Origin of the sequence: Methylocapsa aurea, from assembly GCF_000746085.1 — a bacterium.
GTDB lineage: Bacteria > Pseudomonadota > Alphaproteobacteria > Rhizobiales > Beijerinckiaceae > Methylocapsa > Methylocapsa aurea.
Map to the genome: position 1 here is coordinate 398,320 of NZ_JQKO01000001.1, position 111,826 is coordinate 510,145.

123 protein-coding genes and 3 tRNA genes (2 of these 126 running past the window's edge) are annotated in these 111,826 nt (G+C 60.5%); 27 read left to right on the forward strand and 99 right to left on the reverse strand.

Features of this window, described 5'->3' with window-relative positions; genetic code table 11:
- The 5 genes from rplJ to secE all read right to left on the reverse strand — a co-directional run.
- Positions 1-294, reverse strand: partial view of a 50S ribosomal protein L10 gene (gene rplJ / locus DL86_RS01800; RefSeq protein ID WP_036257487.1) — the 5' portion only. It extends 222 nt beyond the left edge of the window; 294 of the gene's 516 nt are visible here — the first part of the coding sequence; its start codon is at positions 292-294; its stop codon lies beyond the left edge, outside the window.
- Between the two features lie 582 nt (positions 295-876).
- The gene (gene rplA / locus DL86_RS01805; protein ID WP_036257489.1) at positions 877-1,572 is read right to left on the reverse strand and encodes a 50S ribosomal protein L1; all 696 of its coding nucleotides are present in this window, start codon (positions 1,570-1,572) and stop codon (positions 877-879) included.
- A gap of 4 nt (positions 1,573-1,576) precedes the next feature.
- Positions 1,577-2,005 (reverse strand): 50S ribosomal protein L11, encoded by a 429-nt coding sequence (gene rplK, locus DL86_RS01810; RefSeq protein ID WP_036257491.1) that lies wholly within the window; start codon positions 2,003-2,005, stop codon positions 1,577-1,579.
- A 172-nt stretch (positions 2,006-2,177) separates the two neighbouring features.
- A complete protein-coding gene (gene nusG / locus DL86_RS01815) occupies positions 2,178-2,708 on the reverse strand; it encodes a transcription termination/antitermination protein NusG (RefSeq protein WP_036257493.1) in 531 nt (176 codons plus the stop codon).
- Between the two features lie 32 nt (positions 2,709-2,740).
- Positions 2,741-2,932 carry a preprotein translocase subunit SecE gene (secE, locus tag DL86_RS01820; RefSeq protein WP_036257494.1) on the reverse strand — a complete coding sequence of 64 codons (192 nt, stop codon included), beginning with the start codon at positions 2,930-2,932 and terminating at the stop codon, positions 2,741-2,743.
- A gap of 515 nt (positions 2,933-3,447) precedes the next feature.
- On the opposite strand from secE, the gene aroQ reads away from it, so the two are divergent.
- From aroQ to DL86_RS18510, 6 genes are all read left to right on the forward strand, one after another.
- The gene (gene aroQ / locus DL86_RS01825) at positions 3,448-3,894 is read left to right on the forward strand and encodes a type II 3-dehydroquinate dehydratase (RefSeq protein ID WP_036258039.1); all 447 of its coding nucleotides are present in this window, start codon (positions 3,448-3,450) and stop codon (positions 3,892-3,894) included.
- Positions 3,895-3,899: 5 nt separating this feature from the next.
- A complete protein-coding gene (locus tag DL86_RS01830; protein WP_051952538.1) occupies positions 3,900-4,373 on the forward strand; it encodes an acetyl-CoA carboxylase biotin carboxyl carrier protein in 474 nt (157 codons plus the stop codon).
- 24 nt (positions 4,374-4,397) lie between these two features.
- Positions 4,398-5,759, forward strand: a complete 1,362-nt coding sequence (accC, locus tag DL86_RS01835) for an acetyl-CoA carboxylase biotin carboxylase subunit (protein WP_036257496.1) — start codon at positions 4,398-4,400, stop codon at positions 5,757-5,759.
- 393 nt (positions 5,760-6,152) lie between these two features.
- Entirely contained in the window at positions 6,153-6,821 is a 669-nt protein-coding gene (locus tag DL86_RS01840) for a glutathione S-transferase family protein (RefSeq protein ID WP_245276170.1), read from the forward strand.
- Between the two features lie 657 nt (positions 6,822-7,478).
- Positions 7,479-10,439: a DUF4011 domain-containing protein gene (locus DL86_RS18505; protein ID WP_051952481.1), complete on the forward strand. Its 2,961-nt coding sequence runs from the start codon at positions 7,479-7,481 to the stop codon at positions 10,437-10,439.
- 27 nt (positions 10,440-10,466) lie between these two features.
- Complete coding sequence (locus DL86_RS18510; RefSeq protein ID WP_051952482.1) at positions 10,467-12,170, forward strand: DUF3320 domain-containing protein; 1,704 nt, start codon at positions 10,467-10,469, stop codon at positions 12,168-12,170.
- Between the two features lie 114 nt (positions 12,171-12,284).
- On the opposite strand, the gene DL86_RS01855 is transcribed toward DL86_RS18510, so the two are convergent.
- From DL86_RS01855 to DL86_RS01865, 3 genes are read right to left on the reverse strand one after another with little or no spacing between them, the layout of a single operon-like run.
- Entirely contained in the window at positions 12,285-13,277 is a 993-nt protein-coding gene (locus DL86_RS01855; protein ID WP_036257498.1) for an Hsp33 family molecular chaperone, read from the reverse strand.
- The gene (gene argF, locus DL86_RS01860) at positions 13,274-14,230 is read right to left on the reverse strand and encodes an ornithine carbamoyltransferase (RefSeq protein WP_036257499.1); all 957 of its coding nucleotides are present in this window, start codon (positions 14,228-14,230) and stop codon (positions 13,274-13,276) included. The genes DL86_RS01855 and argF overlap by 4 nt, the downstream gene beginning before the upstream one ends.
- On the reverse strand, positions 14,227-15,444 hold the full coding sequence (locus DL86_RS01865) for an aspartate aminotransferase family protein (RefSeq protein WP_036257500.1): 1,218 nt from the start codon (positions 15,442-15,444) through the stop codon (positions 14,227-14,229). The genes argF and DL86_RS01865 overlap by 4 nt, the downstream gene beginning before the upstream one ends.
- Before the next feature lie 892 nt (positions 15,445-16,336).
- Here DL86_RS01865 and DL86_RS01880 point away from each other — a divergent pair.
- The gene (locus DL86_RS01880; RefSeq protein ID WP_036257503.1) at positions 16,337-16,861 is read left to right on the forward strand and encodes a GcrA family cell cycle regulator; all 525 of its coding nucleotides are present in this window, start codon (positions 16,337-16,339) and stop codon (positions 16,859-16,861) included.
- Between the two features lie 50 nt (positions 16,862-16,911).
- Here the strand turns inward: DL86_RS01880 and phoB are convergent, their stop codons facing one another.
- The 7 genes from phoB to DL86_RS01915 form a co-directional block, all read right to left on the reverse strand.
- Entirely contained in the window at positions 16,912-17,685 is a 774-nt protein-coding gene (gene phoB / locus DL86_RS01885) for a phosphate regulon transcriptional regulator PhoB (RefSeq protein ID WP_425348884.1), read from the reverse strand.
- The gene (gene phoU / locus DL86_RS01890; protein ID WP_036257505.1) at positions 17,685-18,398 is read right to left on the reverse strand and encodes a phosphate signaling complex protein PhoU; all 714 of its coding nucleotides are present in this window, start codon (positions 18,396-18,398) and stop codon (positions 17,685-17,687) included. Before phoU ends, phoB begins: the two co-directional genes overlap by 1 nt.
- A 25-nt stretch (positions 18,399-18,423) precedes the next feature.
- Complete coding sequence (pstB, locus tag DL86_RS01895) at positions 18,424-19,206, reverse strand: phosphate ABC transporter ATP-binding protein PstB (RefSeq protein WP_036258046.1); 783 nt, start codon at positions 19,204-19,206, stop codon at positions 18,424-18,426.
- A gap of 188 nt (positions 19,207-19,394) precedes the next feature.
- Positions 19,395-20,234: a phosphate ABC transporter permease PstA gene (gene pstA / locus DL86_RS01900; RefSeq protein ID WP_036257507.1), complete on the reverse strand. Its 840-nt coding sequence runs from the start codon at positions 20,232-20,234 to the stop codon at positions 19,395-19,397.
- Positions 20,235-20,236: 2 nt separating this feature from the next.
- Positions 20,237-21,139: a phosphate ABC transporter permease subunit PstC gene (pstC, locus tag DL86_RS01905; RefSeq protein WP_156964438.1), complete on the reverse strand. Its 903-nt coding sequence runs from the start codon at positions 21,137-21,139 to the stop codon at positions 20,237-20,239.
- 232 nt (positions 21,140-21,371) lie between these two features.
- The gene (gene pstS, locus DL86_RS01910) at positions 21,372-22,415 is read right to left on the reverse strand and encodes a phosphate ABC transporter substrate-binding protein PstS (protein WP_036257508.1); all 1,044 of its coding nucleotides are present in this window, start codon (positions 22,413-22,415) and stop codon (positions 21,372-21,374) included.
- A gap of 219 nt (positions 22,416-22,634) precedes the next feature.
- Positions 22,635-23,693 (reverse strand): ATP-binding protein, encoded by a 1,059-nt coding sequence (locus DL86_RS01915; RefSeq protein WP_036257509.1) that lies wholly within the window; start codon positions 23,691-23,693, stop codon positions 22,635-22,637.
- A 430-nt stretch (positions 23,694-24,123) separates the two neighbouring features.
- Here DL86_RS01915 and ppk2 point away from each other — a divergent pair, with 430 nt between their 5' ends.
- On the forward strand, positions 24,124-25,077 hold the full coding sequence (gene ppk2, locus DL86_RS01925; protein WP_084572620.1) for a polyphosphate kinase 2: 954 nt from the start codon (positions 24,124-24,126) through the stop codon (positions 25,075-25,077).
- Here the strand turns inward: ppk2 and DL86_RS01930 are convergent.
- Both DL86_RS01930 and DL86_RS01940 read right to left on the reverse strand, forming a co-directional pair.
- Complete coding sequence (locus DL86_RS01930) at positions 25,028-26,194, reverse strand: lysylphosphatidylglycerol synthase domain-containing protein (RefSeq protein WP_084572621.1); 1,167 nt, start codon at positions 26,192-26,194, stop codon at positions 25,028-25,030. The two genes, ppk2 and DL86_RS01930, sit on opposite strands and share 50 nt — an antisense overlap.
- 1,009 nt (positions 26,195-27,203) lie before the next feature.
- Positions 27,204-27,821, reverse strand: coding sequence for a L,D-transpeptidase (locus DL86_RS01940; RefSeq protein WP_036257512.1), 618 nt, complete (start codon positions 27,819-27,821; stop codon positions 27,204-27,206).
- Positions 27,822-28,095: 274 nt separating this feature from the next.
- Here DL86_RS01940 and DL86_RS01945 point away from each other — a divergent pair, with 274 nt between their 5' ends.
- Positions 28,096-29,034 carry a histone deacetylase family protein gene (locus tag DL86_RS01945; protein ID WP_036257514.1) on the forward strand — a complete coding sequence of 313 codons (939 nt, stop codon included), beginning with the start codon at positions 28,096-28,098 and terminating at the stop codon, positions 29,032-29,034.
- Positions 29,035-29,090: 56 nt separating this feature from the next.
- Here the strand turns inward: DL86_RS01945 and ribB are convergent, their stop codons facing one another.
- From ribB to dapA, 4 genes are all read right to left on the reverse strand, one after another.
- The gene (gene ribB / locus DL86_RS01950) at positions 29,091-30,386 is read right to left on the reverse strand and encodes a 3,4-dihydroxy-2-butanone-4-phosphate synthase (RefSeq protein ID WP_051952483.1); all 1,296 of its coding nucleotides are present in this window, start codon (positions 30,384-30,386) and stop codon (positions 29,091-29,093) included.
- Positions 30,387-30,680: 294 nt separating this feature from the next.
- A complete protein-coding gene (gene aroC / locus DL86_RS01955; RefSeq protein WP_036257516.1) occupies positions 30,681-31,796 on the reverse strand; it encodes a chorismate synthase in 1,116 nt (371 codons plus the stop codon).
- 65 nt (positions 31,797-31,861) lie between these two features.
- The gene (gene smpB / locus DL86_RS01960) at positions 31,862-32,338 is read right to left on the reverse strand and encodes an SsrA-binding protein SmpB (protein ID WP_036257517.1); all 477 of its coding nucleotides are present in this window, start codon (positions 32,336-32,338) and stop codon (positions 31,862-31,864) included.
- A gap of 28 nt (positions 32,339-32,366) precedes the next feature.
- Positions 32,367-33,260 (reverse strand): 4-hydroxy-tetrahydrodipicolinate synthase, encoded by an 894-nt coding sequence (gene dapA, locus DL86_RS01965; RefSeq protein WP_036257518.1) that lies wholly within the window; start codon positions 33,258-33,260, stop codon positions 32,367-32,369.
- A 224-nt stretch (positions 33,261-33,484) separates the two neighbouring features.
- On the opposite strand from dapA, the gene DL86_RS01970 reads away from it, so the two are divergent.
- A complete protein-coding gene (locus DL86_RS01970) occupies positions 33,485-35,683 on the forward strand; it encodes a lytic transglycosylase domain-containing protein (RefSeq protein ID WP_051952484.1) in 2,199 nt (732 codons plus the stop codon).
- Positions 35,684-35,865: 182 nt separating this feature from the next.
- Here DL86_RS01970 and DL86_RS01975 read toward each other — a convergent pair whose 3' ends face one another.
- Positions 35,866-36,231: a response regulator gene (locus DL86_RS01975; protein ID WP_342585839.1), complete on the reverse strand. Its 366-nt coding sequence runs from the start codon at positions 36,229-36,231 to the stop codon at positions 35,866-35,868.
- 206 nt (positions 36,232-36,437) lie between these two features.
- On the opposite strand from DL86_RS01975, the gene DL86_RS01980 reads away from it, so the two are divergent.
- A complete protein-coding gene (locus tag DL86_RS01980) occupies positions 36,438-37,361 on the forward strand; it encodes an alpha/beta fold hydrolase (RefSeq protein ID WP_036257521.1) in 924 nt (307 codons plus the stop codon).
- Positions 37,362-37,571: 210 nt separating this feature from the next.
- Positions 37,572-37,647, forward strand: a tRNA-Phe gene (locus tag DL86_RS01985).
- Between the two features lie 348 nt (positions 37,648-37,995).
- On the opposite strand, the gene DL86_RS01990 is transcribed toward DL86_RS01985, so the two are convergent.
- Positions 37,996-38,517 (reverse strand): hypothetical protein, encoded by a 522-nt coding sequence (locus tag DL86_RS01990; protein WP_036257523.1) that lies wholly within the window; start codon positions 38,515-38,517, stop codon positions 37,996-37,998.
- A 148-nt stretch (positions 38,518-38,665) separates the two neighbouring features.
- Here DL86_RS01990 and DL86_RS01995 point away from each other — a divergent pair, with 148 nt between their 5' ends.
- Positions 38,666-39,046: a hypothetical protein gene (locus DL86_RS01995; RefSeq protein ID WP_036257526.1), complete on the forward strand. Its 381-nt coding sequence runs from the start codon at positions 38,666-38,668 to the stop codon at positions 39,044-39,046.
- Between the two features lie 22 nt (positions 39,047-39,068).
- On the opposite strand, the gene DL86_RS02000 is transcribed toward DL86_RS01995, so the two are convergent.
- The 9 genes from DL86_RS02000 to DL86_RS02040 form a co-directional block, all read right to left on the reverse strand.
- Positions 39,069-39,482, reverse strand: coding sequence for a very short patch repair endonuclease (locus tag DL86_RS02000; RefSeq protein ID WP_036257528.1), 414 nt, complete (start codon positions 39,480-39,482; stop codon positions 39,069-39,071).
- Positions 39,483-39,520: 38 nt separating this feature from the next.
- Complete coding sequence (locus DL86_RS02005) at positions 39,521-40,663, reverse strand: DNA cytosine methyltransferase (protein WP_036257530.1); 1,143 nt, start codon at positions 40,661-40,663, stop codon at positions 39,521-39,523.
- Between the two features lie 70 nt (positions 40,664-40,733).
- Positions 40,734-41,555, reverse strand: coding sequence for a TIGR04325 family methyltransferase (locus DL86_RS18515; protein WP_051952485.1), 822 nt, complete (start codon positions 41,553-41,555; stop codon positions 40,734-40,736).
- Positions 41,556-42,006: 451 nt separating this feature from the next.
- Positions 42,007-42,083 (reverse strand) — tRNA-Arg (locus DL86_RS02015).
- Positions 42,084-42,104: 21 nt separating this feature from the next.
- On the reverse strand, positions 42,105-42,410 hold the full coding sequence (locus DL86_RS02020) for an ETC complex I subunit (protein WP_036257531.1): 306 nt from the start codon (positions 42,408-42,410) through the stop codon (positions 42,105-42,107).
- 68 nt (positions 42,411-42,478) lie between these two features.
- A tRNA-Pro gene (locus DL86_RS02025) sits at positions 42,479-42,555 on the reverse strand.
- Positions 42,556-42,743: 188 nt separating this feature from the next.
- Positions 42,744-43,265, reverse strand: coding sequence for a DUF192 domain-containing protein (locus tag DL86_RS19575; protein WP_084572622.1), 522 nt, complete (start codon positions 43,263-43,265; stop codon positions 42,744-42,746).
- Positions 43,266-43,462: 197 nt separating this feature from the next.
- Positions 43,463-44,029, reverse strand: coding sequence for a cold-shock protein (locus tag DL86_RS02035; RefSeq protein ID WP_036258059.1), 567 nt, complete (start codon positions 44,027-44,029; stop codon positions 43,463-43,465).
- 345 nt (positions 44,030-44,374) lie between these two features.
- Positions 44,375-45,172, reverse strand: coding sequence for an SIR2 family NAD-dependent protein deacylase (locus DL86_RS02040; protein ID WP_051952486.1), 798 nt, complete (start codon positions 45,170-45,172; stop codon positions 44,375-44,377).
- Positions 45,173-45,384: 212 nt separating this feature from the next.
- On the opposite strand from DL86_RS02040, the gene DL86_RS02045 reads away from it, so the two are divergent.
- Both DL86_RS02045 and DL86_RS02050 read left to right on the forward strand, forming a co-directional pair.
- Positions 45,385-46,623, forward strand: a complete 1,239-nt coding sequence (locus tag DL86_RS02045; protein WP_202899143.1) for an SGNH/GDSL hydrolase family protein — start codon at positions 45,385-45,387, stop codon at positions 46,621-46,623.
- A gap of 66 nt (positions 46,624-46,689) precedes the next feature.
- Complete coding sequence (locus DL86_RS02050) at positions 46,690-47,892, forward strand: SGNH/GDSL hydrolase family protein (protein ID WP_084572624.1); 1,203 nt, start codon at positions 46,690-46,692, stop codon at positions 47,890-47,892.
- Between the two features lie 123 nt (positions 47,893-48,015).
- Here DL86_RS02050 and DL86_RS02055 read toward each other — a convergent pair whose 3' ends face one another.
- From DL86_RS02055 to DL86_RS02065, 4 genes are all read right to left on the reverse strand, one after another.
- Entirely contained in the window at positions 48,016-49,857 is a 1,842-nt protein-coding gene (locus DL86_RS02055; RefSeq protein WP_036257532.1) for a carbamoyltransferase family protein, read from the reverse strand.
- Between the two features lie 10 nt (positions 49,858-49,867).
- Positions 49,868-50,017, reverse strand: coding sequence for a DUF5989 family protein (locus DL86_RS20215; protein ID WP_202899144.1), 150 nt, complete (start codon positions 50,015-50,017; stop codon positions 49,868-49,870).
- A 9-nt stretch (positions 50,018-50,026) separates the two neighbouring features.
- Entirely contained in the window at positions 50,027-50,452 is a 426-nt protein-coding gene (locus DL86_RS02060; RefSeq protein ID WP_051952487.1) for a hypothetical protein, read from the reverse strand.
- A gap of 65 nt (positions 50,453-50,517) precedes the next feature.
- Positions 50,518-51,357, reverse strand: coding sequence for an indole-3-glycerol phosphate synthase TrpC (locus DL86_RS02065; protein WP_036257533.1), 840 nt, complete (start codon positions 51,355-51,357; stop codon positions 50,518-50,520).
- Between the two features lie 675 nt (positions 51,358-52,032).
- On the opposite strand from DL86_RS02065, the gene DL86_RS02075 reads away from it, so the two are divergent.
- Positions 52,033-52,482: an RrF2 family transcriptional regulator gene (locus DL86_RS02075; RefSeq protein ID WP_036257535.1), complete on the forward strand. Its 450-nt coding sequence runs from the start codon at positions 52,033-52,035 to the stop codon at positions 52,480-52,482.
- 141 nt (positions 52,483-52,623) lie between these two features.
- Here the strand turns inward: DL86_RS02075 and DL86_RS02080 are convergent, their stop codons facing one another.
- From DL86_RS02080 to DL86_RS02230, 31 genes are all read right to left on the reverse strand, one after another.
- Positions 52,624-53,205, reverse strand: coding sequence for an adenylate kinase (locus DL86_RS02080; RefSeq protein WP_036257536.1), 582 nt, complete (start codon positions 53,203-53,205; stop codon positions 52,624-52,626).
- On the reverse strand, positions 53,202-54,536 hold the full coding sequence (gene secY, locus DL86_RS02085; protein ID WP_036257537.1) for a preprotein translocase subunit SecY: 1,335 nt from the start codon (positions 54,534-54,536) through the stop codon (positions 53,202-53,204). The genes DL86_RS02080 and secY overlap by 4 nt, the downstream gene beginning before the upstream one ends.
- A gap of 209 nt (positions 54,537-54,745) precedes the next feature.
- Positions 54,746-55,240 carry a 50S ribosomal protein L15 gene (rplO, locus tag DL86_RS02090; protein WP_036257539.1) on the reverse strand — a complete coding sequence of 165 codons (495 nt, stop codon included), beginning with the start codon at positions 55,238-55,240 and terminating at the stop codon, positions 54,746-54,748.
- Between the two features lie 26 nt (positions 55,241-55,266).
- Complete coding sequence (gene rpmD / locus DL86_RS02095) at positions 55,267-55,464, reverse strand: 50S ribosomal protein L30 (protein WP_036257540.1); 198 nt, start codon at positions 55,462-55,464, stop codon at positions 55,267-55,269.
- A gap of 11 nt (positions 55,465-55,475) precedes the next feature.
- The gene (gene rpsE / locus DL86_RS02100; RefSeq protein ID WP_036257541.1) at positions 55,476-56,051 is read right to left on the reverse strand and encodes a 30S ribosomal protein S5; all 576 of its coding nucleotides are present in this window, start codon (positions 56,049-56,051) and stop codon (positions 55,476-55,478) included.
- A gap of 83 nt (positions 56,052-56,134) precedes the next feature.
- Entirely contained in the window at positions 56,135-56,497 is a 363-nt protein-coding gene (gene rplR / locus DL86_RS02105; RefSeq protein WP_036257542.1) for a 50S ribosomal protein L18, read from the reverse strand.
- 28 nt (positions 56,498-56,525) lie between these two features.
- Positions 56,526-57,059, reverse strand: coding sequence for a 50S ribosomal protein L6 (gene rplF / locus DL86_RS02110; RefSeq protein ID WP_036257544.1), 534 nt, complete (start codon positions 57,057-57,059; stop codon positions 56,526-56,528).
- Between the two features lie 21 nt (positions 57,060-57,080).
- The gene (gene rpsH, locus DL86_RS02115) at positions 57,081-57,479 is read right to left on the reverse strand and encodes a 30S ribosomal protein S8 (protein ID WP_036257546.1); all 399 of its coding nucleotides are present in this window, start codon (positions 57,477-57,479) and stop codon (positions 57,081-57,083) included.
- 12 nt (positions 57,480-57,491) lie between these two features.
- Positions 57,492-57,797 carry a 30S ribosomal protein S14 gene (gene rpsN / locus DL86_RS02120; RefSeq protein ID WP_036257547.1) on the reverse strand — a complete coding sequence of 102 codons (306 nt, stop codon included), beginning with the start codon at positions 57,795-57,797 and terminating at the stop codon, positions 57,492-57,494.
- A gap of 41 nt (positions 57,798-57,838) precedes the next feature.
- Positions 57,839-58,567, reverse strand: a complete 729-nt coding sequence (gene rplE, locus DL86_RS02125) for a 50S ribosomal protein L5 (protein ID WP_084572625.1) — start codon at positions 58,565-58,567, stop codon at positions 57,839-57,841.
- Positions 58,560-58,877 carry a 50S ribosomal protein L24 gene (gene rplX / locus DL86_RS02130; RefSeq protein ID WP_036257548.1) on the reverse strand — a complete coding sequence of 106 codons (318 nt, stop codon included), beginning with the start codon at positions 58,875-58,877 and terminating at the stop codon, positions 58,560-58,562. The genes rplE and rplX overlap by 8 nt, the downstream gene beginning before the upstream one ends.
- Positions 58,877-59,245 (reverse strand): 50S ribosomal protein L14, encoded by a 369-nt coding sequence (gene rplN, locus DL86_RS02135; protein ID WP_026606357.1) that lies wholly within the window; start codon positions 59,243-59,245, stop codon positions 58,877-58,879. The genes rplX and rplN overlap by 1 nt, the downstream gene beginning before the upstream one ends.
- A gap of 133 nt (positions 59,246-59,378) precedes the next feature.
- Entirely contained in the window at positions 59,379-59,621 is a 243-nt protein-coding gene (gene rpsQ / locus DL86_RS02140) for a 30S ribosomal protein S17 (RefSeq protein WP_036257549.1), read from the reverse strand.
- 47 nt (positions 59,622-59,668) lie between these two features.
- The gene (rpmC, locus tag DL86_RS02145) at positions 59,669-59,881 is read right to left on the reverse strand and encodes a 50S ribosomal protein L29 (protein WP_036257550.1); all 213 of its coding nucleotides are present in this window, start codon (positions 59,879-59,881) and stop codon (positions 59,669-59,671) included.
- Between the two features lie 13 nt (positions 59,882-59,894).
- Positions 59,895-60,308 (reverse strand): 50S ribosomal protein L16, encoded by a 414-nt coding sequence (gene rplP, locus DL86_RS02150; protein WP_036257552.1) that lies wholly within the window; start codon positions 60,306-60,308, stop codon positions 59,895-59,897.
- 34 nt (positions 60,309-60,342) lie between these two features.
- Complete coding sequence (gene rpsC, locus DL86_RS02155; RefSeq protein WP_036257554.1) at positions 60,343-61,062, reverse strand: 30S ribosomal protein S3; 720 nt, start codon at positions 61,060-61,062, stop codon at positions 60,343-60,345.
- A 9-nt stretch (positions 61,063-61,071) separates the two neighbouring features.
- Positions 61,072-61,461 carry a 50S ribosomal protein L22 gene (gene rplV / locus DL86_RS02160; protein ID WP_036257556.1) on the reverse strand — a complete coding sequence of 130 codons (390 nt, stop codon included), beginning with the start codon at positions 61,459-61,461 and terminating at the stop codon, positions 61,072-61,074.
- Positions 61,462-61,463: 2 nt separating this feature from the next.
- Positions 61,464-61,742: a 30S ribosomal protein S19 gene (gene rpsS, locus DL86_RS02165; RefSeq protein WP_036257559.1), complete on the reverse strand. Its 279-nt coding sequence runs from the start codon at positions 61,740-61,742 to the stop codon at positions 61,464-61,466.
- Positions 61,743-61,744: 2 nt separating this feature from the next.
- Complete coding sequence (gene rplB / locus DL86_RS02170) at positions 61,745-62,584, reverse strand: 50S ribosomal protein L2 (RefSeq protein ID WP_036257560.1); 840 nt, start codon at positions 62,582-62,584, stop codon at positions 61,745-61,747.
- Positions 62,585-62,606: 22 nt separating this feature from the next.
- The gene (locus tag DL86_RS02175) at positions 62,607-62,918 is read right to left on the reverse strand and encodes a 50S ribosomal protein L23 (protein ID WP_036257562.1); all 312 of its coding nucleotides are present in this window, start codon (positions 62,916-62,918) and stop codon (positions 62,607-62,609) included.
- Positions 62,915-63,535 carry a 50S ribosomal protein L4 gene (rplD, locus tag DL86_RS02180; RefSeq protein WP_036257565.1) on the reverse strand — a complete coding sequence of 207 codons (621 nt, stop codon included), beginning with the start codon at positions 63,533-63,535 and terminating at the stop codon, positions 62,915-62,917. Before rplD ends, DL86_RS02175 begins: the two co-directional genes overlap by 4 nt.
- Positions 63,532-64,242 carry a 50S ribosomal protein L3 gene (rplC, locus tag DL86_RS02185; RefSeq protein WP_036257567.1) on the reverse strand — a complete coding sequence of 237 codons (711 nt, stop codon included), beginning with the start codon at positions 64,240-64,242 and terminating at the stop codon, positions 63,532-63,534. Before rplC ends, rplD begins: the two co-directional genes overlap by 4 nt.
- Before the next feature lie 85 nt (positions 64,243-64,327).
- Positions 64,328-64,636, reverse strand: a complete 309-nt coding sequence (gene rpsJ / locus DL86_RS02190) for a 30S ribosomal protein S10 (RefSeq protein WP_026606368.1) — start codon at positions 64,634-64,636, stop codon at positions 64,328-64,330.
- A 134-nt stretch (positions 64,637-64,770) separates the two neighbouring features.
- The gene (gene tuf / locus DL86_RS02195) at positions 64,771-65,961 is read right to left on the reverse strand and encodes an elongation factor Tu (protein WP_036257572.1); all 1,191 of its coding nucleotides are present in this window, start codon (positions 65,959-65,961) and stop codon (positions 64,771-64,773) included.
- Between the two features lie 43 nt (positions 65,962-66,004).
- Positions 66,005-68,080: an elongation factor G gene (gene fusA / locus DL86_RS02200; RefSeq protein WP_036257573.1), complete on the reverse strand. Its 2,076-nt coding sequence runs from the start codon at positions 68,078-68,080 to the stop codon at positions 66,005-66,007.
- Between the two features lie 40 nt (positions 68,081-68,120).
- Positions 68,121-68,591, reverse strand: a complete 471-nt coding sequence (gene rpsG / locus DL86_RS02205; protein ID WP_036257575.1) for a 30S ribosomal protein S7 — start codon at positions 68,589-68,591, stop codon at positions 68,121-68,123.
- A 72-nt stretch (positions 68,592-68,663) separates the two neighbouring features.
- Positions 68,664-69,035: a 30S ribosomal protein S12 gene (gene rpsL, locus DL86_RS02210; RefSeq protein WP_036257576.1), complete on the reverse strand. Its 372-nt coding sequence runs from the start codon at positions 69,033-69,035 to the stop codon at positions 68,664-68,666.
- Between the two features lie 367 nt (positions 69,036-69,402).
- Positions 69,403-70,872, reverse strand: coding sequence for a serine--tRNA ligase (gene serS, locus DL86_RS02215; RefSeq protein WP_036257578.1), 1,470 nt, complete (start codon positions 70,870-70,872; stop codon positions 69,403-69,405).
- Positions 70,873-71,031: 159 nt separating this feature from the next.
- Positions 71,032-71,820, reverse strand: a complete 789-nt coding sequence (tatC, locus tag DL86_RS02220) for a twin-arginine translocase subunit TatC (RefSeq protein WP_036257579.1) — start codon at positions 71,818-71,820, stop codon at positions 71,032-71,034.
- Positions 71,821-72,065: 245 nt separating this feature from the next.
- The gene (locus tag DL86_RS20220) at positions 72,066-72,680 is read right to left on the reverse strand and encodes a twin-arginine translocase TatA/TatE family subunit (RefSeq protein ID WP_202899145.1); all 615 of its coding nucleotides are present in this window, start codon (positions 72,678-72,680) and stop codon (positions 72,066-72,068) included.
- Positions 72,681-72,740: 60 nt separating this feature from the next.
- Complete coding sequence (locus DL86_RS02230; protein ID WP_036257582.1) at positions 72,741-72,989, reverse strand: twin-arginine translocase TatA/TatE family subunit; 249 nt, start codon at positions 72,987-72,989, stop codon at positions 72,741-72,743.
- Positions 72,990-73,308: 319 nt separating this feature from the next.
- Here DL86_RS02230 and DL86_RS02240 point away from each other — a divergent pair, with 319 nt between their 5' ends.
- From DL86_RS02240 to DL86_RS02250, 3 genes are all read left to right on the forward strand, one after another.
- Complete coding sequence (locus DL86_RS02240; RefSeq protein ID WP_036257587.1) at positions 73,309-73,545, forward strand: FmdB family zinc ribbon protein; 237 nt, start codon at positions 73,309-73,311, stop codon at positions 73,543-73,545.
- A gap of 165 nt (positions 73,546-73,710) precedes the next feature.
- On the forward strand, positions 73,711-74,622 hold the full coding sequence (locus tag DL86_RS02245; RefSeq protein WP_036257588.1) for a PhzF family phenazine biosynthesis protein: 912 nt from the start codon (positions 73,711-73,713) through the stop codon (positions 74,620-74,622).
- Entirely contained in the window at positions 74,619-75,350 is a 732-nt protein-coding gene (locus DL86_RS02250; RefSeq protein ID WP_051952488.1) for an NUDIX hydrolase, read from the forward strand. Before DL86_RS02245 ends, DL86_RS02250 begins: the two co-directional genes overlap by 4 nt.
- An 88-nt stretch (positions 75,351-75,438) precedes the next feature.
- On the opposite strand, the gene DL86_RS02255 is transcribed toward DL86_RS02250, so the two are convergent.
- Positions 75,439-75,786: a hypothetical protein gene (locus tag DL86_RS02255; protein WP_156964418.1), complete on the reverse strand. Its 348-nt coding sequence runs from the start codon at positions 75,784-75,786 to the stop codon at positions 75,439-75,441.
- Between the two features lie 304 nt (positions 75,787-76,090).
- Between DL86_RS02255 and DL86_RS02260 the strand changes: the two genes are divergently transcribed.
- Positions 76,091-76,801: a superoxide dismutase gene (locus DL86_RS02260; RefSeq protein ID WP_084572626.1), complete on the forward strand. Its 711-nt coding sequence runs from the start codon at positions 76,091-76,093 to the stop codon at positions 76,799-76,801.
- A 102-nt stretch (positions 76,802-76,903) separates the two neighbouring features.
- Here DL86_RS02260 and DL86_RS02265 read toward each other — a convergent pair whose 3' ends face one another.
- The 16 genes from DL86_RS02265 to dusB form a co-directional block, all read right to left on the reverse strand.
- Positions 76,904-78,097 (reverse strand): FAD-dependent monooxygenase, encoded by a 1,194-nt coding sequence (locus tag DL86_RS02265; protein WP_036257592.1) that lies wholly within the window; start codon positions 78,095-78,097, stop codon positions 76,904-76,906.
- Positions 78,098-78,113: 16 nt separating this feature from the next.
- Positions 78,114-78,368: a zinc-finger domain-containing protein gene (locus tag DL86_RS02270; protein ID WP_036257594.1), complete on the reverse strand. Its 255-nt coding sequence runs from the start codon at positions 78,366-78,368 to the stop codon at positions 78,114-78,116.
- A 115-nt stretch (positions 78,369-78,483) separates the two neighbouring features.
- Positions 78,484-79,608 carry a glycosyltransferase family 4 protein gene (locus tag DL86_RS02275; protein WP_245276189.1) on the reverse strand — a complete coding sequence of 375 codons (1,125 nt, stop codon included), beginning with the start codon at positions 79,606-79,608 and terminating at the stop codon, positions 78,484-78,486.
- Between the two features lie 150 nt (positions 79,609-79,758).
- Complete coding sequence (locus DL86_RS02280) at positions 79,759-79,971, reverse strand: hypothetical protein (RefSeq protein ID WP_156964419.1); 213 nt, start codon at positions 79,969-79,971, stop codon at positions 79,759-79,761.
- A gap of 238 nt (positions 79,972-80,209) precedes the next feature.
- Complete coding sequence (locus DL86_RS02285) at positions 80,210-81,226, reverse strand: CgeB family protein (RefSeq protein ID WP_162180380.1); 1,017 nt, start codon at positions 81,224-81,226, stop codon at positions 80,210-80,212.
- Positions 81,227-81,397: 171 nt separating this feature from the next.
- Entirely contained in the window at positions 81,398-81,973 is a 576-nt protein-coding gene (locus DL86_RS02290; protein WP_036257601.1) for a D-glycero-alpha-D-manno-heptose-1,7-bisphosphate 7-phosphatase, read from the reverse strand.
- 87 nt (positions 81,974-82,060) lie between these two features.
- Positions 82,061-83,173: a glycosyltransferase family 9 protein gene (locus tag DL86_RS02295; RefSeq protein ID WP_210165406.1), complete on the reverse strand. Its 1,113-nt coding sequence runs from the start codon at positions 83,171-83,173 to the stop codon at positions 82,061-82,063.
- Between the two features lie 567 nt (positions 83,174-83,740).
- Entirely contained in the window at positions 83,741-84,397 is a 657-nt protein-coding gene (gene gmk, locus DL86_RS02300) for a guanylate kinase (protein WP_036257603.1), read from the reverse strand.
- Between the two features lie 49 nt (positions 84,398-84,446).
- Positions 84,447-85,331, reverse strand: coding sequence for a YicC/YloC family endoribonuclease (locus DL86_RS02305; protein ID WP_036257604.1), 885 nt, complete (start codon positions 85,329-85,331; stop codon positions 84,447-84,449).
- Positions 85,332-85,451: 120 nt separating this feature from the next.
- Positions 85,452-86,348, reverse strand: a complete 897-nt coding sequence (gene era, locus DL86_RS02310) for a GTPase Era (RefSeq protein WP_051952550.1) — start codon at positions 86,346-86,348, stop codon at positions 85,452-85,454.
- A gap of 14 nt (positions 86,349-86,362) precedes the next feature.
- The gene (gene rnc, locus DL86_RS02315) at positions 86,363-87,073 is read right to left on the reverse strand and encodes a ribonuclease III (RefSeq protein ID WP_036257608.1); all 711 of its coding nucleotides are present in this window, start codon (positions 87,071-87,073) and stop codon (positions 86,363-86,365) included.
- 1 nt (position 87,074) lies between these two features.
- The gene (gene lepB / locus DL86_RS02320) at positions 87,075-87,905 is read right to left on the reverse strand and encodes a signal peptidase I (RefSeq protein WP_051952492.1); all 831 of its coding nucleotides are present in this window, start codon (positions 87,903-87,905) and stop codon (positions 87,075-87,077) included.
- Between the two features lie 471 nt (positions 87,906-88,376).
- Positions 88,377-88,811: a holo-ACP synthase gene (gene acpS, locus DL86_RS02325; protein ID WP_051952493.1), complete on the reverse strand. Its 435-nt coding sequence runs from the start codon at positions 88,809-88,811 to the stop codon at positions 88,377-88,379.
- A 33-nt stretch (positions 88,812-88,844) separates the two neighbouring features.
- Complete coding sequence (ntrC, locus tag DL86_RS02330) at positions 88,845-90,329, reverse strand: nitrogen regulation protein NR(I) (RefSeq protein ID WP_036257612.1); 1,485 nt, start codon at positions 90,327-90,329, stop codon at positions 88,845-88,847.
- A gap of 363 nt (positions 90,330-90,692) precedes the next feature.
- Complete coding sequence (locus DL86_RS02335) at positions 90,693-91,811, reverse strand: two-component system sensor histidine kinase NtrB (RefSeq protein ID WP_051952552.1); 1,119 nt, start codon at positions 91,809-91,811, stop codon at positions 90,693-90,695.
- Between the two features lie 38 nt (positions 91,812-91,849).
- On the reverse strand, positions 91,850-92,878 hold the full coding sequence (gene dusB / locus DL86_RS02340; protein ID WP_051952553.1) for a tRNA dihydrouridine synthase DusB: 1,029 nt from the start codon (positions 92,876-92,878) through the stop codon (positions 91,850-91,852).
- A gap of 141 nt (positions 92,879-93,019) precedes the next feature.
- Between dusB and DL86_RS02345 the strand changes: the two genes are divergently transcribed.
- Positions 93,020-94,222 carry a bifunctional 2-C-methyl-D-erythritol 4-phosphate cytidylyltransferase/2-C-methyl-D-erythritol 2,4-cyclodiphosphate synthase gene (locus DL86_RS02345; RefSeq protein WP_036257615.1) on the forward strand — a complete coding sequence of 401 codons (1,203 nt, stop codon included), beginning with the start codon at positions 93,020-93,022 and terminating at the stop codon, positions 94,220-94,222.
- Positions 94,223-94,258: 36 nt separating this feature from the next.
- On the forward strand, positions 94,259-94,750 hold the full coding sequence (locus DL86_RS02350; protein WP_036257618.1) for a CinA family protein: 492 nt from the start codon (positions 94,259-94,261) through the stop codon (positions 94,748-94,750).
- A gap of 100 nt (positions 94,751-94,850) precedes the next feature.
- On the opposite strand, the gene DL86_RS02355 is transcribed toward DL86_RS02350, so the two are convergent.
- On the reverse strand, positions 94,851-95,321 hold the full coding sequence (locus tag DL86_RS02355) for a type II toxin-antitoxin system RatA family toxin (RefSeq protein ID WP_036257621.1): 471 nt from the start codon (positions 95,319-95,321) through the stop codon (positions 94,851-94,853).
- A gap of 68 nt (positions 95,322-95,389) precedes the next feature.
- Complete coding sequence (gene lipA, locus DL86_RS02360) at positions 95,390-96,364, reverse strand: lipoyl synthase (RefSeq protein WP_036257622.1); 975 nt, start codon at positions 96,362-96,364, stop codon at positions 95,390-95,392.
- A gap of 146 nt (positions 96,365-96,510) precedes the next feature.
- Between lipA and DL86_RS02365 the strand changes: the two genes are divergently transcribed.
- Positions 96,511-96,720, forward strand: coding sequence for a ChaB family protein (locus DL86_RS02365; protein WP_036257625.1), 210 nt, complete (start codon positions 96,511-96,513; stop codon positions 96,718-96,720).
- Between the two features lie 12 nt (positions 96,721-96,732).
- Here the strand turns inward: DL86_RS02365 and lpdA are convergent, their stop codons facing one another.
- The 8 genes from lpdA to eno all read right to left on the reverse strand — a co-directional run bounded on the left by lpdA (position 96,733) and on the right by eno (position 105,686).
- Positions 96,733-98,175: a dihydrolipoyl dehydrogenase gene (gene lpdA / locus DL86_RS02370; RefSeq protein WP_036257628.1), complete on the reverse strand. Its 1,443-nt coding sequence runs from the start codon at positions 98,173-98,175 to the stop codon at positions 96,733-96,735.
- A 140-nt stretch (positions 98,176-98,315) separates the two neighbouring features.
- Positions 98,316-99,641, reverse strand: a complete 1,326-nt coding sequence (locus DL86_RS02375; RefSeq protein ID WP_036257629.1) for a pyruvate dehydrogenase complex dihydrolipoamide acetyltransferase — start codon at positions 99,639-99,641, stop codon at positions 98,316-98,318.
- A 37-nt stretch (positions 99,642-99,678) separates the two neighbouring features.
- Positions 99,679-101,085, reverse strand: a complete 1,407-nt coding sequence (locus tag DL86_RS02380; protein WP_036257632.1) for a pyruvate dehydrogenase complex E1 component subunit beta — start codon at positions 101,083-101,085, stop codon at positions 99,679-99,681.
- 45 nt (positions 101,086-101,130) lie between these two features.
- Complete coding sequence (gene pdhA, locus DL86_RS02385; protein WP_036258082.1) at positions 101,131-102,165, reverse strand: pyruvate dehydrogenase (acetyl-transferring) E1 component subunit alpha; 1,035 nt, start codon at positions 102,163-102,165, stop codon at positions 101,131-101,133.
- Positions 102,166-102,385: 220 nt separating this feature from the next.
- On the reverse strand, positions 102,386-102,709 hold the full coding sequence (locus tag DL86_RS02390; RefSeq protein WP_036258084.1) for an FtsB family cell division protein: 324 nt from the start codon (positions 102,707-102,709) through the stop codon (positions 102,386-102,388).
- Positions 102,710-102,743: 34 nt separating this feature from the next.
- Complete coding sequence (locus DL86_RS02395) at positions 102,744-103,985, reverse strand: ArsB/NhaD family transporter (RefSeq protein ID WP_245276172.1); 1,242 nt, start codon at positions 103,983-103,985, stop codon at positions 102,744-102,746.
- On the reverse strand, positions 103,982-104,134 hold the full coding sequence (locus tag DL86_RS19585) for a hypothetical protein (protein WP_156964420.1): 153 nt from the start codon (positions 104,132-104,134) through the stop codon (positions 103,982-103,984). The genes DL86_RS02395 and DL86_RS19585 overlap by 4 nt, the downstream gene beginning before the upstream one ends.
- 268 nt (positions 104,135-104,402) lie before the next feature.
- Positions 104,403-105,686 (reverse strand): phosphopyruvate hydratase, encoded by a 1,284-nt coding sequence (gene eno / locus DL86_RS02405; RefSeq protein ID WP_036257639.1) that lies wholly within the window; start codon positions 105,684-105,686, stop codon positions 104,403-104,405.
- A 220-nt stretch (positions 105,687-105,906) separates the two neighbouring features.
- Between eno and DL86_RS02410 the strand changes: the two genes are divergently transcribed.
- Positions 105,907-106,602: a lytic transglycosylase domain-containing protein gene (locus DL86_RS02410; RefSeq protein ID WP_084572656.1), complete on the forward strand. Its 696-nt coding sequence runs from the start codon at positions 105,907-105,909 to the stop codon at positions 106,600-106,602.
- 146 nt (positions 106,603-106,748) lie between these two features.
- A complete protein-coding gene (locus DL86_RS02415; RefSeq protein WP_245276192.1) occupies positions 106,749-107,144 on the forward strand; it encodes an HdeA/HdeB family chaperone in 396 nt (131 codons plus the stop codon).
- 130 nt (positions 107,145-107,274) lie between these two features.
- On the opposite strand, the gene DL86_RS02420 is transcribed toward DL86_RS02415, so the two are convergent.
- The 4 genes from DL86_RS02420 to DL86_RS02435 all read right to left on the reverse strand — a co-directional run bounded on the left by DL86_RS02420 (position 107,275) and on the right by DL86_RS02435 (position 109,311).
- Positions 107,275-107,622, reverse strand: coding sequence for a hypothetical protein (locus tag DL86_RS02420; RefSeq protein ID WP_036257643.1), 348 nt, complete (start codon positions 107,620-107,622; stop codon positions 107,275-107,277).
- 23 nt (positions 107,623-107,645) lie between these two features.
- Positions 107,646-108,089 carry a 50S ribosomal protein L19 gene (gene rplS, locus DL86_RS02425; RefSeq protein ID WP_036257646.1) on the reverse strand — a complete coding sequence of 148 codons (444 nt, stop codon included), beginning with the start codon at positions 108,087-108,089 and terminating at the stop codon, positions 107,646-107,648.
- A gap of 120 nt (positions 108,090-108,209) precedes the next feature.
- On the reverse strand, positions 108,210-108,668 hold the full coding sequence (locus DL86_RS02430; protein WP_036257648.1) for a hypothetical protein: 459 nt from the start codon (positions 108,666-108,668) through the stop codon (positions 108,210-108,212).
- Positions 108,669-108,864: 196 nt separating this feature from the next.
- Positions 108,865-109,311 (reverse strand): hypothetical protein, encoded by a 447-nt coding sequence (locus DL86_RS02435; protein WP_036257649.1) that lies wholly within the window; start codon positions 109,309-109,311, stop codon positions 108,865-108,867.
- Positions 109,312-109,526: 215 nt separating this feature from the next.
- On the opposite strand from DL86_RS02435, the gene DL86_RS02440 reads away from it, so the two are divergent.
- On the forward strand, positions 109,527-109,928 hold the full coding sequence (locus DL86_RS02440) for a DUF6481 family protein (RefSeq protein WP_036258087.1): 402 nt from the start codon (positions 109,527-109,529) through the stop codon (positions 109,926-109,928).
- 256 nt (positions 109,929-110,184) lie between these two features.
- Here the strand turns inward: DL86_RS02440 and DL86_RS02445 are convergent, their stop codons facing one another.
- The gene (locus DL86_RS02445; protein WP_036258089.1) at positions 110,185-110,985 is read right to left on the reverse strand and encodes an alpha/beta hydrolase; all 801 of its coding nucleotides are present in this window, start codon (positions 110,983-110,985) and stop codon (positions 110,185-110,187) included.
- A 116-nt stretch (positions 110,986-111,101) separates the two neighbouring features.
- Here DL86_RS02445 and DL86_RS02450 point away from each other — a divergent pair, with 116 nt between their 5' ends.
- Positions 111,102-111,826, forward strand: partial view of a glycosyltransferase gene (locus DL86_RS02450; RefSeq protein WP_036257651.1) — the 5' portion only. 505 nt of this gene lie beyond the right edge of the window; only the first 725 of its 1,230 coding nucleotides appear in the window; the start codon lies at positions 111,102-111,104; the stop codon falls past the right edge of the window.

Consider the following 111,826-nt stretch of genomic DNA (forward strand, 5'->3'; position numbering starts at 1 on the left):
CTTGGCGAAAGCCACCGCAACCTTCGGCGCCGCGACCGGATCGTCCGAATAGGCGATCAGGGTCGGCCCCCGCAGCAGCCCCGAGATCGAGGCGACCTCGGTGCCCTCAAGCGCGATCTTGACGAGACGGTTCTTGGCGACCTGGACGGTGGCTCCCGCAGCACGCATCTGCTTGCGCAAATTCTGCATCTGAGCCACTGTCAGACCAGAATAATGCGCAACCACGACGACCGAGGTTGTCTTAAAGACATCGGCCAGGGAAGCGACGCATTCTTTCTTTTCCGCTCTGTCCACAGTGCTATCTCCTTGCGCGGGCGCGAACTTTATAACTTGGGCGCGCCCGCAGGCTGCATCTGCCGCTCTCTCGACGATGCGGGCGAACCCGAGTCGCGACAGCGGCGCTGTGCCTGTCCCCGGAACGACAGCGCCGCTCCGGACAGAGGGATTAGACCAAAATCGAAGGATGCAGGACGGCCAAACCTTCCCGCGATCCAAAATCCGGTTGTTACCCCGTCTATGCCGGCCCCTTTCGCCGCTCCGGAAAGATCGGATCGGCGGTCGAGAGATTAAGCCTGAATTCGACCGAAATGGACGAGCCCCAGCGCCGGCAGTCTTGGACAGGACATGGCCGGAACGGACAGGTGGCAACCACCTATCCTCCGGCCTATCCACCGCACCACACACATTCCCAAAGGCGAACCTGAAGGGGATTCATGCAATAGCGGAAGCTTTTTGGGTGCGGGGCTGCAATATCCGATCAACCCCGAACCTTCTATTTAGACCAATCGCAGCGTCATGCCAAGGGCCGCCCGAGAAATTTGCTCATGTCAAGCGTGGATTTCCGCCGGCAGGCCTTTCGCCGCCGTGATCGGCCCCTTAAGCCGCGACAGTCGCCGGATCGACCTTGACCCCAGGACCCATGGTCGAGGAAATCGCAATGCGTTGAATATAAGTGCCCTTGGCCCCCTGCGGCTTGGCCTTGGCGACCGCATCGACGAAGGCCGCGATATTGGCGACGAGCTTATCGTCGTCAAACGAGGCTTTGCCGACGCTGCCCTGGATGATCCCGGCTTTTTCAACGCGAAACTCGACCGCGCCCCCTTTCGAGGCCTTGACGGCGCTTGTGACATCCATGGTCACCGTGCCAACCTTCGGATTAGGCATCAGGCCGCGCGGACCCAAGACTTTGCCAAGCCTGCCGACGAGAGGCATCATGTCGGGCGTCGCAATGCAGCGATCGAAGGCGATCGTTCCGCCCTGGACCGACGCGACCAGTTCTTCCGCCCCGACTATATCCGCGCCGGCGGCGGTCGCCTCATCCGCCTTAGCGCCGCGCGCGAACACTGCAACGCGCAAGGTCCGGCCGGTTCCGTTGGGCAGATTGACGACCCCGCGCACCATCTGATCGGCATGTTTCGGGTCGACGCCAAGGTTCATGGCGATCTCGACGGTCTCGTCGAATTTCGCATTGGCGCGCTCTTTGACCAGCTTGATCGCCTCGGCGATCGGATAGAGCTTGATCCGGTCGATATTTTCGCGCGCCTTAATCACGCGCTTTCCAACATGCGCCATCTGCCTACCCTACTATCTCGAGGCCCATGGAACGGGCGGAGCCTTCGATCATCGTCGCCGCGGCTTCGACCGTGGCGCAATTGAGATCGGGCAGTTTCTTTTCGGCAATCTCGTTGATCTGCGCCTTGGTCACCTTGCCGACAAAACCGCGGCCGGTTGTTTTCGACCCCGACTGGACCCCCGAAGCCTTTTTCAGGAAATAAGAAACCGGCGGCAACTTCATCTCGAAGGTGAAGGACCGATCCTGAAAGGCGGTTATGACGACGGGGATCGGCGTCCCCTTCTCCATCTGCGCGGTGCGCGCATTGAAGGCCTTGCAGAACTCCATGATATTCAAGCCGCGCTGACCGAGCGCGGGGCCGATCGGAGGCGACGGATTGGCCGCCCCAGCCGGCACCTGAAGCTTCACGTAACCCGTGATCTTCTTCGCCATTGCTCAACTCCCATACAAAGCCGGCCCTCGCTCAAGGGCGGCGGTTGCGGTCGTGGTCACAGCAGAGGCCGGTTTGGCGCGCCGGGCCTGCCTCCCACGTCGGCGGCGAAATCGGGACCAGCCCAGTTTCACCGGATCAGGCAGAGACGACCCCGCCCGAAACTCTCAATCCTTAAACTTTCTCGACCTGAGCATATTCCAACTCGACCGGCGTCGCCCGGCCGAAAATCGAAACCGCGACCTTGACCCGCGAACGGCTCTCGTCAACCTCTTCGACAATGCCGTTGAAAGAGGCAAAGGGCCCATCGGAGACCCGGACCGTCTCGCCGATCTCGAATGAAATCGACGCCTTGGGCCGCTCGACGCCCTCGGCGACCTGTCCCTTGATCCGCTCGGCCTCCCGGTCGGAGATCGGCATGGGCTTCTTATCGGCGCCCAGAAAGCCGGTCACCTTCGGCGTATTCTTGATCAGATGGTAAATGTCGTCGGAGAGATCGCATTTGACCAGAACATAGCCAGGAAAAAACTTGCGTTCTGAATTGAACTTGCGGCCGCGGCGAATTTCGACCACCTGCTCGGTCGGCACGAGAATTTCCTCGAATTTAGACGAGAGCCCGCGTTGAGCGGCCTGCTCCTTGATCGATTCCGCGACCTTCTTTTCGAAATTAGAATAGGCGTGGACGATATACCAGCGCATGCTCATCGGGTAATCTTCCAGACCTTGTGTATTGAACGTCAATGACCAAAACTCAGAATGAAGGTGACGATCAAGCGCAGCCCTTGATCGACCAGGACGAAGAATAAACTGGCGAAAATCACCATGAGAATCACAAGGCCGGTGGTGATTCCAGTTTCACGGCGAGACGGCCAAGTGACCTTGCCAGCTTCCGCGCGCACCTCTTGGATGAATTGGAACGGATTCGCCATTTTTTTGAAAACGCCTTGTCTTCCCGATGATGCTTTGGCTCGATGATGCTTTGGCGGGAGCCAACGCCTCGAAGCGGACCTCAGGGATCGCGCCGAAAGCGGGCCGCGCCAAAAAAATCAGGGCGCGGAACCAGAAGGCCACGCGCCACATATAAATACCTTATAATCAAGCGGCCAAGGAACGCAAATTCAATTTTCGTCCAGGTCACGATCCATTCGAAGCGGCGGCCCTCGGCCACTCGGACAGGATGCGACGGATGAGGCTGACGCCGGCCCAGAGAAGCGAGGCCGCTGCGTCCCTCGCGCCAATTATGTTATCCATAACTGTATACTTATAGCCAAAACTTCAAGCGCCTTGAAAGCAAGCGAGCCACGTGCATAGCCCCTAGGGTTTGGCGGCGCCTCTGCACTGGAGTTTCCTCTAAACTTCAGCGCGGGGCTGCCCGGAAGGCTTTCAATGCCGTCTGATCCCGGGTATGGAAACGCACCGGGCATTTTCTTCCGCCGAGACCAGCATGAAAGCCGTCCACGTCCTGAATGGGCCGAACCTCAATCTCCTCGGCGCGCGGGAGCCTGAAATCTATGGCGCCGCGACTCTCCCGGCGATCGAGGCGCGGCTTTCCGCCGTCTGCGCGCGGCATGGGCTCAGTTTGCGCTTTCGTCAAACCAACCACGAAGGCGACCTCGTGACCTGGGTGCAGGAGGCGGGTCTGGCCGGCGAACCGGTGATCTTGAACGCGGGCGCTTATACGCATACATCGATCGCCCTTCAGGATGCGATCAAGGGCGCCAAGACGAAGGTCATCGAGGTTCATCTTTCCAACGTTCACGCCCGGGAACGCTTCCGCCACCATTCCTATATCTCCCCAGTCGCGCAGGGCGTGATTCAAGGTTTCGGCGCTTTATCCTATGATCTCGCGCTCGAAGCCCTTCTCGTCGGCGCGAAGGCCATCGAAAGTTGAAAAAGATGAAATATCCGGGGCCTAAACCGGCAGGAAACGCCGCCGCCGGCGCAATCGACGTCGAATTCGTCGAGGCTTTGGCGAAACTCGTCACCCGCATGGGCCTGTCTGAGATAGAGGTCGCGCAGGGCGACTTCATGATCCGAGTGGCGCGGCAAATTTCGGCCGCCCCCCTTCAGCCGGTGGTCGCGGCGTCTTCGCCTGCCCCTGTCGTCCCGGCAAGCGCGGCAAGCGGCGTCGACGCGCCCGGCGCCGTGAAATCGCCGATGGTCGGAACCGCCTATCTGCGCGCCTCGCCCGAAGCCGCCCCCTTCGTCGAGATCGGCTCGCTGGTGAAAGCCGGCGACAAGATCCTTCTCGTCGAGGCAATGAAGACCTTCAACGAGATCGTCGCGCCTCGCGCCGGCACGGTGACCGGCATTCTGGTCGAGGACGGCCAGCCTGTCGAATATGGCCAGCCGCTTTTCGTGATCGAATGATCGCCGCGCACCTGGTGACCTGACATGTTCGACAAGATCCTCATCGCCAATCGCGGCGAAATCGCGTTGCGGATTCTACGCGCGGCTAAAGAACTCGGCATCGCGACCGTCGCGGTGCATTCCACCGCCGACGCCGACGCCATGCATGTGAAGCTCGCCGACGAATCGGTCTGCCTTGGACCGCCGCCGGCGCGCGACTCCTATCTGAACATTCCCTCGCTCCTCGCCGCCTGCGAAATCACCGGCGCCGAGGCGCTGCATCCAGGCTACGGATTTCTCGCGGAGAACGCGCGTTTCGCCGAGATTCTGGCCGACCATCGCATCGTTTTCGTCGGTCCTAAGCCCGAGCATATCCGGATCATGGGCGACAAGATCGAGGCCAAGCGCACCGCGACGCGGCTCGGCATCCCCTGCGTCCCTGGCTCGGCCGGCGCAATCACGGATGATTTGGAAGCCGCCGCGGTTGCAAAGGAGCTTGGCTATCCGGTGCTCGTCAAAGCGGCGGCGGGCGGCGGCGGGCGCGGCATGAAAGTCGCCCGCAGCGCCGAGGATCTGTCGGCGGCGCTGGAGACGGCGCGGCTCGAGGCCAAGGCGGCCTTCGGCGACGACTCGGTTTACCTTGAAAAATTTCTTGAAAAGCCGCGTCACATCGAGATCCAGGTGCTCGGCGACGGGCGCGGCAAAGCCATTCACCTCGGCGAGCGCGATTGCTCCTTGCAGCGCCGGCATCAGAAGGTTTGGGAGGAAGGCCCCTCGCCCGCTCTCAACGCCTCGCAGCGGCTTGAAATCGGCGAAATCTGCGCCAGCGCCATGCGCGAACTTTGCTATGCCGGCGTGGGCACGGTCGAGTTTCTCTATGAAGAGGGGCGATTCTACTTCATCGAGATGAATACAAGGATCCAGGTCGAGCATCCGGTGACGGAAATGATCACCGGCGTCGATCTCGTCAATGAGCAGATCAAGATCGCCGCCGGCTCGCCCTTGACCCTGACCCAGGAGGAAGTGACCTTTCAAGGAGCGGCCATCGAGTGCCGCATCAACGCCGAGCACGCCGCGACCTTCCGGCCCTCCCCTGGCGCGATCGCTTATTATCATCCGCCAGGCGGACTCGGGGTTCGCGTCGATAGCGCGGTCTACGCCGGCTACACGATCCCTCCGACCTATGATTCGCTGGTCGGCAAGCTCATCGTGCATGGACGAACCCGCAATGAGGCCTTGATGCGGCTGCGCCGCGCCCTCGACGAATTCATCATCGACGGGATCGACACGACGATTCCGCTGTTCCAGACGCTCGTCCGCAACGCCGACATCCAGAACGGCCTCTATGACATCCATTGGCTGGAGAAATTCCTGGCCACTGGAGGCATGGATGTCGCAGAGATATGACCCCTGAACCTCAAGTTAAAGCATTTATTTTCAAATAGATGCGTGTTTAAGTTCAGTGTAGGGGAGAACGCTGGCGTACGCGCAGCTGCGGTTTGCCTTCGAGGCGGGGCGCGTTGATCTCAATCGCTCCAGGCCCCGCTTATTTCAGGCTGCATATTCTTTTCTTTCTCCCAATATGGCTGAAACCAAGCCAGACAGTGAAGCCCGCTCCGCCGAACCGTCAGCAAATCGCTGGGCGGGGCCGCTCGCTCAAGAGCGACCCAAGTCTTCGTCGATGTCATCCGATCGAGACTATTGACGCGCTAAAACGTGGACCTGCCGGCAAGGCTTTAATCAAGTCCAAGCCGGACTGTTCTAGCGCGCGGCGCTCCGACCGTTGAGGGAGAAAAAGGCTTGCCAAATCTAAATGAAATCTGGTCGCGCTTGGGAGCGGCATTAGCCGGCAAGAACCAGAATCGTGAGGCGAAACCGAGGCTTTATGACTTCGACCTGTCGGGAAACGCCTATAAGGTCCGGCTGTTGTTGAATATTCTTGGCGTGGACTACGCGAAGCAGCCGGTGGACCTCCTCAAGAAGGAACACAAGAGCGCGAAATATTTGAAGCTCAACGCCCTCGGCGAAATCCCGATTTTCGAGGACGACGGCCTGCGCCTTCGCGACTCCATGGCCATCCTGATTTACATCGCCGGCAAATATGATTCGGCCCGGACTTGGTGGCCCGCAGACCCAGCGTCGCAGGGTCTCATCGCTCAATGGCTCGCGACCGCCGGGCACGAGGTGACCAGCGCGGCGGCTGCCCGTTTGGTGAAGATCCTCAATTACGACCTCGACCTGCCGAAGCTTCAGGATCGCGCCAACGCCACTTTCAAGATCATCGACGCCCATCTGTCCGGCCGCGACTGGCTGGAACTCGGTCGCCCCACCATAGCCGACATCGCCGTCTTCCCTTATGTCGCCCTCGCCGGCCAGGGAGGCATCTCGCTTGAAACTTATCCAAATCTCCGCGCCTGGATTGAGCGGGTCAAGCAATTGCCGCGCTTTATCCCAATGCCGGGCATCTGAACTTCGGTGTCCCGGAGCGCGTGGAGGGACAAGCTTCCAAGCGATGAACGGATAGAGCATCTGCGAGCGCAGCAGATGCCCGCCGCGTCGCAAAGCGACGCAATATAAAAAGTCAGAGCTGCTTTCCAAATCACAGCCTTACCGGGCCATGGGATCGGGAGAGCGGCGCTGACTTCGGATCTTGATCTCCGTCACCCGACAGCTCTCGGGCCAACGCCGCGGATGACCCGCGTTTGACGCGAGGCTGACGCCACACATAGGCGCGGCTCGCCCGGCGCTTCGCCGAAAAGCGATGCGTCGACATCGCCCTTTCATCCAATCCAGTCGCGGCGTCGATCGCAGCATGATCATCGACGCGCCGCCCCACGCCCAGCCGCCGAATGTCGTGAGGCCAAAATAATGGCGCTCTCGATAGACTGACGCGCGGCAAACGAAGCGACAGTCCTGAGGCGGACGGGATTGTTACGACCTTCGTTAACGCCCGTTTCGTTAACACAAGTAAAGACTCTCCCGACCATCTAGGTAAGAGTAAGTTCAGCATGATAGATGTGATGAATAACATTTATCTTTACGTAAGATATTCGCCTGCCTAGAGGTTACAAATATGGCGGGAATAAGGCAGCTTTAGCGCTACCATTCGCCATTGAGGATACCGAAATGGGCGAAGTCACCTCGTTAAAGATGGCGCGCAAGCAAAATGCGAACGATACAATCGAGAGCCATGTCGAAAGGCTCCTCGCCGAAGCCCGCCTCAAACTCATAGAAACTGGAACGCGCAATCGCCTTGTTCACACGCCGCGCGGCGCAAAACGCACCCGTTGTTTGCCAATCGTCGGGGCGAGCGCGGATTGCGTCTTTTCGAATCTTGTTCGCGACAGCAAACTTGTCCGCTTCTTACCGGCTGATGACGCTGGCGAGCCTCGGCGCGAAGCGATGGCGCCGAGGATCCCACGTCTTGTCCCGACGAAGCAAAACTTCGAGAAGCGCAACAGTTTGCGGACCGCCCTTGCGCCAGACCTTCTCCACAAGCGCCTCCTAACCATTCACCGGGACGCCAAAACCGCCGAGGAGGAGCGCGGCGTCAATATTCTCTTCCTCGCGCTCGGTTTTCTGCGCTGGTACGAACATGAAAAATCCGATGTGCTGCGGGAGGCCCCACTCGTCCTAGTTCCCGTGACCCTCGCCAGGGACGCCAAATGCTCGACATTCGAGTTGACGTTTCGCGACGACGACATCGCGCCCAATCAGGCCTTGCAGGAGAGGATGCGCGGCGATTTCGGCATTGCGCTTCCAGACCTTCCCGAGACCGACGATTGGCTCCCCAGCGCCTATTTCGCCACGATCGCCAACGCCGTCGCCGCTAAGCGCCGATGGTCGATCGACGCCGATGGAATCGAACTTGGGTTCTATTCGTTCTCGAAACTCTTGATGGTGCGCGATCTCGATCCGGTCAATTGGCCGCCTCATGCGCTCGTCTCGCATCCGCTCCTGCGCGGCCTGCTCTGCGAAGGCTTCGGCAACGAACCGGCGCTCATCCCCGAGAGCGCCAAACTCGATGAAATCTTGAATCCCGCCGATCTCGTCCACGTCGTCGACGCCGATTCCTCCCAAACCCGCGTCATCGAATCAGTGCGGGCTGGCCGCAATCTTGTTGTCCAAGGCCCGCCTGGAACCGGCAAGTCGCAGACAATCACCAATATTATCGCCGCCGCCGCACATTCCGGATTGAGCGTGCTCTTTGTCGCCGAGAAAATGGCGGCCCTCAACGTTGTCCATGACCGCTTGCGAAAAGCCGGCCTGGAAGACATCTGCCTCGAACTCCACAGCCACACGGCGAGTAAGCGCCTCGTCGCCGACGGGCTCGACCAGACTCTTCAATCTGCGGCCGATTCGAACAAACCCGATGAAGCCGCCGCGCAATTGGTTGCAGCGCGCGACCGCCTGAACCATGTCGCCGAGCGCCTTCATGCCCCAATTGGCAAGACCGCAATGACGCCCTATCAGGCGCTTTCTGTCCAAATCGCCGCGGCCGGACGCCATTTCGCGCCTGATATGCGCCTCGTCGAAGAAGCGATGGAGTGGACCGGCGAGGCATACGCCGAGAGAAACCGCCGGATCCAGCGCCTCGCCGGTCTGACCGCGCACGCTGGCCCAAGAAACAAGCATGTCTATTTCGGCGTGCGCCGGATCGGCCTGCAGCCGACGGATCTTCAGCGTCTGGCTCCGCAGTTGCAAAAGCTCGCCGACGAGGCGGCGGAACTTTCCGCCTGCGCCACGGAAATCGAAACCTATTTCGGTCTTCGGCAAGCTCCCACCTTTACCGCGATACGCGGCCTGATCGAGATCTTCAGGTTGGCGTCGCGCCTGCCAAGCGGAAGCGAAGCGCTAGCCACCGCGCTCGCCGCGAGCCCTTCGCTTCAGCGCTTCGCGGATGCGGCCGCTCTTGGAGTCCGCTGGCGCGAACAGCAGGCTCTCCATCGCCATACGTTCCAACCCGCCGCTTGGAGGGCGCCTGTCGCCCGGATCCGGCCCCCCCTCGTCAAGGGCGCCGCTTTTTGGCCGTCCCGGTTCAGCAAGGGCTACCGCGATGCGGGACGCCTGATGGCGAGCCTCCTGTCTGCGCCTTTGCCAAGCCGACCCTCCGAGCGGCTCGCACTTTTGGACGCCCTCCTAGCCAGCCAGTCTCTTAGCGGAAAACTTGCCGCCGAAGCCGCCTTCATGGCGCATTTTCTCGGTGATGCATGGCGCGGCGCAAAGACCGATTTTCGCCTGATTCATTCGATCGCCAAAATCGTCGAACAACTCGCCGCCCTCGGCATCCGTTCAAACCTCGATCGGGTCCTCGATTTGGCGCGCGACGGCGCCGCCGCTTCTTACGCCAATGATTTTGAATTCCACCATGACGCGCTGATTGTGGCATTTGACGACGTCGTCCAGGCTCTCGACCTCGATGTCGCCGCCATCTTTGGAACCAATATCATCAGCGCGATCAGGCTCGATTTGGTCGCAGAGAGAGCCGCCGAGTGGGCGTCGAACCCAGCCCAATTCGAAGAATGGGCGCGGCTGGCCAAAGCTGATCGGCAGTTGCGTGAAATTGGACCCATGTCCATCGCCAATGGTCTCGCCTCAGGACAGATCGATCCTGGCCGCGCCCGCATCGAACTCGAAACCGCATTCGCAGAAGCCTGCTGGAAACAGGCGATCGCCGCCGATCCCGACCTCGCCGCCTTCGACGGAGCTCAGCACGAGGCTTTGTCCGCGCGCTTCGTCGCGCTCGAAGCCAGGCAGCGCGCCGCCGTCGTGGACAGCATCCGCGCCCGCCACCAAGCCGCGATCCCGCGCGGCGCGCTCGGCGCCATGGGCGTGATCCGCGGCGAGATCGGCCGCAAACGCAATCACATGCCGCTGCGCAAGCTAGTGAAAGCGGCGGGCGATCAAATTCAAAAGATCAAGCCGGTCTTTCTCATGAGCCCGATTTCGGTCGCTCAATTCCTGCCGCCAGGATCCGTCAGCTTCGATCTCCTGGTCATTGACGAAGCGAGCCAGATGCGCCCCGGCGACGCGCTCGGACTCATCGCGCGGTGTCGACAAATCGTCGTCGTCGCCGACAAAAAGTAACTGCCGCCAACCAGCTTTTTCGATCGCATGATCGCCGACGAAGCCGATCCCTTGGGCGATGAAGAGGCTACGCCCGGCCGATCCGCCAGCGTCGCTCCCATCGCCGATCTTGAAAGCATTCTGTCCTTATGCGAGGCGCGCGGAGTCGAAAGCCAGATGCTGCGCTGGCACTACAGATCGCGCCACCCCTCCCTCATTCAGGTCTCGAACGCGGAATTCTACAAGCATCTGGTCATGCCGCCGGCGCCGACGATGGAGCGCAAGGCCAAGGGCCTTATCTTGAGACGCGTCGCCGGCGCTTACGACCGCGGCGGCCAACGCACAAACGCCATCGAAGCGGAAGCAATCGCATCGGCGGTCGCACAGCACGCCAAGACGTCTTCCTCCGCGTCGCTCGGCGTCATCACATTTTCGACGGCGCAGCGCGACCTCATCGGCGATTGCCTGGAAGCGAAGCGGCGCGCCGATCCAAGCCTCGACGCCTTTCTGCGCGAAAGCGGGCGCGAAGATGTCTTCGTGAAAAACCTTGAAAACGTGCAGGGCGACGAACGCGATGTGATCCTCGTTTCCATCGGCTATGGGCCGCGCGAGGCGGGCAAGCCGCTCGACAGCATGGCATTTGGGCCGATCTCGACCGAGGGCGGAGAGCGCCGGCTCAACGTCCTTTTCACCCGCGCCCGGCTGCGCTGCGAAATCTTCGCGTCCTTCGGGTCAGGAGACATTAATCTCGAGCGGGCGACCGGCGAGGGGCCCCGCGTTCTCAAGCGATTTCTGCAATTCGCCGAAACCGGCATCCTTGAGGAAAGTCGGCCGACCGACGCAAATTTCGACTCTCCTTTCGAGGCGACGGTCGCCGCAGCAATCGAGAGTTTCGGCTATAGGGTCGACTCCCAAGTCGGCTCCGCCGGGTTTAAAATTGATCTGGCGGTGCGCGATCCCGCGGAGCCGGGGCGCCACATGCTCGCTATCGAATGCGATGGAGCCTCCTATCATTCGGCGCTCTGGGCGCGCGAGCGCGACCGGTTGCGCCAGGAGGTCCTCGAAGGCCTCGGCTGGCGCATCTATCGCATCTGGAGCACGGATTGGTTCTATCGCCGCGCCGAACAGATCGAAAAGCTGCGGCTGGTTCTCGAGGCGGCGCGCGCGGAGGCGGCCCGGGATAGAGCGCCGCCAGTGCGCTTGCGCGCCGCCGCCGAGCCGTTGGCAAGACCGCAACCGATCGCGGTCCCCGCCTTTCGCGCCTCGGCCTATGAGCTCGCCAAATGCCAAATTCCCCAAGGCGCCGACATCCATGCCGTGCCGGAGGAGGAGCTTGCCGCCATCCTGCGATGCGTCATCGAGCAGGAGGGTCCAATTCATCATGACGAGCTTGTCCGGCGCGCCTCGCTTCTGTTCGGCAAGGGACGAACCGGCCCCCGCATCTCCGAGGCCGTCGCTCGCGCGCTCGACCTCTTGCCGACGCTGGCGCCGGACCTCTGTCGCGAGGTCGAGTTTTGGTGCACGAAAGCGCAAAAAGACGCTCCGCCGCTGCGCGACAGAGCCGGCGCTCCCGCCAGCCTCCAGAAGCTCGACATGATCGCCTCGATCGAGATCAAGGCGGCCATCGCGCTCGTGCGCCAGCAAAACGCCCGTATGAAAGACGCTGACCTGCCGGTCGCAGTGGCGCGGCTCTTCGGCTTTCAGAGAATGAAGCCGGCGATGCGCAGCCTTGTGCTTTCGCTCGCCGATTGAACGTTCGCAAAAATCCGACGCGCTTGAGTTGACGAACTCGCGCCGATCTCGCCAAATGTAAAATGCTTTTCGCGGAATCGCACTTGCCCTGATTCCGCGCAATCTGACAGCGCTCTAATCCTGGAAATCCGTCGGATCGAACTCCCGGTATGTCGAGCAAAATTCGCAGGTGACCCCGATCATCCCATTGTCGCCAATCATGTCGCGGCGCTCCGACGGAGTAAACCGGCGCAACATCGCCCGGATCCGATCCTGCGAACAGCGGCAGGAATCGCGCACCATCGTCGGCTCGAACACCTTCACGCCGGGCTGGTGAAACAAGCGATAGAGCAGCCGTTCGCTCGACAGCGTCGGATCGACGAGTTCATGATCCTCGATCGTCGCAGCGAGCGCCTTCGCCTCGGCCCAGGCGTCGTCTTCCTCCGGCGCCTCGAACACAAGCCCGAGGGGCGCATCCCCCGGGTCGAGATCCGCCTGCCGCCGCCGATCCTGCGAACCCGGCAGGAATTGCACCATCAGACCACCAGCCCGCCAATTGACGCCAGCGCCCGTCACGTTTTGCGCGACCGCGAGACGTACCCGGGTTGGAATTTGCTCCGATTGGCGGAAATATTGATGCGCGGCTTCCTCGAGGCCCTGCCCCTCCAGGGCGACAATCCCTTGATAGCGCGAGGCGTCATTGCCTTGGTCGATGGTGAAAGCGAGATGGCCTTTGCCTAGGAGTTCGCCGCCGCGCCCCGCCTCGGCGAGTTTTTGCGGATCGAAACGGGCGAAGGCGCGCAGCCGGTCCGGCGCATCGAAATCGACGACCAGCATGTCGATGGCGCCGTCGCTGCGCGTCTGCAATTGAAACCGGCCTTCGATCTTCAACGACGAGCCGAGCAGCACGGTCAGGGCCACCGCCTCGCCGACCAGCTGCGCGACCGGCGCCGGATAATCGTGCTGGACGAGGATATGGTCGACGCAAGCGCCAAGCCGGACGACGCGGCCGCGCACGTCGAGCGGCTCCACGGCGAAGGGAAGCACCGTGTCGTCGAGGCCGTGATCCGAAACAAGACGTGAGGCCGGCGCATGCGACGGATCCGGCGGCGAGCCCGGAGCGGTCATGCCTTCATGGCTCCAAGGCACCAGGCAAGAATGCCTTTTTGAGCGTGAAGCCGGTTTTCGGCTTCATCGAAAACCACGGATCGCGGACCGTCGATGACCTCGTCTGTGACCTCCTCCCCGCGATGGGCGGGAAGGCAATGCATGAAAATGGCGTCCTTGCCAGCGGCGGCCATAAGCTTCGCATTCACCTGGTAGGGCGCAAGCAGATTGTGGCGAAAAGCCTCATCCTCGTCGCCCATCGACACCCAGCAATCGGACACGATCGCATCCGCCCCTTTGACCGCTTCAAAAGGATCGGCAGTGACCTTGAGGCGTGCGCCCGAGCGGCGCGCCCAATCGACAAGTTCGCTCGGAAGCGCGAGTTCGGGAGGGGCCGCGACATTGATCGAAAAATCGAACCGCTGCGCGGCCTGCACCCAGCTCGCGAGCACATTATTGGCGTCGCCGCTCCAGGCGATCGTGCGCCCCTTGATCGGCCCCCTATGCTCCTCGAACGTTAGGACGTCGGCCATGACTTGGCAGGGATGCGAGCGCTTGGTCAAACCATTGATGACCGGCACATCGGCGTGGCGCGCAAGTTCGATCATGTCATTATGGTCGAGAATGCGAATCACGATTGCGTCGACGAAACGCGACAGGACGCGCGCCGTGTCGGCGATGGTTTCGCCTCGGCCAAGTTGCATTTCCTGCCCCGTGAGCATGATCGTTTCGCCGCCAAGCTCGCGCATGGCGAGGTCGAACGACACCCGCGTGCGGGTCGAGGGCTTGTCGAAGATCATCGCCAGGACCTTGCCGGCCAAGGGCTTCTCGGCTGCCGCGTGACCTTTGCGCCGCCTCGCCTTGATCGCGGCGGCGGCATCGAGAATATAGCGAAGATCGCCCGCCGGAATCTCCGACAGGTCGAGGAAATGCCGCGCCTCGGCGGGAGCGGCGCGCTTTTTGGCTTGGTTCATTCGGCCGCCCCGCTCAGGTCTGGCGCGACAGCCGCGGACCTATCGCGCTCCAAGCGCAGACAGGCGGCGTCCAGGCGCTTGATCGCCTCGCCGATCTCCTCCTCACCGACGATCAAGGGAGGCAGGAGTCGAGCAACGTTGTCCCCGGCCGGGATCACGAGTATTTTTTCAGCCCGGGCGGCCGCGGCGAATTCATTGACCGGCGGGCGCAGGGCGATGCCCTGCATCAATCCTTCGCCGCGAATTTCGGCGATGACGCCCGGATGGCGATCCTTCAGTTCGGCGAGACCTTGTTTGAGCCTCAGCCCCATCGAAGCCACATGTTCGATAAATCCTGGCGCCAGCACCACGTCGAGCACGGCGTTGCCGACGCTGGTCGCCAGCGGATTGCCGCCAAATGTCGTCCCATGCGCGCCTAAGGTCATGCCCTTGGCGGCCTCCCGCGTCGCCAGGAAGGCCCCGAGCGGAAATCCGCCGCCGATGCCTTTGGCCACAGCCATGATGTCCGGCGCGACGCCAGAAAGCTCATAAGCAAAGAACTTGCCGACGCGGCCAACGCCGGTCTGAACTTCATCGAAAACCAATAAGAGACCGTGCCGGTCGCAAAGCTCCCGCAATGCGCGCAGGAACCCTGGCCGCGGGACGCGGATGCCGCCCTCGCCTTGGATCGGCTCGATCAGGATCGCCCCGGTTTGCGGGCCAATCGCCGCCTTCGCCGCCTCGATGTCGCCAAATGGAACCTGGTCGAATCCTTCCGCCTTCGGGCCGAACCCCTCAATGTATTTTGGATTGCCTCCGGCGGCGATCGTCGCAAGCGTCCGGCCGTGGAAGGCGCCCTCGAAAGTGACGATATGGAATTTTTCCGGATGCCCGCTCACCGATTGATATTTGCGCGCGGTCTTGATCGCGCCCTCCACCGCTTCCGCCCCGGAATTGGTGAAGAACACATAATCGGCGAAAGTCGCCTCGACGAGGCGCGCAGCCAGATGTTCGGCCTGTGGAATCTTGAAAAGATTGGACGTGTGCCAGAGCTTGCCGCCTTGCTCGGTCAGCGCTGCGATCAGATGCGGATGGCTATAGCCAAGCGAGGCCACGGCTATGCCCCCGCCAAAGTCAAGAAATCGCTCGCCGGTCGTCGCGGTCAGCCAAGCGCCGTCGCCTCGTTCGAATGCGAGATCGGCGCGGGCATAGGTGGGAAGCAGCGACGAAGACACTTTTTCGCTCCTGGTTGGTCGCGGAGGCCGGCTTGCGATCCTGACTAAGCGCGATCTTTTCACCCTCAATCGATCGCACATTATCTCTTTGTCTTAATGTACTATTTTACCGAAGAGGCCGGCGCCTCCTTGGGGCCCTGCACAAAAATCAAATTGCCGCCCAAGGGGGCGGCAACGCTGCGGACAACCAATTTAGGCACTCCCAGGGTTTCGGTCAAATGGCGCCGCCATGACCGCAGCGTCGCTGCGGTCCGCGCAAGCCATCCATGACGCGCCAGTCCGGCGCAAGCTCGAGGCGCAAGCATGACTTGGCTCATAGCCGCCTGATCTTATCGCAAGCAAAGTGAGTCCTGAACACACGGCCCATCACGGTCGAATCGAAACGACGGAAATCGCATGGAATGGACAGCCGAAAGCTTTCGACGGCAGACGCGGACCGGATTACTCGAGCCATCCGCTCAACCTCTGCAATCGCGGCGTTTGAACCGAGCCGAATCGCTGACTTCCAATTGGCCTCCCGTTCGCGAATTGGATCAAGGAGGCCGGCGCCGCATCGATCTCCAGCGCAAGCTCCTGTTGAAAACATTTTGCGACGCCTGACGAAGCTTGCATGGGATTCAACGGCTAGTGTAGCTTTGAACATATCAACTACGAGATCTCGTGGGCGAAAAATCCATGGTGTTAAAGCGCCTTGGAATCCAGTTCGGGACTGGCGATGCGGATGAATGCTGCGGCAATCGAATCGGATCAGCCTGGACAAGTGCCTAATAATGACTTGCCTAAAGATAACTTGCCCGCAGATGACTTGCCGAGAAAACCGGCAATGGCTTTCGAATGAATGATTGCCCGCACGACCCAAGATTTCGAATTGACGAAATCCTAGGAGGCCTCGATGTCCTGGACCGATGAACGAATCGATCTGTTGCAAAAGCTCTGGCTCCAAGGAATGAGCGCCAGCAGGATCGCCAACGAACTCGCCAACGGGCTCACCCGCAATGCGGTGATTGGCAAGGTTTATCGGCTCGGCCTATCCGGCCGGACGAAAGCCGTGGCGCCCGTCCCATCATCCAATCCGCGGCCGCAGCAAAAAGCGCCGTCGCGCGCGCCGGATCCTCGTCCGCTCAGTCCGATGGTTCAAGGCAATACGGCGCTGGCGTTGAAACCTTCCCTATACGAAGCGCCTGCTCCCGCGCCGAACAAAGAGATTGTGGTTGCTATGTCGGAGCCCGTCACCATCCTCGAATTGCGCGAATCGATGTGCCGATGGCCGATCGGCGATCCGACGGCGCCGGAATTCCGCTTCTGCGGCGCGAAGAAACTACCGGGCTTAGGACCCTATTGCTCGTGCCATGCGGGAGTCGCCTATCTGCCGCAGCACGAACGCCGGCGCGAGCGGCGCGTCCAAAGGACGGCCTAACGCCGAAGGCGGCTATTCGTCTCCGGCGCGATGATCTCGGACTCTCTTGTTTAGCAGATCTTGCCGAAAGTTTCGTCGAACGAGTAACCGGCGCCTCGCACGGTTCGAATCGGGTCTTTCTCGGCGTCGGATGACAGCGCCTTGCGCAAACGGCCGACATGGACATCGACCGTGCGTTCGTCGATTTCCGCCGACAGACCCCACACGCTATCGAGCAATTGGGCGCGTGAAAAGACTCTGCCCGGCTTTTCCATCAAATGTTCCAGAAGCCGGAATTCTGTCGGCCCCAGATGCACGTCGCGCCCAGCCCGGCGAACGCGCCAATTTTGGCGGTCGAGTTCGAGATCGCCCGCCGAGAGAACGCCGGCCACTCGGTCGGGCCGGGCCCGCCGCAGCAAGGCGCGAACGCGGGCCATGAGCTCAGGAACCGAAAAGGGCTTGACCACGTAATCGTCGGCGCCAATCGCAAGGCCGCGAACCCGTTCGCTCTCTTCGCCACGGGCGGTCAGCATGATCACCGGCAAGGTTCGGGTCACTTCCCGCGCTCGCATCCTGCGGCAGATTTCCAGCCCCGAGACCCCGGGCAACATCCAGTCGAGGATGACGAGATCGGGGTTCCACTCGGTGAGCCTGACCTCGGCCTCGTCACCGCGCTCGACGCGATCCACAACGAAGCCTTCGGCCTCAAGATTATAGGACAGCAGCAAGCTCAAAGCTGCTTCATCTTCGACGACGAGAATGCGCGCCGCCGCAGGAGCAGACGCGACGCCGCGTCCGGCGTTGGAGCGGTTTTCATTTGGATTTTGCACTTCATTCATGATCATCAAACCGTCGTCGTTGTTGAATCGGACAGCATGTTGCGACCTTTCGGCCGAGATATCGGCAAGGTTTCGCCCGTCACGAGATAGACCACGGTCTCGGCGATATTAGTGGAATGATCACCAATCCGTTCGATGTTCTTGGAGCAGAACAGAAGATGCGCGCAAAACGAGATGTTGCGCGGATCCTCCATCATGAAGGTGAGGAGGTCGCGAAAAATTGAATCTTCCAGCGCGTCGAGATCGGCGTCATAGACCCAGACCCCCCGGGCGCGCTCCGCGTCGCGCTGCGCATAGGCGTCGAGCACATCCTTCAGCAAGATCGCAGCCGAGTCATGCATCGACTTGAGGCCTATGATGGCGCGCGGGATGCGCACGTCCGTCGAGACTTTGATGGCGCGCTTGGCGATGTTCTTGGCGAGATCCCCAATTCGCTCGAGATCGTTTGAAATTCGTATCGTGGCGATAATCTCGCGAAGGTCCATCGCCATAGGCTGACGCCGCGCGATTGTCAGGATCGCCTGCTCCTCGATTTCCCGCTGCAGCAGATCGAGGCGCGGGTCGCTATTGATCGTCGCCTGGGCGAGCCTCGTGTCGAAATCAGCCAGAGCGTCCATGGCGTCGGACAACATCTTTTCGGCGATGCCGCCCATTTCCGCGATCTTCTGGCCGAGCGATTCGAGTTCCTTATCATAAGATTTGACGATATGTTCCGACATACAAAATTCCTCGAAAGCCCGAAGATCAGCCAAAACGGCCGGTAATGTAATTTTGAGTCCGCTTTTGCTCAGGCGCGGTGAACATATGCGCCGTATTGCCGAATTCGATGAGTTCGCCGAGATACATGAAGGCGGTATATTCGGAGACACGCGCCGCCTGCTGCATGTTATGCGTGACGATCGCGATCGTGTAATTCGCCTTCAACTCGTCGATTAATTCCTCGATCTTGGCCGTCGAGATCGGATCGAGCGCCGAACAGGGCTCGTCGAGCAAAATGACCTCGGGATGGATCGCGACGGTGCGGGCGATGCAGAGCCGCTGCTGCTGGCCGCCGGAGAGCGAGAGGCCGGAAGCCTTCAACTGGTCCTTGACCTCGCCCCAGAGCGCGGCCCCCTTCAGCGCTGTCTCGACCCGTTCGTCGAGTTCGGCCTTGTTGACTTTCTCATAAAGCCGGATGCCGAAGGCGATATTGTCGTAAATCGACATCGGAAACGGGGTCGGCTTCTGGAACACCATGCCGACGCGAGCGCGCAGGAGATTGAGATCCTGGTCGGGCTTCAGGATATTATGACCATCAAGGAGGACTTCCCCTTCGGCCCGTTGCTTGGGATAAAGATCATACATCCGGTTCAAGACGCGCAGAAGCGTCGACTTTCCGCAACCGGAAGGCCCAATGAAGGAAGTCACCTTATTGGCGTAAAGCGGCAGGTTGATATTTTTCAACGCCAGCGAGTCGCCATAGAAAAAATTGAGGTCTCGAATAGCAACCTTCTGTGGGAGGTTCGGGACTTGCTTTATCACCGTCATTGCAGGGTCCTTTGCCGTGTCCCGATTTTCCGTCGGCGCGGTCGCCTGCGACGCCGCGGGATTCGCTATCGATGCGCCGCCATCGGCCACCTGGGAAACAACCGCCTCGGCGCCGCCCCCTATCGACGCCTCCCGCGCGTCGTTGGAGTCTTGGACTTCCTGCTCCTGGCTCACTATCTGGAGCTCCTTCATTTCGCGGTCCTCTGCGCGCCGAGCACGCGCGCGACGATCGAGAGCGCTAGCACGGCGAAGGTGATGATGAGCGCCCCCGCCCAGGCGAGTTGCTGCCACTCCTTGTAGGGGCTGAGCGCAAATTGGAAGATGACGGCCGGAAGACTCGACATCGGCGCATTCAGATTCGTGCTGAAAAACTGATTGTTCAGCGCGGTGAAAAGCAAAGGCGCGGTTTCGCCGCTGACCCTAGCGATGGCGAGAAGGACGCCAGTGATGAGCCCGGCCCTGGCGGCGCGATAGGCGACCTTGCCGATCACCAGATTGCGCGGCAACCCAAGCGCGCTGGCTGCTTCGCGCAACGGACCGGGCACCAGAAGAAGCATGTCCTCGGTCGTGCGCACGACGACGGGAACGACGATGACGGCAAGCGCCACGGCCCCGGCGATGCCGGAAAAATGACCCATTCGCGCGACCATGATCTCGTAAACGAAGAGGCCGACGATGATCGATGGAGCGCTGAGCAGAATGTCGTTAATGAAACGCACGACGAAGGTGAGCTTTGTATAGCGGCCATATTCGGCCATATAGGTGCCCGCCAGCATCCCGAGCGGCGTGCCGATGACGACGCCGAGAATGGTCATGATCAGGCTCCCGACGATGGCGTTCAGCAGGCCGCCATCCGCGCCCGGCGGCGGCGTCATCTGCGTAAAGACCGCCAGGGACATGCCCTGCATACCTTGCCAGAAAAGGGTGGCGAGAATCACGACAAGCCAGCTGAGGCCAAAAATCGCCGCCATATAGCACAGGGCGAGATAAGTCGCGTTGGTGCGGCGGCGCCGGTCGTAAATGGCCATTCTCAAGCCCCCGCCTGACGTTCGAGTCGCATCAGCATGTAGCGCGCGATGGCGAGGATGATGAAGGTCATCACAAAGAGGATAAGGCCGAGTTCGATCAGCGCGGAGGTGTAGAGATCGCCGACCGCTTCGGTGAATTCGTTGGCGATGGACGCCGAAATCGTGGTGCCCGGCGCCAGCAGCGAAACGGAGATCCTGTGCGCGTTGCCGATGACGAAAGTTACCGCCATCGTCTCGCCAAGGGCGCGGCCAAGACCGAGCATGACCCCGCCGATGACTCCGGTCCGCGTGTAGGGGATCACGATAAAGCGGACCACCTCCCAGGTCGTCGATCCGACGCCATAGGCGGCTTCCTTCAGGACTGGCGGCACCGTGTCGAACACATCGCGGGAGATCGAGGCGACAAAAGGCAGAACCATGATCGCCAGGATAAATCCGGCGGTGAGCATGCCGATTCCATAGGGCGGGCCGGCAAAGAGCGCCGAAAGAACCGGCACATTGGCGAAGGCCTCAATCAAACCCGGCTGGACATGCGCCTGCAGGAAAGGCGCGAAGACGAAGAGGCCCCAGATGCCGTAGATGATCGAGGGAATCCCGGCCAGCAATTCGATGGCGATCCCAATCGGACGGCGCAGGACATAGGGGCAGAGTTCAGTCAGAAAGATCGCGACGCCGAGCCCGATCGGCACGGCGATGGCCATGGCGATGGCGGCGGTCACCAGCGTGCCGTAGATCGGCGCCATTGCGCCGAATTTTTCGGTGACCGGATTCCATGTCTGCGTCACGAGGAAATCGAAGCCGAAGGCCCGGATCGCGGGAATCGAGCCCATGATCAGCGAGGCTATGACGCCGCCAAGGATTAACAGGACGGTCAGGGCCGCGCCCATCGTCAGACGGCGGAACATATTGTCGTGGAACTTCAAGCCATGCAGGACTTGGGCCCGTCGAAGGGCAAGTGAAGTCAGGGTCGCGTCGGCCTCAATCGCAACGTCAACCACCAATTTTCTCCTCAACGCTTTCTACCCTCTTTTCACCAAGCACCGTCCACGCGCGGATGCGCCGCGGTCAGTCGTCGCGGCGCCCGGACATGCGAAGCGCAGAAAGGGAAGGCGACCTTGCCCTCCCTCCCCGAAGGCTTCAATTCTGAAGCGGCTTGCCGTCGGCTCCCTTGATTTCGGCGGCCCAGGTCTTCTTGATCAAAGCCACAACAGCATCCGGCAGAGGAACATAGTCGAGTTCCGCGGCGGCTTTGTCGCCCTTCTCGTAGGCCCAGCTGAAGAACTTGAGAGCCTCGGAGGCGGCGGCGGGATCTTGCGGCGCCTTATGCATCAGAATGAAAGTGGCGCCGGCGATCGGCCAGGACTTGGCGCCCGGCTGGTCAGTCAGGATCTGATAGAATCCCGGCGAATGAGCCCAGTCGGCATTCGCGGCGGCGGCCTTGAAGCTCTCGGAGTCCGGGGCGACCGACTTTCCGTCCTTGTTGATCATGTCGACGTAGGACATCTTGTTCTGCTTGGCATAGGCATATTCGACATAGCCAATCGCGCCGCCCGTCTGGGTGACATTATTGGCGACGCCTTCATTGCCCTTGGCGCCGATGCCGGCGGGCCACTCGACGGCCGAATTGGCTCCGACTTTGGACTTCCAATCCGGGCTCACCTTGGAGAGATAATCGGTCCAGAGGAAGGTCGTTCCCGATCCGTCGGCGCGGTGAACCACCACAATCGCCTGCGAGGGCAATTTGGCTTTCGGGTTCAGCTTTTTGATGGCCGGGTCATCCCAGGTCTTGATTTCGCCAAGGAAAATCTTGGCGAGGGTCGGGCCGTCGAGCACCAGTTCACCCGGCTTGATGCCTTCGAGATTGACGACCGGCACGGCGCCGCCCGTCACCGTCGGGAACTGAACCAGACCGGCTTCCTGAAGCTCCTCTGGCTTCAAAGGCATGTCGGAGGCGCCGAAGGTCACGGTCTTGGCCTTGATCTGCTTGATCCCGCCGCCCGAACCGATCGATTGGTAATTGAGGCCATTGCCGGTTTCCTTCTTATACGTATCCGCCCATTTCGCGTAAATCGGATAGGGAAAGGTAGCGCCGGCGCCGGAAATATCGACGGCACTGGCGCCGCCGGCGGCGAGGCTCATCGCCGCCGCCACAACCGCGGTTCGCAGGTACGTGAAAGTCATTGCATGCCTCTCAATGAGTGAAGGTAAGGGGAGCTAAAGGAAAGCGGGCCCGGCATCGCGCCGAAAGATCCTTCCGACGCTCGGTTCGAGGCCCAAGAAACACTTTCGCAAGCGCCTCAGTCCAAAGCCTAAACGTCCTTCACAAGGGGTTTATGAAGCCAACATGACATGTTCATGACATAGATCGATTTCACAATAGAGCATAAAATCTCACGCCATTCAGCGTCCTTTCAGCGGTAGCGTCACGCGGAACGTCGCCCCCGCTCCCGGCGTCGACTCGATGCCCAGCCGGCCGCGATGGCGCGCGACAATATGTTTCACGATGGCGAGGCCAAGGCCGGTGCCGCCCTTGGCCCGGCTCAAGCCGGCGTCGACCCTGTAAAAGCGTTCGGTTAGCCGGGGCAGATGTTCTGGCGCGATTCCGGGGCCGTGATCGCGCACGCTCAAGACGCATTGGCGCTCCTGCGCCACGAGCGTAATCTCGACCCGGCGGTCGGCGCTGGTCTGTTCGGAGGCTCCATATTTGATCGCGTTTTCGACCAGATTTTCGACGACGCGCAGCAATTCGTCGCGATCGCCCCCAACGATCACCGCGGCAGGCGCATCGACCTTCAGAACGACATCATTGTCGCGCGCCATTGGCGCAAGCGTGTCGGCGATATGGCGAAGGATCGAGACCATATCGACCGGCGTCTGCGGCCGCAGGTGCAAATTCTGCTCGATCCGCGACAACGACAAAAGATCGTCGACCAGACGCGTCATCCTTTGCGCTTGCTCGCGCATAATGCCGAGGAACTTTATCCTCGCATGCGCATCCTCGCGAGCCGGTCCCTGGAGCGTCTCCACGAAGCCCAGCAAGGAGGCAAGCGGCGTCCGCAATTCGTGGCTGGCGTTGGCGACAAAATCGACCCGCATCCGCTCGACCCTGCGGGCTTCGCTCAGGTCATGCAAGGTCAAGATCATCATAGGCTCGAACGCCGCTCCGTCCATTACGGCGACGCTCAATTCGAAGTATCGCTCCACCGGCACGCGCTCCAGCCAAGTCGCTCTTTCGGGATGGCCAGAGGCCCGCGCCCGCGTAACCGCATCAAGCACATCGGGAGCGCGCAAACCGCGCGCCAGCAGATCGTCCGGCCGCACCGCTGGGAACAAGGCTTGCGCCGGAGCGTTGACGGCGCTCACGCGATCGGCCGCGTCGATGACGATGACGGCTTCCGGCAAAGCGTCGATGAGCCTGCCCACAATCACACGGTCTCGAGCCGAACGGTCTTTGTCCATAACGCCCTCACTTTGTGGTTTATGCGCAGGAGTGAGAGTTGAGATCAAGGATCATGCGGGCGCCGGAATTGCCCTCCCATCCGCCGCCGTAACGACAACAAATTTTTGAAAATAAGATACGGATTATCAATGCTCTAGAATGTCTTATGAATATTTTTGATTGAGACGGGCGATGGCCCGCGCCAAGCCTCGCCGATATTCCCGGTCCCTCGACCGCCCATCGTCCCGTCTGGCCGATGGCTTGGCCCGCCGCAGGAGCCGACCCAAACTTAAGCTGATTTGCGGGCCAGTCCGGAAGACAAGGAAAGCCAGATCCCCTTCGCTCGCCACGGGAGTTGCATTCACCCGATCCCGCACCAGATCCAACTTTCCGGCAAAGGCGACAGCCTCCCTTTCCAGGATCACATCCTGCTTAGCATAGGAAATCAGCATGAGCTCGAAAGATGACAAGACTGGGAAGGCCGACGCCAATGCGCTCGAAAACGCGAGCGGCGGACATCCTCTGGCCGCTGGCCCTGACCGGCGCGGCATCCCCTCGTCTCTGAAATTTCCGATCGATGCGCCGCAGTCGGCAAAAACCAAGCGCGCAGCGTTGCGATCGGGCGATTTTCCCTACGACGTCAAGCTTGAAAAAGATGCCTACAAACCGCAACTGCGTCAGCTCCAAATCGAACTCGTCAAAATGCTCGATTGGGTCAAGCGCGAGGGAGAACGGATTGTCATCATTTTTGAAGGCCGCGACGCAGCCGGCAAGGGCGGCACGATCCAGCGCCTGACCGAACATCTGAACCCACGGTCGGTCCGGGTGGTCGCCCTGCCCCGGCCGACGGAGCGCGAAACCGGGCAATGGTATTTCCAGCGCTATGCCGAACATTTGCCGCCACGTGGAGAAATCGCGATCTTCGATCGCTCCTGGTACAACCGGGCCGCCGTCGAGCCCGTCTTCGGATTCTGCACGCCACGGGAGACGACGGCATTTTTATATGAAGCCCCGATTTTCGAAGCCATGCTGGCGCGGGACGGAATCAGAATCATCAAATTCTTTCTATCGATCGGCCGCGAAATGCAGATCAAGCGGCTGCTTTCGCGCTGGCGCGATCCGGTCCGGCGCTGGAAGCTCACCGACATCGACTTGGCGTCAGTCGACAAATGGGACGCCTATTCGGCGGCTTTCGAGAGGATGCTCGCGACCACCGACAGCGCGGCCGCGCCCTGGACCGTGATCCACGCCAATGACAAACTCCGTCTGCGGCTGGAAACGATCCGCCATGTTCTCGACGTGACCCCTTATGGCCCCAAGGACGCCGAGGCGATCGGCAGGCTCGACGCCAAGATCATCGTTTCGGCCGCCACCTTTCTCGGGACCGGGGGAGAGGAGGAGTGAGCTCGGCGGTCAGCCGCGCGCCTTCCGCTTCGCTGCGGCGCATCGCCTCGCGCAAGGACTTCCAGCGCCGGAAGCCCTCATGCGCGCCCAGGAAGGCGAGCGCTAGGACGAATGGGGCCAGATAGTAAATGACGCGAAACAACAGCAGCGAGGCCAGCAAGGATTCTTGCGAGACGATCGGCACGGCCTTCAGCATTGCCGCCTCGAAGACGCCTATGCCGCCCGGCGCGCTGCTGGCGACCCCAAGGATGCAGGCGAAAACATAGGCGGCGACGAAAGTGAAGAAATCAAGCTCGCTATGGTGCGGCAGCAGGACATAAAGCACGCCCGCCGCGGCGCATTGATCGATGACGCCGAGAATGACCTGGCCCGTTGTCAAGCCAAGTCCAGGCAATTCCAGGCGGAAGCCCTGGATTCGGACATGGCGGCGGCGGATCGTCACCCAGACCAGATAGGACAGGATCGCCGCGAGCAGGCCGACCCCCATCAGCATGTTCAGCACGGGTTTCAAATGATTGATCGCGCTGATCGCTTCCGCGTGAAAGGCCAATGCCGCGCCGATCACGAAAACCATGCCGAACCAGAATGTCACACCGGCAAAAATGGTGAGGGTGGCGACCTTGCTCGCCGATAACCCGACCTGGGAATAGATCCAGTACCGCACAGTGCCCGCGGTGATCAGCGGAAATCCCAGAGTGAAGGAAATGGCGTAGCTCGTGAAGGAGGCGAGCGCCGTCGTCGCATAGGCCACCCGCGTCCGAAGCTGGCGCAAGGCCAGCGCATCATAGCCGGTCAGCGCAAGGAATGACGTAGCGGTAAAGAGCGCGGCGGCGGCGATCTGCTCGGCGCTGGTCGCCGCGATGGCGGCCCGCAAATCGCCGAGACTGACGGCCGAAAACGTCCGCCCGAGGACGTAAATCGAGAAGAGCGCGATCGCTATGCTGAAAACAGCCGCGACCTTCTTTCCGATTGAATGACGGCGGGCCGCCGCATGTTCCTTGAGCGCATGCGCATCCTCCGGCGCGGCGGTCGCAACGATGGCCACCGTCTTTCGAGCGAAAAAGCGCGAGCCGCTGGCGCCGCGCCGGGCATCGTCACGGAAATATCGTTGATCCAAAGCGCGATCCCTGCTTTCGACCCGCTTGCAAACAAGCGGACAATCTCGATTTCTCGGCCCAGCGCGTAAAGGTCCGAAGGAGGTTATGCGGCGCGAAGACGACGGTAGCAAGACTCTTGCGCAAAGGTCTGTCCCAGCGGCCGCCGCCAGCTTGGCGTTACAAACCGGCGCGGCGCCATGCACATAAATAATATCGACGATACGCAGATGCGATGTCGAATGGGCCGGCGTTCGGAGGCATCGCGATCAAAACGTCCAATCCCGCGAAAAGCTGCAACAATGTTCCGGCCTTACTTGCCGTCCTGACGAGGGAAACCGCTCCGCTCGGCTTGAAAATGCGGCGGGGCGGCCCAACGTCAGTTACATCGGCCCCGCCGCCACAGTTGGAGTAAAGTGGGGGGCTGGAATGATTCCATGCAAGAAGAGACATCCAAGAGCGATTTCACACAGCCGGAAATATTTCGAGGATGCTTATATCGTCTAGCGGCTCCTCCAACCTCGGCCGCAGCCGTAAAGAAAATGTATATGGTTAGACGACGTTAACTTCCCAGCGACATGATCATTTGATTGGAGCTTCCGAACTCCAATCCGCCCCCAAAATAGATGAGTAAAGTCAATGATCGAGCAAGACACCTCCTCCAAAACCCCGCTTCGCTCAAACAGTCCGCGCGACCTTCTCGCTAGGTTGTATCGCGAAATTGGCATTTCCGCGGTCGCGGCGGCGTTGGAATCGTCAGCACGTAAGCCGCAAAAGGCCCCGCAAATCCGGACATCCGAAATTCCCGCCGTGCTCCGGGATGACGAGGCCGCGTAATATCGCAATGCGGCGACCATAGCTCGGCGGGTCAGATTGATCTGCCGTGGTCGGTTCCTATTTCCCCAGCCGCGCTGCGGGACGGATTTTGGACTATTATCTTATGCGGCATATTGGGAAAAATGCCGCCTTCGGGCAGACTTGCGCATCGCCGGCGCAATATAAGCGCCGGGGCGGTCAAGTTAAAGTCATGTGCTAGCGAACGATGACTTTAGCACCAACCTTGACGCGGCCATAGAGGTCGATAACGTCAATATCGCTCATGCGAATGCAGCCTGAGGAGACGCTCCGGCCAATCGATTCGGGCTCGTTGGTGCCGTGGATGCGATAAAGCGTGTCCTTGTCGTCCTGGTAGAGATAAAGCGCCCGCGCGCCGAGGGGATTATCGGGGCCCCCTTCGATGCCTCCCGCCGCCGCGGTGGGGCGCAGATGCGGCCACCGCTCGACCATCTCCGCTGGCGGAACCCATCGCGGCCATTCGGCCATGCGTCCGACGATAGCGGTCCCAGTCCAGCCATATGCTTCGGAGCCGACGGCGACGCCGTAGCGAACCGCTTTCCTGCCGGGTTCGACAAAATAGAGAAACTTATCCCTTGTATCGACAACGATTGTCCCTGGCTCTTCGCCAGTGGGATCGTCGACGCGGTAGCGCCGATAATTCATATCGACTTCGACGGAGGGGACGACCGCGAGAAACTCCGCATCCTTTGCGGTCAAGGCCGGGTCGGGAACCGATGCGTAATTGCAGCCGCTCAGGACAAATGCCAGGGGCAGCAAGATCGCGCTGGAAAGCGGGCGGGCGAGATAAAACATGGGGCGCCGACGAATTGTCATTGTATGACCTCAAAGACAACTTGAGGCTTACTCTATTAGAGATGTCTTTACCATGATCATCGCCGCTCCAGACGCAAGAAACCGGTCATCTGTGGCGAAAAGGAAACAGAACGGCGCCCCAAATTATGCCGCGGAAGTGATGGACAGACCCCGCGTAACGCCATAAGGGAGACGATGCCGCGGTGCGGCGCCGAGCCGGCGCTATAAGGCCCCAAGAAGACGCCCCAAGAAGACCCAAGCGAGTTTGCGTAAGGTGACGACGCTTTTTTTGAGCCATCCTTCGAGTTTCGATCACGATACCGGCCCCGGTCACCCGGAACGCCCGGACCGAATCCGCGTCATCGACCAGATTTTCGAACATGAGCGTTTTCAAATGCTCCATCGCGCGCTGGCGCCCGGCAACGACCGCACCGCGATCTTGCGGGTTCATCCGGCCCACTACATCGACGAGATCGAAGCCGCCGCCCCGAGCGAAGGGCGCGTCCATCTCGACCCTGACACGATCCTCAGTCCAGGCTCATGGCAGGCCATCGTCCATGGCGTCGGCGGCGCCACGGCGGCAGTCAACGAAGTCATGCGCGGCGACGCGAAAAATGCTTTTGTCGCGACGCGCCCGCCCGGCCACCACGCAGAGCGCGCCTTGCCGATGGGGTTTTGCGTCTTCAACAATGCGGCGATCGCGGCAAGGCATGCACAGGCGGTCCATGGCGCCGAGCGGGTCGCCATCGTCGATTTCGACGTCCATCATGGCAATGGAACGCAAGAGATTTTCTGGTCCGACCCGTCCGTTCTCTATGCCTCGACGCATCAGATGCCGCTTTTTCCGGGCACCGGCTCGATCGACCAGCGCGGCGAGCATGACAATATCGTCAACGCCCCCCTCTCGGCCGGGGCGGACGGAAGCATTTTTCGGGAGGCGATGGAGACCGCGATCCTGCCGCGAGTCACCGCTTTTCAGCCGGACCTGATCGTGATCTCGGCCGGCTTCGACGCGCATAGGCTCGACCCGCTGGCCAATCTCAATCTTGTCGAGGCCGACTTCGCCTGGGTGACGACGCGGCTGATGGAGATTGCAGAGAGATGCGCCAAAGGCCGCATCGTTTCAATTCTCGAAGGGGGATACGACCTCGAGGGCCTCGCCCGCTCCGCCGCAGCGCATGTCCTGACCCTCATGGGCGCGTCGAAATCCTAAATGGAATTCCCCGCATGATCTTATCCAAAAAGTCTGCAACTTTTTGGGATCATGCTTTAATCCAACCCCTCGCTGGATGAAATTTCGATCCCAAATCCCGAGAGGCCGATATAGGTCATCGGCTTTGACGTGCGCAGACGGATCGACGACACCCCGAGATCACGCAGGATCTGCGCGCCAAGACCGATCTCGCGCCATTCCTTGGTGCGTTGCGCCTCCGAATCCGCCTTATCCACGAGAGCGACATTGACCGGGACGCCTGCGGTGCCGTCGCGCAGAAAAATAAAGACGCCGCGTCCGTTCCTTTTGAAGCTCGCGAAGGTTTTCCGGATATTGTCTCCGCCCGTACTCGTGATCAGGTCGGCGATGATATCGACCCGATGCAACCGCGTCGGCATGTCCCGGCCATCGCCGATTTCGCCCTGGACGAAGGCGAAATGCTGAACCTGGTCGTAGGGCGTGACATAGGCATAGCCCATCAACGGCCCGCTCGGCCCTTCAACCGGAAAAACCCCGACCCGCTGAACGATTTTCTCCCGCTCCTGCCGATGCGCGATCAGATCGGCGACCGAAATCCGCTTTAGGCCATGCCTTTCCGCAAAAGCCTCGATTTGCGGACCCGCCATGACCGTGCCGTCGTCATTGGCGAGTTCACAGATGACGCCAACCGCGGGCAGCCCAGCGAGGCGGCAGAGATCGACGGCGGCTTCGGTATGGCCCGACCGCATGAGCACCCCGCCCTCCCGCGCGATGAGAGGAAACACATGGCCAGGGCGGACGAAATCCCCCGCCCCCATATTGCCATTGGCGAGGGCGCGCACCGTATTGCTGCGTTGTTCGGCTGAGATGCCGGTCGTCAGGCCATGCCTGGCGTCGACCGACACGGTAAAGGCCGTGCCGTGCGGCGCATCATTCGTCGCCACCATCGGCTGAAGATTCAAGCGCTTGGCGTCGCTCGCGGTGATCGGCGCGCAAACGATGCCGCAACAATTGCGAATGATGAAGGCCATCTTCTCCGGCGTGCAGAGCGAGGCGGCGCAAATCAGATCGCCTTCGTTCTCGCGATCGTCGTCGTCGGTGACGATGATGATCTCGCCGCGCGCGATGGCCTCGATCGCCTGTGTGACCGAATGGGGCATTGCCGCTTTCTCCTTCGTTCCGGCCGTTTCGAGAAAATCATTCGGCGTGACGGCGCCGCCGGTCTCGCGCAGGATTCGCCCCGCCGTCTCGCGCGATACCCAGGCGTCGTCCTGATTGCAGATTTGCGAAATCGAGCCTTTCGACAGGCCGGTCCGGCGGGCGAAATCGACGCGGCTGACATTGTTGAGCTTCAGCCATTCGCCGAGTTTCATGCGAAAACCTTGGAGCCGGGTCGAGTTTGGTTTTGCTAAACTAATGTGGCGCGAGCGGTTTTGAAAGGCCAAACGCGCACAAGTTCCGACAAGATCGCGCGACTTTCGCCCGGCCAGCTTGTCTCGGCGCATGGCGGATTGTGCCTGCCGATGCCAGACATGCGCCAGGAGCGTTATTGGCGCCGCAGGAGAGTTTTCCAGCGAGGTAGACGCAGACTCCATGCTTTGGTCTAGCTGCGCCCTGCCAAGATTGATCCCTTTTTCAGGATTGTGGCTCTGCGCGGCGGACCGCACTCATCGCCCAACCGGCCAAGCCGCGCCCTCTCCAACCTGGCCGCGATGGCGCAGAAACTGGTCGGCGAGCACGCAGGCAACCATGGCTTCGCCGACCGGAACGGCGCGAATGCCGACGCAAGGGTCATGTCGGCCCTTGGTGACGATTTCTGTCTCTGCTCCGCTTCGATCGATCGTCAGGCGCGGCTGCAGGATCGACGAGGTGGGCTTGACCGCGAAGCGGGCGACGATCGGCTGCCCGGTCGAGATGCCGCCAAGCACGCCGCCGGCATGGTTCGACAAGAACAGGGGCGCCCCGTCATCGCCAAAGCGAATCTCATCGGCATTGGCCTCCCCAGAGAGTTCAGCGGCGGCGAAACCCTCGCCGATTTCGACGCCCTTGACCGCATTGATCGACATCAGGGCGCTCGCCAGTTCCGCATCGAGCTTGCCATAGATCGGCGCGCCCCAGCCTGGAGGGACATTCTCCGCCACAATCTCGATCACCGCGCCGATGGAGGAGCCCGCCTTGCGCACGCCATCGAGATAGGCTTCGAAAAAAGCCGCGGCCTTGGCGTCAGGACAGAAGAACGGATTTTTCTGCGTCTCCTCCCAATTCCAATTGGCGCGATCGATCTTATGCGGTCCGATCTGGACCAGCGCGCCGCGGATCAGCACCCTGTCGATGATCCTGCGGGCGATCGCCCCCGCCGCCACCCGGCTCGCGGTTTCGCGCGCAGAGGAGCGGCCGCCGCCGCGATGGTCCCGGATGCCATATTTCAGATCATAGGTCAGATCGGCGTGGCCTGGCCGGTACTTGTCCTTGACCTCGTCATAATCTTTCGACCGCTGGTCGGTGTTCTCGATCAGAAGCGCGATCGGCGTCCCGGTCGTTGTCAGGCGCCCGGTCTCTTCATCGTGAAAGACCCCGGAGAGGATCTTGACGAGGTCCGCCTCCTGCCGTTGCGTGGTGAAGCGGGAAGTTCCCGGCCGCCGCTGGTCGAGGAAGGTCTGGATGTCCGCCTCATCGAGCGGGAGCAAGGGCGGGCAACCGTCGACGACGCAGCCGATCGCTGGCCCATGGCTCTCGCCAAAGGTCGTGACCCGAAAAAGATGACCGAAGGTATTGTGAGACATGAGCTAAATTGCGCAGCTGCGAGACAGGCCGGCCGCAAAGCTATCTCTTGTCGAACCGCGCTCCATCATCCCTTCTCCCGCAGCAGGCGGCCTTTTTCGCGACTCCAGTCGCGTTTCTTCTCGGTCTCGCGCTTATCATGCAGCTGTTTGCCGCGCGCCAGCGCGATCTCGATTTTCGCCCTGCCCTTTTCATTAAAATAGATTTTCAGCGGCACGATGGTCATGCCCTCGCGTTCGGTTCCTTGCGCCAGTTTGACGATCTCGCGCGCCCTCAGGAGCAGCTTGCGCGGCCGCTTCGGCTCATGGTTGAACCTGTTGGCCTGTAAATATTCCGGGATATTCGCATTGACCAGATAGAGTTCTCCGGCCCGGTCGACCGAGGCATAACTTTCCGCGATCGTCGCCTTGCCAGTGCGCAAGGATTTGACCTCGGTGCCGGTCAGCATGAGGCCGGCCTCGAAGGTCTCGCCGATTTCGTAATTATAGCGCGCGCGTCGATTTTCGGCGGCGATCTTGAGCGGGCGCTCTTTCTTCGCAGCCACTCACTTCACCTCGCATGACAAGAACCATTCACGCATTGACAAGCCCGGCGTGGATCATCGCGGCCTTGAGCGGAGCCAGCGCCGCGGGAGACGCTGGCAGCATCGGAAGCCGCACCTCGTCGGCGATCTTGCCGAGCATCGCTAGCGCGTGTTTCGGACCTGCGGGATTGGGCTCGAAGAAGAGAGCGGCGTGAAGCGGGCTCAGCTGATCGTGCAGCTTCAGGGCCGCCGCATAATCGCCTTGCATACACGCTTCCTGCATTTGCGAACACTGTTTCGGCGCGACATTGGAGGTCACCGAAATGCAGCCATGGCCGCCAAGCGACATCACCGCCACCGCCGTCATGTCCTCGCCGGAGAGCTGAATGAAATCCGCGCCGAGCGCCTGCCTTTGCAATGCCGTGCGGGCGAGGTTGCCGGTGGCGTCCTTGACCCCCGCGATATTCTTGAGCTCAAAAAGCCGCTGCATGGTTTCCACCGACATATCGACCACTGAACGGGGCGGAATATTATAGATGATGATCGGTATGCCGACAGCGTCGTTGATCGCCTTGTAATGCCGATAGAGGCCCTCCTGCGAGGGCTTGTTGTAATAGGGCGTCACGACGAGAAGGCCGTCGGCGCCCGCGCCTTCCGCGAATTTCGCGAGTTCAATGGCCTCTTGCGTATTGTTCGATCCAGCGCCGGCAATGACTGGAACGCGGCCCTTGGCCTCGGCGACGCAAGCGGCGACAACTTGACGATGCTCCGCATGCGAAAGAGTGGGGCTCTCCCCGGTCGTTCCAGCTGGAGCCAGGCCATGCGTGCCGCTTTCAATCTGCCAGTCGACCAAAGCCCGAAAGGCCCGCTCATCGAATTCCCCAGCCCGGAATGGCGTGACAAGCGCGGTGATCGAACCCTTGAAAGCCGCCTTTTTCCCCATGCCAGTCCCACCTTTCCACCAATCCGCCCCATAGACGCCGCAATTTCCAGGCTGACTCTCAACCTTCAGCCGGAGCGCGGGAGTGACGACACATAGACGTCAAAGCCGCTTCCGAAAAGGGCCGATCGGTAGGATTGCGCTTCGGCCATGAGTAAATTTCGTCCTTTGTTAATAAGGAATGGTTCAAGTTTTCTTTTCGCTCGCTCTGTAGGATTGGACGAAGCATGCTCACAAGGCAATCGACATTCCCACTCGCGGCATGGATCGGCGTTTCGGCTTTGCTTGGTCTTGGCGGCGCCTGGCTTCAAGAGAGAGGCGTCGGATTCAATTTTGTGGGGCAAATTGGCGACGGCGGCAATTTGCTGGCCTTCGAGCCGCGCTACATAGCTCCAGAGGCCCCTTTTCTTCGTGAAGGCGACAGCGACGACGACGACGACGATCCACGCTCAAGCCTGCGCATGGGAGATTCTGCTCCCGGCGCGCCAGGCGCCGGCGATCCCGCGCGCGCTGCGCAGCTCGGCTTCGACCTAAGCAGGATGTCCGAGGCGATCGGCTTCTATAAAGCCGGCGATCTCCTCCGCGGCGACCTGGCGGCCAAGACAGCCACGGACAAGACTGTCCAAACCGCTCTCGAATGGATCGCTTTGCGGAGCTTTCCGCGCGAGGCCGGATTCGACCGGCTTCAGGCCTTCGCGGCCGCCCATCCCGGCTGGCCCGCGCAGGAGTGGTTGCGCAAGCGCAGCGAGGAGGCGCTGTTCGGCGATCGCAAGAGCGTCGCTCTCATCAGGTCCTATTTCGGCGAAAGCCGCCGCGGCCCCGAGACGCCGGCCGGCAAACTCGCCTTGGCCCGAGCCCTGACGCAAGACGGCAAGAGCGCGGAAGCCGGCGCGCTGGTTCGCGAAGTGTGGCGCGAGGCCGATCTTAACGCCGGACTGGAGGCCAAGATCAAGGCCGATTTCGGCGCTCATCTCGACAAGGCCGACCATAAGTTTCGCGCCGACCGCTTTCTTTACAAAGAACAGATCGCTAACGCTTTTCGCGCCGCCGCCCTTGCCGGGCGGGATGTGCTCGCCCTCGCCAAGGCCAGGGCCGCCGTGATCGCCGAAGCCGCGAGTGACAAGCTCCTCGCCGCCGTTCCGGCCCCGCTTCGCTCCGATCCCGGCTATCTGTTCGCCCAGATTCAGAAGCTCCGGCGGGCGGAAAAAATCCGCGAGGCGGTGACTATCGTCCTATCGGCGCCGCGCGACCCTGCTCTTCTCGTCAATGGCGACGAATGGTGGGTGGAGCGCCGGCTTCTCGCCCGCAAACTCCTCGATCAAGACGACGCGAAGACCGCCTATCGGCTCTGCGCCGAACATTCGGCGACATCGCGCGAAATGCAGATCGAAGCCGAGTTCCACGCGGGCTGGATCGCGCTTCGCTTCCTAAACGATCCCGCCCGCGCAGCCGGCCATTTCGAGGCGCTCGCCGCGGTTGCGGTGACGCCTATGTCGCGGGCGCGAGCGGCTTATTGGCAAGGCCGCGCCGCCGAGGCCTCGACCTCGGATGCCGCCTTGGCGAACGCCAAAGCCTTCTATCAACACGCGGCGGAGCATCCCGCGACCTATTATGGCCAACTTGCGCGCGGCAAGCTCGGGCTGGCGACGGCGTCGATCCGCAGCCTCGCCGACGAGGCGACGGGAGACGCGCGCGAAGAATCGATCAGGGTGATCGAACTGCTTTATGCGGTGGGCGAAAAGCGACTTGCAACGCCCCTCGCCGTCGAGGCGGTGCGCCACCTTGACGATCAAGCGCAGATAGCGGCCCTCGCCAGCGTCGTCGCCAAACAGCGGGACGCCCATATCTCGCTCACCGTCGGCAAGCTCGCGAGCCAGCGCGGCTTCGCCATCGATGCGCTCGCCTTCCCGACTTATGGCGTGCCGCCGTTCCAGCCATTGCGAAACTCAGCCGGCGCGCCGCTGATTTATTCGATCGCCCGCCAGGAAAGCGCCTTCGACCCGAGCGCTGTCTCGACCGCCGGCGCCAAAGGACTGATGCAGATGATTTCATCGACGGCGCGGCGCACAGCCGATCGCGCCGGCGTCGCCTTCGACGAGAACCGGCTGCTGGCCGACGCAGCCTTCAACGCCCAACTGGCAGCCGCTCATCTCGGCGAACTTCTCGCCGAACAGCGCGGCTCCTATATCTTGACATTCGCCGCCTATAACGCGGGAGGCAAGCGGGTCAAGCAATGGATCGACGCCTATGGCGATCCGCGCAAACCTGGCGTCGATCCAATCGACTGGGTTGAGCGAATTCCTTTTACCGAGACCCGAAATTATGTGCAGCGGGTCACTGAGAACCTCGGGGTCTACCGGGTGCAATTCGGCGAAGCCGCTCCAACGCCTGACGAAACGATAAAAAGGGCCGAGGCCAAACTTTGATGCGTTCCGGTTGCGTCCGGTTGCCGCGTCAACGCCTCCGTGCATCTCTCGAAAAACGCCGCGACGCCTGCAGCGTCGTCCGCGACGCTGTTTAGCGCAGAGCTGATCAATAAGATCATTAGGCAAAAGGCGAAGACAATCTGCGCGATCGAATCGCCTTGAAGCGCGCGCGCTTTATGAGATTATCCCTCGGAAGGAATGCGCTGCATCACCTTTTCGATTTGGCGCACCAAGGTCGGAGCGGCATAGGGCTTTGCCACGAACAGACCTTCATCCGGCATGGCCCCGGCGCCAATGGCACAGCGTCCCGAGGTCACGACAACGCCGATCCTCGGCCAGCAATCATGAATGCGCCAAGCCAGGGCCAGCCCGTCAAGAGATCCCGGCATTTCGATATCGGTAAATACAACCCGAACGTCAGGACGAGCGGCGAGCACGCGCAGCGCCTCGTCGGCATTGCTCGCCAGAAGCACGTCGTAGCCAGCTTGATCAAGTAGATCCGCGCCCATCATCCGCACGAAAGGCTCGTCCTCGACAACGAGAACCACAGGCGGGATTTTTCTTTGCGTGTGTTCCATGCCCGGTTAACAAAGGCATTTCGCTTAGGTTCCTATTTGCTCTTTTCTTGGTAAAAGAAACCTTTCGATGTCATTTTAGGATTGCCGCCCCATTATTATACAGCGTCGCGTTGGTTTGACTTGGCCGTAAATCTCGCCTTGCGCTGCAAGCGCTGAATCGCCCGTTCGGAGCTTTCATGATCCTTCCGCAGCTTCCCTTCGAAAGCCGCTTTTTTTCCGGTTACGACGGCCTGATGCTTCATGTCCGGGACTATGGCTCGACGCTCGATCCGGGCCTTCCGGTTGTTTGCTTGCCGGGGCTGACGCGCAATTCTGCTGATTTCGGCCCGCTTGCGAGCGCCCTAGCCTCCGGCCTTTTCGGGCAGAAGCGGCGCGTGCTCGCCATCGACTACCGCGGCCGGGGCCTTTCCGCTTACGATCGGGATTGGCGGAACTACAGCCTCCCAGTTGAAAACAACGATCTTTTGAGCGTTCTCACGGCGGCCGGAATAGACCGCGCCGCCTTCGTTGGAACGTCGCGCGGCGGACTGCATGCGATGCTATTATCGGCCAGCCGGCCGGCGATCATTCGCGCCGTCGTGCTGAACGACATCGGCCCCGTCGTGGAGCCGCGCGGAATGGCGCGGATCCGCAGCTATGTCGGCAAACTTCCCGCCCCGCTTTCCATCGCCGACGCAATTGATCTTCTCAAACGGCTCATGAGCCAACAATTCAAGGGCCTCAGCGAAGCGGATTGGGCGGCTTATGCAAAGATCACTTTCGCCCAATCCAACGGGCGCCTTAGCGCGCGCTACGATCCAAAACTGATGAAGCCGCTCCAATATCTCGACCTAGAGCAGCCGTTGCCCAGTTACTGGCCGCAATTCGATGGTTTGCGCAATGTGCCCTTGCTGATCTTCAGAGGCGAAAACTCGGACGTTCTTTCTGTCCAAACCCTCGGCGAAATGGCGCAGCGCCATCGCGCCTGCGAAATCCACGTCGTCAAGGGCCAAGGCCATCCGCCGCTTCTCATCGACGCGGACTCGATCGGCCGGATCTGCGATTTCGTCGCCAAGTGCGACATGCAATCGCAGCGCGCGCCAAGCGAAATCACGGCCTAAGCGCCACCGCTGCTTAAACGTCTCCGAACTGGCGCTGGCGAAGGCCGCGGGCTCGGCGCAGCGCATCCTCGCGGCGAAAGACAGCGCGGCGCCAGCGCGACAATTCGGCTTCCACCTGTCCGCTCCATTCAAACGCACGCGGCGCTAGACAATCGCGGCATCGTTCCATTATAACGCGCTCAGCGTCGGAGTCGGCTTGGCCCTGGCGATGCCCAGGTAGCTCAGTTGGTAGAGCATGCGACTGAAAATCGCAGTGTCGGTGGTTCGATTCCGCCCCTGGGCACCAGCAAACTCAAAAGCTTAGCCAATTCATGACAGCTCGGTTAGATGCTGTGCTGGACAGAGTTACCTGCGGTTTGACTCGCTTCCGTAGGTCCTGCGCCGGTCCATCGAATGACAATGTCATCTAGCTTTTGTTTTAACCTGCGACACGACTAGGTCCGAGCCGTGCTTTGCACCGTCCTCGGCCGCTATGTAGGTCGCCCTGACCTGCTCCTGGTTTGAGGCAGCGAAAATTGCCCGCATTTACGGCGCATCATCGATCGTCAAAATGAACTGCCCTGCGATCCTGGCGAGCTGATCCGCCAAGCGATCGAAATCGACGCGAGCAAATGCTCATTCCAGTACCAAACACCTAACCGATGCGCCGCGCCCGCGTTCGCAAGGTCACGGCCGGACGGATGAAATGGACAAGCCTCCGAAACCGACTGGAGGGCGCGCGCAGGCAAGATGCGCGCGGCGCGATCAAGCCTGCGACGGGCGCCAAACCGGGAAAAAGCCGTTCCGCCAAGGTTTCTGGGGCCGCGCGCAGACCCGCCGCGCGACCGCCGCCGCCCAGTAAAAAATCGCCAGCCTCTTCGATGAACCCTGATTCCGGCGCGCGACCGGACCGGAGCAACAGCAGATCGGGGCCGCGCGCCGCTTCGATCGCCTGGCGAAGCCAATCCGCCTCGCCAGGAGCTTCAATCAGCGCGCAGCCTGCATGATCGGCGATCGCGCCAAGTCCCTCACCCGCCGGCCCGGCAATCGCGACATCGCCGAGGAGGCCTTCGACATTGGCGGAGACGAGCGAACCCAGCGTCCGCACCAAATTTTCGAGCAAATCGCGGGCGCGCCGATCAGAGTCTTCTTCGCAAAAAACAACGGTTGAAAGCATGGAAGGATGCGCGCTCAAAGCTCTTAGTTGAACTTGCCTCGACCAATCTCTAAAGCATGACCGAAAATCATTGTCTTGTCGCGCTCTCTCGCCGCAAACCATTTAAGGTCAGCAACCCTATTTTTAGCTCCGAAGCCACATCATCAAAATGAACACTCTCTTCGTTCTCGCAACCGAAACCGGAAAAATCGGCCCACTGGATGGCCCGTTCACCCTTTCCGCGAACGAGGGTGGCGGCGCTGGCCGGGACGACGCCGATCTCCTGAACATCGTCGTAGGGTTTGTGCGCATGGTCGCGGCCGGCGTATCGAGCTATAACAAGACAGCCATCGAAGATTCGAGCAACTTGAAGTCTTACGCCGGCGAATGTTTCGACGAATTGAAATCCGAGGAGCCCGAGGCGGCCGCTCGGCTCGAAAATCTGACGTTCGATTGCCGCCGCCTTCCGCCAATTGTCAAAGGCCATCCGATCTGGAAACTCGATCGCGCGATCCTGCGGACGCTTCCTGGCGCCGCCTTCGTCGATTGAGCGCCGCACCAAGGCGACCGCATCAGGTCAAGAAATCAGCCAGCCGGGCGCGCAGCGGCTCGACTTCCTTGGTCTCACATTCCCAGATGGTCAGCACATCCCAACCGGCCGCGGCGAGCGCCGCATGGGCCTTGACGTCGCGCGCCTTATTGCCCGCGATCTTGGCGCTCCAATAGGATGCATTGGCTTTGGGCTGGCGATCCCCCCGCTTGCAGTCATGGCCATGCCAAAAGCAGCCATTCACAAAAATCACTTTTCGGCGGCTGACGAAGACAAGATCGGGATTGCCGGGCAGAGCCTTTCGGTGGAGCCGGAACCGGAAACCGAGACGATGCGCAAGCGAGCGGACAACCTTTTCAGGCCGCGTATTCGTCGATTTCACCGCGCGCATGATGGCGCTGCGGGCCGGATCAGGCGGCGTTGGCTTCGATTTCAACGGAGGTCTCGTTGGCTGGGCGATAGAAGCGACGTTCCTCACGCGGCGGCGGGAAAAGACGCGCCTCTCCCGCCCAGAATCGGCTCAAGCAAGTGCTCGGCAAGGTATCGGACGACCGGAACAGCGACGCCATCGCCGGTCAAGTGATAGGCTTCGTTATAATTGAGCGGCAGCAGATAATCGTCAGGCAGGCCCATCAGTCGAGCGGTCTCGCGCGCAGAGATCAGGCGGGAGCTGACCCTCTCGCCCTCGACCACCAGAATCATTTGACGGCTCGAGCCACCCGCGGGCGTGCGCAAACAACCGGAGAGTCCATCGAAACGCACTTCGGCGCGTTGAATCTTGACGCCGGTTTCATCGAAGCGCGTGCGTTTGTAGACGCAGCCGACGACGCGCCGCCGCGCCGCCTTGGCCCTCTCGACTTTGCGAAGATTGACATCGCTCATCAGCCCGAGCAGCCGTCGCGTCTCCGTGGGCGTGCGCCAGGATACGCCGCTTGGCTCATCCTCAATCAGGTCCGCCAGCGCCGCGTTGCGAGCCGCCGGGGCCGGCATACTCCACCAGATCCAGGAATCCTTGACCTCCGAGGGCAGCGCCGCAAAAGCATTTTGGAGCGCTGGAGGATGCCAGATCGACGGAGCGACGGCTCGCGAGCACAGCGGTATGCAAACGCCCTTGCGAACGCCAACGACAAACAGGCGCGGGCGCGATTGCGGCAGGAACAGAGCGGCGTCCATGATCATGGCGCCGCAGGCATAGCCGGCATCATGGAACTGGCTGCAGATGGCGGCGAAATCCCGGCCATTATGCGATGTCAACGCGCCATTCACGTTTTCAAGCACGATCAGATCTGGCGCGCGGCCTTCCTCGATCAACTCCCACATCACAGTCCAGAAGGCATAAAAGGTCCCGCTCCGCGCGCCATTAAGACCAGCCCCGCCTCCCGCCAAGGAAAGATCCTGGCAGGGAAAAGACGCCCAGGCCAAATCGGCGGTTTTCGGAAGATCGGCGGATTGCAGGAGACGGATGTCGCCGGTCTTGAGTTCGCGCGATCCCCAGTTGAGTCGATAGATGGCGCTCTTCTTCGGATTGAAATCATTCGCGAAAAGGCAGTTCCAATTGCGCCCAAGGCCGGCTCGCGCCATCCCGCCGCCAGCGAAAAACTCATAGAAGCCGCGCATGAGCCAATTCTCCCGGGGCGACTATGCCTTCATTTGGCTGATTCGCGAACCGGGGCGCTGAGAAACTGCCTCATGCCGGCTTTTTGAAATAAAGCCCCGTAAGAAACGGTAGGAACTCATGAGGATGGAAAGGAACGTAGCAATCGAGTTCATAAACGCCCCATCGATCCTTCAGCCTATATCCGGCCTGCTCGAAATATCCGATGAAATCGGCTTCATTATAGACCCTGTACGGGCAGATCGAAGGACCGAAGTTTTGCAGCGTCCAATAGGAGTTTCCCTGCGTGAGAGGAACCTTGTTCAAGATCACATGGGGAGGATTTGTCGCTCGGAGTTCGAGCAGGCCGGGAACGGATTGCTTCATGTATTGGAGGGAGCCCAACGCGAGGAGAACATCGCCATCGGGGACTGCCTCCAGAGCGGTCTCGAATTCGATGCTGGCGGCAGCCTCCCGCTTCGCCACGCACCTGCCTTGTTCGGCAATCCGTGGAACCTCGACCACGATCCACCGCAGGTCGGCCGGTTGGTGCGCGTACCGACGGAATCCATAGTAGGTCAGCCCGATGCTGCCGCCATAATCAATAACTATACTCCCTTCGTGAAGGAGCTGCGATAACCAGAAAAACACAGGATAGGTTCCAGCCCTAATCGGACTGATGTTATCGACCCACATCGCGGCCGCCCCATCATTATCCCATCCCGCGGCGCGCCAAGATGGGAGGTCAGCAAATGCCTCCTCGTAAGTATTGTAAACGCCGTAATAGAGACCGCTACTATCTCGGCGAGACATCGCCCAGTGCTTATAGGCGCGTTCGAGAAATGGCGCGCGACCGATCCACGCGCCGACGACAGTATCGCCAAGAACCACTTTCGCGAACGACCGTGCGTTCATGTCATCAGCGCCCCATCATTGGTTGAAGCCACCGCTTCGTTTGAACAGCTTTTCTTATTCGATAGTTCAAAGTCGTAAAAATATGGAGCCGTGGAGAGGGACCGCTTGAATTTGTGAGCTGGTTTAATTCCCAAACGCAGCGAAACGTTCCAGTCAACTCTTGCAGCTCTGGGCTGAGCGTAATGTTTTCACTACCGGTCGGGCGCGTCGAATGGTTGTGCCGCGGCGAAAACGCGAGGAGGAGGTAAGATGACGCGTCGAAACGCAGCCATCACGAACTCCATTGGGTTCGCGAGCATGGCATTCACGATTTGGATGGTAGCGGGTGCAATGATATTTCCGGCGTGATCGCCGCCCGCCGCCAAGGCAAACCCGAGGGTGCCGCTTGACCTAGATCGCGACCGGCGAAGCCTTAAGCCAAGGGCTGTGCGCGAAATGCAGCTAATTTCATTGGCGGCCCCGGCAGGGTTCGAACCTGCGACCTGCCGCTTAGAAGGCGGCTGCTCTATCCAGCTGAGCTACGGGGTCGAGCCGATGTTCGTCTCTGTCTCAATGGGTCCATTGGCCGAGACGGGTCGATTTGAAATTATCCGAGTAGGAGAGGATTTTGCGCGGGCTGGGCTTTGGCTCCTCGACCTTGTAGTCCAAGCCGTTCCTCTGGGCATAGGCGATCGCCTCGTCCTTGTCGGAAAAATGCAAGCGGACCTGGCTGTTCATGTCGCCCGAGCTCGTCCAGCCCATCAGAGGATCGATCTCGCGCGCGGAGGCGGGCTCGAATTCGAGAACCCAAAGCTTGGCTCTGGCTGAGCCGGACTGCGTCGCGGTCTTGGCGGGGCGGTAAATCCGTGCGGTCATGAGGGCATCCAAATTTCGCGCGAACGCTCTGTCAATAGAATAACGCGAGGCCCATCGCGCAACTCGGATGGTCGGGGCAGCAGGATTCGAACCTGCGACCTGAAGTACCCAAAACTTCCGCGCTACCAGGCTGCGCTATACCCCGCATGGCGAAATGGCCCTTGCTCTCTCGTCGCGCTATTCGCTATCACGCGGCGCCGGCGCGAACAAGTTCCAGCGGCGCTTTAAGGGCGCGGTTTAGCAACCTTCCCTAGGGCAATCCAAAAAGCGTCGCCGCCGCACATTCGCCATCCGACGGAAGCGCGTGCAAAATGGCGACGCCGGGAGTCCCGTTCACTTGGAAAAAGCGGGATGCCGCACGCTGTCGCCGATCTTCAAGCCGATTTTGGCTGCGCCGCCGGCGTTGAGCTCGATAACGCCATAGGCCGGCGCGCCGGAGGGAATAATCCTTTCCGAGAAGGGCTCGGTATTTTCGGCAAGCCCGACCACCCTGCCCGTCCTGGCGATGAAAATCATGTCGAGCGGCAAATAAGTGTTCTTCATCCACATCGCCACCGGCCGCTCGGAGTCGAAAATAAACAGCATGCCGCGATCTTGCGGCATGCTCCTGCGGAACATGAGGCCTCGCTGTCGCTGCGACTCGGTGCGCATCACCTCGACGGAAAAGGGGTGCGGCCCGCTGGCGGTGACGATCTCGAGCGGCTCGAGCCGGTCGCGGGCCTCATTGATCCCGGGTTCGGCGCATCCCGGCCGGATCGCCCCAAGCAGCAGCGCCGCGAACAGGGCTAGCGGAATAAGCCGCAGCCTCGACCCGTTGGCGCGGCGCGCGCGCCCCCACCCCTTCAGCGAAGGCAATCGCCAAGTCCATTGGTCTATCACGTCATCCCTCTCACCAACCCGCTCCGTTTCGGCGGGAGGCTCAAACCTTGGCCGCACGCATTTACCCTGCCGGACTCTTGCCGGATTTCTTGAGCAACGGCAATTGCGCAGAGCGCGAACCGCCCATCCGCAAGCGGCGCCTCAAGCCGGCAAATCAGCGCGCGTGTCGCACGTCAGTGAGACATCGGCAGGCGGGCGTTGAGGGGGCGGACTTCGGCGGCCATCAATCCTTTGGGACCATCGCCGAACCGCGCGAGGAGGCTTTCGCCCGGCTGCAATTCCGCGATGCCATAATGGCGCAGGGTTTCCATATGAACGAATATGTCGCGCGTCCCGTCGCCGCGCGTCAAGAAGCCGAACCCGCGCACGCGGTTGAACCACTTGACCACGACGATTTCAAAACCGCTGGTTGGAACGACTTGGACGTGGGTGCGGGGCGGCTGCCATTCGCAAGGAAGCGTCCCGCGCGATCCGTCCATCGAGACGATCTTAAGGACCTGGAGCCCCTTCGCGCGGCGGATGGCCTCGCAGACAATGCGCTCGCCCTCATTAGCGGTTTGGAAACCATCCTTACGCAAAGTCGTGATGTGCAAAAGGACGTCCGGGCCATCAACATCAGGCACAATGAAGCCATAGCCCTTGACGACGTCGAACCATTTGATGCGCCCGGAAATTTGAACAAAGTCGAGCGCTTCGATCGGCGCCGGCGGCGCGAAATCAAGTCGAGGCGATGCAGGCATTTCATCGTCCAAGGCCACCTCCCCCGAAAGCATACGCAAGGTCCAGCCTCCTTCGCCGCACAATGGTTCAAGAAGAATCACTTACGAAGGAAATCAGGTGAATCTGAGGATAACATTCACGCAACACTGCAAAAGGCGGACGGCGCAGGAAACTGTGGATGACTGCAAAAAGAATAGGACGGCGTCAGCCAGCCATCACGGGCGCCCGCTCATCCGTCATGCTTTGCCCGAAGGCGGGATCTCGCGCATTTCAAGCGACGCGGCGGCTCGGCGTTCAAACAAATGGCTTCGCCAGTTTTCGGACTGTACGAATCGCCGCCTTAACCGCAGTGCAAGGCCAAATCGTCAGGCTGCGAAGGGCTGCAAAATGTCGCCGATATCGCCACGCAGGACGAGATCGGCTTCAGCGTCGAGCGGCGTCGGCTCTCCGTTCAAAATGACGAGCCGCGCCCTGTGCAGACGGGCGAGCGAGGGAAACGAGGCGGCGGGATAGACCACCAAGGAGGAGCCGATTGCAAGGAAGAGGTCGCACGCGATGGTTGCGTCATGCGCCCGCTGCACGGCCTCGGCGGGCATCGCCTGACCGAAGGAGATGGTCGCCGGTTTGACCGGCCCCGCGCATTTGACGCAGGCAGGCGCGGCCCCGGTGGCCTCGAAATCGCGGCGAATGTCGCCGAGCTCATGCCGCCAGCCGCAGGATAGGCACGCCGCGTAGGAGCCATTGCCATGCAATTCGATGATCCGCTCTTCCGGCACGCCGGAGACCTGATGCAAATTATCGATGTTTTGGGTGATAATGGCCGTCGCCTTGCCGCCCGCCACGAGCCCCGCGAGCGCGTAATGGCCGCGCCCCGGCTGGGCCATGGCGTAAATATCGTCCAGAGCGAATTTGCGCCGCCAGGCTTCCTCGCGCATCAAAATATCCGACATAAAGACATCGAAATCGATCGGCCGGTAGCGCATCCATGGCGAATCCTTGGATCGAAAATCCGGAACGCCGCATTCGGTCGATATGCCGGCGCCGGTAAAGGCCACGATGCTGGAGGATTGCTCGATTGCGGCGCGCAACGCGGCGCGCGCTTCCTCGAGATGAGTGAGAATCAAAACGATGGCCTCCAGATAATCGACATCAACGGCGCCCATCGGCCCGCCCCTTGGCGTAGTCGGCAAAGTTAATGCGTCTGGATCGTGATCGCAATGCGCACGCGTTTCGCGAATAGGCTTTGCAACGAACGCTCCAGTTGAGGAGACTTCGCGCGGAACGATGCGCGTTTGACCTTTGCTGGACAGAATGCCGGAAAAAATCGTATCAGCGCGTCCTTAACTCCTTCACGAGCTAGGGATTTGGCGCGCCGATGGGTCAATGGCTTTCCTTCACGCTGCGCCTTGCGGCCATTCCGCTCCTTCTCGGCGCCGCCGCATTCATTGAGCTGAAACAGCCCCTTCCCTATTTTCGGTTGTTCACATTCACCGTTGTTTTCTTCCTTCTCGCCGACATTGCATCGCTGGCGCGGGGCAAATCGCGCGACTTTCTCTTGGTCCTCGCGTCTCTGGCGTTCGGCATCAGCCTCATCGAGGCCGGCGCCAATTTTTGGGAGCCTAGGAAGGCGGACGCTGCGGCTCCGGGCGCGATCGGCCCCAAGCCGATCGTCGGCTGGGGACCGGATCATGCGGGACGCTTCCATGCGTTGAAAAAGGATCCCAAGACCGGCGCGGAGGTCTACAGCGTAGATTACACCATCGACCAAAATCTTCTGCGTCAGACGCGCTCATGCGAGAGCGGGCCGACGATCGTTTTTTTTGGCTGCTCCTATACCTTCGGCGACGGCGTCAACGACGCAGATACATTGCCGCAACAGTTCGCCGATCTGTTCGATCACAAGCAGCGCGTTCTCAATCTTGGCTTCTCGGGCTATGGACCGCAGCAATTCCTACGTGAGATCGAAACGGGCTATTTTGATTCCGTCATTGGAGCCCAGTCGACTGTCTTCGTCTTCTTGACGGCGGCCTGGCACGCGGAGCGGACCGCCTGTAAATCCTATTGGACGGCGCTGGCGCCGCGATACGCGCTCGAAAACGATCAAGTCATGTTCAAGGGCGCTTGCAACGAAGGGATGAGCCTGAAGCTACGCCAATGGCTCGAAAACGCCGCAACCTATCGCGTCGCCATCGAGCCCTTTCGACACAAGCTCACCCGCGATGACGTCGAACTCTACATCCGGGTCTTGCTCGCCGCCGCAAACCTCGCCAAAGAGAAATACGGCGTCGCGACGCTCATCCCTTATATTCAGGTATCGGACGACTATCTGCAAGGAACCGGCTTCAGCAACGAGACGATCATGAGGCGTTTGCGCGAAGGCGGCGCGATCGTCCTCGATGTTTCGCTAAAGAAAGAACAAGTCGAAGGCGCCCCGATCAGCATCGTCGGCGATGGTCATCCGACGGGGTTCGCAAATCGCGCAAGGGCGATCATGCTCAAGACCTATATTGAAGGGCCTATGTCTCACATCCTGCCGTCGCTCCGGAAGGCCGAGGCCAGCCAGAAGTCCGCCCCTCGAACATTTTCGAGCGAAACAGGTCCCGGTTCGCGGTAAGAAAGTGAGATCAAACAAAGAGCTAGAGCTTGTTTCCGATTCCGCCAATTCGGAAAGAAGCTCTAGATGAACGATCCAAGGACCCCCTCCTTCATGGCCAAAGGTCTCTTCACGCAGCTGGGCTTCGCGGCCATTCCGGTCTTGATCATCCTGATCGCATTGCTGGAAACACTGCGCTTTTTTCCATCCTTCCGGCTGCTTACTTTCGGCCTCACTTTTTTGCTCCTCGCGGACATCGCTTCATTGTCGCGCGGCAAATGGCGCGATGCTCTTCTCGTCTTCGCCTCGCTCGTCTTCGGCCTCACACTCATCGAGGCCGCCGCCAATATCATGGAGCCAAAGCTCTTGACCATCACGACGAGCGGGTCGTCGGTTCCTCAGCCGATCATTGGCTGGGGACCGCAGCGCGCGGGGCGATTCCATTCCGAAAAAACCGATACCAGGACCGGCGCGACAATCTACAGCGTCGACTACACGATCGATTCCAATTTACTACGCGAGACGCATTCAAGCGCAGCCGCTCCGACCGTCGCCTTCTTCGGCGATTCCATGACGTTTGGAGTAGGCATCAACGACGCCGAAACATTGCCGCAAGCCTTTGCCGATGGGTTTGACCGCAAGCTGCGGGTTCTTAACTTCGCCTTCATCGGCCACGGCCCGTCGCAATTCTTGCGCGAATTGGAAACCGGGATTTACGATTCCCTGCTCGGTTCACAAGCGCGGTTGTTCGTCTTCATGACTGCCGCCTGGCATGCCGAGCGGACCGCCTGCAAGGCCTCCTTTGTGTTGCATGCGCCCCGCTATGCGTTCGAGGACGATTCCGTCGTCTACAAGGGCCCCTGCAGCGAAGGGATGAGCCTGAAATTGCAGGAATGGCTTGGAAACTCCGCCGCCTATCGGAGCTTCATCGCGCCGCTCCGGTCCAAGCTGCGGCCAGACGACGTCGCGTTCTATATCAAGATATTGGCGAGGGCCGCGACGCTCGCCAAGGAGAAATACGGCGTTCCGACATTGATCCCCTATCTGCGCGTGCCCGAGGACTACTTGCGCGGGACGGGTTTCACCAATGACGCAATCATTCAGCGCCTGAGGGACGGCGGCGCCATTGTGTTGGATGTTTCGCTCGAAAAAGAGCACGCCGGCGGCGCCAGGATCAGCATCGAAGGCGATGGCCACCCGACGCCGCTCGCAAACCGTCTCAGGGCCGAGTTGCTTGAGCGGTTCATCGAAACCCAGGCGCCTGGCGCGCTGCCGTCGAAAACGCAGTAGCCAGCCAAGGGCGCTCTTAAAGCGCTTCCTGATTCAATGAGTTGGAGCATGTTCCGAGAAGACATCGGATATATCCGATGTCTAAATATCGAAAAAGTCGATCAACTTTTTTAAGAACATGCTCTAGTCGAGATCGAACGCATTTTTATAGTCGCGGGCAAGCTCTGGGTTCTGCTTGTCCTTGTGGAGAATGCAGTTGCCGACCGCCAGAAACTCGATTTCGCTTCCCATAAAACAGGCGAAGGCGTCCTCCGGCGTGCAGACGATGGGCTCGCCCCGCACATTGAAGCTTGTGTTGATAAGGACCGGACAGCCGGTCAATTCCTCGAACCGGCTGATCAATGCATAGTAGCGCGGGTTGGTCTCCTTATGGACCGTCTGGATGCGCGCCGAGTAGTCAACATGGGTGACCGCCGGTATATCCGAGCGCAGCACATTGAGCTTGTCGATGCCAAACAGCGCCTGCTCCTCCGCCGACATCTTGCGGCAGCGATCGGACTTCACATCGGCGACGAGAAGCATATAGGGCGAATCCGCATCGAGCTCGAACCAGTCCGCGACGCGCTCGCGCAGCACAGAGGGCGCGAAAGGGCGGAAGCTCTCGCGATATTTGACTTTGAGATTGAGCGCCTTCTGCATGGTCGGAGAACGCGGATCGCCGAGGATCGAACGGCCGCCGAGCGAGCGTGGACCAAATTCCATTCGGCCCTGGTGCCAGCCGACCGCCCGCCCGTTCGCAAGGGCCGTCGCGGTTTGAGAGATCAGCGCATCGTCGTCAACGACGCTGTAGATGGCGCCCGCGGCTTTTAGCCGGCATTCGATATCGGACTGCTCGAAGCTCGGTCCCAGATAGGCTCCTTGCATCGAATCGGGCTCTTTGACGATCTTGGCGCCATCGCTCCGGCGATTTTCATCGTAAAACACCGCGAGCGCCGCGCCAAGCGCGCCGCCGGCATCGCCTGCCGCGGGCTGAATGAATATCCTGTCGAACCGGCCGTCCCGAAGCACTTTGCCGTTCGCGACGCAGTTGAGAGCGACGCCCCCGGCGAGGCAGAGATGGCGCAGCCCGGTCTGCGTCGAAAGCGAGCGCGTCAATCGCAGCACGACTTCCTCGGTCACCGCCTGGATCGAGGCGGCGAGATCCATGTGCCTTTGTTCGAGCGGTTGATCGGGACGGCGCGCCGGCCCGCCGAACATCGCCTCGAAGCGGCTGTCGGTCATTGTCAGGCCGGTGCAGAAGGAGAAGTAATCGAGGTTCAATCGAAACGAACCGTCCGGCTTCACGTCGATCAGATGATCGAAAATCGCCTTGGCGTATTTCGGCTCTCCGTAAGGCGCGAGGCCCATCACTTTATATTCGCCGGAATTGACCTTGAACCCGGTGTAATAGGTGAATGCCGAATAGAGCAATCCGAGCGAATGTGGAAAGTGAATCTCCTTGGTGATCGACAAGTCGTCGCCCTGGCCGATCGCCGCCGAGGTGGTCGCCCACTCGCCGACCCCATCCATGGTCAGGACGAGCGCCGATTGAAATGGCGAAGGATAATAGGCAGACGCGGCGTGCGAGAAATGATGTTCGGAAAAGCGCAATTTTGGCTTCTCGCCGAGCGCCGGGGAGATCGCGCTCAGTTCGCGCAACAGCAGATCGCGCTGAAACAATTTCTCGCCGATCCACAGCGGCATGGCTTTGCGAAACGATTCAAAGCCGCTCGGCGCGAAGGCGAGATAGGTTTCGATCAGCCGTTCGAACTTCAGAAACGGCTTTTCATAGAAAGCGATGCGATCGACATCCTCGCCGGATGCTTTCGCCTCGCTAAGGCAATAGGCAATGGCGTTCACGGGAAAACTTGGATCGTGCTTCTTGCGGGTGAAGCGTTCTTCCTGCGCCGCGGCGACGATCTGGCCGTCGCGAATCAGCGCGGCGGCGCTATCGTGATAAAAGGCCGAAATGCCGAGTACGAGCATCCCAAGGCAATCAAAACAGAGTGTAGATGAAAGGCGCGACGACGGAGCCCTGGCTCAGCACGAATAAGCCTCCGACGATCAGAAAAAGAATGAGGAGCGGAAACAGCCAGAACTTCTTCCGCGCGCCCAGAAACTCAAAAAGTTCGGCTAGAATCGACATTGGCGCTCCTCAAAATTGCTTGGTCAGTGTGCCCTGCGCGGGGCCTGGCGGTTGGCGCTCGATCCAATAGGTTTCCGCCTCCGGTTTCAACTCCAAACGAAGCAGATCTTCGCCTCTCTTGCGCAAGAACCAGCCGAGGGGCGCAACGGCCCCAAAAAACAAAATCCCCATGACTATCGGATTGGCGACTTTGTTCAAGGCGAACCCCAATTTGAACCACGCGCGGTTCAACGGCGTCAGCCAGTCGGGACGAAGCAGCGCGACCGCCAAAAATGCGGCGGAAAGAGCTATCAGCGGCCATCTTGGCGAGCTGGCATGGTGAAATAACGGCCAGATGCCGAAAACCGCAAAAATCACCCCGAAGGTGACGCCGAACTTCCGATTCGATCCGATGGGAATCTTGCGGAAGCTCAAGATTGTTTCATGTGTTTGCATAATCCTCCCGTCGCTTCCCTTCGTCCCTATTCCGATAAAGGAGGACCCTCGCGCAGGATCCAAGCCTATTCTGGCGCGTCCTCGGGCGGCGTCGTGCCCAAGAGCTTGTGCAATGCGTCGTAAGGATCCTTGGCCTCCATGAGAACGCCGGCAACCCGCACCGCCTTCGCGCCGGCGCGCGCCATGCGTTCAATGTCCTCCAAGGTCGCGATGCCGCCCGCCGCGATGGGAAACACGCAGTCCGCTGGAATTAAGGGAAGCAGCCGCTCGGATATGGAAAGGTCCGTCTCCAGGGTTTCCAAATCGCGATTATTGACGGCGATCAGGCTAGCGCCGGCCTTGAGCGCTATGTCGAGTTCAGCCTCGTTGCGAATCTCGACCAGGGCGTCGAGCGCGACCGACTGCGCCCTTGCGACGAACTCGCCGATCTGATCTCCAAGGATGCTGACGATCAGCAAAACCGCGTCGGCGCCGGCGTATCGGGCCTCCAAAATCTGATAATGATCGACAACGACGTCATTGGCGAGAATAGGCAGATTGGCGGCCTTTGCGGTCGCAAGATCGGCGATGCTTCCGCGAAAAAAACGCCGGTCCGGCGAGGCTGAGACGCATGTCGCGCCAGCATCGCGGAAGTGCTCGGCAATCTCCATCACGTCGATGCGCGACCTGGTCGTTTTCGACAGCGGCGAAGCGCCTCTGATATCGGCGATAACGCCTGGCTTCCCGGTTGTCGTGAAATGTTCGTACAAGGCGCCGAGAAAGCCTCTGGTCATCGGCGCTTCGCCAATCATGCCGGTCAGGGCGCCCGCAGAACGCTTCGCTTTCGCCTTATCGATATCTGCTTGGCGTTGCGCCAGAATTGGCTTGAGGCGGGGTCCAATCGCCGTGCCGTCAGAAGCCGCCATACCCGCTTGACCTTTCCCGAATCTCATAAAACACCCCACGTCCAAGGGTGTTTTCGCGCGATTGTTTCGTTTGCCTTGGTCCGCAAACCTGAGCTTCGCCCAGCTTTGCGAGCCCGCCCACATGCGATCTGGACCGGCCCTTTTGTCACTTCCGACGCGCCGGAACAAGCCCTATGGCTACGCCAAGGAAACAAGACATTTTTCGCGTCACAGGCCTGGACCGGAGGCGCGGAGACGACAACGTCGCCCCTCCTGACTCGCCTAGAGCAGGTTCCGAAAAAGTTGATCGGCTTTTTCGATATTGAGACATCGGATATATCCGATGTCTCATAAGAACATGCTCCAACTCATTGAATCTGAGCGATTCCTTTTCGATCAGATGACGCCATCTGATCGGGAAACGCTCTAGCGCCCGCAGCGAATCACCTTGCCCCAACGGCTCCCACGCTTCCAGCGCCGCTCGACTAATTTCATCGTCCGACGCGAATGTCGCGCCAATGCCTCCGGCAGAGGCTGTCTTCTTTCGCGCAAAGCGCAAAAAATAAGCAGTTTTTCTCGCAAAGACTATAAAACTGGTGGACATTCGGACATCGGCTGAATATCCATAATACACGAACAAAATGCGGCCGCTTCGCGCAAGAACCTGCGCCGCAGGAAATTCCTATCGGAGTTCGAATGCTCACAAAAAAAGGCAAATATGGTTTGAAGGCGATGGTTCACCTCGCCGGCCGTCCGCCCGGCGAAGCGACGCTGGTCACCGACATAGCGGTCTCGAACGATATTCCCAAAAAATTTCTTGATACGATTCTGGGCGAATTGCGCAATGCGGGCTTCGTCAATTCCAAAAAGGGCAAGGGCGGCGGCTATACCCTGGCGCGGCCAGCCCATGAGATCAGGGTCGGCCATATTGTTCGCGTCCTTGACGGTCCGCTCGCTCCAATCCAATGCGCAAGCAAGACGTCCTATCGGCGCTGTGACGATTGCGTCGACGAAAAACATTGTTGCGTCCGGCTCATCATGCTCGAGGCGCGCAACGCCATTGCCACCGTCCTCGATAATCGCACTTTGGCGGAGATGCGCGCTCTGAGCGAAAGCGACGAAGCACATCTCATGTATTATATTTAACGCCAAAACGAAACGCGCGGACGATCGAAGCGCCTGCCTTACCGTATTGGCCGCTATCGCCCGAAGATCTCGACGGACGAAATTGGGGCTGTTCCCGGTCGGGGGCTTACCCGCTCACCGATGATGAAGTGGGGGTGGCCCTCAGCCGCCAAGCGCCTTGGCGATTGCCTCGGATACGGCATCGACCGGCGCCATTCCGTCGATTGTCTTCAGAGAGCCTTTTTCCGCATAATAGGCCGAAACCGGGGCAGTCTGCGCGTGATAAGCGTCAAGCCGCGCCTTGAAGGCTTCCGGATTATCATCCGCCCGGACGGCGGCGCCGCCGGCGATGGAATCCTTCACCCGTTGCTCGATCCGCGCAAGGAGCGCCGCCTCGTCGACTTTGAGTTCGATCACCGCGTCCAGGTCCATATTTCTGGCGCGCAGCATCCTGGCCAAAGCTTCCGCTTGATTGACCGTCCGAGGAAACCCGTCCAAAATAAAGCCGGATTTTGCATCCGGCTCGCAAATCCGATCGGCGACGATGCCAACCACGATCTCGTCCGGGACGAGGCCCCCTGCATCCATAATAACCTTGGCGTCGAGGCCAATCGGAGTCGCCGCCTTCACCGCCGCGCGCAACATATCTCCCGTCGACAATTGCGGTATTCGATACTTCTCCTGGAGCCGCGCCGCCTGGGTGCCCTTTCCGGCGCCGGGCGGTCCAAGAAAGACAAGCCTCATCTGCGCTTCCCTCGCAATTTGGCCTTTTTGACCAATCCTTCATATTGGTGCGCCTGGAGATGGCCAAGAATCTGCGCGACCGTGTCCATCGTAACGCTCACCACGATGAGAAGCGAGGTGCCGCCAAAATAAAACGGCAGGTTGGCATAGGATCTCAGCATTTCCGGCAAGAGACAGATCCCTGCAAGATAAGCAGCCCCCAGAACCGTGATGCGCATCAGGATCGTATCGATATATTGCGCCGTCCGCTCCCCGGGCCGAATGCCTGGAATAAAGCCGCCGTGCTTCTTCAGATTGTCGGCGGTCTCTACCGGATTGAAAACAATCGCCGTGTAAAAAAACGCGAAGAACACGATCAATCCGACATAGACGAGCATGTAAAGCGGTCGACCCTGGCCAAGATAAGTCGAAATTAGCGCGAGAATGCCGGTTCCGCCTTGGTCCTGCGAGAAATTGGCGATAGTCGTCGGCAGAAGCAGAAGCGAAGACGCGAAAATTGGTGGGATGACGCCGGACGTATTGAGCTTCAGCGGCAAGAAGGACGTCTGCCCCTCATAGATTTTATTGCCCTGCTGGCGCTTTGGATAGGTGATCAGGAGACGGCGCTGCGCGCGCTCCATGAAGACAATGAAGGCGACGACGGCGACCGACATGATCAAAACCGCGATGATCAATCCGGTCGAGATTGCGCCCTGGCGTCCAAGCTCCAAAGTATTGACGATCGCCGACGGAAATGCGGCGACGATGCCGGCGAATATGATCAGCGACGAGCCATTGCCAATGCCGCGCGACGTGATCTGTTCGCCGATCCACATCAGGAACAAGGTGCCGCCCATCAGCGTCAGGACCGTCGAAAGGCGAAAAAACAACCCCGGTTCGAGCACAACGCCGGGCTGGCCCTCGAGCCCGACCGAAATGCCATAGGCTTGGAACGCCGCGAGCACGACGGTCAGATATCGCGTATATTGATTGATGACCTTACGCCCGGACTCGCCTTCCTTTTTCAAGGCCTCCAGCGTCGGGAAAACCGAAGTCAGAAGCTGAATGATAATAGAAGCCGATATATAGGGCATGATGTTCAGGGCGAAAATCGCCATGCGCTGCACGGCGCCGCCCGCGAACATGTTGAATAATTCGAGCACGCCCTGCTTGCTGCCGGTGAAATTGGCTTCAAACACAACGGGATCGATGCCCGGCAGGGGGATATAGGTGCCCAGCCGATAAATAATCAGCGCCCCGAGCGTAAACCAGATGCGCTTCTTGAGTTCTTCGGCCTTGCCGAAGGCGCCCCAATTCACATTCGCCGCAAGTTGCTCTGCCGCCGAAACCATCTATTGCTCCCAGGGCGCATCATATGCCCGAACTCTTGTTCTTCTTGACTTGCAAATGGCGTTTTAGCCGGCCGCGCCGCACTGGAGCCCGCCGGCTGCGTCGGGAAATTCCCTTCTTTCCCCACCCCCTGAAGAAATTCGGGTCGACCGAATGACCCTCCTCCATGAGGGCTGGCGTTTGCGTCGCAGACGCGCCAGGCCAACGAAGCTCAGGCCTCGTTCGCCGGAGCTTCCGCTTGGGCCGCAACCGTCAGCAATCTGATCGATCCGCCAACGCCTTCGATTGCCGCAACCGCACTTTTCGACGCCGCAGCAACCTCGAACGTGAGTTTCGCGCCGAGCTGGCCGACGCCGAGGATTTTTACGCCGTCGCGCGGCTTCGAGCAGATTCCCGCGGCAATCAGCGACTCGATCGTGACAACCGTCGTAGGATCCAGCTTGCCGGCATCCAAAGCGGACTGGATCCGCCCGAGGTTGACCTCATTATAGTAGGTCGAGAAGGGATTCCAAAAGCCACGCTTCGGCAATCTGCGATGCAACGGCATCTGACCGCCTTCGAAACCCTTGATCGCGACGCCGGTGCGCGCCTTCTGTCCCTTGACGCCGCGCCCGCAGGTCTTACCCTTGCCCGAGCCAATGCCGCGGCCAACCCGCATGCGGGGCTTGAGGGCGCCGAAATTATCGACAATATCGTTGAGTTTCACTGTTCCGTCCTCACTGGGTCTCGCTCTCACGCGTTCTCGACAATGCGGACGAGATGAGCGACCTTCGCGATCATGCCGCGTACGGCAGGAGTATCTTCAAGCGAGGAACGGCGGCCGATCTTGTTCAAGCCAAGCCCGACCAGCGTCGCGCGTTGGGAGGCCGGACGCCCGATCGGACTTCTCGTCTGCTCCACAGTAACCTTGGATGGCGAGGTCGTGGTCATGCTTGTGCTCCTCACGCTTCGCTAACGGCTTCCGTCTCGCCGCCTTGGCGACGCGCCTGAAGGGTGGATACTTTCAGATTGCGACGCGCCGCAACGGAGCGTGGCGAATCCTCCCTCTCCAAGGCGTCGAAGGTCGCCCGGATCATATTGTAAGGATTCGAGGATCCTTGCGACTTGGCGACGACATCGTGCATTCCGAGGGTCTCGAAAATGGCGCGCATCGGTCCGCCGGCGATAATGCCGGTTCCGGCTGGCGCCGCCCGCAGCACGACCCGTCCGGCGCCATGCCGGCCATTGACGTCATGGTGCAGCGTGCGTCCCTCGCGCAGGGGCACCCGGATCAGCGACCGCTTCGCGGATTCCGTCGCCTTGCGGATCGCTTCGGGCACTTCGCGCGCTTTGCCGTGGCCATAGCCGACGCGGCCCTTCTGATCGCCGACGACCACAAGCGCAGCAAAGCCGAATCTCCGGCCGCCCTTCACAACTTTAGCGACGCGATTGATATGGACCAGCCGATCGATGAATTCGCTATCGCGTTCTTCCCGATCGCGGTCGCGGCCACGGCCGCCCTCACCCTCACGCGCCATTTCTTTGTTCCGTTTTCAAGTCCGTTGTCCATTCATCGCGTTGGTCGCCGGCATCGCATCGCCCGCCGCGCGCCCAATGCGCCTCAAAAGCTCAGCCCGCCTTCGCGCGCGCCTTCGGCAAGCGCCTTAACGCGCCCGTGATACATGTAGGAGCCGCGATCGAACACCACTTCCTTGATGCCCGCCTGCGTGGCCCGTTCGGCGATCAACTTCCCGATGACCTTTGCGGCCTCGACCGTCGCGCCCGTCTTGAGGCTCTCCCGATTGATCTTCTCGAGCGAAGACGCAGCGGCAAGGGTCCGCCCCTCGCCATCGTCAATAATCTGACAATAGATCTGCTTCGACGAGCGGAAAACGGAAAGCCGCGGCTTGCCATAGGCGCGCTCGCGAAGCGAACGCCTGACGCGCGCCTGACGCCGGGCCGTGGCCACATTATTCTTCGCCATACCACTGGCTCCTCAGTTCACGCCAAACTTACTTCTTCTTGCCTTCCTTGCGGAAGATGAATTCACCGGCATATTTCACGCCCTTGCCCTTATAGGGCTCCGGCGGACGCAATGCACGGATTTCCGCCGCGATCTGACCGACCTGACGTTTGTCGATGCCGCTGATCGACACTTCCGTGGGCTTCGGCGCAACGATCGCAATTCCTTCCGGAATCGGAAAATTCACGTCATGGCTATAGCCGAGCGACAGCTGGAGATTCTTTCCAGCAACCGCGGCCTTGTAACCAACGCCGGTAATTTCAAGCTTGCGCTCAAAACCCGTGGAGACGCCGATCACCAGATTATTGACCATCGACCTGGTCATACCCCACATCGCGCGCGCCCGCTTGGTTTCGTTGCGGGGCGTCACGGCTATCTGATTATCCGCAAAAGCAAGGCTCACATCATCGGGAGCGGTAAAGGACAATGCGCCCTTGCCGCCTTTCACCGAGATAAATTGGCCTTCCACCTTGGCCGTGACGCCTGCGGGAATGGCGACCGGCTTCTTTCCGATACGAGACATGAACTGATTTCCTCGTTCCAGTTAGAAGACCTTGCAAAGGACTTCGCCGCCGACATTGGCTTCCCGGGCTGCATGATCGGCCATGACGCCTTTAGGGGTGGAGATAATCGTGATGCCGAGCCCATTCGCGACGCGCGGCATGCCATCGACCGCCGCATAGACGCGCCGGCCGGGCTTAGATACGCGCTGAATCTCGCGGATCACGGGATGCCCATCGAAATATTTCAGCTCGATTTCGAACTCGGTGCGGCCATTGCCATATTCCGTCGTCGAATAGCCACGGATATACCCCTCCGACTGCAACACGTCGAGCACATGGGCGCGAAGCCTTGACCCAGGAGTCTGCACCTTGCCTTTGCGGCGCATCTGGGCATTGCGGATGCGGGTGAGCATATCGCCCAACGGATCGTTCATTGACATGATCCGCTTCTCCTACCAGCTCGACTTCACAAGGCCCGGAATCAGACCTTTCGAGCCCAATTCACGAACCGCGATGCGCGACATTTTCATCTTTCTTGTATAGGCCCTTGGCCGGCCGCTCACCTCGCACCGATTGCGAACCCGCCCGGCGGCGGAATTGCGGGGCAATTCCGACAATTTGAGGCGCGCGGCGAAACGCTCCTCCATGGTCAAGGCCTCATCGTTGGCGATCGCTTTCAAACGGCGCCGCCGGCCGGCATATTGCTTGACCAGTTTGATCCGGTGCTTGTTCTTTTCGATCGAGCTTTTCTTCGCCATAAATCTTTACCTCTGGTCGCCGCGTCTGAAACGGTTTCGTCTCACTGCCGGAACGGGAAGTTGAATGCGCGCAAAAGGGCGCGCGCCTCGTCGTCTGATTTCGCTGTCGTGCAGACGATAATGTCCATGCCAACGATGCTCTCGGTTTGATCGTAGTCGATCTCCGGAAACACAATATGTTCCTTGATGCCCATGGCGAAATTGCCGCGGCCATCGAAACTCTTCGGATTGAGGCCGCGGAAATCCCGGATGCGGGGAAGCGCGATGGTCACCAGGCGATCAAGAAACTCGTACATGCGAATCTTGCGAAGGGTGACCTTCGCGCCGATCGGCATATTCTCGCGAACCTTGAACGTCGCGATCGCGTTGCGCGCACGAGTGATGACCGGCTTTTGACCAGCAATCAATCCAAGGTCGGCCGCGGCGAGCGTGACCTTCTTGGTATCGTTCACAGCCTCGCCGACGCCCATGTTCAGCACAATTTTTTCGATGGCGGGGACCTCGAACGGATTCTTATAGCCGAACTCCTCGATCAGCCGCGGCCGGACGACCTCCTCGTAATGTGTCTTCAGGCGAGGCGCGTAATCCTTCGGCGAGGCGAGCGCTTCCGCCGAAGCCGTGGCGTAAGCCGTCGGCTCGCGCCGTGCGCCGCCTTCTTCGCCACCCTTCTTCGCTTTGGTCGGAGGCGCCTTGGCGGCGGGCTTGGCCGCCGCCTTGCCGCCTTTAGCGGCGCCCTTGCCGCCGCCCTTGCCGGACTTTGACTCAGCCATCGATCACATCTCCAGAACGCTTGGCGACGCGGACCTTACGGCCGTCATCGAGAATCTTGAAACCAATCCGGGTCGCTTTTCCATCCTTGGGATCGGCGAGCGCAAGATTGGACAAATGAATGGTCGCCTCTTTCGTGACGATCCCGGCTTCCTGTTTCGCGGTCTGTCCCTGGTGGCGCTTAACGAGGTTGATCCCCTTCACGACCGCGCGATCTTCCTTTGGCTTGACCTGCAGCACTTCGCCGGAACGTCCCTTGTCGCGGCCGACGAGGACGATCACTCTGTCGCCCTTCTTGATCTTTGCCGCCATCACAATACCTCCGGCGCAAGCGAGATGATCTTCATTTGGTTGCGGGCGCGCAATTCGCGCGGCACCGGTCCAAAGATGCGGGTGCCGATCGGCTCCGACTGGTTGTTGATCAGGACCGCTGCATTAGAATCGAACCGGATGACCGATCCATCTGCGCGCTTGATGTCCTTCGCTGTGCGAACCACCACCGCCTTCATCACGTCGCCCTTCTTGACGCGCCCGCGCGGAATAGCTTCCTTGATCGAGACGACGATAATGTCGCCGACCCCGGCATATTTCCGCTTCGAGCCGCCAAGCACCTTGATGCACATCACGCGGCGCGCGCCGGAATTATCCGCGACGTCGAGATTAGTCTGCATCTGAATCATCGTTTCATACCTTTCGTCTCAGATCGGTTTCCAGCCGGAGCCTCCGGCGTCGGACTACGTCTGAAGGAGGCCCCGCCCCCCATCGCGTCTAAACAGCTCCAAACCTCGGAGCCCCGCAAGTCGTCGAACAGCTTCAGGCTTTTTCGGCGGCGCTGACCACGATCCACCGCTTCAATTTCGAGATCGGCTTCGTCTCTTCGATTGAGACCGCATCTCCAATCTTGAACGCTTTGGTCTCGTCATGGGCGTGATAATTCTTCGACCGCCGCACCGTCTTCTTCAAAAGCGGATGCGTGAAACGGCGCTCGACCTTCACGACAATGGTCTTTTCCTGCTTGTCGCTCACGACGACGCCCTGGAGAATTCGCTTCGGCATAGTCTCTCTAACCTATCTTTCAAACCCTGCGGTCGACGCTCACAAATCTATTTCGCGGACTGCAGCCGCGCCTGCGCCGCAAGCGACTTCACCCGGGCGATGTCGCGGCGCACCACGCGAACCCGCGCCGTATTTTCGAGCTGCCCCGTCGCCCTCTGAAAACGAAGATTGAACTGCTCTTTCTTGAGGTTCAAAATCTCTTGCTCGAGCTGATCGCGGGACATGACCTTGAGATCGGACAAACGCTGCTTGGCCTTCATGATGACGCCCTTTCTACTCGGCAATTCGCTGGATGAACCGCGTCTTGATCGGCAGTTTCGCCGCGGCGAGGAGAAGCGCCTCGCGGGCGAGTTCGACTGGAACGCCATCGAGTTCAAACATGATCCTGCCCGGCGCGACGCGGACAGCCCATAATTCCGGCGCGCCCTTGCCCTTACCCATACGAACCTCGGTCGGCTTCTTAGAAACCGGCACATCGGGAAAGATCCGGATCCAAACGCGCCCGGCGCGCCGCATGTGCCGAGTCATCGCCCGCCGAGCGGCTTCGATCTGGCGCGCGGTGATCCGCTCCGGCTCGAGCGCTTTCAGACCGAATTGCCCGAAATTCAGCTCGAAACCGCCTTTCGAGGCGCCGTGAATGCGGCCCTTGAAGGCTTTCCGAAATTTTGTGCGCTTGGGTTGCAGCATGGTTTAAAACTCTCAGTGGATTCGCGTCGCTCGATTAGGCGACATCGCGGTCGCGCCGGCGTCTTTCGCCGCCGCCGCCGGAATGATCCTGCTCGCTCATCTTCTTGTCTTGCGCCATTGGATCATGTTCGAGAATCTCGCCCTTGAAGATCCAAACCTTGATGCCGCAGGTGCCATAGGCGGTATGCGCGGTCGCGGTGCCGTAATCGACATCCGCGCGCAACGTATGCAACGGCACGCGGCCCTCGCGATACCACTCGAGCCGAGCGATTTCAGCGCCGCCAAGGCGACCCGAGCAATTGATGCGAATGCCTTCCGCGCCAAGCCGCATGGCCGATTGCACCGCTCGCTTCATCGCGCGCCGGAATGCGACGCGGCGCTCAAGCTGCTGAGCAATCGAATCGGCGACCAAAGTCGCGTCAATCTCGGGCTTGCGCACTTCGACGATATTGATGAGGACCTCGGAGTCCGTCATCTTCGCCACCAGCTTGCGGATCTTGTCGATATCGGCGCCCTTCTTGCCGATGACGACGCCCGGCCGCGCCGAATGAATCGTCACGCGGCACTTCTTGTGCGGCCGTTCGATGATGATCTTCGAGACAGCCGCCTGCTTCAGGCTCTTCATGAGAACCTCGCGGATTCCCATGTCCTCATGCAGCAACTTGCCATATTCGGCCTTGCCCGCGAACCAGCGCGAATCCCAGGTCCGGTTAATGCCCAGCCGAAGGCCAATCGGGTTGACTTTCTGTCCCATCTTCTCTCCTCAGGCCCCCACCGCCGCGGCGCCGACTTCGCGCAAGATGATCGTCAAATGCGAGAACGGCTTCTCGATGCGGCCGGAGCGCCCCCGAGCGCGCGGGCTGAACCGCTTCATCACCAGGGCCTTACCGACATAGGCCTCCGCGACGACGAGATCGTCGACATCGAGGCTGTGGTTATTTTCGGCATTGGCGATCGCGCTCTCCAACGTCTTCTTCACATCGAACGCGATGCGCTTGCGCGAAAACTCGAGATCCGCCAAGGCGGACTCCACCTTCTTGCCGCGGATCAGCTGCGCCAAGAGATTCAATTTCTGCGGGCTCACCCGCATCATCCTGGCGACCGCCTTGGCTTCGTTGGCTTTCAGCGCCCGCGGCGTTTTCTCCTTGGACATGATCAGCCTCTCCTGGCTTTTTTGTCCGCCGTATGACCATGGAAGGTCCGCGTCGGAGAAAACTCGCCAAACTTATGGCCGATCATTTCTTCGGTGACGTTCACGGGCACATGCTTATGCCCATTGTAGACGCCAAAGGTCAGGCCGACGAATTGCGGTAGGATCGTAGAGCGCCGGCTCCAGATCTTGATGATTTCGGAGCGGCCGGAGCTCCGCGTGGCATCCGCCTTTTTCAGCAAATAGCCGTCGACGAAGGGGCCCTTCCAGATCGAACGAGCCATGATCAGCCCTTCTTCTTGCTTTTGTGACGCGAGGTCACGATGAATTTCGTGGTGGATTTGTTCGACCGAGTCTTCTTGCCCTTGGTCGGCTTGCCCCATGGGGTCACCGGATGCCGGCCACCCGAGGTGCGGCCTTCGCCGCCGCCATGCGGATGATCGACCGGGTTCATCGTCACGCCGCGATTATGCGGCCTGCGCCCAAGCCAGCGGCTGCGGCCGGCCTTTCCGATCGACGCGTTCATGTGGTCGGGATTGGAAACAGCGCCGACGGTCGCGAAACATTGGCCGTGAATCAGGCGCTGTTCGCCAGAATTCAGACGGATGATGACATAGCCCTGATCGCGCCCAACAACCTGAGCATAGGTTCCGGCCGAGCGCACCATCGCGGCGCCCTTGCCGATCTTCATCTCGATGTTGTGGACGATCGTGCCGACCGGCATATTGGCGAGCGCCATTGCATTACCGGGCTTTACGTCGACCTGCATTCCCGACACCACCTCATCGCCGACGCCAAGGCGCTGCGGCGCGATGATATAGGCCTGCTCTCCATCGGCGTAGCGAATGAGCGCGATGAACGAAGTCCGGTTCGGATCATATTCGATCCGCTCCACTTTCGCCGGAACGTCGAGCTTGCGCCGCTTGAAATCGATGATCCGATAGGTCTGCTTATGCCCGCCGCCACGAAACCGGACCGTGACCCGCCCAGTATTATTGCGCCCGCCGGCCGACGATTTCCCCTCGGTCAGCTGCTTCAGCGGCTTGCCCTTGTAGAGATCGCTGCGATCGACGATCACGAGCTGGCGAAGGCTCGGCGTGATCGGTTTGAACGTCTTAAGTGCCATAGGCGCAATCCTCAGATGGAGCTCAAAGCCCGGTCGTGACGTCGATCTTATGGCCCTCGGCGAGGGTCACGACCGCCTTCTTTACGTCCGACTGGACGCCCCGCGTGCCTTTGAATACTTTTCTTTTGCCCTTGCGGATGAGCGTATTGACGCCCACGACTTTCACATCGAACAAACGCTCGACGGCCGCCTTGATCTCCGGTTTCGTCGCGGTCTTTGCGACCTTGAAGATGACCTGGTTCGCTTCCGACGCGAAGGTCGCCTTCTCGGTGATGACCGGAGCGACGATCACGTCGTAATGATGCGCGTCGAGCGCGAGTTTCACCTGACTCATTTGAAACGCGCCTCCAATGCGTCGATGGCCGCCTTGGTCAAAACCAGCTTTTCGCGACGCAGAATATCGTAGACATTGATGCCCTGAACGGGCAGCACGTCGATTTGCGGTATGTTGCGCGCCGCCAACCGGAAATTCGCCTCGGGCTCCGCGCCATCGATGATCAGGGCGTTGGTCAAGCCAAGCTTGGCGAAACTGGCCTTGAGCCCCTTTGTCTTGGCGTCGGCAACCCGCGCCTCCGCCCAAACGATGATCCCGCCATCCTGAGCCTTGGCCGACAGCGCATGCTTGAGCGCGAGCGCCCGAACCTTCTTCGGCAGATCATGCGCGTGCGAGCGCACCACCGGACCGAAGGCCCGGCCGCCGCCGCGGAACTGCGGCACCCGCGCCGACCCATGCCGCGCCGAGCCGGTGCCCTTCTGTTTGTATAGTTTCTTGCCGGTCCGCCAAATCTCGGAACGGCCAAGAGTCTTATGCGTGCCGGCGCGCCGCTTGGCGAGCTGATAGCGCACCATGCGGGCGATCAGGTCCTCGCGCGGGACAAGGCCAAAAATGGCGTCGTCGAGCTCAATCGAGCCGGCGTTTTCGCCTTCAAGGGAAGTGATGTCGATCTTCACGCGCCCGCCTCCGTCGCCGCAGCCGCTTCGCCCGTCAAACGATATTTGCCGGGCAGCGGCGCCTCTTTCGGAAGGGCCTTCTTGACCGCATCGCGAACATAGATCCACCCGCCGGCGACGCCGGGCACGGCGCCTTCCACCAGGATCAGGCCGCGCTCGCTGTCGAGCTGAACGACGCGCAGATTCAACGTCGTAACCCTCTCGGTCCCCATATGGCCCGCCATTTTCTTGTTCTTGAAAGTCTTGCCGGGGTCTTGCCGGCCGCCGGTCGAACCATGCGAGCGGTGCGAAATCGACACGCCATGGGTCGCTCGCAAACCGCCGAAATTCCACCGCTTCATGGCGCCGGCGAAGCCCTTGCCGGTGCTTGTGCCGGTCACGTCGACGAATTGTCCAACGACGAAATGATCCGCGGTGATTTCGGCGCCGACAGGAAGCAAGCCGTCGTCCTCGACGCGAAATTCGGCAAGCTTGAGTTTCGGCTCGACCTTCGCCACGCCGAAACGGCCCCGCTCGGCCTTCGACACATTCTTCACCTTGGCCCGGCCGATGCCGAGCTGAAGAGCGGTGTAGCCGTTCTGCTCCTTGGTCCGATGCGCGACGACCTGACAGCCCTCGACCTTCAAAACCGTGACTGGCACGTGCTCGCCAACGTCAGTGAAGACGCGGGTCATGCCGAGTTTTTGCGCGATGACGCCTGACCGCATGGTTCAATCCTTCAAGACCACCTTCAAAACCCGGCGGCGAACCGCAACCCAAAGGTTTTGTCTCAATTCCAAAAGCCCGCTTGCGCTAGAGCTTGATCTCCACATCGACGCCCGCAGCCAGATCGAGCTTCATCAAAGCGTCAACCGTCTGCGGGGTCGGATCGACGATGTCGAGCACCCGCTTATGAGTCCGGATCTCGAACTGTTCGCGCGATTTCTTGTCGACATGCGGCGACCGATTCACCGTGAATTTTTCGATCTTCGTCGGCAGCGGAATCGGACCACGAACCTGCGCTCCCGTCCGCTTGGCCGTCGAAACGATCTCTTTCGTCGAAGAATCAAGGATTCGATGATCGAATGCCTTGAGACGAATGCGGATATTCTGGCCGTTCATCAGTTCGTTCCCTGCCGGCCGGCTTCGGCTCTGCACCGCGCCAGCGACCTTGTCCTTCAACGCTCCCGCGTGGCGCCGCCGATGCCGGCGACCCCCTGGGAGCTCACAAACAATCCAAACCTTGTAGGTTCGCCCTATTCGGTGATCGACGCGACGACGCCCGCGCCAACGGTCCGGCCGCCTTCGCGGATAGCGAAGCGCAGCTTCTCCTCCATCGCGATCGGAACGATCAGCTCGACGTCCATCGTCACATTGTCGCCGGGCATCACCATCTCGGTGCCTTCCGGCAAGGTGACGACGCCGGTCACGTCGGTGGTGCGGAAATAGAACTGCGGCCGGTAATTGGTGAAGAACGGCGTGTGGCGCCCGCCTTCATCCTTGGTCAGGATATAGGCCTCGGCCTTGAACTTGGTATGCGGCTTCACCGAACCGGGCTTGCACAGAACCTGGCCGCGCTCCACGTCCTCGCGCTTGGTGCCGCGAAGAAGCGCCCCAATATTGTCGCCGGCCTGCCCTTGATCCAGAAGCTTGCGGAACATTTCAACGCCGGTCACCGTGGTCTTGACGGTTGGCTTCAGGCCGACAATCTCGATTTCCTCGCCAACCTTGACGATCCCGCGCTCGACTCGGCCGGTGACCACCGTACCGCGTCCGGAGATCGAGAACACATCTTCGACCGGCATCAGGAAGGGCTGGTCGATCGGACGCTCAGGCTGCGGAATATAGGCGTCCACCGTCTCCATCAGCGCCAGGACGGCGTCATGCCCGATTTCCGGGTTGCGGTTCTCAAGCGCGCAGAGCGCCGAGCCCTTGGTGATCGGAATATCGTCGCCGGGAAAATCATACTTCGAGAGCAGTTCGCGCACTTCGAGTTCGACAAGCTCGAGAAGCTCGGCGTCATCGACCATGTCGACCTTGTTCATGAATACGACCAGCGCCGGCACGCCGACCTGACGCGCCAGCAGAATATGCTCGCGGGTCTGCGGCATCGGACCATCCGCCGCCGAGACGACGAGAATCGCGCCGTCCATCTGCGCCGCGCCCGTGATCATGTTCTTCACATAGTCGGCGTGACCGGGACAATCGACATGGGCGTAATGCCGGTTCTTGGTCTCGTATTCAACATGCGCCGTCGAGATCGTGATCCCGCGCGCCTTTTCTTCCGGCGCTTTGTCGATCTGATCATAGGCGGTGAAGGTCGCCCCGCCCGATTCAGCCAAGACCTTGGTGATTGCAGCGGTCAGCGACGTCTTGCCATGGTCGACATGGCCGATCGTGCCAATGTTGCAATGCGGCTTGTTCCGCTCAAACTTTTCCTTGCCCATCGTCCGGCTCCTCTAGGATTTCTTCGCGCGTTGCTTCAACCGATCAGGCGTATTTCGCCTGAACCTTCGCGGCTTCGCCCGCGGGGACCTGTTCGTAATGATCGAATTGCATGGTGTAATTGGCGCGGCCCTGACTGAAGGAGCGCAGCTGATTGACATAGCCAAACATATTGGCGAGCGGCACCATCGCATTGATGACGACGGCGTTGCCGCGCATGTCCTGTCCCTGGACCTGGCCGCGCCGGCCAAGAAGATCGCCCATGACCGAGCCGGTATAATCTTCCGGCGTCGTCACTTCGACCTTCATGATCGGCTCCAACAGAACCGAGCCGCCCTTTTGCAGCGCCTCGCGAAAGGCCGCGCGAGCGGCGATCTCGAAGGCCAGCACCGAGGAGTCAACGTCGTGGAAGGCGCCGTCGATCAGGGACGCCTTCACGTCGACGACCGGGAAGCCCGCGAGCACGCCGGAGCCCATGACGCTGTTGATGCCCTTTTCGACGCCCGGAATATATTCCTTCGGCACCGCGCCGCCGACGATCTGAGACTCGAAAATATTGCCCTTGCCGGCCTCGTTCGGCTCGAAGATGATCTTGACGCGGGCGAACTGACCGGTGCCGCCGGTCTGCTTCTTGTGGGTATGGTCGATCTCGACCCGCCGCGTGAGCTTTTCCCGATAGGCGACTTGCGGCGCGCCGATATTGGCGTCAACCTTATAGGTTCGGCGCAAAATATCGACCTTGATGTCGAGATGAAGCTCGCCCATTCCCTTAAGGATAGTCTGCCCCGACTCCTGGTCGGTCGACACCCGGAACGAAGGATCCTCCGCCGCCAGCTTCGCCAAGGCGACGCCGAGCTTTTCCTGGTCGGCCTTGGATTTCGGCTCGATCGCGATCTCGATGACCGGCTCGGGAAATTCCATGCGCTCGAGAATGACGGGCTTGTTCAAATCGCAAAGCGTGTCGCCGGTGCGGGTGTCCTTGAGCCCGGCCAGCGCGACAATGTCGCCCGAATAGGCTTCCTTGACGTCCTCGCGATTATTCGCATGCATCAGCAGCATGCGCCCGATGCGCTCTTTCTTGTCCTTCGTCGAATTCAACACCGTGGTGCCGGAATCGACATGGCCGGAATAGACGCGGGCGAATGTGATCGTGCCAACGAAAGGATCGTCCATGATCTTGAAGGCGAGCATGGAGAAGGGCTCCTCGTCGCGGGGCAGGCGAAGGACTTCTTCGCCGGTCTCCACATCGACGCCCTTGATCGCCTCGCGATCGATCGGCGAGGGCAAATAATCGACGACCGCGTCGAGCAGAGGCTGCACGCCCTTGTTCTTGAACGCCGAGCCGCAGAGAACCGGAATGAAGGTAATGTAGCGAACTGCCTTGCGAAGCAGGCGCTTCAGCGTCGCTTCGTCGGGCTCGACGCCATCGAGATAGGCGGCCATGACGTCGTCGTCGAGTTCGACAGCCGCCTCAAGCAGGATATGGCGATATTCTTCGGCCTTTTCCTTCAGGTCGGCCGGAATCTCGGCGTCGGAATATTTGGCGCCAAGGGCTTCGTCTTCCCAGACCACCGCCTTCATGCGGACGAGATCAATGACGCCCTTGAAATCGGCCTCTGAGCCGATCGGCAATTGAATGCAGACCGGGCGGCCGCCAACCTTGGTCTTGATGTCGTCGACGCAGCGATAAAAATCGGCGCCGATCTTGTCCATCTTGTTGACGAAGACCACGCGCGGCACATTGTATTTGTCAGCCTGGCGCCAAACCGTCTCGGTCTGCGGCTCTACGCCTTGGTTGCCGTCGAGCACGCATACGGCACCGTCGAGCACGCGCAAGGAGCGCTCCACCTCGATCGTGAAATCGACATGGCCGGGCGTATCGATGATGTTCAGGCGCTTGCCGTTCCAGAAGGTGGTGGTCGCGGCGGACGTGATTGTGATGCCGCGCTCTTGCTCCTGCTCCATCCAGTCCATCGTCGCGGCGCCGTCATGGACTTCGCCGATCTTATGCGACTTGCCGGAATAATAGAGGATGCGCTCGGTCGTCGTCGTCTTGCCCGCATCGATGTGGGCCATGATGCCGAAGTTGCGGTAGTCCTCGATAGGATGGCTGCGAGGCATGACAAAATCCCTTCAAGCGCAAAACGCTTGGCTTAAGTTCTTACCAACGATAATGCGAGAAGGCGCGGTTGGCTTCCGCCATGCGATGCGTGTCTTCCCGCTTCTTGACCGCATTGCCGCGATTATTGGCGGCGTCCATCAGTTCGGCTGAGAGGCGATCCACCATGGTCTTGTCGTTGCGGCCACGGGCGGCGGTGATGATCCAGCGGATGGCCAGCGCTTGGCGGCGCTCCATGCGGACCTCGACCGGCACCTGATAGGTCGCGCCGCCGACCCGGCGGGAGCGAACTTCGATCGCCGGGGCGACATTCTCGAGCGCCTGTTTGAACACCCCGAGCGGCTCGGCGCGCGTCTTCTGCCCGATGATGTCGAAGGCATTGTAGACGATCGCCTCGGCGGTCGACTTCTTGCCGTCATACATGATCGAGTTCATGAACTTCGTGAGAATAACATCCCCGAATTTCGCGTCCGGGATGACTTCCCGCTTTTCGGCGCTGTGGCGACGAGACATCTATTCTGCTCCGTCCAATTTCTCTTTAACGCGGTTCCAAACCAAAACAGGCAAATCCGTTTCGATTTACGCTTACTTCGGCCGCTTCGCGCCATATTTCGAACGGCGCTGCTTGCGGTTCTTGACGCCCTGCGTATCGAGCACGCCGCGCAGGATGTGGTAGCGCACGCCGGGCAGATCCTTGACGCGGCCGCCGCGGATCATGACCACCGAATGCTCCTGCAGATTATGCCCCTCGCCGGGGATATAGCCGATTACCTCGAACCCATTGGTGAGGCGGACCTTGGCGACCTTGCGGAGCGCTGAGTTCGGCTTTTTCGGCGTCGTGGTATAGACGCGGGTGCAGACGCCGCGCTTCTGCGGGCAGGCGCCGAGATGGCGGGCCTTTTCCCGGTAAATCTTGTCCTGGCGCGGCTTGCGGATCAATTGACTGATCGTCGGCATCTTGGTCTTTCTAAAAACAAGTCCAAATCTTGAAGGATGGGGATGCCCCGCCCTTCTCAAATTCTATCGCTCGTCCAGTGCTGTTCCGGCGTTCAAAAACGCCAAAAAGTCAGCGCCAACAGCCGGTCAAGGCTTCTGGCGCTGGGACTTTGCAGAGGACCACGGCAAGCCGCGGTCTTGCTTCTCTTCGATCCGAGGCAGTGCCTCCGATCTCAATGTATCAGTCGGTCGCTGGGTCGACAGCGTTTAGGTTTCTATGGGTTCTGGGCTCGACGCCCTGAATCGAAAAACCTACTGCCTGTCTGAAGTGGGCGGAACTTAGTAAGGTCGCGTTGGCGCGTCAACCCCTTATCGGCCGCAAAACGCGTTATCTTGGCCTCTCGATCCGCGCGATGCCGCCCATATAGGGACGCAGCGCGTCCGGCACCGTGACGGAGCCGTCTTCATTCTGGTAATTCTCCAGAACCGCGACGAGAGCGCGGCCGACCGCGACGCCCGAGCCGTTGAGGGTGTGCGCGAAGCGCGTTCCCTTCGCCCCATCAGGACGATAGCGCGCGTTCATGCGCCGGGCCTGGAAGTCGCCGCAGACCGAGCAGGAGGAAATCTCGCGATAGCGGTCCTGCCCCGGCAACCAGACCTCGATGTCATAGGTTTTCTGAGAGGCGAAGCCCATGTCGCCGGTGCAAAGCGTGACGACGCGATAGGCGAGCCCCAGGCGCTTCAATACTTCTTCGGCGCAGCCAAGCATGCGCTCATGCTCGGCGAGCGAGTTTTCCGGGGTCGTGATCGAAACAAGCTCGACCTTGGTGAATTGATGCTGGCGAATCATGCCGCGCGTATCGCGCCCGGCCGACCCCGCCTCGGCGCGGAAACAGGGGGTGCAGGCGGTGACGCGGATGGGCAGGTCTTTTTCGTCAAGGATTGATTCGCGGACAAGGTTGGTGAGCGGGACTTCGGCGGTGGGGATGAGCCAAAGATCGGAATGTCGCGCGATTGTTTCCTTCCATGCTAGACGACCATAATCTGTGTAACCGGAGACCTTCTCAAGTATCCCCTCGCCCTCATAGGTGAAGATATTCGGTTCTTTGGATATGCCCCGATCAATTTGCCGCTGACGATCAATTAGCTCCCAAATAGTCTGACCTTCGGCCAACTCAGAGCCCATCGTGATCGCTGAAAACTGATCCTCCCGAAACTTCGGCAATTGCGCCGTTCCGAACATCGCGCCGTCCTTCACCAGGATCGGCGGGTTCACCTCCGTGTATCCATGCTCGCCTGTGTGCAGATCGAGCATGAAAGCCCCGAGCGCGCGCTCCAACCGCGCCAGCGGACCTTTGTTCACCACGAATCGCGCGCCCGAGAGCCTCGTCGCGGTCTCGAAATCCATCAGGCCAAGCGCCTCGCCGATCTCGAAATGCTCCTTCGGCTTGAAGGCAAAGCGCGGCAGCTCGCCGACGCGGCGCAATTCGGGATTGTCGTTCTCATCCTTGCCGTAAGGAACATCCTCAAGCGGCAGGTTAGGAATCTCGGATAAAGCCTTGTCGAGCGCAGCGCTCGCCTCGCGCTCCTCGGCCTCGAATCCAGATAGATGGGTCTTCAATTCGGCGACTTCGGCCTTCAAACCCTCGGCGCGCGAAGCATCCTTGGCGGCCATCGCCTGGCCAATTTCTCTCGAAGCGGCGTTGCGGCGCTCCTGCGCCCCTTGCGATTTGGCGATCGCGGCGCGACGGGCGTCATCAAGCGCCAAAAGCTGTTCGGCGAGCGGATCGAGTCCCCGCCTCTGCCGTCCTTTATCAAATAGTTCAGGATTTTCACGAATCCATTTGATATCGTACATAAACTTCTTCCCAATACAGCAAATACCCTCATCCCGAGGAGCGGGCGAAGCCTGCGTCTCGAAGGATGAGTTTGCCAGGCTCCCAAGGCGCCCTCGCGGTTCGAGACGCGCCTTCAGGCGCTCCTCACCATGAGGGCTCGGCGCGCACAGCGTTACACCTTACGCCCCAGGCGTCTGCCCGGCGGAATTCTCAGCCTCGCGATTCTTCTCGATAAAGGCGACGGCGAGGATCGATAGTTCGTAAAGAAGCAGGGCCGGAGCCGCCAGCGCCAGCATCGAAAATATATCGGGCGGCGTCAGCACCGCAGCCACGATAAAGACCAGCACCACGGCATAGCGCCGTTTGGCGCGCAGAAAAGCCGAATCGATGATCCCGATCCGCCCGAGCAAGGTCAGGACCACCGGCAGTTGAAATGTAATGCCGAAAGCGAAGATCAGCGTCATGATCAGCGACAAATATTCGCTGACGCGCGGCAAAAGCTCGATCTGCGCCCGCCCCGGCTCCTTGGCCTGCTGCATGCCGATAAAGAAATGCAACAGGTTGGGCATGACGACGAAATAGACGAGCAGCGCGCCAAGGCCGAAAAAGATCGGCGTCGCAAAAAGATAAGGCGCGAAGGCCTTGCGCTCCTGCTTGTAGAGCCCCGGCGCCACAAAGGCGTAAAGCTGGCCGAAAATCACCGGACAGGCGAGGAATGCCGCCGAAAACAGCGCGACCCGGATCTGGGTGAAGAAATATTCCTGCGGCGCCGTATAGATCAGCCGTGCGTCGGGACCGGCGACATGTTCGAAAGGCACGACAAGAATATTGTAAATATCCTTGGCGAAATAGAAACAGATAAAGAACATAAAAACGAAAGCGGCGAGCGCCTTGATCAGCCGCGCGCGCAGCTCGATCAAATGATCCATCAATGGCGCCTTGGTCGCCTCGATATCGGCTTCGCTCATCTTAGAGCGCTTTCGAATTCGGCAGAATCGGAACGCAGCTCTAGCTCTTTGTTTCGTCGCATTTTCTTAACGCGAACCGATATCCACTTCGCTCGAAAATGCTCTAGGCTCGTCCTGAGGATCATCGGGTCCCGCTTTGTCAAAAATGCTCTACCGGCGAGGCGTCCCACTGGTTGGTAGCCGACGGATGGAGGGTGATGGCTGGCGAAGATGTAACAGAATCCGCGATCCCCGCGCCAGGAAAGTCACGCCGGATCTTGCGCCTTGGCGGGCTCGGAGGCATGGCGTTGGGAGGATTCTGCCTTGGGGCCTTCCGATTCGGCGCGAGGGGGCTCCGCCGTCCGCATCTCAGCCTCGAGCGCGCTCGCGAGCGCCTTCATCTCGGCGTCGACCCCACGCGCGACGCCATCGCCCGGCTCGCCGACCGCCGGGGCGACGCCCGCCGCAAGCAGCGAGGCGCCATCCTCTTCCACAGCTTCCGATAAAGGCGGCAAGGCGATGGAATTCAAAGATGAATCATCTGTCCGTGGAGCCGCCAGCGCGGGCGCGTCGATGGCGCTCAGCGGCTTGTCAATCGCGTCGATGGCGTCGGTCATCTGCGTCTTGAGCTCGGCGACCGGATTGAAGGCCACATCGACCTTGGCGCTTTCGGCGAGTTTCGCGACATCGGCCTTGATGTCGGCGATATCGGCCTCGCGCATGGCCTCCATGAACTGGCCCTGAAACTCGGCCGCCATGCGGCGCAACTTGCCGACCGCCTGGCCGACCTGGCGCAGCACGCGTGGGAGTTCCTTCGGTCCGATGACGACCAGCGCCACGATCCCGATAATGATAAGTTTGCCGGCGTCAAAATCGAACATGCGGAATTGTCACTGGAGTTCGCCGCCGATGATGGGAAGCGCGAACAGCCTCCGCCCCGTTCAGCCGACTTTACGGGTTTCCGAAACTTTGGCCGAATCGGCGACGGACTGATGATCGATCGCGCCAACCGGCCCGCCGGCCGGGCGCTGAGCCTCTGCCTTTTCTTCGTCTTCGGAGAGGCCCTTCTTGAAGGATTTTATCCCTTTGGCGACATCGCCCATGAGGTCGGAAATCTTGCCCTTGCCGCCGAACAGGAGCAGAGCCACAGCTCCGACGATGAGCCAATGCCAGATCGAAAGACCGCCCATGGCGGAAACCTCCTTGAAACGCGCGAGGGGACAGATGCGTCCGCTTGGCCTGCGAATCTATGCTGCCAGCAACCCAAAAACAAGCAAGCCGCGCGCTTTTCCCCGATCGCGGGACTTTTAAGCCGGCGGCGCCTTTATCTTATTGCGTTCGCCCGCCGGATCGAGTCTGTTTCGCGGCGAAATCGGGCCTGCCGATGTCCACCTGCCCGGCCCTGCAGGCGCCCAAGCCCTCCAAGCCGCTTCACGGCGCAAAAATTGCTTCTCGATGCCGGCGGAAGTCGCAAGACGCCGTTCAAGTGATGATCGACGCGAGGATTTAATGCCAATCTACGCTTTCAATTGCCAGGAATGCCATAACGACTTCGAAACCTTGGTTCGGTCGTCGGATGTCCCGGTCTGCCCCTCTTGCGGCAGCGCGAAATTGCAGCAGCAAGTCGCCAAAATCTGCGTCGAAATTAAATATCCGGCCATCGCCAAGTCATGGCGCCGCCAGGCGGTGAAGGAAGGCGATCTCACCAATTTCAGCAAACAGGAATTGCAGACCAAGAAAAGCTAGCCGGTGTTCCCCCGCTTGGCGCCGGCCCGCAGGCGTTGGCCTTAGTGGCGAAAACAGCGCCGCTTTACATCGCAAGCCGACGCCGCTTGCCCAATGACGATTAATTGGCCACTGTTCCGCTGGCGGAGGCGCGGCGCGCGCTGAAGACAGCGGAGCCTTCGAGTTTTGCGGCGCAGATATCATCTTCTTGACGTATTCACGGATTGTCCGCTCGCTGGCAATCCGCTCGCGGTGGTGCGCGACAGCAGTGGGCTCGACGCCGCGCGGATGCAGAAGATCGCCGCCGAGTTCAACCTGTCCGAAACCGTCTTCCTGCTTGAGCCCGAAGCGCCCGCCAACGCGGCGCGCTTGCGCATCTTTACGCCAAAGGCGGAGCTTGCCTTTGCTGGGCATCCAACGATCGGCGCCGCCATCCTCCTCGCGACATTGCAGGCGCCCGATATTCCGCCGGCGCATGACGTCGCCATCGCGCTCGAGGAAGAAATCGGCCTTGTGGCCTGTACGGTTCAGCGCCGCGAAGGCGCGGCGGCCTACGCCAGCTTTCGCCTGCCGCGGCTGCCGGTCGAGACCGACATACCGGCCTCGAACGATCGCATCGCCGCCGCTCTTGGACTTGTCGAAGCGGATATTGGTTTTGCCGCGCATCGTCCGTCGATCTTTTCCGTCGGCCTGCCCTTCGCCTTCGTTCCCGTCGCCGGCCTTGCGACAATCGCGCGGGCGCGGCCCGACCCAATTTTGTTCGATTCCGCCTTCAACGGGCTCCAAGCCTCCGCCGCCTTTCTCTACACGAGCGATGTGATCGACGGGCGTCATGCCTTTCACGCGCGGATGTTCGCCCCCGGTCTCGGCATCGCAGAGGACCCTGCGACCGGCTCGGCGGTCGCAGCTTTCGCCGGAGCGGTTCTCGCGTTCGAGAGGCTTGCGGACGGGACTCATGCGCTCGTCATCGAACAGGGCTTTGAAATGGGCCGCCCGAGTCTGATCACGCTCGGCCTTGAAATCGCGCACGGAGCTTTGACCGCGGCCTTGATCGGAGGCAGCGCCGTCATCATTGGCGAAGGAGCGATCAATCTGTGAGAGGCCCGCCCCGCATCGAAGAAATCGATGACATCGACTATCGCCTCGAGGCGCGGCCTTGGCGCTTTTCAATTGACGAGGCCGAGGCGATCGATCGCCACTGGGCCAAGCTGAGCGCGGCGAACCCGCATTTTTTCAATGGCCGCGTCTTTCTCATGCGCCAAGCAGAAATCCAGGCGCAAGGCGACCGCCGTATCCTGCGCGGCGCGGGCTTCGAAGCCGAATATAAGGCGTTTCTCGCCTGGCGCGATTTCGGCTTTCCCGACCAAGCGATCGGCAATTGCTTCTCCATGGCGGCGCTCGTTTCCGCCGACGGCGCCTTTATGCTCGGCCGCATGAGCGACCACACCGCCAATGCGGGAAAAATCTATTTCCCGGCAGGAACCCCCGACCCCGGCGACCTAAAGGGGGAAATCATCGATCTCGAAGGCAGCGTCCTGCGCGAACTCTTCGAAGAAACCGGCATCGCCCCGCATGAAGTGACTCTTGCGCCAGGCTGGACCCTGGTGTTCGATGGCCCGCGGCTCGCCTGCATGAAAATTGTCCGCTCGGGCCTTTGCGCGGCCGAACTTGAAGCGCGCTTCACCGCCTTTATCGCGGCCGATCCCTTGCCCGAACTCGCCGCGCTTCAACCCGTCTTCTCGGTTCGCGACCTCGATGAAGAGCGGATGCCGGCATTCACGCTGCGCTATCTGCGCCATGCGTTGGAGAACGGTCCCCCGAAATGATCGACGCGTTGGACAGGATCAGCGTCAAAGACAAAAGATCGAGAACATAACCGACGCCGCGGCCGTCATGCTCTCAATCGGATTGGGCTCAGCTCCGATAGCCGTGCCGCTGCTTTGAGGCGTGAATAATGTTGCGCGCTTCGCCATCGCGTCCGGCTGCGCAAGCTTGCGCAGCCGGAAGCAATTCGGTCTCGATCTTGTCATAGACCGAGCGGTTGACATTCCCGGTGCCGACATCGGCATTGAGAACCTTCTGATATTGATTGAGATCGCTGGTGCAGGCGGCTCCCTGCGGCAGAGGCGGCCAATTTGGCTGTGCGGGACCCGCCGGCGCCGTAGCGACCGCTGTGGGAGCGGGCGCGTCGGAAGTTTGATTGCAACCTCCAAGCACCGTAGCCGCGCCGAGAACCGCCATCGACAGGGATATCCGAAGCATGCTGAACTCCATTGGATCATGCGCCGCGCTTGAGTGTCATCGGCTCCATGTTGGTGTCAAGTCCCGATGCAGACCGCGCCCTCCCCGCGCAATGTTCAACGACGGAGCGGAAACCAATTTATCCTGTGAGGCACTGATCTGAGCGAACGGGTAAGCGAACGGACGTCGACTTCGGGAGCCTTTCCAGGCTGCGCCGAAAGAGGTAGCTTGCCTCTGCTGAAGACGCCCAACCCGGACATGCGCCGCTTGCATTTTCGCAACCCCAGCCAGCCGATGCTTCGCTCGAAAACGCTAGAGAGGTTCGATGACAGAATTCGACAAAATCGACAGGCGCTCGGTCCTGATCGGCTCCTCTGCATTGCTCAGCTTGGCCGGAGCCGGCGTCGGCGCCCAGGCTAAAGAGGAAACGAAGCTCGCCGCTTCCTACCCACCCTTGCCCTATCCGGACAATGCCTTGGCTCCTGTGGTTTCAAGCGAGACGGTCGCCTATCACTACGGCAAGCATCATAAGGGCTATTACGACGCCGTCTTGAAGGCGGTCGCTGGCGGGGAGTTCGCGGACTTAAGCCTTGAGGAGATTGTCAGAAAGACGGCGGGCGATCCCTCCCGCGCAGCGCTGTTCAATCCCGCCGGACAGCTTTGGAACCATAATTTCTATTGGACCAGCATGCGTCCCAAAGGCGGCGGAAAGCCAACCGGAGCCCTCGCCGCGCAAATCGAGGAAAGCTTTGGCGGCTATGATGGATTTCGGAAGGAATTCGCTGGCGCGGCGACCAAATTATTCGGCAGCGGCTGGGTCTGGCTGGTCCGGGATTCGAACAATAAATTGGCAGTGGTTCCGACCGCCAACGCCGATTCCCCGATGGCGCATGGCGTCCGCTGCCTTCTGACCTGCGATGTCTGGGAGCACGCCTATTATATCGACTGGCGGAACCGCCGCGCGGATTATGTCGGAGGCTGGCTCGACCAATTGGTCAATTGGGACTTCGCCGCCCAAAACCTCGCGGCCGGCTGAGAGGGCTAGAGCGCTTCCCGATCGGATGGACGCATCTGATCGAAAAGGAATCGCTCAGATTCAAAGAGTTGGAGCCAGACGCCGGCCCACGCGCGTTGGTCTTCAGGCCGCCTCCCCGCCGCGAGCGTCATAGAGCCAATCGTAGCGGGCCAGCATATTCTCGCCGCCAAGGGCGCGAAACGCAAGATCGCGCGCAAGCGCGGCCGGGCCGGACAAATGGTAGATGACGCCTTGCCGGCGGGACGCCTGCTGCACATGCGTCGCGCGCGCCTGCCGCGCGGCCTGATAGGCGAGAAGCGCCCGTTCGACATTGCGGTCGCGCGATAAAGCGCCCCCGAGGGCGGCGGCGTCCTCGATCGCCTGCGCGGCGCCTTGCGCGAGAAAGGGCAGCATGGGATGAGCCGCGTCGCCCAAAAGCGCGACGCGGCCGGAAGTCCAATGGGCGATCGGGTCCCGGTCTAGAAGCGGCCACTTTCGCCAATTTTCGGCCGCGGCGAGCAAATTTCGCGCGGCTGTATCCCAGCGGGCGAAACGCTCCGCGAGAAACGCCGAACAGCCTTCTGTCGACCAGCCATCGGCGCGAAAATCCTCCTCAACGATCGCGACAACATTGACGACCGTCCCGCCGCGCAACGGATAATGCACGAGATGAGCCTTGCGTCCGAGCCAGAGCGAGGTTTCTGCTCGAAGCATTTCTGGCGGCGCGCAGCGCGCGTCGACGAGGGCGCGCCAAGCGGTTCGCCCCGAAAATCGCAGGGCGCCGGGACGCGTCCCGGGAAGTTTTTCGCGCAGGAGCGAACGCGATCCATCCGCGCAGATCAGGCAATCGCCGCTCGCCTCCAGCCGAATCAGGCCCTTTCTAAGCGCGATCGCCACACCGTCGGCGCCGGAAAGGAAGCCCGCCACCGCTGCGCCGGTATGAAGCTTTATAGCGTCCTCGCGCGCAACCGCATCGAGCAAAGCGCGCTGGAGATCGGCGCGGTGCGCAAGAAGATAGGGCGCGCCCCAGCGCTTCTCGGCGTCTTCCAGCGGCAGGACGCAGAGAGTTGCGCCATCGCGCGCGCGCCGGATTCTTACCGCGCGCGGCGCCAGGCTGGAAGGAAGCAGGCGCTCCAGCACGCCAAGGCGGCGCAGAATGGAGCTGGCGTTAGGTGAGAGCTGGAGACCGGCTCCCGCCTCTTCCAGCGCCTCCGCCTGATCGAACAGACTCACCCGATAGCCCGCGCGCGCAAGGCAAAGGGCGGCGCTGAGCCCGCCGATCCCGGCGCCGGCGATCAAAGCATGCGGCGCGCTCATCGCGGCGCGGGCCGGGTCACGCCGGCTCGGATGCCGTCTCCGGATTGAAAGCGCATTCGGCCGGCGCGCAACCTCCGTGCAAAGTGTGATCGTAAAGGTAATGGGTCGAACAATAAGGGCAGATCGCCTCATCCTCCGCGCCCATGTCGATGAAAATATGCGGATGATCGAAAGGCGGCAAAGCGCCGACGCACATGAATTCCCGCGCGCCGACGCGCACCTGCGGAACGCCAGGCTGATTGTGGAAATGGGGAGTGATATGCACGGTCATGATCTTGTCCTGGAGGCAAATTTCGCGGCCAGCATAGGCAAGCGCGGGTGATTTGGGTAGTCCCTGGCTTCCATTTCCGCTTGCGCCTCGAGATGGCGCCAGCCGATCTCCCGCGTCACGCGCGTTCGGCGTCTTCGAGCAATTCGTCGACAATCTTGTCGAGCGTCGAACGGAAAGCTGGGTTGAGATATTTCTCTGCGATCTTATGGCGGCCGCGCTCGCCCATAGCTTTCGCGAGATCCGGATCCGTCAGCAAGAGATGCAAACGATCGGCGATATTGGAAATATCGGACGGATCGACGACAAGACCGTCGACGCCGTCCGATATTATTTCCTTCGAGGCGCCCTTGGCGCTGCAAAGCACAGGAAGTCCGCGCTGCCAAGCTTCGAGATAGACAATCCCGAAGCCTTCCTTTGAGGAAAGCAAGGCGAACACCGTGGCTCTCGCATAGGCTGCATGAAGCGCGCTATTATCAACGCAGCCGAGAAATGTAACGATGTCGCCGACGCCGAGGTCTCGCGCGAGCGCTTCAAGCTCAGGGCGCAGAGCGCCGTCGCCGATAATCTCGTATCTAATTCCAGGCAGTTTTTCCTTCAGTCGGGCGACAGCCCGGATCATCCGGTCGACGTTCTTGTCGCGCTCGCTGCTACTGAGTCGGGTGACGGTCAAGATCGTCGCCGGCTCCTGCGCGATCGAGTCAGGCGGCGCCTGCAATGGATCGACCGCATTTGGCAGGAGTCTGAACTTGGTCCGCGGCACATCGAATTCGCGCGCCATCGTATTGGCGGTAAATGAGCTGACCGAAACGATCCGCGTCAAAGCGCGGACAAACCAGGTTTCATACCAACGCTTCGCATGATGGAGCGGATCATTCCAGACTTCGTAGCCGTGAACGAAAAGCAGAATTGGCATTTTTGGACGCAAACACTTAACGATAGCAGCTAGAGGCAGTAGATTTACATGGCAGATGACGAAAATATTGCCCTGCTTTAAAGCCGCCCAGATAGCGTGGAATGAAAAACTCCAACGATCTCCCACTCCTATAATGTCAACTCCCTTGATGGCGGGGATCGATTTGACGTCGTCGCCAAGCACAAACACAAGCGGACAGGATTCACTGCGTTGGAGCGTGCGCGCAGCAAGATTTTCTATAAGCCGCCTGTTGAAGTTTTGCAGACCGCCTATTCCCGAATAGGTGCGAAGCGCACAGATGACAAAACGTCCTTGCTTTCGCGTCACGGTCGGAAACAATTTCTTGACGGCAATGAAGGACAACGCGCCAACCTATCGAGGTTCTTTTTTGAAGCTAGGCGGACGCATCTTCGAAACGAGACAGCAAGCCATTATGCAGGTCTGCCTAGACATGTTGGCAAATCGCTTGCAGTTCCACTAGAACATGTTCCGAAAAAGTTGATCGACTTTTTCGATTAGAACATGCTCCAACTCATTGAATTTAAGCGATTCCTTTTCGATCAGATGATTCCATCTGATCGGGAAGCGCTCTAGAGCGGGCCTTTCTGAAAGTAACAAAGCGGCTTCCACTTCACCTGGATGCGCCAGCGCCTCGGAGCAGATTGTCAAAAATCCGTCCAACGCCGACAAGGAGAGCATGCTCCAACCCTGTGAGTCTGAGTAGAACAAGCCTCAACTACAAGGATTAGGCGCGAGCCAATCAAATGACCCGATTTGATTGCAGTACGTTTCAGCCTCTAATCGGATACTACACAATACGAAATTTTGTCAAACGTGACCACGAACATATTTGCCGTCATCCTGCGCGCCCGATTGCCCTGTCCGCTGCTCCATCTGCGGCAGCCGATTCATTCATCGCGTCCTTCGCTTACGTTCTTGCCGCCGCTTCAACGATTCTGGTCAGCAGCCCTTCATTGAAATCGCCGTTCCTGCGGACCCGCTGGAGACCTGCTTCTGCAATCTCCTTGATGCGCTTGGGGTTGGCGAGCAGAGCGAGGCAATGGTCCGCACATTCGTCCGGCCCGTCGAAAAACACGGCTTCCTCGCCATCTTGATACATTTCCAGATGATCGGACGTGCGCTCCGCGCAAAACAGCGTCCCTATCGCCGGGATCTCGAAGCTTCGCGTCGTGTGCAGATCCTCATTGCCCTTTGAAAGCAGCCCAAGGGCGATCGAGGCGCCCCGGACCGCCTTGACATAATCGTCGCCCTCCAGATTGCCGAGAACAATGTAGGGCTCCAATTTGTCGTATTCGGGGGCTTTCTGCCAACGGGCTCCATAGATTCGCAGGGGAACGCCGCGTTCGATGAGCCGGAGCATGAACGGTCCGCGCTCTGGAAACCAAGTGCCCACAAAGGCGACCGGGTGGGAGAAACGCGCGCGATCCTCCTCCGTCAGGTCGATGGGCCGATGAACGACTTCATCGGCAGCCTCCCTCACCTGAAGCACTCGCCGCGCTCCGGCGCGCCGAGCCGCCTCAGCGCTGGACAGCCGATGCGTCGCGATCAGGTCATAATATGGCAAGGCTTGCAGAAAAAGGCGCCAACGGCGGCCATCTCGGGAGACATAGGGATTGTCTTGATTATAGTTGACGACGGTCTTGGCGATTTTTTTCAAAGCAATGATCGTCGAAGAGCCTAATTCCTCCCCATGATCAACAAACACGAAGTCAAATGTAGATCCCTTCACATGCGATAGAATATGATGTTTGAACAGCCAGGAGAGGCCTAAAACGCCAGTATGAAAATTCCAAAAGTCGAGCAGCTTATTTCTTGGAAAAGCATGATCGGGATCAACGACCGTAACGTGATGCCCCAGTCTTTCGAAGGCGCCAATCCGATGTTCGGCTGTTCCCGCTCTGGGACCGATATAAAGAATTTTCATTGGCTCTCGCATAACATAGCTATCGCCGCAAGACATGGCGACCGGCTGCCTTTATTCCAGCCATCGCTGAGATCACGTCATCCCAACAATGGCGCTCATTATCCCGTTTCTGACAACAGGGCCGTGACAAATCCCATCACGGGCGAAAACCTGCCGTTTCCGTCGCCTGAATTAATTTGATAGGCGGACTTCTCCGGCGCTCTCTCGCGCCAAATGACGGGCCACTTCCTCGCTCGCTTCGAAGAGGTCGCGACAGACCGGCGCCGGCAGGGAGCGCGCATATTCGGCGTCCAAACGCCCATGTCCGGTCGTGACCAAAATGCCGGCTGCGCCGACCGCCGCCGCAAGATCGATATCGCAGCGCTTATCTCCGATCACGAACGACCGCGCTGGGTCCAGATTGAGATCACGCGCAGCCGCGTCGATCATCCCCGGCAGGGGCTTGCGGCAGGAACATTTCGCATCCGGGGCGTGTGGACACCGATACCATCCCGCGATCGCAATCCCTTCGATGGCTAAGAGCTCTTCGACGCGGCGCTCAACCAAATCCGCCTGTTCGGCGGAAAAATAACCGCGCCCAATGCCGGATTGGTTGGAGATGACGACAAAAGGGAAAGAATGCCGCGACATCGCGCGAAGCCCCTCGATGGCGCCATCAAGAAGAATGACCTGGCTGGGGTCGCCGAGGTAATTTTTTTCCACGATGATGGTCCCATCCCGATCCAGAAAAATAGCTGGCGATGTCATGGCAAACTTTCGGCTCTAAAGGGTCGGCGGAGATTTTGGATGAGATCATCCGCGGGGAGCAGAGGATGGCTCGATTGCGTCGAGCCCCTAGGACTTGATTTGCATTTTAGTCGCGGCGGACGAGGAAGCCGGCAAGGAAGCGCGCACGGCGGCGGCGACCTCCTCGACGCGGATCGCCGAGATCCCTTCCATACGATGTATAACTCTGTGGCGAGGGCCGTAAGGATGCCATTTCCGCGGCCGGTGTCGTCCGCTGAAAAGGGCGACGCAGTCGATTCCGCATGCAGCTGAAAGATGCATCGGACCCGAATCATGGCCAACGAAAAGGCTGGCGTTTTCGAGCGCCGCCGCGCTTTCTCGTGGTTTAAGGCGGCCGCAGGCATTCTCGACCGGACTCGGCCAGTCAGCCGTGACCTCTGCGACGCACACCGCATCCTCCGCGCCGCCGATGACAAGCAGGCCATATTCAGCATGCGTCTTGGCAAGTTCCCCGAAAAGACGGCGCCAATTCTCATTGCCCCAATGATTCTCGGCAGCCTTTCCGCCCATATTGATCGCAATGAAGGGCCGCGCGCCAAACGGCGCGACAGCCCTGCGACCCGCGTCCCGCTCTTGCTCGGTTAAGCGCAGATCCCAATTCTCCCGACTGTCGAGGTCGATTGGACCAAGCTCAGCGATGGCCCCCGTCAGGCGAACGCATTCCTGAACGAGTTCGCCGTCGGCGCTAGCGGCCCTCTTGCCAAAGAGGCCGGAACCGGTGGGCGCGCCGATGATGCGCGTAAAGCCGCACAGGCGAAAGAATATGAGGTCGCGATAAACCGTGAAGGGGCCACGGGATTCGTTGAGATAAACCATCGTCGACGCCCCAAGCGCCCGCAATCGCCGCGCCAGGGCCCATAATTCGCGCGCCGCTCGCAGCCCGACCGGATAGGTGACGACCCCGTGGATAAGACCGGAATTGGCCAATATTGTCTCGAGCGGGGCGGCCTTCGATGAAACCGGGATATTTGTCAGAACATATCGCTCGGCCGTGTGAAAGACTGCGGCCACTTTGTGCAGGCAGGGAAGCGCGACCATCGTGTCGCCAAGGCTTCCCAACCGATAGATGACAATGCGCTCGACCGGCCGTTCCCGGACGACTTGGCGTTGGCCTGACGGAGCGAGGCCGGGCCCTAATTTAGTACTGTGATCGCTTGACATAGTCTTGGGATGATTGGTCTCGGGATATTTGGCGGCCTTATTTCTGGCGGTCCAGCGGCTCCTGACGGAGCCTATCCTATCAGCGAAGCCTGACCACGATTCACTTTTGCGCATAGTCTCAGATACACTAAAATTTTCACTTAAGCCCCAAGTGATAAATCTTCGCACTGCCAGTCCCCCGGTGTTGGCCTCGCCCGAACAGGATTCCCGCCCAGCCGTAAGCAATGGCATGCAAGTTTCCGCTCAGGTCCTCCTGGATTTCGTCTTGTTGGGACCACGCCGCCGTTCAGGCGACGGCCTATGCGCTTGGCGCTGCGATATGGCCGCCACGGCTATGACCCGGACCCGCTATGACGCCGCCAGTTCATTAAGTCCCTGATGACATCCATTTGAGTCAATAACATGAATTGGCTCAGAGGCAAAACATACTAACGATTGAATAATATTCTTATTCATCATTTGATAACATTTTGTCCATGTCGGCAATGACCCGGACGCCTCGCACCGCCTGCCTGCCTGCCGCATTGCCGACGGTCTCCAAAACGCCGCCGCAGCCTGCGCCACGCTTCAGCGCTCCGCCAGCAACTTTTCGACGAAAGCCGCGATTCCTTCGTTCAGGCGCCCTGCCCGGAGCCGTTCGGCGGTCAGGATCGAGGAAAGATCATCAAAGGTGTTTTGCAGATCGCCATTGACGAGCACATAATCATACTGTGTCCAGCGGCGGATTTCATTGCGGGCGTTATCTAGTCTCTTGGCGATGATCTCGGGCGGATCTTCGGCACGGCGCTCGAGACGGGCGCGCAATTCCTTCATCGACGGCGGCAGGATGAAGATTGTCACGACATCCTCGGCGGTCTTCTGCTTGACCTGCTGCGTGCCCTGGTAGTCGATGTCGAAAAGAACGTCGCGCCCCTGCGCAAGGACCTTTTCAACCGGTTCGCGCGGGGTGCCGTAGAAATTGCCATGCACCTCCGCCCATTCGAGCAGATCGCCGGCGTCGCGCATGGCCTCGAACTGCTTCCTGTCGATGAATCGATAGTGGATGCCATCAACTTCACTCGACCGGCGCGGCCGCGTCGTCACCGAAATCGACAAAGTGAGATCGAGATCCTTCGTTTGCAGCAGCATCCGGGTCAAAGTCGTCTTGCCCGCGCCTGAAGGAGACGAGAGGATCAGCATCAAGCCGCGCCGGGAAAGACCCGCATCATATCGGGCGCAGATCATGTTCTCTCCCCGACTCGCATCCCGCGAAGCGTCTTTTCGACCATGGCCTCTACTCGATATTCTGAATCTGTTCGCGAAACTGTTCGATCTCGACCCGCAATTCGAGGCCAAGGGCGGTCAGACCCGCATCATTCGATTTGGCGCATAGCGTATTGGCCTCCCGCGCGAGTTCCTGAGCGAGGAAGTCGAGCCTGCGCCCAACCGCTCCGCCCCCCGCCAAGAGATCGCGCGCCGACGCCTCATGGGCGGCGAGGCGATCCAATTCCTCTCTAATATCGGCCTTGGCGGCCAGCAACAGAGCTTCCTGATGCAATCGGTTCGGATCGAAATTCGCATTCCCCGCGAGGATGGCGAGGGACTGCGCGAGGCGGGTTCTGATCGCCTCCGGTTTGCGCCCCGGACAGATTTCAGCTGCTTGGGTCAATGCGGCGATCCGTTCGAGCCGGGCGTTCAGCACGGCGGCGAGCGCCTCGCCCTCGCTTGCCCGCATTTCGAGGAGAGCCTCAAGCGCCGCATCGAGCCCCTCCAGCGCCGCAACCCGCGCCAACGCGGTTTCGCTGTCGTCTTCATTCGCATCCTTGATTTCCACGACGCCGCGAATGGCCAGAAGGCCATCGAGCGTGGCTGGAGCGAGGCTGCCCGAAAGATCGATTCCAGCGACTGCGGCAACCAGCCTGCCGAGCAGGTCCTGGTTGATGCGAACCTCGGGGGTCGCAGCTTCCCGTTGCGCCGCGAGCGTCGCATGGACAGTCCCGCGCCCCAATCTCTTAGCGATGCGCCCGCGCGCCTCCACCTCGATGGCGTCGAAACTCTGGGGAAGCCGCAACCGGACATCGAGCCCTTTGGCGTTGACCGACTTTAGCTCCCAGGCCCAATGGTAAAAGGCGGCGCTTCCCGCGACCCGGGCAAAGCCCGTCATGCTGGCGATTGTCATTAAACCCAAACTTGCACGTGCGCATTGGAACGGCCGCTGCAGCGCCACCATAGTGCCGCCAATGATCTGGCTCAAGCCGCGGTTATTACCCCGCCAGACGGCGCTCAAGCGGCTAGCGGTTTAATTCTTGGGAAATTCGAGCCCCATTTCGCGATAGCGTTCGGGATCATCGCCCCAATTCTCCCGCACTTTGACGAACAGAAACAGATGAACTTTTTGTTCCGTCGCCTCCATGATGTCCTTACGCGCCGCCGTGCCGATCGCCTTGATCGTGCGGCCGCCTTCGCCGATTACGATCTTCTTGTGACCCTCGCGCATGACATAGATCGTCTGTTCGATCCGCGCCGATCCATCGGGCATATCCTTCCAAAGTTCGGTTTCCACCGTCGATTGGTAGGGCAATTCATCGTGCAGCCGCTCGAAGATTTTTTCGCGCGTAATTTCCGCCGCCAGCGAGCGCAAGGGCGCGTCCGAAATCTGGTCTTCCGGATAAAGCCACGGGCCGGGCCGCATCAGCGCGGCGAGCTGTTGCCTGAATTTCGGCACGCCATGCCCGCGTAAGGCGGAAATCATGAACGTATCCGCGAAAGCCAGCTCGCCATTGAGCCGCGCCGCGAGTTCGAGAAGCTTCGGCGGCTCGACCGTATCGATTTTATTCAAGACAAGAATTTTCACGCCCCCGACCTGAGGCAGCCGGGCGAGAATGGCCTCGACCTCTTCATCGACGCCTTTGCGCGCGTCGACGAGCAATGCGACGGCGTCGGCGTCGGCCGCTCCGCCCCAGGCGGACGTCACCATTGCCCGATCCAGCCTGCGCTTGGGCGCGAAAATGCCGGGCGTATCGACGAAAATAATCTGCGCCGAACCTTCGATTGCGATCCCGCGGACGAGGCTGCGCGTGGTCTGAACCTTGCGCGATACGATCGAGACTTTCGCCCCGGCGAGCTGATTGACCAGCGTTGACTTGCCGGCATTCGGCGCGCCGATCAGGGCGACGAAACCGCAGCGCGTTTCCATTTTGCTGTCTTCGGTCACGCTACGCCTTTGCGGTCGCCTTGATCGATTCCCTCGCGAGCGATGAAGTCCGCCGCCGCCGCCTGTTCGGCAAGGCGCTTGGCGAAGCCTGTCGCCTCGGCGCAGCGATAGCCGGCGACTTCAACGCTGATCGTGAATTCCGGCGCATGATCGGGGCCGCGCCGCGCGGTTTCTCGATAAAGCGGCGTCGGAAGGCCGCGCGCTTGCGCCCATTCCTGCAGCGCGGTCTTCGGATCGCGCAAAGGCCTTCGCGGCGAGCGCATGCGCGCTTCGAAAGCGCCGGCGACAAGCGCTCTGGCCGCGTCATAGCCGGCGTCGAGAAAGACCGCGCCGATGATCGATTCGCAAATATCGCCCAGGATGGCGGCGTTGGCGGCGCCCGTCTGCTTTTCACTTTCGCCGAGCCGGATGAAAGCCTGCACGCCCCATTCGAGCGCGACCTCGGCGCAGCTCTCCTTGCGCACAAGGTCGGCGAGGCGGCGCGAAAGTTCGCCTTCGTCGGCGGCCGGAAAGGCTTCGTACAGCATTTGCGAGATGACCAGGCCAAGCACGCGGTCGCCGAGAAATTCGAGCCTTTGATAGGTCTCCCGTCTCGAGCCATTCGCGGCGCTCACATGGGTCAGCGCTGCGCCGATCAGCCCTCTGTCGGCGAAGCTATGCCCGATGCGGGCTTCCAGCGCGCCAATGTCTTCGTTTTGCCGCGTCATCCTATTTCACGGGCTTCAGCATCCGGTCCCAGCGCGCCGTCCACGGCCATTCCCAGAACGCCCAGGCGGGTTCGCCCTTGCCGACCGAGAAGAAGATCACCTCGGCGCGGCCGACCAGATTGTCAAGCGGCACGAAGCCCACGCCGCCCTGATCAGGGGGGACCCGGCTGTCGGTGGAGTTGTCGCGATTGTCGCCCATCATGAAATAATGCCCCTCGGGCACTTCGAACGCCGGCGTATTGTCGTTGAACCCCGTGTCGCCCTGAATTTCGATGATCGTATGCTTGACGCCACCCGGCAGGGTTTCCTCATAGGTTGGGACGTCGGTCATCCGGCCGTAAAAATCTTCCGTATGCGCCTTGGCGATCGGCTCGCGCGGGACAATTTGGCCGTTAATATAAAGCCGCCCCTCCTTCATCTGCACCTTGTCGCCGGGCAACCCGATGACTCGCTTGATATAATCGGTCTGGCCGTCGCGCGGCAGTTTGAACACCGCCACATCGCCGCGCTTGGGCGGCGAGCCGAGAAACCGACCTGAAAATACCGGCGGGAGACAGATCGCGTTGGGCGAGTCGAAAGGATTGGGAATGCAGGGCAGCGAATGCCTCGAATAGCCATAGGCATATTTGGAAACGAAGAGGTAGTCGCCGATCAGAAGCGTCGGAATCATTGAGCCGGACGGAATATTGAACGGCTGAAAGAGGAAGGTGCGAACCACCAGCGCGATCAGCAGCGCTTGAACGATCACTTTCAGCGTCTCGCCAGCGCCGCCTTCCTTGGCGCGCTGCTTCGCATCGGCGTTTTTTCCATCCAATCGCACTGGCTCTGTCATCTCGATCTTCTCGTTAGAGCATTTTTAGCCGGAGCCGCCCCGGCTCTTCGCAAAATGCGGCATAATGAAAGGTTAAGCCAATCTTCACGATCCATTCATCGTGAAAAAGGCCCGAGCTTCCAACCCCAAGCGCAATTGTCGCAGCGGCGGAACCGCTCATTACCATGTGGCGAAATGCCGGTACAGGGCGCGCGGCGCCCAACCGACGCCGCAAGTGCTTTCACAATTCATGGCGTTTTGGAAGCGCTTTGGAGTATGAAACCGGATAGATGGGGCGTTTTGTGCCGAAATGGCCCCGCAGCGGCGGCGCGGAATTCGCCATCACTAGAGCGCTTCCCGATCAGATGGAATCATCTGATCGAATAGGAATCGCTCAGATTCAAAGGGTTGGAGCATGTTCTTATGAGACATCGGATATATCCGATGTCTCATAAGAACATGCTCTAATGCGTCAATTCTCAATGCGCCCCCTCAAACAGTTCCCACTTCCGCGTCAATCGTCCATTCAAGACCTTCGAGCGCCTCGATGATGACCTGGGCCTGCGCCAGCGGATATTCATCGGTGAGGGTCAGATGAATAATCGTTCGATGGTTTTCAGGGGTGAGGCGTGCGAGTTGGGCGGCGGCTCCTCCCGTCAAGCGCAAGGTCGGTTTGCCGGAAGACAAATTGACGACCCCCATATCGCGCCAGGCGACGCCAAAACGCAGCCCGGTGCCCAGAGCTTTGGCGCAGGCCTCCTTGGCGGCGAAGCGCTTCGCATAAGAAGCGGCGCGGCCCGCCCGGCCCTCCGACTTCCCGCGCTCGACATCGGTGAAACAACGTTTGACGAAGCGCTCGCCAAAGCGGGCGAGCGAGTCTTCGATGCGGCGAATATCGCAAAGGTCGTTGCCAAATCCTATGATCATTCAACACGCCTCGTCGGCAGAAGGTCCGTGCGCTTACCGCGGTGAGCGCATGAGCCGAATATCGAGGTCGCGAACTTTCTTGCGCAATGTATTTCGGTTCAGCCCCAACAGTTCGGCCGCCTTGATCTGATTGCCTCTGGTGGCCGCGAGGGCGGCGGAAATCAGGGGATATTCCAATTCGCGTAAAATCCGATGGTAGAGGCCTGGCGGCGGCAGGCTGTCGCCATGCCCCCGGAACAGCTCGGAAAGATGGCGCTCCATGGCGCTTGCGAGCGTTGCTCCTCCCGGCTGGTCGGAATCGCGCGCCCGCCCAGCGCTGCTGTTGACGGGCGAAAGGAAACCCGGCTCCATTGCGCATGCGTCGATCGCAAGTTCCGCATCGACTAGGGAAACGGTGACCGATTCCTGCGGATAAAGTGCGGCGAGCCGCCGCGTCAGATTTTCAAGCTCCCGGATATTTCCTGGCCAGCGATAGAGCTTCAGGCGTTCGAGCGCATCTGGCTCGATATGTTTCAGCGGCAATCCTTCGCTGGCCGCCAGCGCGAAGAAATGCTGCGCGAGATCGCCAATATCCTCGGTGCGCTCGCGCAACGGCGGGAGCCGCAGAGGAACGACGTTCAATCGAAAAAACAGATCCTCGCGAAACAGGCCCTGCTGGATCAGACCGCGCAGATCCTTGTTGGTGGCGGCGATGATGCGGACATTGGTCTTGATCGAAATGCGGCCGCCGACCGTCGTATATTCGCTCTGCTGGAGCACGCGCAAAAGACGGGTCTGCGCCTCCATCGGCATATCGCCGATTTCGTCGAGGAACAGAGTTCCTCCTTCCGCCTGCTCGAAACGGCCGGCCGACCTTTGATTGGCGCCGGTGAAGGCCCCTTTTTCATGGCCGAACAACTCGCTTTCGATCAGATCGCGCGGGATCGCGGCCATGTTGATGGCGACAAAGGGACCCTTCTTGCGCTTGCCGTAATCATGCAGTGCGCGGGCGACAAGTTCCTTGCCGGTGCCGGACTCGCCGGTGATCATGACCGTAAGATCGGTTTGCATCAGCCGCGCCAGGGCGCGGTAGATTTCCTGCATCGCGGGCGAGCGTCCGACGAGCGGCATGCCCTCCAGTTCTTCGTTGCGCTCCGCCCGAACCCGATTCTTTGGCTCGCTCATCGCGCGTCCGACGATCGACACCAATTCCCGCAAGTCGAAAGGCTTGGGCAGATAGTCATAAGCGCCGCGCTCGGAAGCCTTGATCGCTGTCATGAATGTATTTTGCGCGCTCATGACGATAATCGGCAGATCCGGCCGCAGCTTCTTCATTCTGGGGAGAAGCTCGAAGGCGTTCTCGTCCGGCATGACGACGTCGGTAATGACGAGATCGCCGTCTCCGGACTGAACCCAGCGCCAGAGCGTCGCCGCGGTGCCGGTCGTGCGCACGTCATAGCCCGCCCGGGACAAGGCTTGGCTCAAGACCGTGCGAATGGCCGTGTCATCGTCAGCAATCAGGATATTTCCAGTAGCCATTGCGAAGCGTCCCCTGCAAGCGGAAATCGTCGGGAGCATGCCCAGTCTGCTTTCAATCCAACATTAGAAAGCAGCTCTAGCTCTTTGTTTTATCGCATTTCTCTAACGCGAACCGGCGCCCGGTTGGCTGGTAAATGCTCTCGCGGCCTGGCTCCGACGGATGGCCCCGTCTGGCAAATGAGGGTTCGCCACGACGTTTTCAACATTTCAATTATCACTCTCCAATATATAGCGACTGTCGCCACAATGCCTTGGATTAGGCGCCGCGCGCATGTCATGGCCCCCAGTCGGGCGCCTTTGCTTCTCATTTCGTCTAAGTCCAAAGCCGGCAAACGAAGACCGGTTCGCCGATAACGCCTCGCCTCAGCCCGCCAGACCTCGCCCGTCGCGCGGCGCATACCTTGGCATGAGAACCCGAAATGTCGTTCGGCGCGGGCCGGATTCGCATTCGATCGTGCCGCCATGATCACCAATAATCTTGGCCACCAATGCAAGACCAAGGCCAGTTCCAGAAGCTTTCGTCGTGACGAACGGATCGAATAGATAGGGCAATACTTCCTGGGCGACGCCGGGCCCATTGTCTCGAACGCAAAACTCCATCGGCAGACTGACCGGCGCATTTGACCCAGGGATCTGCAGGCGCACGCCAGGACGGTAGGCGGTGGACAATTCGATGTCGCCGTCGCTGCGCGCATCGCCGATCGCCTCGGCGGCATTCTTGACCAAATTCAAGAAGGTCTGAATCAGCTGGTCCCTATTGCCAAGGATCGGCGGAAGCGATGGATCATAGTTTTCCCGAAAATGGATATGGCGCGCGAATCCGACCTGCGACACCTTTTTGACGTGATCCAATATCTCATGAATATTGACGCTCTCGCGCTCGATCGGCCGCCCGTCGGAAAAAGCGCTCATCCGATCAACAAGCTTCACGATCCTATCGGTTTCCTCGCAGATCAGCCGGGTTAGCGCGCGATCGGCGTCATTTGCCTCGGCCTCGAGAAGTTGCGCCGCGCCTCTGATGCCGGACAGCGGATTCTTGATTTCATGGGCGAGCGTCGACGCCATTGCCGCGACCGAGCGCGCCGAGGTTCGATGGGTGAGCTGGCGGTCAAGTTTGTCGGTGAGCGAGCGCTCCTGCAACATCACGACGACGCCTTCATCGGGCTCGGGCAACGGCGAGACAAAAATATCTACAAGCCGCTCGCCGCCCGCCTTCGGTCCGCCGAGATCGACCCGATATTCGTTGATCGCAGCGCCGCGGCCCTGGACCTGCTCGACAAGCGATGGGAGGGACGAATCGGGCGGCACGAGCTGGACCAGCCGCTGCTGCGACAAAAAGGTTCGGCTCATCCCGAAAAACGCCTCCGCCGCGACATTGGCGTCGGCAATCAAGCCGTTCGGCCGGACCGCGAGAACCGGATGCGGTAGAGCATTCAGAAGCTTCGCCGCATCCACCGAGAGACGTATTGATTTAATCGGCATGGCCACCGCTTTGCCGTGTGAAGCCCAGAACATCGTCCTCACGCCGCCTCCGCTAAGGGGAGACGATCGAACGCTTCCGACAGGATCCATTTGACGGCGATTGGACACTCGCTGGTGACGAGCCTCCGGCGCAGCGAGCCGTCGTCGCAGCCGGACCATTGAGCATAAGCGGCCAGATGCTTGCGCGCGTGGCGCAAGCCCTGCGCCCTGCCAAAAATTTCGAGCAAAGTCTCGTAATGTTCGAGCGCAGCGATCTTGCGCGCCGCCCGCGACGGCGCAGCGCGCGGTTTTCCATGCGCCAAATAATGCGCGACATCGCCGACGAACCAAGGGCGGCCGATCGCCGAGCGGCCAATCATGACGGCATCCGCGCCCGATTGCTTTAGCATCGAAGCGGCGTCAGCAAGGCTGGAGCAATCGCCATTCGCGACCACAGGAATTGAAACCGCTCGTTTGACAACGCCGATCGCCGTCCAATCGGCCCTGCCGGCGTAGAGCTGGCGGCGGGTGCGGCCATGGACCGTCAGCATGGCGACGCCTTCCGCCTCGGCCAATTGGGCGAGTTCGGGGGCGTTGATCGCGTCCTCATCCCAGCCAAGCCGCATCTTGAGCGTCACCGGGACCCGCACCGCCTTGACCGTCGCCCGGATCAGCGCTGCCGCGAGACCCAGATCGCGCATGAGATGCGATCCCGCATAGCCGTTGATGACCTTCTTGGACGGGCAGCCCATGTTGATGTCGATCATCGCCGCGCCGGAATTTTCCGCCAGACGGGCGGCCTCGGCCATGGAATAAGGGTCGCAACCCGCGATCTGCACGACGTGGAGATCGATGCCGGCGCCGGCGGCTTTGAGCCGGTTGCCGGCATCGCCCATGGCGTATAGATCCGCCGCGACCATTTCCGAGACGACAAGCGAGGCCCCGAAACGAAGCGCCAGCCGGCGCATGCCAAGATCGGTCACTCCCGACATGGGCGCAAGGAAAGCGCGCCCGCTCAAGCATGCCGAGCCTACTCGTAGCGCCCCATCTCGAGGCGGTATGCCTAATTCATTAGCAAAATTGCTCATGCCCATATGATAATCAGTTTGTGCAGCGCGGCAATAAATAAAATGCTTATTGGAGCATCAAAGCGGAAGAAAATTGACCCCCTTGGCAAAAGAGGAGAGGAAGTGCTCTCTTCTCGACGAGTGAATTGGAAGCGCCGCCTTATGATTGCAGGTTCAGAATTAACGATCCTTGTTGTCGCGGCTGGGCGAGGCTCGCGTGCGGGCGAAGGATTGCCCAAACAATATCGGAGTTTGGCGGGACGCCCGCTGCTTGCGCATAGTCTGTCCGCCCTCCTTCGCGCGGCTCCTCATGCGCGGATTCTTACGGTTATCCACAAGGACGACCTGGAGCTTTATCGCGAAAGCGTGGCGGGGCTCGAAGCCGGATTGGAGGGTCGGCTCAAGGACCCGGTTTATGGCGGGAATACAAGGCAGGCGAGCGTCCGCGCCGGGCTGGAAGCCATGGATTCGGATGCAGCGCTTCGACCTGAATATGTGTTAATTCAGGATGCTGCGCGTCTATTTGCAAGCGAATCATTAATTCTGAGAGCGCTCGCTGCGGCGAAGACTTACGGGGCCGCCATTCCCGGGATCGCGGTCACCGACACGATCAAGGAGGTCGACGCCGAGGGCGCCATCGTCGCCACCCCGGCGCGGGCGCGGCTGCGCGGAGTCCAGACGCCACAAGCCTTTCGTTTCGATCTGATCCTTGCGGCGCATCGAAAGGCCGCCGCCGAGGGCCAAAATGATCTCACCGACGACGCCGCCATCGCTGAATGGGCGGGGCGCCGCGTCCATGTATTCGAGGGAGAGGCCGGCAATATGAAGGTCACCAGCGCCGAGGATCTTGCGCTCGCCGAGGCGAGACTAATCCGCGATCTTCAGGATATTAGAACCGGGCAAGGCTATGACGTGCATGCTTTTGGCCCCGGCGATCACGTCTGGCTAGGCGGACTGAGAATTACGCATGATCATGGACTTGTCGGCCATTCCGATGCCGATGTCTTAAGTCATGCGATTACCGACGCCCTGCTCGGCGCCCTGGCGGAAGGCGACATCGGCAGCCATTTTCCGCCTTCCGATCCGCAATGGCGCGGCGCGGCCTCGAAGATTTTTCTTGCCGCCGCCGCCAAGAAGGTGCGCGCGCGAGGCGGCATGATCGCCCATATCGATGCGACGCTGGCCTGCGAAAGACCAAAGATTGGGCCCCATCGCGACGCAATCCGCGCCAGCATCGCCAGCATTGCCGAAATTCCGGTCAGTCGCGTGGCGATCAAGGCGACGACCACCGAGCGCCTTGGCTTTACCGGACGGGAGGAAGGCATGGCCGCGCTGGCCATCGCGACCGTCCGTTTGCCGTTATAACGTTAGCGAATCGGCTGCAATTGGGCGCAGACTTCTATGTTCAGCCTCGAACTTTGCGACAAAGCGGAAGCGCTTGTGGCGCTCTATCGCGAGCGCGGCCGCATGCTCGCGACGGCGGAGTCCTGCACAGGCGGCCTTGTCGCGGCGCTGATCACCTCGGTCGCCGGCTCCTCGGCTGTGCTCGAACGCGGATTTGTGACCTATTCCAATTGCGCCAAGATCGAATGCTTAGGGGTGGAGGAAGCTCTGCTCGCCCGCCATGGCGCGGTGAGCGCGGAAGTCGCCATCGCGATGGCCGCGGGAGCCTTGGCCCATTCGCATGCGCATATTTCCATCGCGATCACCGGCATTGCCGGCCCCGCGGGCGGATCGCCTGAAAAACCCGTTGGGCTCGTGCATCTGGCCCGGGCATGTCGGAACGGCGATATTGTAGGGGTGGAGAAGCGTTTCGGCGATCTTGGCCGGGCCGCGATCCGTTTGGCCTCGGTGGAGACGGCGCTCGATCTGCTTTTGGCGGCGGCCCTATAACATGCGATAAGTTTCAACTATTTCAATTTATTGAAGTGGTTTCTTATCGTAAAGTCAGAGCGCTCCTTTGGCGATATCGCCTTGGAGCGGTTCTCGCGCATCAGCCTGGCAGCAACGGCGCGGCGCCGTAGACAATGTCCGCGCGCTGTTCAAAAGCTGCGGCGAATTTTCGAAAGGCCGCGTCGAACATCCCGCCCATCAGCAGGCTGAGGGCGCGGCTCCTGAATTCATAGGAAATGCGAAATTCGACCACGCAGCTCTGGCCGTCGCCCTGTTCGCGGAAGGTCCAGCGGTTTTCCAGATGCTTGAAAGGCCCATCGATATATTCGACGAGAATCTCATGCCGTGAGCGATTGCAGGTGACTTTGCTCGTAAACGTCTCGCGGATCGCCTTGTAGCCAACCTCCATGTCGGCGACGAGCGTCACCGCGCTTTCGGTTTCCGTGCGCCGGCGCACCCGCAGCGCCAAACACAAAGGAACAAAAAGCGGATAGGCCTCGACATCGGCGACGAGGTCGAACATTTCCGCCGCGCTATGTCGGACCTTATGGGTCGTCTTAAAAGAAGGCATGCCCCGTCACAGCATGGGAATTAAAAAACACGGGCGCTTGTCCGCTCGATCGAAAATTCTCTAGCCGCTCAAAGGCGGCGCTGCAAGGCCGCCCGCAGCGCTTTCAATCGGGCGAAGTCCTCGCCAGCGTGGTGCGAGGAGCGGGTCAGGGGCGACGCCGAAACCAGAAGAAAGCCTTTTGCCCGCGCAATGTCGGCATAGGAGGCGAATTCGTCGGGCGGGACGAAACGCTCGACCGCATGATGTTTTTTGGTCGGCTGCAAATATTGGCCAATGGTCAGGAAATCGACCTCCGCCGTGCGCAAATCATCCATGAGCTGAAGCACTTCGCAGCGCTTTTCGCCCAACCCGACCATGATCCCGGATTTGGTGAACATTGCCGGGTCAAGCTCCTTGACGCGCTGCAACAGCCGGATCGAATGGAAATAGCGCGCGCCGGGGCGAACCTCCAGATATTTGGACGCGACCGTTTCGAGGTTGTGATTGAAGACATCGGGCCTTGCGGCGACGACCGTCTCGAGCGCGCCTTGCTTGCGCAGGAAATCAGGGGTCAGAACCTCGATCGTCGTATTGGGGCTCGTCGCGCGGATCGCTGCGATCACCTTGGCGAAATGCCCTGCCCCGCCATCGTCGAGATCGTCGCGATCGACCGAGGTGACGACGACATGGGCAAGCCCGAGCTTGCCGACCGCCTCGGCGATATGGGCGGGTTCGTCAGGGTCGAGCCCGCGCGGCAGGCCGGTCTTGACATTGCAGAAGGCGCAAGCGCGGGTGCAGACATCGCCCATGATCATGAAGGTCGCGTGCTTTTTCTCCCAGCACTCGCCGATGTTCGGACACCCCGCCTCCTCACAGACCGTGACGAGCCCATGCTCCTTGACGATTTTCTGCGTCGCCGCCCATTGCGCCGAGCCGGGGGCCTTGACCCTGATCCATTCGGGCTTCCGGGCCACCGGCTGATCGGGCCGATGCGCTTTTTCGGGATGGCGCGGCGGCGCGTCTAGCTTTTCGTTTCGGCCGAGCGGATCGGAAACCGAGGTCATGCATTCTTCTCCACGGCGGGCAAGCGGACGCCACGCACGATCGCTACGGGTCAGATCCACCGAGTTCCAGCGAACATAGGAAGTCCGCTCTGGATTTCACATGCGTGACGCCGCGATTGATTTATGCATGAAAGGCAAAGAGGCAGATGCCCTACGCAGTCAATGAGGATCTCCCACCCGCCGTGCGCGATCACCTTCCGCCACATGCGCAGGATATTTTTCGGGCGGCGTTCAACAGCGCTTACGACGAACATCGCGGCGATCCGCGTCAGGAGGAAGCCGCCTTCCGCATTGCCTGGGCGGCGGTCAAGAAGCGCTACCATAAGGTCGGCGACCACTGGCTGCCGATGGAATAGCGGCTCCTTCATTCAAGTATGGATCACGCGTCCGTAGGCGTCGAGGACGCTCTCGTGCATCGTCTCCGACAGGGTCGGATGCGGAAAAACCGAATTGATGAGCTCCGCTTCGGTGGTCTCGCAATTCATCGCGACGACGAAGCCCTGAATAAGTTCGGTGACTTCGGCCCCGACCATATGGGCGCCGAGAAGCCTGCCGGTTTTCGCGTCGAAGATCGTCTTCACGAGCCCATCGGGCTCGCCAAGCGCAATCGCCTTGCCATTGCCGATAAAGGGGAAGCGGCCGATCTTGACATCGAAGCCCGCCTCCTTCGCCTTCGCCTCGGTGAGGCCGACGGAGGCGATTTGCGGATGGCAATAGGTGCATCCTGGAATCATCGCCTTGTCCAAAGGATGCGGATCGAGCCCCTTGATCGCCTCGACGCAGATGACGCCCTCGTGCTCGGCCTTATGCGCAAGCATGGGCGGGCCGGCGACATCGCCAATGGCGTAAATGCTCGCGACATTGGTCCGCCCGAACCCGTCGGTCTGGATAATGCCGCGCTCGATCGACACGCCCAATGAGTCGAGACCGAGATTTTCGACATTGCCGATCACGCCGACCGCCGAGATCATGCGCTGGGCGGCAAGGGTTAGGCTCCCGCCTTTGGCGTCCTCGAGCGTGGCGATCAGGCCGTCAGGCTCCTTTTCGATCCTCGCCACTTTGGTCGAGGTGAGAATCTTGATCCCCTGCTTTTCAAAGCGCTTGCGCGCGTGAGCCGCGATTTCCGCGTCCTCGACGGGCAGAATTTGCGGCAGGATTTCGACGACGGTCACTTCCGCTCCCATCGTCCGATAAAAGGAAGCAAATTCAATGCCGATCGCGCCCGATCCCATGACGATGAGGGATTGCGGGAATTTTTCGGGGACCATGGCTTCGAAATAGGTCCAGATGAGCTTTCCGTCTGGCTCCAATCCTGGCAGCGCGCGCGGCCGCGCGCCCGTAGCGATGATGATGTTTTTGGCGCGATAGGCCCCGGCCCCGAGGATTCCTTTTGGAATGGGGTTTTGCGGCTCCATCGGCGGCTTTTTGGATGCGCCGACCAGAACCTCGCCGGGCTTGGAAATGGCGGCCTCGCCCCAGATCACGTCCACCTTGTTCTTCTTGAGCAGAAAGCCGACCCCGCCGTTGAGCTGCGCCGAGACGGCGCGCGAGCGTTTCACCACGGCGGCCGGATCGAACCCGACCGCGCCCTCGATCACGAGGCCATAATCCTTGGCGTGGGTCGCGGTGTGAAAGACCTCCGCCGAGCGGAGCAAGGCCTTGGTCGGAATGCAGCCCCAATTGAGGCAGATCCCGCCGAGATGTTCACGTTCGACGACGGCGGTCTTGAAGCCGAGCTGCGCCGCGCGGATGGCCGCGACATAGCCGCCCGGTCCGCCGCCGATGATGAGGATGTCGTAAGGGTCAGCCATGCTCGCCTCTCGCATCAAAATCCGCGTCGCGCGATGCCTTAGAGCGCATTCAGTTTCGGCGGAGTCAGAAAGCAGCTCTAGGTCTTTGTTTTACCGCATTTTCTTAACGCGAACCGGTATCCACTTCGCTCGAAAATGCTCTAAACCAGCATCCCTACCGGGCTCTCGATCAGCGCCTTGAATGCGGCCAGAAGCTCCGCGCCCAGCGCGCCGTCGATCGCGCGATGGTCGGTCGACAGCGTCACGGTCATGACGGTCGCCACCGCCGGCGCGCCATCCTTGACGATTACCCGCTGCTCGCCGGCGCCAACCGCGAGGATCGAGGCCTGCGGCGGATTGATGATGGCCGAGAAATTCCTGATCCCCAGCATGCCGAGATTGGAGACCGAGGCCGTGCCGCCCTGATATTCCTCGGGCTTCAGCTTGCGGGCGCGGGCTCTGGCGGCGAAGTCCTTCATCTCGTTGGAGAGGACCGACAAGGTCTTGCGTTCCGCCGCCCGGATTACCGGCGTGATCAACCCGCCGGGGATCGCCACCGCGACGCCGACATCGGCCTGCTTATGCTTCAGCATGGCCGCTTCCGTCCAGGTCACATTGGCGTCCGGAACCCGGATCAGCGCCAGCGCCAGCGCCTTGATGATGAAATCATTGACCGAGATCTTATAGGCGGGCGCGCCGTCGCCATCCTTTGGCGCGGCGGAATTGATCGCCTCCCGCAAGGCCAGCAAAGCGTCAAGCCGGCAATCGACCGAAAGAGTAAAATGCGGGATCGTCCGGCTCGCCTCGACCAGACGGCGGGCGATGGTCTGGCGCATCGAATCATGCGCGACTTCCGTAAAAGAGCCCGGCGCGAAGTTTTTCCTGATCGTTTCGTCTGAAGGTCCGGAAACGGGCAACGAGGCTGGGGCGCGAGGAGTCTGAAGCGCCTCTTGCGCTGGCGCCCTTGGCCGCGCGAGGGCCGCCTTCACATCGCGCTCGATGACGCGGCCATGCGGGCCGGAGCCTTCGATCGTCGCAAGATCGAGCGCCGATTGTTTGGCGATCCGCCGGGCCAGGGGCGAGGCGAAAATGCGCGGGCCGGATTGGCCGTTGACGGCGACGGTGGACGGCGCGGCGCCAGGCGCTGAAGGAATTGGGGTTGGGGTTGGGGAAGCCTCGCGAGACGGCGCCGCAATCGGAGCCTCAGCGACGGAGGGCTTGGCGGGAGCGGCGCTAACGTCTTCCCCTTCGCCCGCGATGACGCCAATGACATCATTGACCGGAACATCGGCGGTTCCGTCCGGCACGACGATTTTGGCGAGGACGCCTTCGTCGACCGCCTCGACCTCCATGGTCGCCTTGTCGGTCTCGATTTCGGCGAGAATGTCGCCGGACTTGATCTTGTCGCCTTCCTTCTTCAGCCAGCGGGCGAGATTGCCCTTTTCCATCGTCGGCGAAAGCGCGGGCATCAGAATGTTGACGGGCATGGAAAGGCTCACATTTCGAGCGGAACGACCCTTGGACTTATCGGTAGCAAACCGCTTTCGCCGCCGCGACGACCTCTTCCACATTCGGCAAAGCGAGCTTTTCGAGGTTCGCCGCATAGGGCATCGGGACATCCTTGCCGGCGATGCGGATGACCGGCGCGTCGAGATAATCGAAAGCCTGCTCCATCAGCCGCGCGCAAATCTCGGCGCCGACGCCGCTTTGCGGCCAGCCTTCCTCGACGGTGACGCAGCGCCCGGTCTTCTTGACCGATTCGACGATCAAGGCGCTGTCCATCGGTCGAATGGTGCGCAGGTCAATGACTTCGGCGTCGATGCCCGCCTGCTCCAGCTCCGCCGCCGCCTTGAGCGCATAGACCATGCCTATGCTGAATGAGACGATGGTGACGTCCCTGCCCTCTCGGGCGATCCGCGCCTTGCCGATCGGGACCAGGAAATCGTCGATCTGCGGCACCTCGAAACTGTGGCCGTAAAGAATTTCATTTTCGAGAAAGATCACCGGATTGGGATCGCGAATGGCGCTCTTCAAAAGGCCCTTGGCGTCGGCCGCGGTATAGGGGGCGACGACCTTGAGCCCCGGAATATGCGAATACCAGGCGGCGTAATCCTGGCTGTGCTGCGCCGCCACCCGCGCCGCAGCGCCATTGGGACCGCGAAAGACAATCGGACAGCCCATCTGGCCGCCCGACATATAGAGCGTCTTGGCGGCGGAATTGACAATCTGGTCCATCGCCTGCATGGCGAAGTTGAAGGTCATGAATTCGACGATTGGGCGCAGGCCACCCATCGCGGCGCCGATGCCTAGCCCGGCGAAGCCATGTTCCGTGATCGGCGTATCGACCACGCGCCTTTCGCCGAACTCCTGCAACAGTCCCTGCGTGATCTTATACGCGCCCTGATACTCGGCGACCTCTTCGCCAATGACGAAAACGCTGTCGTCGCGGCGCATTTCCTCGGCCATCGCATCGCGCAAGGCTTCGCGCACGGTCATCGTCGCCATGGCCGTTTTGGCCGGAATCTCAGGGGCCGAAGGCTGCGCCGGCTCGCCCGACGCCGCCTCTGGGGCGAGCGGCGAATCAGCGGCCGTCTTGGCGTCGGATTGCGGGCTTCCACCTTCCGTGGAGGCGTTCTTTCGCCCATCGGCAGGCGGCGCGGAAGGACCTGGCTCCATTGTTGCGTCTTCTCCGGTGCCGGCGATCACCGCGATTGGCGTATTGACGGCGACATTGTCGGCGCCGTCCGGCACAAGGATCTTGGCGAGCGTGCCTTCATCGACGGCTTCGACCTCCATGGTCGCCTTATCCGTTTCGATTTCGGCCAGGATGTCGCCGGACTTGACCTTGTCGCCTTCCTTTTTCAGCCATTTTGTGAGCTTGCCATGTTCCATCGTCGGCGAAAGCGCGGGCATCAGAACATTGGTCGCCATGTCGTTTCCTTAGGGTCTTCAGCGCCTGCTATGTCGAGCGTCCGCCTATTTATAGACGTCGGTCCATAGCTCGGCGGGATCCGGCTCCAGATCATGCGAGGCGAAGTCGGCGGCCTGAGCGACGATGGCCCGGATCTCGGCGTCGATCGCCTTGAGGTCTTCCTCGCTCGCCTGCTTGCCGGCGAGCAGGCGCGCCCGCACCTGTTCGATCGGATCATGTTCCTCGCGCATTTTCTGCACTTCTTCCTTTGACCGATATTTCGCCGGATCGGACATCGAATGGCCGCGATAGCGATAGGTTTGCATCTCCAGGATGATCGGGCCGTTGCCGGCGCGGCACCATTCGGCCGCGTGCAGGGCGGCGGCCTTCACGGCGCGCACGTCCATGCCGTCGATCTGTTCGCCGGGAATGTTGAAGGATTGTCCGCGCTTTGAAAAATCGGTCAGTGCGGAAGAGCGCGTCACCGAAGTGCCCATGGCGTAGCGGTTGTTTTCGATGACATAGACGACCGGAAGCTTCCAGAGCTCGGCCATGTTGAAACTCTCGTAAACTTGGCCCTGATTGGCCGCGCCGTCGCCGAAATAGGTGAAGGATACGTTGCCATTGTTGCGATAGCGATCGGCAAAGGCGAGTCCCGTGCCGAGCGGAACCTGCGCCCCGACAATTCCATGACCGCCGTAAAACTGGCTCGCTTTCGAGAACATATGCATGGAGCCGCCCTTGCCTTTCGACAAGCCGCCCCGCCGCCCGGTCAGTTCGGCCATGACGCCTTTGGGATCCATGCCGCGGGCCAGCATATGTCCATGATCGCGATAGCCGGTGATGGTCTGATCGCCTTCCCGCGCCGCCATCATCATGCCGACAACGACCGCCTCCTGGCCGATGTAGAGATGGCAAAAGCCGCCGATGAGACCCATGCCATACATCTGCCCCGCCTTTTCCTCGAAGCGGCGAATCAGCAGCATCTGGCGATAAGCGGCGAGCTCCTCCTCCGTGGTGAAAGAGGCGATCGCTTCGGGCGCGTTTTGAGCTTTCCGCGGCGCGGCCTCGGCGCGGACGGAGGAAGATGCGGCGGCCATAGAAGCCCCTTGGAAATGAGCGCGGCAGATAGAAGAGCGATGAGAAAAATAGCGCAGCTCACCGCCGAAAGCGAGCTTTGCGACCATGAACTCTTCGAATCACATCGATCATGGCCGCTATCTCTTTGTTTCAAGCCTTGAACTTAATCTGCGGGCGATGCGGCTTCTTGGGGATGGCGCCGAAGCAGGCGCGCGGAGATAAGGGCAAGACCGCCAGATCTCATTTCGCCGGTCGCGGAAGGAACACGACAAGATCGTTCTTGTCGACGCGCCCCAGAAGCGAGCGGGCCTGATCCTCGAGGAGATCACGGTCGATCGCCGCCCCCTTCATCAAGGCGATGCGGTGCGCCCATAAGGCGCGCTCTTCCTTGAGCTCCTGCAACTGACCGCGCAGCGCTGCGATGCGATGCTCGTATTCATCCTTGGTTTTCAATCCGCGCTCGCCGTTCACCGCATGCCAGACAAAATAGCCTCCGGCCGCGCCTGAGACGCAGTAGAGAAAAAGCGGGTAGAGAATTGCGCGCCAGCGCCTGTGGATAACCATGCAGCGAGGATCGCCGATCGCGGTTAGCGTTTGCTTAACGCTCAAGCGCGAGCCACCAAGCGCCAAATCCGATGCTGAGCAACGTCAGCGGCAATCCCACCCGCATATAGGCGAGAAATGAGATCTTTGCCCCGGCGCGTCTTGCCTGCTCGACAACTATGAGGTTCGCGACGGACCCGATCAGAGTGAGATTGCCGGCGAGGGTCGAACTCATCGCGATGATCAGCCAGCCGCGATCCGGATTGGCCAGATCAGCGACCAAGGGCTGCAAGACGAGCACCGCCGGAACATTGCTGACGAGGTTCGAGAGGACGGCCGTCGCGCCCGACAGGACCCAGACGTTGTCGAAATGAAGCTGCCGGGCAGCCGCCACGACTTCCGGCGTCAGGAGCGTCCTTTCGGCGGCGGCCACAACGACAAAGAGTCCGGCGAACATCAAGAGAAGTTCGCCATTGATTCCGGCATAGATCTTCTGTGGTTTGACCGCACGCGACAGAAACAGAAGCGCGCCGCCGATCAGCGCCACCTTGGCGACCGGCGCGCCGGCGACAAAGCCAGCGACGACCCCGGCTGTCATTAATGCGCCTTTGGCCATCTGCTGGAAATGGCGCCGCGGGCGCGGCTCGGCGGGAGCGGTTTCGAAGGGAGCGGCAAATTCTCTTGGAAAAAGCAAACGGATGAGGCCAAGCGTCAGCGCAAGCGCGACAACAGCAATCGGCGCCAGCCTATGAGCGAATTCAAGATAGGAAATATCGGAGGCGACGCCGACGATCATATTCTGGGGATTGCCGGTAAAAGTGGCGACGCTGCCAGCATTTGAGGCCATCGCCACCGCCAGCAGGTATGGCGCTGGATTGCGGCGCAAGGCGCGGGCTACGTCGATTACAAGCGGAGCCATCACCAGACAGATGACGTCATTGACGAGAAAGGCGGAGAAAAACCCAGTGACCATGACGATCGCGGCTAGCAGGCGAAACGGTCCATGCGCGCGCTTGATCGCGAATCGGCCGGCAAGCTCGAAAAATCCGGACAGCCGCAACTGCGCAACAATGATCATCATGCCAAGAAGCAAGGCGATCGTTTCGAGATCGACCGCTCTTAATGCGTCTTCCAGACTGAGCGCGCCAATCGCCAGCATAAGGGCCGCGCCGACGAGCGCCATGCCGGCGCGGTCGATTCGCAGTCCAGGCGCCCGGCCGAGAGCCACGCCCGCCAAGGTCGCGATGAAGATCGTCCCCGTCGCGAGCATGCGCCAGTCGAACGCAGCCAAATTCATTGCGCCGGAGCCGCCGCGCGCTTGCCTGGCCTGCGGGGATCAGTCGCGACAACCCCGACGACGAACGCCGCCGAATTCCGCCCGGTGAAGAGGCGGATGCCGGCAAATGGACCCTTGGGCGTCGCCTGCATGGGCCAGGAAGAACTCAAGGCGTCGCGCCAAAAACTGGTGAGCAAATAGAGCTGCCCGAGAGACAAAAAGCTTGGAGGTCTAGAGCCGGATGATTTTGGACGGAATCGCAACGCGATCTCGTCCAAAGTCTTAAATCCGCCTCTCATCAAAGAGTTAGAGCATGATGTCGCCCGAAAATGGTTTCCACTTTTCGGACGACATTATGCTCTAGCGATGCAGCGCTGGTCCTCGTCCACCGAAACATGTTCTGGCGAAGCTCGTACCAGAACGACGAACGGCTGTCGGTTACGCCAAAGCCTTCAAGGCGCCCCGGCCGGCATAGCGGGCTTGCGCGCCCAGCTCCTCCTCGATGCGGATCAGCTGGTTATATTTCGCGAGCCGGTCCGAGCGGGCAAGCGAGCCGGTCTTGATCTGCCCGCAATTGGTCGCGACCGCGAGATCGGCGATCGTCGAATCCTCGGTTTCGCCGGAGCGGTGCGACATCACCGCAGTATAGCCGGCGCGCTGCGCAAGATCGACGGCGTCGAGCGTTTCGGTCAGCGTGCCGATCTGATTGACCTTGACCAGGATCGAGTTGGCGAAGCCTCCGGCGATTCCGCGCGACAGCCGCTCGACATTGGTGACGAAAAGATCGTCGCCGACCAGCTGGCATTTGCCGCCGATGAGATCGGTCAGGATTTTCCACCCTTCCCAATCATCCTCGGACATGGCGTCCTCGATGGTGACGATCGGATAGTTTGCGAGGAGCTTGCCGAGATATTGCGCCTGCTCCTCCAGAGCCCTGGTCTTGTTCTCGCCGGCATAAACATATTTGCCGTCGTGGAAGAACTCGGTCGCGGCGCAATCGAGCCCGAGGGCGATGTCCGCGCCCGGCTTGAAGCCAGCGTCCTCCACCGCCTTGACGATAAAATCCAGAGCAGCCTCGGCGGAAGGCAGATTGGGCGCAAAACCACCTTCATCGCCAACATTGGTGTTCTGGCCAGCTTTTTTCAACGCGGCTTTAAGCCCGTGAAAAACTTCCGAGCCCCAGCGCACCGCTTCCTTCAAGGACGGCGCCCCGACGGGCAGGATCATGAATTCCTGAAAATCGATCGGATTGTCGGCGTGAGCGCCGCCATTGATGATGTTCATCATGGGAACCGGCAGGACCCGAGCCTGAACCCCGCCAATATAGCGATAGAGCGGCAGGCCCGAGACATCGGCGGCGGCCTTGGCGACCGCGAGGGAAACGCCCAAGATGGCGTTGGCGCCGAGCTTGGATTTGTTCGGCGTGCCGTCAAGCGCGATCATGGTCGCGTCGATTTTGACCTGGTCCTCCGCGTCGAGACCGCTCAGCGCCTCGAAAATATCGCGATTGACATTCTCGACCGCCTTGAGGACGCCCTTGCCGCCAAATCGCGTCTTATCGCCGTCCCGCAATTCGACCGCTTCATGCGCACCGGTCGACGCCCCCGAAGGCACGCCGGCTCGGCCGGTCGACCCATCTTCCAGAGTGACATCGACCTCGACGGTGGGATTGCCGCGGCTATCCAGAATTTCACGTGCGGCAATGTCGACGATCGCTGTCATGGCGGCTCCTTTGGCAATGGAACGGACGGATCATGGCTTTTACGATGAAGCGGAACAGGAAAAAAGGCCCTTTGGTCAATACAGACAGATCCTTTTAAACTTTTTGGCGCTATCATCGCCCTGTTCGAGCCACGGGGGTCTTGTGTCGTCCGGCAAAGCCGCTGCCTTTTCCTTGACGGCGTTTCTTTGCGCTGGCGTCGGGACGCAAGCTGGAGCGGACATGCTTCCGCTTGCCGAGAGCGCGCCGCTGCCTGTCCGCCGACCGGAGAGATTGCCGGAGCCGAACCAGGATAAGGTCGAAAGCAGGAGTAACGAGACCGCTGGCGCGGCGAGGGAGCCGACAGATGCGCGGAAAACCTATCGCGGAATTCTCAAACGAGAGGCCGACAAGACTGGCCTGCCGCCTGACATAGCCGACGCCGTCACGGCGATCGAGAGCGGATATGACCCCGGCGCCATAGGCGGCGTCGGCGAGATCGGCCTCATGCAGATCCGGCCTGGCACGGCGGCCATGCTGGGCTTCAAGGGCGATTTGAGCGAACTGGCCAAGCCTGAAACAAACATTCACTATGGCGTAGCCTATCTCGCCGAGGCGTGGCGCCTGGCCAATGGCGATTTGTGCCGCGCCTTGATGAAATATCGGGCCGGCCATGGCGAAGAGCTGATGTCGCCGCTCTCCATAACCTATTGCGGTCGGGCGCGGGCGCATTTGGCCGCCATCGGCTCGCCCTTCGCGGCAAGCGCATCCGCTCCCTTTGTTTATGATCTCGCGGCGCCCCGGGTTCAGGCGGCCAAGCGGGGGCCGAGGATCAGGACGGCGGCGGTGAGTCTGGCCTTCTGGGCGGCGCATGAGGCCCGGGTGAAGGCGATTACGCGGCGCATCGAGGCAAGATGGCGACGAATAGCTTTGCGCTGAGCATCTTCGAGCGAAGCAAATGCCCGGTTAGCGTCGAAAAGACGCGATAAACCATTCTGATCAATTTCCTGCCCATGATGGCTGACGGATTGGATCATAACAGCTTGATCGATACTGCATGCGGGCTATTGTGAAGCGCGTGCTTGGTGATCCGCGGCTCAGCGGCGCTGAACCACGCGAAAATTCAAGGGCAAAAATCAAGGGGAGGAAATCAGATGAATAAGAAAGCGTCAGGTCTTTTGTTCGTCGCCGGAGCTACTGCGATGGCCATCTCTGCGCTCATGACTCCTGTAGAGGCCAAAACTCCGGATGAGTGGACATGCAGCGATTTCCTTCAGGTCCCTAAGAACGCCCAGCCGCAGGTTGTCTATTGGATGGAAGGCTTCCACAAAGGGGCCAAGCCGGAGGCCGCCGATGTAACGGTTGAAAGCTTCAAGCGTCCGATCGGAAAACTTGTCGTCGAATGCCGGAAGAACAAGCCTCAAAATCTTTGGGATGCGATCGTTCAACATTTCTACACGGCGGCGAAGGCGATCCCATAGGCTCTGCCTTGCCGATTTCGTGTTTTAGAGGGTCATCCTAGCGGCGAAGGGTCGCTCCAAGTCATCGGATAAGCCGCTTGCTTGCATTGGCGCATGATCCTGATGGGATCATGCGTTGCAGCCCTCCCGCCTAATGCAGGACAGGCAGAGTGATGGTCCAAAGACTCGTATAGTCGGGATCGTACACGACCTCATCGACGCTCTTCAGGCGGTAGCGTCCTGGACTCGCCTTAGCGAAGGCCCTCGTATTGGGCGGCAGCGTCAGAGTCTCGCCGAGGCGCTTGCCTCGGAGCGAAAGAACGAATCCCGTAGCAGCAGCGACGTCGGTGATGACGCCATGCGCCTGCACCCGCTCGCGCACCGTCCGGCCATCCGGCTCAAGATAAATGAAACCGGCGATGACATATTTTCCGATGAGTCCGGCGGCGAATTCGCTGTCCCACGCGGGACCCGGATCAGCGTCCTCCTCGTCGGTCATCCCTTGCCCTTGCAGCGCGGGGCCTATTCAGCAGGCGTCGCGGCGTTTTTCTTGGCCGCGGCCTTGGCTTCCTTCTTGGCAGCCTCGCGCGCGGCCTTCGCCGCCGGAGATTCCATCTTTTCCGCGATGCGGGCCGATTTGCCGCGGCGATCGCGCAAATAATAGAGCTTCGCGCGGCGGACCTTGCCGCGCCGCACGACCTTGATCGAATCGATATTCGGCGAGTAAATCGGGAACACCCGCTCGACGCCTTCGCCATAGGAAATCTTGCGGACGGTGAAGCTCTCATTGAGGCCGCCGCCATTGCGGGCGATGCACACGCCTTCATAGGCCTGCACGCGGGTTCGCTCGCCTTCCTTCACCTTGACGTTGACGATGACCGTGTCGCCCGGCTGAAACGCCGGAATGGTCTTGCCGGCCGACAACTTGGCGGCCTGCTCGGCCTCGAGTTCCGCGATAATGTTCATGACTTAATGCCTTGCCGTTCCGCCGGATTTTTCCGGCGAGCGTTTTATCACGCTGTTTTCAGTTGGAAGGGCTGCTCTACACGAGACGCTTGGGCTTGTCGAGATGGCGCCGCCCTCGGCCTATTGAGGCGCCGCTGGCCCCGGCGCCTTGTCGAAAGTCGTCACCCCGCCGGTGTCTCCCTCTATGAGGTCGAAGCGATTAGGGCTGATCGCCTTCCACTCCGCCATGAAGGTTCGGCCATTCTTCATCTTGATTTTGAGCATGCCGCCGGGCTCGAGGGAATAGGCGCCAGGTCCTGAAAGGCTCGCATCCTGAGCGCTGGGTTCCGAGGCGCCGGGCCGCGTGGAGCCGGTGGAATTCATGTCGACCGTATGGTCCGGGCGAAAGGCAATGCGCCAGGGCTTTCCTTCAGCCTGCCATTCCCCGACGATCGGAACATTCACGGTGGCGGCCTTGTGAATGCTTTGCCGCGCGGCGACGCCATAAAGACCAATGACGGCAATGACGCCGACGGTCACGAAAATCATTTCCTTGCCCGTGACCTCTTTGGGAGCATCTGATCGGAACCTTAGTTTCATCGCTATCTCGCAACGGTTTCGGGTGGGAAGGGCGCGATGGATATGGGGGGCCGGCGCCCATCGCTCAAGGGGCGGGCTTATCATCCTTCCACGCTTGACGGCAAGAAGTCGGCGCGCTCGGAAACGGCAGACGGATCCGCGAAAATCGGATCGGCCGAAGGCTCATCGCCGCCATGATGGATTTTTCCGAAAATTCCTATTTGGGAGCGGCCTCGGACACCCGGTCGAAGGTCGTCACGCCTTCGGTGTCCACGTCGATGAGGTCGAAACGATTAGGGCTGATCGGTTTCCACACAGCGTTAAGCACTTTGCCGTTCCTCAACTTGATCGCGACTTTCCCATTCAGCCCCAGCCAGTATTTCCCCGGACCGGAAAGACTCGCCTGCGCGCCGCTGGTTTCGTTCGAGGCTGTTTGGGCGGAGTCGGCATTCATTTCGAGGCTCTTGTCCGCGTAAAACGCCATGCGCCACGACTTGCCTTCAGCTCGCCATTCTCCGACGATCGGGACGTCGATTTTGGGGACCCCATAATCGATCGTGCGCTGCGCAAAGCCGTAAAGGGCGGTGACGCCTATGACGCCGACAATGGTCAGAAGAACGCCGCGCGGCATCACCTCTGCGGGCTTGTCTGGCGGCGATGTCATGGCGGCCTCCCGATCGATACGCTGAAAAAGATATGGATCACCAGCCTATTGCCTCAAGGGGGAGCGCCTGATGTCGCTCCAAGTTGGCGGCGCGACAATGGAGAGAGGCGCTTATGACCGGCGGATAAAAGCCGAGCCGGGGATTTCGGGTTGAATCCGGGCGCGCCAAGTTGCATGTTAGCGCCACCAGCAACGGAAGAAACAGAAGGCGAGCATTGAGCCATTTTAGAGAAAAAAACTTTACTGAACGCCGCAGCGCCGCCACCGATGCGGTCGCCGCGCGATTGGCTAAATTTCGCGCCAGACCGGCGCCGGACGACCCAGCCGTCATCGCGCGGGAGGCCGAGCGCAAGGCGATCCGCGAGGCGCGGGAAATAAGGGACGCCCAGCGCGCGGAGGCCAAAAAGGAGCAACTCGCCCGCGAGGCCGCTGAAAAAGCCGAACGCGAAGCCGCTTTGGAAGCCGAGCGGATCGCCGCCGAGGAAGCAAAGGCCGCAGAGAAGGCCGCAAAAGGAGCGGCGCTGGCCGAACTCGCCGCCCGCGTCATCGCGGATGAGGCCGCCCGCAAGGCGGCGCGGGATGAACGCTACGCCGCCCGCAAAGCCCGCAAGAAGTAATTTTTCCACGCGGAGCTCGAATGCTTCCGCCAGTCAGAGAACGCGTTTCCGTGTGGGACTATTTCTCGCACGGGGCGCTGGCCACCTTTGAAACATATCTCAAGGTTACGCTTGACGCCCCGTTTAGCTAAGTGGATGCCGGTTCGCGTTAAGAAAATGCGACTGAACAAAGGCCTAGAGCTGCTTTCTGATTCCGCGGAAACTGAAAGCGCTCTAGGCGCGCAATTCGATCATCAGACTCCCAACGCCAAAAAACTCACCCCATCGCCTCTATGGCTGCCCATAGCCGCGCCAAATCCTCCTCGCGCGAAAGCCGGTGATCGCCGTCCTTGATGAGCGTCAGGCTCACCGGGTCGGCGGGCAGATGTTCGACGAGTTTCAGGGCGTGGCGCCAGGGAACGTCCTCATCTTGCATGCCTTGCAGAATATGAACGGGGCAATGGCTGCGGATCGTCGTCTCGAAGAGCAGATGGTTGCGGCCCTCATCGATCAGCGCCTTGGCGATCGGATAGGGTTTTGCCGAATAGGCCGAAGGACGCCGCCAGACGCCTGTCGCTTCGAGTTCGGCCCGCGCTTCGACAGGCATCGCGCCCCAGAGCAGCACTTCGGTAAAGTCGACCGCCGGGGCGACCAGGACCAAGCCTTTGAGCCTTTCCGCCTCCCCGCTCGCGTAAAAAGCCCGCGCGGCGAGAAGCGCCAGCCAACCGCCCATCGACGAGCCGACCAATATTTGCGGGCCTTCGCTTAAATCGCGCAGCGCGGCAAGGCTCTCCTCAAGCCACATCCCGACCGTCGCCGCCTCGAATCGCCCCTCGGATTGGCCGTGCCCGGAATAGTCGAAGCGCAGACAGGCCCGCCCCGCCTCCGCCGCGGCGCGATCGAGGCGGGTCGCCTTGCGCCCATTCATGTCGGATCCGAACCCGCCGAGCCAAAAAATACCCGGCCGGCCTGCACCAGCGCCATGCGCAGATCGGCGCATATAGGCGATGCGGCGCGCCAGAGGCCCTCCCCCGACCACAAGAAAGTCCGGTCTGGGCGCGCCATTGGCGCTCAGCATTTGCGGCTGCGGCTCCGTAATGGGAGGACTCGAGTTCTTCATGCTCGGTTCATGATTTTCTCAAAGTTTCGCGGTTCGGTCTTGCAGCCTGGGTTCAATAAACGCAGTCTCAGTCAATGTCGCCAGCATCCGGATCATCCTTCCGTGACAAGGTCACGCATCCGCTCGCTGGACTCACCGTGCTTCAAATCGTTCCGGACTTGCGCCCAGGCTCGGCCGCGCGATCGACGATCGAAATCGCCGCGGCGCTCAGCCGGGTCGGCGCCATAGCCCTTGTCGCCAGCCGCGGCGGCCGGATGGTGAGCGAATTGCAGGCCAAGGGCGGCGTTTTCATCCCATTTCCGGCAGACGCCAAAAATCCATTCGGAATGGTTTTGAATATTCGCCGCCTCGCCCGTCTGATCGAAGCCGAAACGGTCGATATCGTCCATGCCCGTTCTCGCGCCTCGGCCTGGGTGGCCTATGGCGCGACACGCCTGACGAAGACGCCATTCGTCACCAGTTTTCATGGCGCTTACGCCGGCGGCAACGCACTCGACGCGCGCTATAATTCGGTCATGGCGCAGGGCGACGCGATCATCGCCGATTCACTGTTCGCCGCTGGCCTCATCGCGAAGCTTTATCCTACGGCGGAAGGAAAAATCCGGGTTATCCCGCGCGGCGTCGATTGCCGTATTTTCGCGCCGAAAGCTGTCCAGCCAGCCCGCGTTCAGGTCGTGCGGCGCGCCTGGTCGGTCGCCGCTGACGAATCGATCGTGCTGCTCGCCGCGAGCGTCGCTGCCGGCAATGAACACAAGGTTTTGGTTGAGGCGGCCCGTCTGTTGCTGGCCCGAGGCCTCAC

Coding starts and splice junctions, on each gene's coding strand:
- DL86_RS02350 (WP_036257618.1), top strand. CDS start 94,259: ATGTTCAGCCTCGAACTTTGCGACAAAGCGGAAGCGCTTGTGGCGCTC.
- DL86_RS01990 (WP_036257523.1), bottom strand. CDS start 38,517: ATGCTTTCAACCGTTGTTTTTTGCGAAGAAGACTCTGATCGGCGCGCC.
- aroC (WP_036257516.1), bottom strand. CDS start 31,796: ATGTCTCACAATACCTTCGGTCATCTTTTTCGGGTCACGACCTTTGGC.
- rplK (WP_036257491.1), bottom strand. CDS start 2,005: ATGGCGAAGAAGATCACGGGTTACGTGAAGCTTCAGGTGCCGGCTGGG.
- DL86_RS02035 (WP_036258059.1), bottom strand. CDS start 44,029: ATGCCTGCATCGCCTCGACTTGATTTCGCGCCGCCGGCGCCGATCGAA.
- fusA (WP_036257573.1), bottom strand. CDS start 68,080: ATGCCTCGCAGCCATCCTATCGAGGACTACCGCAACTTCGGCATCATG.
- rpmD (WP_036257540.1), bottom strand. CDS start 55,464: ATGACCACGACCTCGCCATCCAAGGTTACTGTGGAGCAGACGAGAAGT.
- rplN (WP_026606357.1), bottom strand. CDS start 59,245: ATGATTCAGATGCAGACTAATCTCGACGTCGCGGATAATTCCGGCGCG.
- DL86_RS01880 (WP_036257503.1), top strand. CDS start 16,337: ATGTCCTGGACCGATGAACGAATCGATCTGTTGCAAAAGCTCTGGCTC.
- DL86_RS02060 (WP_051952487.1), bottom strand. CDS start 50,452: ATGCAAACACATGAAACAATCTTGAGCTTCCGCAAGATTCCCATCGGA.
- DL86_RS02430 (WP_036257648.1), bottom strand. CDS start 108,668: ATGAAACTAAGGTTCCGATCAGATGCTCCCAAAGAGGTCACGGGCAAG.
- gmk (WP_036257603.1), bottom strand. CDS start 84,397: ATGATCTGCGCCCGATATGATGCGGGTCTTTCCCGGCGCGGCTTGATG.
- phoB (WP_425348884.1), bottom strand. CDS start 17,685: ATGATCATGAATGAAGTGCAAAATCCAAATGAAAACCGCTCCAACGCC.
- rplS (WP_036257646.1), bottom strand. CDS start 108,089: ATGAACATTATCGCGGAACTCGAGGCCGAGCAGGCCGCCAAGTTGTCG.
- secE (WP_036257494.1), bottom strand. CDS start 2,932: ATGGCGAATCCGTTCCAATTCATCCAAGAGGTGCGCGCGGAAGCTGGC.
- DL86_RS01915 (WP_036257509.1), bottom strand. CDS start 23,693: ATGGACAAAGACCGTTCGGCTCGAGACCGTGTGATTGTGGGCAGGCTC.
- rplF (WP_036257544.1), bottom strand. CDS start 57,059: ATGTCTCGTATCGGAAAGAAGCCGGTCGCCATTCCCGCAGGCGTCACG.
- DL86_RS02365 (WP_036257625.1), top strand. CDS start 96,511: ATGCCCTACGCAGTCAATGAGGATCTCCCACCCGCCGTGCGCGATCAC.
- DL86_RS01980 (WP_036257521.1), top strand. CDS start 36,438: ATGATCCTTCCGCAGCTTCCCTTCGAAAGCCGCTTTTTTTCCGGTTAC.
- phoU (WP_036257505.1), bottom strand. CDS start 18,398: ATGTCGGAACATATCGTCAAATCTTATGATAAGGAACTCGAATCGCTC.
- DL86_RS02230 (WP_036257582.1), bottom strand. CDS start 72,989: ATGGGCGGTCTTTCGATCTGGCATTGGCTCATCGTCGGAGCTGTGGCT.
- DL86_RS02295 (WP_210165406.1), bottom strand. CDS start 83,173: ATGTCAAGCGATCACAGTACTAAATTAGGGCCCGGCCTCGCTCCGTCA.
- rplC (WP_036257567.1), bottom strand. CDS start 64,242: ATGCGGTCAGGCGTCATCGCGCAAAAACTCGGCATGACCCGCGTCTTC.
- lipA (WP_036257622.1), bottom strand. CDS start 96,364: ATGACCTCGGTTTCCGATCCGCTCGGCCGAAACGAAAAGCTAGACGCG.
- rpsC (WP_036257554.1), bottom strand. CDS start 61,062: ATGGGACAGAAAGTCAACCCGATTGGCCTTCGGCTGGGCATTAACCGG.
- DL86_RS02435 (WP_036257649.1), bottom strand. CDS start 109,311: ATGACATCGCCGCCAGACAAGCCCGCAGAGGTGATGCCGCGCGGCGTT.
- rplP (WP_036257552.1), bottom strand. CDS start 60,308: ATGCTGCAACCCAAGCGCACAAAATTTCGGAAAGCCTTCAAGGGCCGC.
- dusB (WP_051952553.1), bottom strand. CDS start 92,878: ATGAGCAATTTTGCTAATGAATTAGGCATACCGCCTCGAGATGGGGCG.
- aroQ (WP_036258039.1), top strand. CDS start 3,448: ATGAAAGCCGTCCACGTCCTGAATGGGCCGAACCTCAATCTCCTCGGC.
- DL86_RS02050 (WP_084572624.1), top strand. CDS start 46,690: ATGAACGATCCAAGGACCCCCTCCTTCATGGCCAAAGGTCTCTTCACG.
- era (WP_051952550.1), bottom strand. CDS start 86,348: ATGGAAACGCGCTGCGGTTTCGTCGCCCTGATCGGCGCGCCGAATGCC.
- rplX (WP_036257548.1), bottom strand. CDS start 58,877: ATGGCGGCAAAGATCAAGAAGGGCGACAGAGTGATCGTCCTCGTCGGC.
- pstC (WP_156964438.1), bottom strand. CDS start 21,139: ATGTTCCGCCGTCTGACGATGGGCGCGGCCCTGACCGTCCTGTTAATC.
- rpsG (WP_036257575.1), bottom strand. CDS start 68,591: ATGTCTCGTCGCCACAGCGCCGAAAAGCGGGAAGTCATCCCGGACGCG.
- rpsN (WP_036257547.1), bottom strand. CDS start 57,797: ATGGCGAAGAAAAGCTCGATCGAAAAGAACAAGCACCGGATCAAACTG.
- pstA (WP_036257507.1), bottom strand. CDS start 20,234: ATGGCCATTTACGACCGGCGCCGCCGCACCAACGCGACTTATCTCGCC.
- rpsE (WP_036257541.1), bottom strand. CDS start 56,051: ATGGCGCGTGAGGGTGAGGGCGGCCGTGGCCGCGACCGCGATCGGGAA.
- DL86_RS02175 (WP_036257562.1), bottom strand. CDS start 62,918: ATGAGTCAGGTGAAACTCGCGCTCGACGCGCATCATTACGACGTGATC.
- DL86_RS01855 (WP_036257498.1), bottom strand. CDS start 13,277: ATGACCGCTCCGGGCTCGCCGCCGGATCCGTCGCATGCGCCGGCCTCA.
- accC (WP_036257496.1), top strand. CDS start 4,398: ATGTTCGACAAGATCCTCATCGCCAATCGCGGCGAAATCGCGTTGCGG.
- DL86_RS02045 (WP_202899143.1), top strand. CDS start 45,385: ATGGGTCAATGGCTTTCCTTCACGCTGCGCCTTGCGGCCATTCCGCTC.
- DL86_RS02020 (WP_036257531.1), bottom strand. CDS start 42,410: ATGACCGCACGGATTTACCGCCCCGCCAAGACCGCGACGCAGTCCGGC.
- DL86_RS02065 (WP_036257533.1), bottom strand. CDS start 51,357: ATGGCGGCTTCTGACGGCACGGCGATTGGACCCCGCCTCAAGCCAATT.
- rpsL (WP_036257576.1), bottom strand. CDS start 69,035: ATGCCGACGATCAGTCAATTGATCCGCAAGCCGCGCCAGGACAAGATT.
- DL86_RS02290 (WP_036257601.1), bottom strand. CDS start 81,973: ATGACATCGCCAGCTATTTTTCTGGATCGGGATGGGACCATCATCGTG.
- lpdA (WP_036257628.1), bottom strand. CDS start 98,175: ATGGCTGACCCTTACGACATCCTCATCATCGGCGGCGGACCGGGCGGC.
- DL86_RS02380 (WP_036257632.1), bottom strand. CDS start 101,085: ATGGCGACCAATGTTCTGATGCCCGCGCTTTCGCCGACGATGGAACAT.
- DL86_RS01970 (WP_051952484.1), top strand. CDS start 33,485: ATGCTCACAAGGCAATCGACATTCCCACTCGCGGCATGGATCGGCGTT.
- serS (WP_036257578.1), bottom strand. CDS start 70,872: ATGTACGATATCAAATGGATTCGTGAAAATCCTGAACTATTTGATAAA.
- DL86_RS02395 (WP_245276172.1), bottom strand. CDS start 103,985: ATGAATTTGGCTGCGTTCGACTGGCGCATGCTCGCGACGGGGACGATC.
- rpsS (WP_036257559.1), bottom strand. CDS start 61,742: ATGGCTCGTTCGATCTGGAAGGGCCCCTTCGTCGACGGCTATTTGCTG.
- DL86_RS18505 (WP_051952481.1), top strand. CDS start 7,479: ATGGGCGAAGTCACCTCGTTAAAGATGGCGCGCAAGCAAAATGCGAAC.
- rplA (WP_036257489.1), bottom strand. CDS start 1,572: ATGGCGCATGTTGGAAAGCGCGTGATTAAGGCGCGCGAAAATATCGAC.
- DL86_RS02305 (WP_036257604.1), bottom strand. CDS start 85,331: ATGACAATCGCCAGCATGACGGGCTTTGCCCGGGTCGCGGGAAGCGCC.
- pstB (WP_036258046.1), bottom strand. CDS start 19,206: ATGACGGTGATAAAGCAAGTCCCGAACCTCCCACAGAAGGTTGCTATT.
- DL86_RS02005 (WP_036257530.1), bottom strand. CDS start 40,663: ATGCGCGGCTTCTATGAGTTTTTCGCTGGCGGCGGGATGGCGCGAGCC.
- rpsJ (WP_026606368.1), bottom strand. CDS start 64,636: ATGAACGGCCAGAATATCCGCATTCGTCTCAAGGCATTCGATCATCGA.
- DL86_RS02260 (WP_084572626.1), top strand. CDS start 76,091: ATGACAGAATTCGACAAAATCGACAGGCGCTCGGTCCTGATCGGCTCC.
- DL86_RS01830 (WP_051952538.1), top strand. CDS start 3,900: ATGAAATATCCGGGGCCTAAACCGGCAGGAAACGCCGCCGCCGGCGCA.
- DL86_RS02265 (WP_036257592.1), bottom strand. CDS start 78,097: ATGAGCGCGCCGCATGCTTTGATCGCCGGCGCCGGGATCGGCGGGCTC.
- rplE (WP_084572625.1), bottom strand. CDS start 58,567: ATGGCTGAGTCAAAGTCCGGCAAGGGCGGCGGCAAGGGCGCCGCTAAA.
- DL86_RS02040 (WP_051952486.1), bottom strand. CDS start 45,172: ATGGGCGCCGTTGATGTCGATTATCTGGAGGCCATCGTTTTGATTCTC.
- DL86_RS02240 (WP_036257587.1), top strand. CDS start 73,309: ATGCCAATCTACGCTTTCAATTGCCAGGAATGCCATAACGACTTCGAA.
- secY (WP_036257537.1), bottom strand. CDS start 54,536: ATGGTTTCGGCGGCAGAGCAACTTGCGGCGAATGTGAATTGGGGCGCC.
- DL86_RS01995 (WP_036257526.1), top strand. CDS start 38,666: ATGAACACTCTCTTCGTTCTCGCAACCGAAACCGGAAAAATCGGCCCA.
- pstS (WP_036257508.1), bottom strand. CDS start 22,415: ATGACTTTCACGTACCTGCGAACCGCGGTTGTGGCGGCGGCGATGAGC.
- DL86_RS02055 (WP_036257532.1), bottom strand. CDS start 49,857: ATGCTCGTACTCGGCATTTCGGCCTTTTATCACGATAGCGCCGCCGCG.
- DL86_RS02285 (WP_162180380.1), bottom strand. CDS start 81,226: ATGAAAATTCTTTATATCGGTCCCAGAGCGGGAACAGCCGAACATCGG.
- DL86_RS20215 (WP_202899144.1), bottom strand. CDS start 50,017: ATGTCGATTCTAGCCGAACTTTTTGAGTTTCTGGGCGCGCGGAAGAAG.
- DL86_RS02075 (WP_036257535.1), top strand. CDS start 52,033: ATGCTCACAAAAAAAGGCAAATATGGTTTGAAGGCGATGGTTCACCTC.
- DL86_RS02410 (WP_084572656.1), top strand. CDS start 105,907: ATGCTTCCGCTTGCCGAGAGCGCGCCGCTGCCTGTCCGCCGACCGGAG.
- DL86_RS02080 (WP_036257536.1), bottom strand. CDS start 53,205: ATGAGGCTTGTCTTTCTTGGACCGCCCGGCGCCGGAAAGGGCACCCAG.
- ntrC (WP_036257612.1), bottom strand. CDS start 90,329: ATGGCTACTGGAAATATCCTGATTGCTGACGATGACACGGCCATTCGC.
- rpmC (WP_036257550.1), bottom strand. CDS start 59,881: ATGAAGGCCAAGCAGCGTTTGTCCGATCTCAAGGTCATGTCCCGCGAT.
- DL86_RS02420 (WP_036257643.1), bottom strand. CDS start 107,622: ATGACCGACGAGGAGGACGCTGATCCGGGTCCCGCGTGGGACAGCGAA.
- DL86_RS02335 (WP_051952552.1), bottom strand. CDS start 91,811: ATGCCGATTAAATCAATACGTCTCTCGGTGGATGCGGCGAAGCTTCTG.
- tuf (WP_036257572.1), bottom strand. CDS start 65,961: ATGGGCAAGGAAAAGTTTGAGCGGAACAAGCCGCATTGCAACATTGGC.
- DL86_RS02345 (WP_036257615.1), top strand. CDS start 93,020: ATGATTGCAGGTTCAGAATTAACGATCCTTGTTGTCGCGGCTGGGCGA.
- DL86_RS02390 (WP_036258084.1), bottom strand. CDS start 102,709: ATGGTTATCCACAGGCGCTGGCGCGCAATTCTCTACCCGCTTTTTCTC.
- tatC (WP_036257579.1), bottom strand. CDS start 71,820: ATGAGCGAAGCCGATATCGAGGCGACCAAGGCGCCATTGATGGATCAT.
- ribB (WP_051952483.1), bottom strand. CDS start 30,386: ATGAAACTCGGCGAATGGCTGAAGCTCAACAATGTCAGCCGCGTCGAT.
- eno (WP_036257639.1), bottom strand. CDS start 105,686: ATGACAGCGATCGTCGACATTGCCGCACGTGAAATTCTGGATAGCCGC.
- DL86_RS02375 (WP_036257629.1), bottom strand. CDS start 99,641: ATGCCCGTCAACATTCTGATGCCCGCGCTTTCGCCGACGATGGAAAAG.
- DL86_RS20220 (WP_202899145.1), bottom strand. CDS start 72,680: ATGTTCGATTTTGACGCCGGCAAACTTATCATTATCGGGATCGTGGCG.
- ppk2 (WP_084572620.1), top strand. CDS start 24,124: ATGAGCTCGAAAGATGACAAGACTGGGAAGGCCGACGCCAATGCGCTC.
- rpsH (WP_036257546.1), bottom strand. CDS start 57,479: ATGTCAATGAACGATCCGTTGGGCGATATGCTCACCCGCATCCGCAAT.
- nusG (WP_036257493.1), bottom strand. CDS start 2,708: ATGAGCATGCGCTGGTATATCGTCCACGCCTATTCTAATTTCGAAAAG.
- acpS (WP_051952493.1), bottom strand. CDS start 88,811: ATGATCATAGGATTTGGCAACGACCTTTGCGATATTCGCCGCATCGAA.
- dapA (WP_036257518.1), bottom strand. CDS start 33,260: ATGGGGAAAAAGGCGGCTTTCAAGGGTTCGATCACCGCGCTTGTCACG.
- DL86_RS01940 (WP_036257512.1), bottom strand. CDS start 27,821: ATGTTTTATCTCGCCCGCCCGCTTTCCAGCGCGATCTTGCTGCCCCTG.
- DL86_RS18510 (WP_051952482.1), top strand. CDS start 10,467: ATGATCGCCGACGAAGCCGATCCCTTGGGCGATGAAGAGGCTACGCCC.
- DL86_RS02255 (WP_156964418.1), bottom strand. CDS start 75,786: ATGCTTCGGATATCCCTGTCGATGGCGGTTCTCGGCGCGGCTACGGTG.
- lepB (WP_051952492.1), bottom strand. CDS start 87,905: ATGACAGAGCCAGTGCGATTGGATGGAAAAAACGCCGATGCGAAGCAG.
- DL86_RS02355 (WP_036257621.1), bottom strand. CDS start 95,321: ATGCCTTCTTTTAAGACGACCCATAAGGTCCGACATAGCGCGGCGGAA.
- pdhA (WP_036258082.1), bottom strand. CDS start 102,165: ATGGCCGCCGCATCTTCCTCCGTCCGCGCCGAGGCCGCGCCGCGGAAA.
- argF (WP_036257499.1), bottom strand. CDS start 14,230: ATGAACCAAGCCAAAAAGCGCGCCGCTCCCGCCGAGGCGCGGCATTTC.
- rpsQ (WP_036257549.1), bottom strand. CDS start 59,621: ATGCCGAAGCGAATTCTCCAGGGCGTCGTCGTGAGCGACAAGCAGGAA.
- DL86_RS02445 (WP_036258089.1), bottom strand. CDS start 110,985: ATGCTGAGCGCCAATGGCGCGCCCAGACCGGACTTTCTTGTGGTCGGG.
- rnc (WP_036257608.1), bottom strand. CDS start 87,073: ATGACGCGGCAAAACGAAGACATTGGCGCGCTGGAAGCCCGCATCGGG.
- rplV (WP_036257556.1), bottom strand. CDS start 61,461: ATGTCCAAGGAGAAAACGCCGCGGGCGCTGAAAGCCAACGAAGCCAAG.
- DL86_RS18515 (WP_051952485.1), bottom strand. CDS start 41,555: ATGAACGCACGGTCGTTCGCGAAAGTGGTTCTTGGCGATACTGTCGTC.
- DL86_RS02270 (WP_036257594.1), bottom strand. CDS start 78,368: ATGACCGTGCATATCACTCCCCATTTCCACAATCAGCCTGGCGTTCCG.
- rplB (WP_036257560.1), bottom strand. CDS start 62,584: ATGGCACTTAAGACGTTCAAACCGATCACGCCGAGCCTTCGCCAGCTC.
- rplR (WP_036257542.1), bottom strand. CDS start 56,497: ATGGCGAAGAATAATGTGGCCACGGCCCGGCGTCAGGCGCGCGTCAGG.